The sequence below is a fragment of the Anaerococcus vaginimassiliensis genome (assembly GCF_900626155.1).
Classification (GTDB): Bacteria; Bacillota; Clostridia; order Tissierellales; family Peptoniphilaceae; genus Anaerococcus; species Anaerococcus vaginimassiliensis.
Map to the genome: position 1 here is coordinate 1 of NZ_LR130844.1, position 115343 is coordinate 115343.

113 protein-coding genes, 1 tRNA gene, 1 riboswitch and 1 other annotated feature (1 of these 116 running past the window's edge) are annotated in these 115343 nt (G+C 32.4%); of the genes, 28 read left to right on the forward strand and 86 right to left on the reverse strand.

Annotation, left to right across the window (positions count from 1 at the left end):
- Positions 1-126 (reverse strand): GTP-binding protein (locus E0D87_RS00005; protein ID WP_242618461.1); only part of this gene is annotated, 126 nt, incomplete at its 3' end.
- A gap of 152 nt (positions 127-278) precedes the next feature.
- Here E0D87_RS00005 and E0D87_RS00010 point away from each other — a divergent pair.
- Together E0D87_RS00010 and ypfJ are read left to right on the forward strand one after the other, a co-directional pair.
- A tRNA-Thr gene (locus tag E0D87_RS00010) sits at positions 279-354 on the forward strand.
- Between the two features lie 177 nt (positions 355-531).
- Entirely contained in the window at positions 532-1371 is an 840-nt protein-coding gene (gene ypfJ / locus E0D87_RS00015) for a KPN_02809 family neutral zinc metallopeptidase (RefSeq protein ID WP_130818829.1), read from the forward strand.
- A gap of 34 nt (positions 1372-1405) precedes the next feature.
- Here ypfJ and E0D87_RS00020 read toward each other — a convergent pair whose 3' ends face one another.
- From E0D87_RS00020 to glmM, 10 genes are all read right to left on the reverse strand, one after another.
- Positions 1406-1861 carry a Fur family transcriptional regulator gene (locus E0D87_RS00020; protein WP_130818830.1) on the reverse strand — a complete coding sequence of 152 codons (456 nt, stop codon included), beginning with the start codon at positions 1859-1861 and terminating at the stop codon, positions 1406-1408.
- 116 nt (positions 1862-1977) lie between these two features.
- A complete protein-coding gene (gene rplL / locus E0D87_RS00025) occupies positions 1978-2361 on the reverse strand; it encodes a 50S ribosomal protein L7/L12 (RefSeq protein ID WP_004835340.1) in 384 nt (127 codons plus the stop codon).
- 50 nt (positions 2362-2411) lie between these two features.
- Entirely contained in the window at positions 2412-2963 is a 552-nt protein-coding gene (gene rplJ, locus E0D87_RS00030) for a 50S ribosomal protein L10 (protein ID WP_130818831.1), read from the reverse strand.
- Positions 2964-3158: 195 nt separating this feature from the next.
- Positions 3159-3869, reverse strand: a complete 711-nt coding sequence (rplA, locus tag E0D87_RS00035; protein WP_004835257.1) for a 50S ribosomal protein L1 — start codon at positions 3867-3869, stop codon at positions 3159-3161.
- Between the two features lie 37 nt (positions 3870-3906).
- Positions 3907-4335 carry a 50S ribosomal protein L11 gene (gene rplK, locus E0D87_RS00040; protein ID WP_004835247.1) on the reverse strand — a complete coding sequence of 143 codons (429 nt, stop codon included), beginning with the start codon at positions 4333-4335 and terminating at the stop codon, positions 3907-3909.
- A 55-nt stretch (positions 4336-4390) separates the two neighbouring features.
- Complete coding sequence (gene nusG / locus E0D87_RS00045) at positions 4391-5011, reverse strand: transcription termination/antitermination protein NusG (RefSeq protein WP_004835292.1); 621 nt, start codon at positions 5009-5011, stop codon at positions 4391-4393.
- Positions 5012-5018: 7 nt separating this feature from the next.
- Positions 5019-5201, reverse strand: a complete 183-nt coding sequence (secE, locus tag E0D87_RS00050; protein WP_004835212.1) for a preprotein translocase subunit SecE — start codon at positions 5199-5201, stop codon at positions 5019-5021.
- Positions 5202-5210: 9 nt separating this feature from the next.
- Positions 5211-5360, reverse strand: a complete 150-nt coding sequence (gene rpmG / locus E0D87_RS00055) for a 50S ribosomal protein L33 (RefSeq protein WP_004835249.1) — start codon at positions 5358-5360, stop codon at positions 5211-5213.
- 81 nt (positions 5361-5441) lie between these two features.
- Entirely contained in the window at positions 5442-5762 is a 321-nt protein-coding gene (locus E0D87_RS00060; RefSeq protein WP_130818832.1) for an aspartate 1-decarboxylase (aspartate alpha-decarboxylase), read from the reverse strand.
- On the reverse strand, positions 5762-7108 hold the full coding sequence (glmM, locus tag E0D87_RS00065) for a phosphoglucosamine mutase (protein WP_130818833.1): 1347 nt from the start codon (positions 7106-7108) through the stop codon (positions 5762-5764). The genes E0D87_RS00060 and glmM overlap by 1 nt, the downstream gene beginning before the upstream one ends.
- Positions 7109-7214: 106 nt before the next feature.
- On the opposite strand from glmM, the gene E0D87_RS00070 reads away from it, so the two are divergent.
- Genes E0D87_RS00070 through E0D87_RS00085 form a run of 4 tightly spaced genes read left to right on the forward strand, consistent with a single transcriptional unit; the run spans position 7215 to position 10699 of the window.
- Positions 7215-8639 carry an aldehyde dehydrogenase family protein gene (locus tag E0D87_RS00070; RefSeq protein WP_130818834.1) on the forward strand — a complete coding sequence of 475 codons (1425 nt, stop codon included), beginning with the start codon at positions 7215-7217 and terminating at the stop codon, positions 8637-8639.
- A 44-nt stretch (positions 8640-8683) separates the two neighbouring features.
- Positions 8684-9391, forward strand: coding sequence for a tRNA1(Val) (adenine(37)-N6)-methyltransferase (locus E0D87_RS00075; protein ID WP_130818835.1), 708 nt, complete (start codon positions 8684-8686; stop codon positions 9389-9391).
- 1 nt (position 9392) lies between these two features.
- Positions 9393-10211, forward strand: coding sequence for a 16S rRNA (cytidine(1402)-2'-O)-methyltransferase (gene rsmI, locus E0D87_RS00080; RefSeq protein WP_130818836.1), 819 nt, complete (start codon positions 9393-9395; stop codon positions 10209-10211).
- Positions 10208-10699, forward strand: a complete 492-nt coding sequence (locus tag E0D87_RS00085) for a pyridoxamine 5'-phosphate oxidase family protein (RefSeq protein ID WP_130818837.1) — start codon at positions 10208-10210, stop codon at positions 10697-10699. The genes rsmI and E0D87_RS00085 overlap by 4 nt, the downstream gene beginning before the upstream one ends.
- Positions 10700-10747: 48 nt before the next feature.
- Here the strand turns inward: E0D87_RS00085 and E0D87_RS00090 are convergent, their stop codons facing one another.
- The 7 genes from E0D87_RS00090 to E0D87_RS00120 form a co-directional block, all read right to left on the reverse strand.
- Entirely contained in the window at positions 10748-11344 is a 597-nt protein-coding gene (locus tag E0D87_RS00090; protein ID WP_130818838.1) for an HAD family hydrolase, read from the reverse strand.
- Complete coding sequence (gene ribH / locus E0D87_RS00095; RefSeq protein ID WP_130818839.1) at positions 11341-11802, reverse strand: 6,7-dimethyl-8-ribityllumazine synthase; 462 nt, start codon at positions 11800-11802, stop codon at positions 11341-11343. The genes E0D87_RS00090 and ribH overlap by 4 nt, the downstream gene beginning before the upstream one ends.
- Positions 11795-13003 (reverse strand): GTP cyclohydrolase II, encoded by a 1209-nt coding sequence (ribA, locus tag E0D87_RS00100; RefSeq protein WP_130818840.1) that lies wholly within the window; start codon positions 13001-13003, stop codon positions 11795-11797. Before ribA ends, ribH begins: the two co-directional genes overlap by 8 nt.
- On the reverse strand, positions 13004-13618 hold the full coding sequence (locus E0D87_RS00105; protein WP_130818841.1) for a riboflavin synthase: 615 nt from the start codon (positions 13616-13618) through the stop codon (positions 13004-13006).
- Positions 13599-14672 (reverse strand): bifunctional diaminohydroxyphosphoribosylaminopyrimidine deaminase/5-amino-6-(5-phosphoribosylamino)uracil reductase RibD, encoded by a 1074-nt coding sequence (gene ribD / locus E0D87_RS00110; RefSeq protein ID WP_130818842.1) that lies wholly within the window; start codon positions 14670-14672, stop codon positions 13599-13601. Before ribD ends, E0D87_RS00105 begins: the two co-directional genes overlap by 20 nt.
- Positions 14673-14750: 78 nt before the next feature.
- Positions 14751-14862: riboswitch (FMN riboswitch) on the reverse strand.
- A 234-nt stretch (positions 14863-15096) separates the two neighbouring features.
- Complete coding sequence (gene rpsU, locus E0D87_RS00115) at positions 15097-15279, reverse strand: 30S ribosomal protein S21 (protein ID WP_130818843.1); 183 nt, start codon at positions 15277-15279, stop codon at positions 15097-15099.
- Between the two features lie 38 nt (positions 15280-15317).
- Positions 15318-15659 (reverse strand): histidine triad nucleotide-binding protein, encoded by a 342-nt coding sequence (locus tag E0D87_RS00120; protein WP_130818844.1) that lies wholly within the window; start codon positions 15657-15659, stop codon positions 15318-15320.
- A 133-nt stretch (positions 15660-15792) separates the two neighbouring features.
- Here E0D87_RS00120 and E0D87_RS00125 point away from each other — a divergent pair, with 133 nt between their 5' ends.
- Positions 15793-16464, forward strand: a complete 672-nt coding sequence (locus tag E0D87_RS00125) for an NAD(P)H-binding protein (protein ID WP_130818845.1) — start codon at positions 15793-15795, stop codon at positions 16462-16464.
- Between the two features lie 30 nt (positions 16465-16494).
- Here the strand turns inward: E0D87_RS00125 and mtaB are convergent, their stop codons facing one another.
- From mtaB to lepB, 13 genes are all read right to left on the reverse strand, one after another.
- Positions 16495-17790 carry a tRNA (N(6)-L-threonylcarbamoyladenosine(37)-C(2))-methylthiotransferase MtaB gene (gene mtaB, locus E0D87_RS00130; RefSeq protein ID WP_130818846.1) on the reverse strand — a complete coding sequence of 432 codons (1296 nt, stop codon included), beginning with the start codon at positions 17788-17790 and terminating at the stop codon, positions 16495-16497.
- Positions 17790-18917, reverse strand: a complete 1128-nt coding sequence (dnaJ, locus tag E0D87_RS00135) for a molecular chaperone DnaJ (RefSeq protein WP_130818847.1) — start codon at positions 18915-18917, stop codon at positions 17790-17792. The genes mtaB and dnaJ overlap by 1 nt, the downstream gene beginning before the upstream one ends.
- A gap of 109 nt (positions 18918-19026) precedes the next feature.
- Positions 19027-20835: a molecular chaperone DnaK gene (gene dnaK, locus E0D87_RS00140; RefSeq protein ID WP_004835260.1), complete on the reverse strand. Its 1809-nt coding sequence runs from the start codon at positions 20833-20835 to the stop codon at positions 19027-19029.
- 12 nt (positions 20836-20847) lie between these two features.
- The gene (grpE, locus tag E0D87_RS00145) at positions 20848-21390 is read right to left on the reverse strand and encodes a nucleotide exchange factor GrpE (RefSeq protein WP_130818848.1); all 543 of its coding nucleotides are present in this window, start codon (positions 21388-21390) and stop codon (positions 20848-20850) included.
- 15 nt (positions 21391-21405) lie between these two features.
- Entirely contained in the window at positions 21406-22419 is a 1014-nt protein-coding gene (gene hrcA, locus E0D87_RS00150) for a heat-inducible transcriptional repressor HrcA (protein WP_130818849.1), read from the reverse strand.
- A 217-nt stretch (positions 22420-22636) separates the two neighbouring features.
- Positions 22637-23590 carry a 3-hydroxyacyl-CoA dehydrogenase gene (locus E0D87_RS00155; protein ID WP_130818850.1) on the reverse strand — a complete coding sequence of 318 codons (954 nt, stop codon included), beginning with the start codon at positions 23588-23590 and terminating at the stop codon, positions 22637-22639.
- A gap of 67 nt (positions 23591-23657) precedes the next feature.
- Positions 23658-24776 carry a radical SAM family heme chaperone HemW gene (gene hemW, locus E0D87_RS00160; RefSeq protein ID WP_130818851.1) on the reverse strand — a complete coding sequence of 373 codons (1119 nt, stop codon included), beginning with the start codon at positions 24774-24776 and terminating at the stop codon, positions 23658-23660.
- Positions 24777-24825: 49 nt separating this feature from the next.
- Positions 24826-25668 (reverse strand): GNAT family N-acetyltransferase, encoded by an 843-nt coding sequence (locus tag E0D87_RS00165; RefSeq protein ID WP_130818852.1) that lies wholly within the window; start codon positions 25666-25668, stop codon positions 24826-24828.
- A gap of 28 nt (positions 25669-25696) precedes the next feature.
- Entirely contained in the window at positions 25697-25984 is a 288-nt protein-coding gene (locus tag E0D87_RS00170) for an AraC family ligand binding domain-containing protein (protein ID WP_130818853.1), read from the reverse strand.
- 8 nt (positions 25985-25992) lie between these two features.
- Positions 25993-26730, reverse strand: coding sequence for a ferredoxin reductase domain-containing protein (locus E0D87_RS00175; protein WP_130818854.1), 738 nt, complete (start codon positions 26728-26730; stop codon positions 25993-25995).
- Between the two features lie 70 nt (positions 26731-26800).
- A complete protein-coding gene (locus E0D87_RS00180) occupies positions 26801-27373 on the reverse strand; it encodes a uracil-DNA glycosylase family protein (protein WP_423190620.1) in 573 nt (190 codons plus the stop codon).
- A gap of 48 nt (positions 27374-27421) precedes the next feature.
- Positions 27422-29230, reverse strand: a complete 1809-nt coding sequence (lepA, locus tag E0D87_RS00185) for a translation elongation factor 4 (RefSeq protein WP_130818856.1) — start codon at positions 29228-29230, stop codon at positions 27422-27424.
- A gap of 9 nt (positions 29231-29239) precedes the next feature.
- Positions 29240-29821, reverse strand: a complete 582-nt coding sequence (lepB, locus tag E0D87_RS00190; protein WP_207278242.1) for a signal peptidase I — start codon at positions 29819-29821, stop codon at positions 29240-29242.
- Positions 29822-29973: 152 nt separating this feature from the next.
- Between lepB and rpsT the strand changes: the two genes are divergently transcribed.
- Positions 29974-30240: a 30S ribosomal protein S20 gene (gene rpsT / locus E0D87_RS00195; protein ID WP_130818857.1), complete on the forward strand. Its 267-nt coding sequence runs from the start codon at positions 29974-29976 to the stop codon at positions 30238-30240.
- Positions 30241-30301: 61 nt separating this feature from the next.
- Here the strand turns inward: rpsT and holA are convergent, their stop codons facing one another.
- Both holA and E0D87_RS00205 read right to left on the reverse strand, forming a co-directional pair.
- A complete protein-coding gene (gene holA / locus E0D87_RS00200; RefSeq protein WP_130818858.1) occupies positions 30302-31315 on the reverse strand; it encodes a DNA polymerase III subunit delta in 1014 nt (337 codons plus the stop codon).
- Positions 31312-33486: a DNA internalization-related competence protein ComEC/Rec2 gene (locus E0D87_RS00205; protein ID WP_130818859.1), complete on the reverse strand. Its 2175-nt coding sequence runs from the start codon at positions 33484-33486 to the stop codon at positions 31312-31314. The genes holA and E0D87_RS00205 overlap by 4 nt, the downstream gene beginning before the upstream one ends.
- 52 nt (positions 33487-33538) lie before the next feature.
- Here E0D87_RS00205 and E0D87_RS00210 point away from each other — a divergent pair, with 52 nt between their 5' ends.
- From E0D87_RS00210 to E0D87_RS00220, 3 genes are all read left to right on the forward strand, one after another.
- Entirely contained in the window at positions 33539-34153 is a 615-nt protein-coding gene (locus tag E0D87_RS00210; protein ID WP_130818860.1) for an alanyl-tRNA editing protein, read from the forward strand.
- Between the two features lie 258 nt (positions 34154-34411).
- The gene (locus E0D87_RS00215) at positions 34412-36157 is read left to right on the forward strand and encodes an ABC transporter ATP-binding protein (RefSeq protein WP_130818861.1); all 1746 of its coding nucleotides are present in this window, start codon (positions 34412-34414) and stop codon (positions 36155-36157) included.
- Positions 36154-37914: an ABC transporter ATP-binding protein gene (locus E0D87_RS00220; RefSeq protein WP_130818862.1), complete on the forward strand. Its 1761-nt coding sequence runs from the start codon at positions 36154-36156 to the stop codon at positions 37912-37914. The genes E0D87_RS00215 and E0D87_RS00220 overlap by 4 nt, the downstream gene beginning before the upstream one ends.
- 45 nt (positions 37915-37959) lie before the next feature.
- Here E0D87_RS00220 and E0D87_RS00225 read toward each other — a convergent pair whose 3' ends face one another.
- The 19 genes from E0D87_RS00225 to hflX all read right to left on the reverse strand — a co-directional run bounded on the left by E0D87_RS00225 (position 37960) and on the right by hflX (position 56007).
- Positions 37960-38295: an SdpI family protein gene (locus tag E0D87_RS00225; RefSeq protein WP_130818863.1), complete on the reverse strand. Its 336-nt coding sequence runs from the start codon at positions 38293-38295 to the stop codon at positions 37960-37962.
- 11 nt (positions 38296-38306) lie between these two features.
- Complete coding sequence (locus E0D87_RS00230) at positions 38307-38900, reverse strand: TVP38/TMEM64 family protein (RefSeq protein WP_130818864.1); 594 nt, start codon at positions 38898-38900, stop codon at positions 38307-38309.
- A gap of 190 nt (positions 38901-39090) precedes the next feature.
- Complete coding sequence (gene wrbA, locus E0D87_RS00235) at positions 39091-39693, reverse strand: NAD(P)H:quinone oxidoreductase (RefSeq protein WP_130818865.1); 603 nt, start codon at positions 39691-39693, stop codon at positions 39091-39093.
- A gap of 124 nt (positions 39694-39817) precedes the next feature.
- Positions 39818-42220, reverse strand: coding sequence for a leucine--tRNA ligase (gene leuS / locus E0D87_RS00240; protein ID WP_130818866.1), 2403 nt, complete (start codon positions 42218-42220; stop codon positions 39818-39820).
- Between the two features lie 8 nt (positions 42221-42228).
- Positions 42229-43617 carry an asparagine--tRNA ligase gene (gene asnS, locus E0D87_RS00245; protein ID WP_130818867.1) on the reverse strand — a complete coding sequence of 463 codons (1389 nt, stop codon included), beginning with the start codon at positions 43615-43617 and terminating at the stop codon, positions 42229-42231.
- Positions 43607-44926 (reverse strand): replication-associated recombination protein A, encoded by a 1320-nt coding sequence (locus tag E0D87_RS00250; RefSeq protein WP_130818868.1) that lies wholly within the window; start codon positions 44924-44926, stop codon positions 43607-43609. Before E0D87_RS00250 ends, asnS begins: the two co-directional genes overlap by 11 nt.
- 27 nt (positions 44927-44953) lie before the next feature.
- Positions 44954-45421 (reverse strand): transcriptional regulator NrdR, encoded by a 468-nt coding sequence (gene nrdR, locus E0D87_RS00255; RefSeq protein ID WP_130818869.1) that lies wholly within the window; start codon positions 45419-45421, stop codon positions 44954-44956.
- Between the two features lies 1 nt (position 45422).
- Positions 45423-46508, reverse strand: coding sequence for a cell division protein FtsZ (ftsZ, locus tag E0D87_RS00260; RefSeq protein WP_130818870.1), 1086 nt, complete (start codon positions 46506-46508; stop codon positions 45423-45425).
- A 35-nt stretch (positions 46509-46543) separates the two neighbouring features.
- Positions 46544-47380, reverse strand: coding sequence for a cell division protein FtsQ/DivIB (locus E0D87_RS00265; RefSeq protein WP_130818871.1), 837 nt, complete (start codon positions 47378-47380; stop codon positions 46544-46546).
- On the reverse strand, positions 47370-48461 hold the full coding sequence (murG, locus tag E0D87_RS00270; protein WP_130818872.1) for an undecaprenyldiphospho-muramoylpentapeptide beta-N-acetylglucosaminyltransferase: 1092 nt from the start codon (positions 48459-48461) through the stop codon (positions 47370-47372). The genes E0D87_RS00265 and murG overlap by 11 nt, the downstream gene beginning before the upstream one ends.
- Positions 48458-49786: a UDP-N-acetylmuramoyl-L-alanine--D-glutamate ligase gene (gene murD, locus E0D87_RS00275; protein WP_130818873.1), complete on the reverse strand. Its 1329-nt coding sequence runs from the start codon at positions 49784-49786 to the stop codon at positions 48458-48460. The genes murG and murD overlap by 4 nt, the downstream gene beginning before the upstream one ends.
- A complete protein-coding gene (gene mraY, locus E0D87_RS00280; RefSeq protein WP_130818874.1) occupies positions 49783-50730 on the reverse strand; it encodes a phospho-N-acetylmuramoyl-pentapeptide-transferase in 948 nt (315 codons plus the stop codon). The genes murD and mraY overlap by 4 nt, the downstream gene beginning before the upstream one ends.
- A gap of 3 nt (positions 50731-50733) precedes the next feature.
- Positions 50734-51129, reverse strand: a complete 396-nt coding sequence (locus tag E0D87_RS00285; protein WP_130818875.1) for a hypothetical protein — start codon at positions 51127-51129, stop codon at positions 50734-50736.
- 2 nt (positions 51130-51131) lie between these two features.
- Positions 51132-52052, reverse strand: a complete 921-nt coding sequence (gene rsmH / locus E0D87_RS00290) for a 16S rRNA (cytosine(1402)-N(4))-methyltransferase RsmH (protein ID WP_130818876.1) — start codon at positions 52050-52052, stop codon at positions 51132-51134.
- Position 52053: 1 nt separating this feature from the next.
- Positions 52054-52467, reverse strand: a complete 414-nt coding sequence (gene mraZ, locus E0D87_RS00295) for a division/cell wall cluster transcriptional repressor MraZ (RefSeq protein ID WP_130818877.1) — start codon at positions 52465-52467, stop codon at positions 52054-52056.
- 130 nt (positions 52468-52597) lie between these two features.
- Positions 52598-53410, reverse strand: coding sequence for a prolipoprotein diacylglyceryl transferase (lgt, locus tag E0D87_RS00300; protein WP_130818878.1), 813 nt, complete (start codon positions 53408-53410; stop codon positions 52598-52600).
- A gap of 14 nt (positions 53411-53424) precedes the next feature.
- Positions 53425-54147: a YebC/PmpR family DNA-binding transcriptional regulator gene (locus tag E0D87_RS00305; protein WP_130818879.1), complete on the reverse strand. Its 723-nt coding sequence runs from the start codon at positions 54145-54147 to the stop codon at positions 53425-53427.
- A gap of 8 nt (positions 54148-54155) precedes the next feature.
- The gene (locus tag E0D87_RS00310; RefSeq protein ID WP_130818880.1) at positions 54156-54794 is read right to left on the reverse strand and encodes a YigZ family protein; all 639 of its coding nucleotides are present in this window, start codon (positions 54792-54794) and stop codon (positions 54156-54158) included.
- Positions 54769-56007: a GTPase HflX gene (gene hflX / locus E0D87_RS00315; RefSeq protein ID WP_130818881.1), complete on the reverse strand. Its 1239-nt coding sequence runs from the start codon at positions 56005-56007 to the stop codon at positions 54769-54771. Before hflX ends, E0D87_RS00310 begins: the two co-directional genes overlap by 26 nt.
- A gap of 128 nt (positions 56008-56135) precedes the next feature.
- Here hflX and E0D87_RS00320 point away from each other — a divergent pair, with 128 nt between their 5' ends.
- Complete coding sequence (locus tag E0D87_RS00320; protein WP_130818882.1) at positions 56136-59114, forward strand: transglycosylase domain-containing protein; 2979 nt, start codon at positions 56136-56138, stop codon at positions 59112-59114.
- A 62-nt stretch (positions 59115-59176) separates the two neighbouring features.
- Here E0D87_RS00320 and E0D87_RS00325 read toward each other — a convergent pair whose 3' ends face one another.
- Entirely contained in the window at positions 59177-59443 is a 267-nt protein-coding gene (locus E0D87_RS00325; RefSeq protein WP_004835262.1) for a GlsB/YeaQ/YmgE family stress response membrane protein, read from the reverse strand.
- Positions 59444-59630: 187 nt separating this feature from the next.
- Here E0D87_RS00325 and E0D87_RS00330 point away from each other — a divergent pair, with 187 nt between their 5' ends.
- The 3 genes from E0D87_RS00330 to E0D87_RS00340 are packed head-to-tail and all read left to right on the forward strand — an operon-like array spanning position 59631 to position 63018.
- Positions 59631-60344: a response regulator transcription factor gene (locus tag E0D87_RS00330; protein WP_130818883.1), complete on the forward strand. Its 714-nt coding sequence runs from the start codon at positions 59631-59633 to the stop codon at positions 60342-60344.
- The gene (locus E0D87_RS00335; protein ID WP_130818884.1) at positions 60325-61650 is read left to right on the forward strand and encodes a sensor histidine kinase; all 1326 of its coding nucleotides are present in this window, start codon (positions 60325-60327) and stop codon (positions 61648-61650) included. The genes E0D87_RS00330 and E0D87_RS00335 overlap by 20 nt, the downstream gene beginning before the upstream one ends.
- A 12-nt stretch (positions 61651-61662) precedes the next feature.
- Entirely contained in the window at positions 61663-63018 is a 1356-nt protein-coding gene (locus tag E0D87_RS00340; protein WP_130818885.1) for a S41 family peptidase, read from the forward strand.
- Positions 63019-63108: 90 nt separating this feature from the next.
- On the opposite strand, the gene E0D87_RS00345 is transcribed toward E0D87_RS00340, so the two are convergent.
- From E0D87_RS00345 to E0D87_RS00400, 12 genes are all read right to left on the reverse strand, one after another.
- Positions 63109-64194, reverse strand: coding sequence for a YrzE family protein (locus E0D87_RS00345; protein ID WP_130818886.1), 1086 nt, complete (start codon positions 64192-64194; stop codon positions 63109-63111).
- Positions 64195-64402: 208 nt separating this feature from the next.
- Positions 64403-65263 carry a hypothetical protein gene (locus E0D87_RS00350; protein WP_242618422.1) on the reverse strand — a complete coding sequence of 287 codons (861 nt, stop codon included), beginning with the start codon at positions 65261-65263 and terminating at the stop codon, positions 64403-64405.
- Between the two features lie 197 nt (positions 65264-65460).
- Positions 65461-67545: a DEAD/DEAH box helicase gene (locus tag E0D87_RS00355; RefSeq protein WP_130818887.1), complete on the reverse strand. Its 2085-nt coding sequence runs from the start codon at positions 67543-67545 to the stop codon at positions 65461-65463.
- Positions 67542-68861 (reverse strand): ATP-binding protein, encoded by a 1320-nt coding sequence (locus E0D87_RS00360; protein ID WP_130818888.1) that lies wholly within the window; start codon positions 68859-68861, stop codon positions 67542-67544. The genes E0D87_RS00355 and E0D87_RS00360 overlap by 4 nt, the downstream gene beginning before the upstream one ends.
- Complete coding sequence (locus E0D87_RS00365) at positions 68851-70212, reverse strand: tellurite resistance TerB C-terminal domain-containing protein (RefSeq protein ID WP_130818889.1); 1362 nt, start codon at positions 70210-70212, stop codon at positions 68851-68853. Before E0D87_RS00365 ends, E0D87_RS00360 begins: the two co-directional genes overlap by 11 nt.
- Before the next feature lie 92 nt (positions 70213-70304).
- On the reverse strand, positions 70305-71171 hold the full coding sequence (locus tag E0D87_RS00370; RefSeq protein ID WP_130818890.1) for a fructosamine kinase family protein: 867 nt from the start codon (positions 71169-71171) through the stop codon (positions 70305-70307).
- An 88-nt stretch (positions 71172-71259) separates the two neighbouring features.
- Positions 71260-71709, reverse strand: a complete 450-nt coding sequence (locus E0D87_RS00375; RefSeq protein ID WP_130818891.1) for a MarR family winged helix-turn-helix transcriptional regulator — start codon at positions 71707-71709, stop codon at positions 71260-71262.
- Between the two features lie 233 nt (positions 71710-71942).
- Positions 71943-73172: a CapA family protein gene (locus tag E0D87_RS00380; protein ID WP_130818892.1), complete on the reverse strand. Its 1230-nt coding sequence runs from the start codon at positions 73170-73172 to the stop codon at positions 71943-71945.
- Between the two features lie 3 nt (positions 73173-73175).
- Positions 73176-74255: an ABC transporter substrate-binding protein gene (locus E0D87_RS00385; protein WP_130818893.1), complete on the reverse strand. Its 1080-nt coding sequence runs from the start codon at positions 74253-74255 to the stop codon at positions 73176-73178.
- Complete coding sequence (locus E0D87_RS00390; RefSeq protein WP_130818894.1) at positions 74248-75054, reverse strand: ABC transporter permease; 807 nt, start codon at positions 75052-75054, stop codon at positions 74248-74250. The genes E0D87_RS00385 and E0D87_RS00390 overlap by 8 nt, the downstream gene beginning before the upstream one ends.
- Before the next feature lie 2 nt (positions 75055-75056).
- Positions 75057-75848, reverse strand: a complete 792-nt coding sequence (locus tag E0D87_RS00395; protein ID WP_130818895.1) for an ABC transporter permease — start codon at positions 75846-75848, stop codon at positions 75057-75059.
- Positions 75841-76953 carry an ABC transporter ATP-binding protein gene (locus E0D87_RS00400; RefSeq protein ID WP_130818896.1) on the reverse strand — a complete coding sequence of 371 codons (1113 nt, stop codon included), beginning with the start codon at positions 76951-76953 and terminating at the stop codon, positions 75841-75843. Before E0D87_RS00400 ends, E0D87_RS00395 begins: the two co-directional genes overlap by 8 nt.
- A 187-nt stretch (positions 76954-77140) precedes the next feature.
- Here E0D87_RS00400 and E0D87_RS00405 point away from each other — a divergent pair, with 187 nt between their 5' ends.
- Complete coding sequence (locus tag E0D87_RS00405) at positions 77141-78415, forward strand: L-cysteine desulfidase family protein (protein WP_130818897.1); 1275 nt, start codon at positions 77141-77143, stop codon at positions 78413-78415.
- 68 nt (positions 78416-78483) lie between these two features.
- Here E0D87_RS00405 and E0D87_RS00410 read toward each other — a convergent pair whose 3' ends face one another.
- From E0D87_RS00410 to E0D87_RS00430, 6 genes are all read right to left on the reverse strand, one after another.
- The gene (locus E0D87_RS00410; protein WP_130818898.1) at positions 78484-79431 is read right to left on the reverse strand and encodes an L-lactate dehydrogenase; all 948 of its coding nucleotides are present in this window, start codon (positions 79429-79431) and stop codon (positions 78484-78486) included.
- A 144-nt stretch (positions 79432-79575) separates the two neighbouring features.
- Positions 79576-79731 (reverse strand): hypothetical protein, encoded by a 156-nt coding sequence (locus E0D87_RS09050; RefSeq protein ID WP_165442713.1) that lies wholly within the window; start codon positions 79729-79731, stop codon positions 79576-79578.
- Positions 79732-79774: 43 nt separating this feature from the next.
- On the reverse strand, positions 79775-80782 hold the full coding sequence (locus E0D87_RS00415; protein WP_130818899.1) for an alpha/beta fold hydrolase: 1008 nt from the start codon (positions 80780-80782) through the stop codon (positions 79775-79777).
- 72 nt (positions 80783-80854) lie between these two features.
- Positions 80855-81499: a pyroglutamyl-peptidase I gene (gene pcp / locus E0D87_RS00420; RefSeq protein WP_130818900.1), complete on the reverse strand. Its 645-nt coding sequence runs from the start codon at positions 81497-81499 to the stop codon at positions 80855-80857.
- Between the two features lie 9 nt (positions 81500-81508).
- Positions 81509-82453: a DUF979 domain-containing protein gene (locus E0D87_RS00425; RefSeq protein WP_130818901.1), complete on the reverse strand. Its 945-nt coding sequence runs from the start codon at positions 82451-82453 to the stop codon at positions 81509-81511.
- Complete coding sequence (locus tag E0D87_RS00430) at positions 82446-83117, reverse strand: DUF969 domain-containing protein (RefSeq protein ID WP_130818902.1); 672 nt, start codon at positions 83115-83117, stop codon at positions 82446-82448. Before E0D87_RS00430 ends, E0D87_RS00425 begins: the two co-directional genes overlap by 8 nt.
- A 110-nt stretch (positions 83118-83227) precedes the next feature.
- Between E0D87_RS00430 and E0D87_RS00435 the strand changes: the two genes are divergently transcribed.
- The gene (locus E0D87_RS00435; RefSeq protein WP_130818903.1) at positions 83228-83524 is read left to right on the forward strand and encodes a rhodanese-like domain-containing protein; all 297 of its coding nucleotides are present in this window, start codon (positions 83228-83230) and stop codon (positions 83522-83524) included.
- A 35-nt stretch (positions 83525-83559) separates the two neighbouring features.
- Here the strand turns inward: E0D87_RS00435 and E0D87_RS00440 are convergent, their stop codons facing one another.
- The 3 genes from E0D87_RS00440 to E0D87_RS00450 are packed head-to-tail and all read right to left on the reverse strand — an operon-like array spanning position 83560 to position 87129.
- Entirely contained in the window at positions 83560-83760 is a 201-nt protein-coding gene (locus E0D87_RS00440; protein ID WP_004835348.1) for a cold-shock protein, read from the reverse strand.
- A gap of 1 nt (position 83761) precedes the next feature.
- Entirely contained in the window at positions 83762-84490 is a 729-nt protein-coding gene (locus tag E0D87_RS00445) for a class I SAM-dependent DNA methyltransferase (protein WP_130818904.1), read from the reverse strand.
- Positions 84490-87129: a valine--tRNA ligase gene (locus E0D87_RS00450; RefSeq protein ID WP_130818905.1), complete on the reverse strand. Its 2640-nt coding sequence runs from the start codon at positions 87127-87129 to the stop codon at positions 84490-84492. The genes E0D87_RS00445 and E0D87_RS00450 overlap by 1 nt, the downstream gene beginning before the upstream one ends.
- Before the next feature lie 442 nt (positions 87130-87571).
- On the opposite strand from E0D87_RS00450, the gene E0D87_RS00455 reads away from it, so the two are divergent.
- From E0D87_RS00455 to E0D87_RS00465, 3 genes are all read left to right on the forward strand, one after another.
- On the forward strand, positions 87572-88387 hold the full coding sequence (locus E0D87_RS00455; protein ID WP_004835253.1) for a pyruvate, water dikinase regulatory protein: 816 nt from the start codon (positions 87572-87574) through the stop codon (positions 88385-88387).
- Complete coding sequence (gene ppdK, locus E0D87_RS00460) at positions 88384-91014, forward strand: pyruvate, phosphate dikinase (protein ID WP_130818906.1); 2631 nt, start codon at positions 88384-88386, stop codon at positions 91012-91014. The genes E0D87_RS00455 and ppdK overlap by 4 nt, the downstream gene beginning before the upstream one ends.
- A 297-nt stretch (positions 91015-91311) precedes the next feature.
- Positions 91312-92784 (forward strand): aldehyde dehydrogenase family protein, encoded by a 1473-nt coding sequence (locus E0D87_RS00465; RefSeq protein ID WP_130818907.1) that lies wholly within the window; start codon positions 91312-91314, stop codon positions 92782-92784.
- A gap of 43 nt (positions 92785-92827) precedes the next feature.
- On the opposite strand, the gene E0D87_RS00470 is transcribed toward E0D87_RS00465, so the two are convergent.
- The 6 genes from E0D87_RS00470 to hpf all read right to left on the reverse strand — a co-directional run bounded on the left by E0D87_RS00470 (position 92828) and on the right by hpf (position 101313).
- Positions 92828-94132 carry a sodium-dependent transporter gene (locus tag E0D87_RS00470; protein WP_130818908.1) on the reverse strand — a complete coding sequence of 435 codons (1305 nt, stop codon included), beginning with the start codon at positions 94130-94132 and terminating at the stop codon, positions 92828-92830.
- Between the two features lie 111 nt (positions 94133-94243).
- Positions 94244-95536: a sodium-dependent transporter gene (locus E0D87_RS00475; protein ID WP_130818909.1), complete on the reverse strand. Its 1293-nt coding sequence runs from the start codon at positions 95534-95536 to the stop codon at positions 94244-94246.
- 26 nt (positions 95537-95562) lie between these two features.
- Complete coding sequence (trpS, locus tag E0D87_RS00480) at positions 95563-96645, reverse strand: tryptophan--tRNA ligase (protein ID WP_130818910.1); 1083 nt, start codon at positions 96643-96645, stop codon at positions 95563-95565.
- A 48-nt stretch (positions 96646-96693) separates the two neighbouring features.
- Positions 96694-97798, reverse strand: a protein-coding gene (prfB, locus tag E0D87_RS00485; RefSeq protein WP_130818911.1) for a peptide chain release factor 2 whose coding sequence is annotated in 2 segments (ribosomal slippage) — positions 96694-97722 and positions 97724-97798 — 1104 coding nt in all. Because the reading frame shifts where the segments join, the coding sequence is not laid out codon by codon here.
- A gap of 1 nt (position 97799) precedes the next feature.
- Positions 97800-100517 (reverse strand): preprotein translocase subunit SecA, encoded by a 2718-nt coding sequence (secA, locus tag E0D87_RS00490; protein ID WP_130818912.1) that lies wholly within the window; start codon positions 100515-100517, stop codon positions 97800-97802.
- Between the two features lie 259 nt (positions 100518-100776).
- Positions 100777-101313: a ribosome hibernation-promoting factor, HPF/YfiA family gene (gene hpf, locus E0D87_RS00495; protein WP_130818913.1), complete on the reverse strand. Its 537-nt coding sequence runs from the start codon at positions 101311-101313 to the stop codon at positions 100777-100779.
- Between the two features lie 115 nt (positions 101314-101428).
- On the opposite strand from hpf, the gene E0D87_RS00500 reads away from it, so the two are divergent.
- From E0D87_RS00500 to E0D87_RS00520, 5 genes are all read left to right on the forward strand, one after another.
- Positions 101429-103348, forward strand: coding sequence for an alpha/beta hydrolase family protein (locus E0D87_RS00500; protein ID WP_130818914.1), 1920 nt, complete (start codon positions 101429-101431; stop codon positions 103346-103348).
- Positions 103338-104312, forward strand: coding sequence for a YihY/virulence factor BrkB family protein (locus E0D87_RS00505; protein ID WP_130818915.1), 975 nt, complete (start codon positions 103338-103340; stop codon positions 104310-104312). Before E0D87_RS00500 ends, E0D87_RS00505 begins: the two co-directional genes overlap by 11 nt.
- Entirely contained in the window at positions 104302-104835 is a 534-nt protein-coding gene (locus E0D87_RS00510; protein WP_130818916.1) for a 5-formyltetrahydrofolate cyclo-ligase, read from the forward strand. Before E0D87_RS00505 ends, E0D87_RS00510 begins: the two co-directional genes overlap by 11 nt.
- Before the next feature lie 58 nt (positions 104836-104893).
- Positions 104894-105128, forward strand: a binding site (T-box leader).
- Positions 105129-105237: 109 nt separating this feature from the next.
- A complete protein-coding gene (locus E0D87_RS00515; RefSeq protein WP_130818917.1) occupies positions 105238-106398 on the forward strand; it encodes a uroporphyrinogen decarboxylase/cobalamine-independent methonine synthase family protein in 1161 nt (386 codons plus the stop codon).
- Positions 106398-107132, forward strand: coding sequence for a cyclase family protein (locus E0D87_RS00520; RefSeq protein ID WP_130818918.1), 735 nt, complete (start codon positions 106398-106400; stop codon positions 107130-107132). The genes E0D87_RS00515 and E0D87_RS00520 overlap by 1 nt, the downstream gene beginning before the upstream one ends.
- Before the next feature lie 79 nt (positions 107133-107211).
- Here the strand turns inward: E0D87_RS00520 and serS are convergent, their stop codons facing one another.
- Entirely contained in the window at positions 107212-108501 is a 1290-nt protein-coding gene (gene serS / locus E0D87_RS00525; RefSeq protein ID WP_130818919.1) for a serine--tRNA ligase, read from the reverse strand.
- Between the two features lie 314 nt (positions 108502-108815).
- Here serS and E0D87_RS00530 point away from each other — a divergent pair, with 314 nt between their 5' ends.
- From E0D87_RS00530 to E0D87_RS00540, 3 genes are all read left to right on the forward strand, one after another.
- Entirely contained in the window at positions 108816-110648 is a 1833-nt protein-coding gene (locus E0D87_RS00530; RefSeq protein ID WP_130818920.1) for an acyltransferase family protein, read from the forward strand.
- Positions 110649-110861: 213 nt separating this feature from the next.
- Entirely contained in the window at positions 110862-111611 is a 750-nt protein-coding gene (locus E0D87_RS00535; RefSeq protein ID WP_130818921.1) for an ECF transporter S component, read from the forward strand.
- Between the two features lies 1 nt (position 111612).
- Positions 111613-112389, forward strand: a complete 777-nt coding sequence (locus E0D87_RS00540; protein ID WP_130818922.1) for a type III pantothenate kinase — start codon at positions 111613-111615, stop codon at positions 112387-112389.
- A gap of 48 nt (positions 112390-112437) precedes the next feature.
- On the opposite strand, the gene E0D87_RS00545 is transcribed toward E0D87_RS00540, so the two are convergent.
- The 5 genes in view from E0D87_RS00545 to E0D87_RS00565 are tightly spaced (at most 22 nt apart) and all read right to left on the reverse strand, a layout consistent with a single transcriptional unit that may run on beyond the window.
- Complete coding sequence (locus E0D87_RS00545) at positions 112438-113301, reverse strand: DUF4349 domain-containing protein (RefSeq protein ID WP_130818923.1); 864 nt, start codon at positions 113299-113301, stop codon at positions 112438-112440.
- A gap of 22 nt (positions 113302-113323) precedes the next feature.
- Entirely contained in the window at positions 113324-113617 is a 294-nt protein-coding gene (locus E0D87_RS00550; RefSeq protein WP_341272776.1) for a DUF1294 domain-containing protein, read from the reverse strand.
- 17 nt (positions 113618-113634) lie between these two features.
- Complete coding sequence (locus tag E0D87_RS00555) at positions 113635-114297, reverse strand: NAD(P)H-hydrate epimerase (protein ID WP_130818924.1); 663 nt, start codon at positions 114295-114297, stop codon at positions 113635-113637.
- A 3-nt stretch (positions 114298-114300) separates the two neighbouring features.
- On the reverse strand, positions 114301-115260 hold the full coding sequence (locus E0D87_RS00560; RefSeq protein ID WP_130818925.1) for an ATP-binding protein: 960 nt from the start codon (positions 115258-115260) through the stop codon (positions 114301-114303).
- Positions 115250-115343: the final stretch of a DnaD domain-containing protein gene (locus E0D87_RS00565; protein ID WP_130818926.1), read on the reverse strand. The gene runs 671 nt beyond the window's last position; only the last 94 of its 765 coding nucleotides appear in the window; the start codon falls outside the window, past its right edge; the stop codon is at positions 115250-115252. Before E0D87_RS00565 ends, E0D87_RS00560 begins: the two co-directional genes overlap by 11 nt.

A 115343-nucleotide genomic window follows, 5' to 3' on the forward strand; every position in this document is an offset into this window, starting at 1 on the left:
TGTACCATATTTTTTGTTTAGAGCTTGTGTGATTGCTGCTGTTGTTGTTGTTTTACCGTGGTCAACGTGTCCGATTGTACCAATATTAATATGTGGTTTGCTTCTTTCAAATGTTTGTTTGCTCATTTAATCCTCCTATTATACTCATATAACATATAATACCATAAAACAAGTAAAAGTTCTATTAATTTTATTATATCTGATAGTTTAGTTTTTTAAAGTTTTTAATTTAATAATAATCTTGAAATAATATTTTCTCATTGTATAATATTATGTGTGCCACTTTAGCTCAGTAGGTAGAGCGCTTCCATGGTAAGGAAGAGGTCCTCGGTTCAATTCCGGGAAGTGGCTCCATTTTTTTGTTTATTTTCACCAATCTATTATTTTTATAAATTTCAAATTTTAACTTTTATTAGTTCTTAAGCAAAGTTTTTATTTTACCCACAAATACATAACGCATTACCTATAACATTATTTGTATCCAATATTTAATTTTGGGTATATATACTAACAAGTAATAAGGAGGAATTTATGAAGTGGAATGATAGGAGACGTTCGTCTAATGTTAGCAGAGGATCCAAGGCTCCAGTTGCTGTAGGCGGAGGTATTGGTGGATTAATCTTGGTATTAGTCCTTTATTTTCTAGGTGTTGATCCAAGCGTTGTAACAGATCAACAAGCAGGCCAAAACCAACAAGTTCAAACTAGTGAAGTGTCTGAAGAAAGAGAAACTATGGAAGATTTTCTCTCAGTAATTCTTGCAGATACAGAAGATGTTTGGCATAACAAATTCGAAGAAAGCGGCAAAACTTATAACGAAACAAAATTGACTTTTTATCAAGATTCTACAAAGGCAGGTTGTGGAGTAGCTCAATCTAGAATGGGCCCTTTCTATTGCCCAGTCGACCAAACTATTTACTTTGATGTTTCTTTTTATAATGATTTAAAGAGCAAATTTGGTGGAGGAGGTGACTTTGCCCTAGCTTATGTTCTAGCTCACGAAGTCGGCCATCATGTTCAAAATGAACTTGGTATTATAAAGCAAACTAGTGATCTTAGACAAAAGTTATCTGAGACCGAATACAACAAAGTTTCAGTAGCCCAAGAGCTACAAGCTGATTATTTTGCAGGTCTATTCGCCTATTATGTACAAGAAAAGGGATACCTAGAAAAGGGTGATATAGAAGAAGCAATGACCGCGGCTGCAGCTATTGGTGATGATAGAATTCAAGAGATGGCTGGAATGGATGTAAATGTTGAATCCTTTACTCACGGGTCATCTGAACAAAGAAAAGAAGCCTTCGAACTAGGTTATAAATACCATGATATAGATCACTCTATGAAGTTTTTCGAAGATATAGGATTATACTAAAAAAGAGCTATTAGATATTACTCTAATAGCTCTCTTATTTTTTATCTTTAATACAATTTGGACAAACTCCCCTGTAGATTACTTCTACATTATCTATCTCGTAGTCTTTCAAATAATCTGGATATTCGATATTATCAACATCCAAATCTTCTATTTCGCCACATGATTCACATATAAAATGTCCATGATTTGTTTTCTTAAATTCGTACCTTTTGCTAGACATGTTAAAGTCAAGTTCTTTTACAAGTTTATGTTCAACTAATAAATTTAAAGTATTATATACTGTAGCTTGACTTATGACAGGATCTATTTTCTTTAGATCTTTATAAATAGTATCTGCCGTTGGATGGGTTGGATTCATTATCAGATAGTCTAATATTAGAAGTCTTTGATGAGAAACTCTTATATTATGACTAGCCAATAGGTCTTTTAGTTGAGGTATCCTATTTTCATATTTTTCTTTTCTTAAATTTCCTATTAGTTTCTCCATTTTTTCCTCTTTCTAATATTAGAATTATTCTATAATACTACTATACATTATTAGTGTAAAGCTGTCAAATTACACAAAGAAAAAGACCCTGGAAAGGGCCTTTAATAAATATTAGATTAAGCTAATTCTACTTCAGCACCAGCTTCTTCTAATTTAGCTTTTAGTTCTTCAGCTGCATCTTTTGCAACACCTTCAGCTACTGCTTTTGGAGCAGCATCTACTAGAGCTTTAGCGTCTTTTAGACCAAGTCCAGCTGCATCTTTAACAACTTTGATTACGTTGATTTTTGCAGAACCAGCTGATTTAAGAATTACGTCGAATTCAGATTTTTCAGCTGCGCCAGCTTCTGCACCACCTGCTGCTGCTACTGGAGCTGCTGCTACTGCTGCTTGAGCTGTTACGTCAAATTCTTCTTCGATTTCTTTTACTAGTTCAGATAGTTCAAGAACTGTTAGTGCTTTAATTTCTTCTAATAGGTTTGTTACTTTTTCACTTGCCATTATTATAATTCTCCTTTAATTTTTCTTAAATTTTAATTTTTATTTTGATATTATTCTTCGCCTGCTTGTTCTTTTTTCTCACGTACTGCATCAAGTACAATTGCAATCTTAGCAACTGCATTGTTAAGATCTCCTGCAAGAGTTCTAATTGGTGCTTGTAATACGTTAGCTAGCATTGAGTGTAGAACTTCTGTTGATGGTAATGTAGCTATTTTCATCATTTGTTCAGCTGTTTGATAATTACCTTCTACAACACCTGCTTTAAGAACTAATTTTTCTTTTTGTTCGTCGCCTTCTTTTGTGTAGTCAACTGCTACTTTTGGTCCGTTTACTAGGTCTTCATTTGAGAATATAAGAGCATTTGATCCTTTAAGATCATCTATTAGCTCATCATATCCTAGTTCTTGGAAGGCAAATCTCATCATTGTATTTTTGTATACTTTGTATTCTGAGTTGCTTTCTCTAAATTTGTTACGTAGGTCTGTAATTTCTTTTACATCCATACGATCAAACCCAACTAATGTAACAGATTGAGAATTTTCGATTTTTTCTTTAATCTCATCAACTACTACTTGTTTAGCAGCTATAGCTTTTTCGCTCACTATTTCACCTCCTATAGGCTTTGGTAGGTATATAAAAATCCCCACAAAGAGGCACCTTTAAAGTGCCTACATCGGTGGGGATGTAGATTCTTCTTCCCACCTATACGCAATTATTAAACATTTCTGTCTGCGTAGTCTTTGGTAGCCTGTTTATTTGACTTAATTATTATATCACAAAATAAATTTATTGCAAACTTATTTTTCGACTAAATCCATAGCTCTTGCTGGAGATAATTTTACTCCAGGACCCATAGTTGATGCAAGAGTAACTGATTTCATGTATTTACCTTTTGCTGAAGCAGGTTTTGCCTTTGCAACAGCTGTGATAAGGCTTCTGATGTTTTCAGATAATTTTTCTTTACCAAATGAAACTTTTCCTGTTGGAACGTGAATTAGGTTTGCTTTGTCTGTTCTGTATTCTACTTTACCAGCTTTAATTTCTTCTATTGCTTTTTTAACATCTGGTGTTACAGTTCCAGTTTTTGGGTTTGGCATAAGACCTTGTGGTCCAAGTACTCTACCAAGTCTACCAACTGTTCCCATCATATCTGGTGTTGCTACTACTACATCAAAGTCTAACCATCCTTCATTTTGGATTTTAGCAGCTAGATCATCTCCACCTGCATAGTCAGCTCCTGCAGCTAGTGCTTCATCAATTCTATCTTCTTTTACGAAAGCTAGAACCTTTTGTGTTTTACCTGTTCCGTGAGGAAGGATTACTGTTCCTCTTACTTGTTGGTCAGCGTGTCTGCTGTCAACACCAAGGCTGAAGTGTAATTCAACTGTTTCATCAAACTTAGCGCTTGCTGTTTTTTCAATTATGTCTAGAGCCTCGTCTAGTGTGTATTCTTTTTGTGAATCGAAAGATTTTTTCGCTTCTAAATATCTTTTTCCTTTTTTAGCCATTTAATTCCTCCTGTGGTTATGCGATTTTACTCTCCCACTAATCTTCTACAGTAACTCCCATACTTCTTGCTGTTCCAGCTATCATACTTACAGCTGCTTCTAAGCTTGCTGCATTAAGATCTTGCATTTTTGTGTTTGCAATTTCTTCAAGTTGGCTTCTTTTGATTGATCCAACTTTATTTTTGTTAGGTTCTCCTGAACCCTTGTTTAGATTGATAGCTTTTTTGATTAATACTGGTGCTGGTGGTGTTTTTGTTATAAAGTTAAATGTTCTATCTGTATAAATAGTCATTTCTACCGGTATAATCATTCCAGCTTGGTCTGCTGTTTTTGAATTAAATGCTTGCACGAATTCCATAATGTTGATTCCGTGTGGACCTAGTGCTGTACCTACTGGTGGTGCTGGAGATGCAGCTCCTGCTGGTACTTGTAATTTAACTATTGCTTTTACTTCTTTATCTGCCATTTTTACCTCCTTGTGGTCTTAGTCGGGTTTCCCCTCCCACTAACTTCGACAGTTACTAAATAGTTTCGATATCAGTAAAGTCTAAATCTATTAGGGTATCTCTACCAAACATATCTACAAAAGCTTTGATAGTTCCCTTTTCAGAGTCTATTTCTTCAACCTTGGCAACAAATCCTTCGAAAGGACCACTTATTATGTTTACATCATCGCCAACATTGACATTGATATTTAATACTGGTTTTTCGTCTTTTACACCAAATTTTCTAACTTCTGCTGGTGTAAGTGCAACAGGCTTTCCGTCTGGACCAACAAATCCAGTTACGCCCTGAGTGTTTCTTATGATATACCAACTCTTGTTGGTTATATTCATCTTAACCATTACATATCCAGGAAATAGCTTTCTAGTCTTTACTTTTTTAGTGTCATTTTTTACTTCGACATATTCTTCTGTAGGCACGGTAACTTCCAGTATATCTGGGTTTTGTTCATTGTCAATCATCATTTGAATCTTATCATTGACTCTGTTTTCATATCCAGTATAGGTGTGTACCACATACCATCTTGCTGAATCTTTGATGTTATCTGATTCACTCACTTCAGATTCTTCTGTCAAAGCATCTTCATTAACTGATAAGTTTTCTTCTTTATTTTCTGAAAAATCGTGAGAATCTGTCATCATGCACCTACATAATCACTTGAAGTAGGGCTTGGAAGATTTTATCAAGTAGCCAAATAGCTACTGCTGTAACTGCTGATATTGCAATAACTAGTGAAGAATATTCAACTGCAGTGCTTTTAGTTGGCCATTGTATCTTCTTAAACTCTCTTGATACGCCAGAAAAGAAAGAATCCTTTTTCTTAGCCATTGTATGCTCCTACTTTGTTTCTCTATGAACAGTGTGTTTTTTACAGAATGGACAATATTTTTTTAGTTCAAGTCTTTCGCTATGATTCTTTTTATTTTTTGTTGTATCATAGTTTCTATTTTTGCATTCTGTACATTCCATTTTTACTTTATCTGCCATAAAACACCTCCTATTTATTTATACGGATACTTCCATACAATGTATGATAATACCCTCTTTGTAGGTATTTGTCAAAAGATATTAATCGTTTTTTGAAAGTTTTTTATAAAAGTTTTCTCTTTTTGAAATCAAAAACTTTCTCATGTCGTTTAAATCGTGATTTGAAAAGCATTGATCTTCATAATCTAATAGAATATCTTCTATATCTTCAAGTTCAAATACTCCCTCATCATACATTTTACCTAATAAGTTTTGTTCTTTGTCATAATAAACTCTTGGTGGGTATCCATCAAGCTTCGATGTATCTACTACTATATAAGAGTCTTTGGAGTACACTTTATCATTAACAACTAAAACTCCTTCTTTTATGTTTATTTCTCTACCTGAGTAGTTATCTTTCATTATAAAGCTAGACCACTGCTTTTTATTTGATCTACAATTTCTTCTACACAAGCCTTGGCTAAATCGTCAGTTTCTGCTTCTACCATTACTCTAACCAATGGCTCTGTACCTGAAGCTCTCACCAAAACTCTACCAGAATCTCCTAGTTTATTTTCTATCTCAGATATTTTACCTAGCACTTCTTTATTTTCTAAACATTCTTCCTTGCTCTTGACCTTAACATTTATAAGCTCTTGTGGATAGATTTTTAAATCTCTTGTTAGTGCATTTAGGTCAGTTTTAGCTTCAATCATAGCTTCCATAATTTTAAGTGAAGTTAGTATTCCATCTCCAGTATTAGCAAATTTCTTATAAATTATATGACCAGATTGTTCCCCACCTAACTCATAGCCGTTCTCTTCCATTTCGGCGTGAACGTATTTATCTCCTACAGCTGTCTTGACATAATCTATACCAAGTTCATCAAAAGCTTTATACAAACCAATATTGCTCATTACCGTAGTAACTACTGTATTTGATTTTAAAGCGCCTTCTTTTTTCATATGTTTTGCTGATATATAAAGGATAGAATCTCCATCTATAATATTTCCTTTATTATCAACTGCTATACATCTATCTGCATCACCATCAAAGGCAAATCCTATATCTAAATTATTATCAAGTACATATTTTTGTAGGTTTTCAATATGAGTTGAGCCTGCGTTATTATTTATATTAAATCCATTAGGATCTGCATTTATTACGAATGTATCTGCTCCTAGTGCGTCATATACAGGTTTTGCTATAGTAAAGCTTGCACCGTTTGCACAATCTAGTCCAACTTTTATGCCTTCGAAAGATCTGGTTACTGTTTGAATTAAGTAGGCAATATATCTATTTCTTCCGCCGATAAAATCAACTGTTCTACCTATATTATCTCCTACAGCTAAGTCGATATCTTCTATATCGCTGTCAATATAAGCTTCAAGTTCTTCAAGGAAAGAATTTTCCATCTTTTCACCTTCACTATTTATAATCTTGATACCATTATCATAGTAAGGATTGTGACTTGCAGTAATCATGATTCCGCAATCAAAGTCTTCTGTCTTTGTTATATAAGATACTGAAGGTGTTGGAGTAACGTGCATTATATGTGCATTTGATCCTGAAGATGTTATGCCTGCACATAGGGCATTTTCAAACATATAGGATGATCTTCTTGTGTCTTTCCCTATTAGAATTTTCCCAACTCCATTATCACCTTCCTTAAAATAATCTCCTACAAATCTTCCGATCTTAAAAGCGTGGTATACATTGAGGTTTTTATTAGCTTCGCCTCTAAAACCATCTGTTCCAAAATATTTCATATTATCTCCTTATTATTTAAAATAGTAAATCTAAATACTCACAAGATATTATACCCCTAAGATAAATAAGAAAAAATATGGGTAACTATAATCTAAGGAGGATAAGATGAGTTTCAAAGATTTAAATAATGAAAGTTTATATATAAATGGAAAATATGTACAAAGTACTAGTAATAAATGGATAGAAGTAGAAAATCCTGCCACAGGTGAAATCATCGGAAAAGTACCAAAAGCAACTAACGATGAGATTAATCAAGCCTGCGAAAGTGCTTATGAAGCCTTTAAAAGTTTTTCCAAAACTAGCCTTGATGAGAGGATTTCTTATATAGAAAAGTTTAAAAATTGGTTGACCCGCCATGAAGATGATATCATGGATACAATCTTACAAGAGCTTGGTGTTCCTGTGAAAATTGCAAAACCTGGGCAATTTGATAAGCAAATAAAAAGAATAGATGTCTTTATAGACCAAGCAAGAAAAATCGATTATAAGATTGACATGAAGGGTGGTTTCGTTAGAATGGAGCCAATTGGAGTAGTTGCAAGTCTTACTCCTTGGAACTATCCACTAGGTCAAATAATAATGAAAGTTATTCCTGCAATCCTTATGGGTTGTACTGTAGTTCAAAAGCCAGCATCAGATACACCACTAACCGCTTATTTTGTGGCAAAAGCCTTTGATGAGATCGGTCTACCTAAGGGTGTGTTTAATCTAATTACAGGTTCAGGTGCAGAAGTTGGAGATATATTAAACACCAATCCATATGTTTCAATGGTATCTTACACAGGAAGCTTAAATGGAGGATCATCTTCAGCAAAAAATGCTATGGAAACAGCTAAGAAAGTAGTTCTAGAGCTTGGAGGAAAATCTCCTGCTGTCTTTATAAAGGGAGCTGATATAAAAAACGGTATAAAACAAGTCCTTGATAGAGTCTACCTAAATGTCGGTCAAACCTGCTCTTGCCTATCTAGAGCAATCATAACAGAAGATATATACGACGAAGTAATTAATGAGTTTATCAACCAATATGAAAACTACCCAGTTGGAAATCCTACAGATGATTCTACTGTAGTAGGAACACTTTCTAGTAAAAAACAATTTGATAAAGTTAAATATTTTATAGAAGAAGGAATAAAAGAAGGTGCAAATCTCATCAAAGGTGAAGTTCCACAAGAAAATGAAGTTGGCTATTATGTGAAACCAGCAATTTTCACTGATGTAAAGCCAGGAATGAAAATTCATGATGAGGAAATATTCGGACCTGTCCTTTCAATAATCAAGGTAGAAGATAAATATGAAGCAATAGAAGTTGCAAATGCAACTGACTTCGGTCTATCATCAGCAGTATTCGGAGAAGAAAATGAAGCCTTAGACATAGCATATCAAATAAAAGCTGGAGATGTATATCTAAACTCCTTTGGAGGAAGCTCTGAGCTACCTTTTGGAGGTTACAAGCAATCAGGAATAGGAAGAGAAGGTGGAAAATTCGGCCTAATGGAATACCTTGAGCCAAAATCAATCCACACTGCCTAAAAAAGAGGGTTCATTCCCTCTTTTTTATTTGCTATAATAAATGTATGAAGAAATTAGATTATTTACCAAAAACAAATATTAAAATGATTCATGTAGATGGATCGTATTCTTTTGGAGTTGATTCCATAATTTTGGGCAATTTCGCCAAGATGAAAAAAGATAAAATCCTCCTTGATATTGGTGTAGGATCTGGTGTTTTATCTTTTCTTGCAAATAGCTTGTATGACTTAAAAAAGGTATATGCGGTTGAAATCCAAAAAGACAAAGCAGATTTATTAAAAGAAAATATTAAGTTAAATAAGCTTACTAATATAGAAGTAATAAATGACGACTTAAATAATATTAATATAAAAGAAAACTCTCTGGATTATATAATTACCAATCCTCCTTACTATAAAATAAGTGATAATATTGGTAACAAGAACGAGGAGTTTCTGATATCTCGTCAAGAAAAATATCTAAGTCTTGATGATATTTTTTCTTTTGCTAACAAATCATTAAAAGATAGAGGCAGGCTCTTTATGATTCACAAGCCAGAAAGAATGGTGGAAATATTCCAAAAATCAGGAAATATAAAAGCCAAGAGAGTTCGTTTTGTTCAATCAAGAAGTGGTGAAAAACCACAATTTATTTTGATCGAATTTGTTAAAAATGCAAAAGATGGACTAAAAATTGAACCTACCTTAAATATATACGAAGGAAAAATCTATAGTTCAGAGATGAAGAAGATAAACGATATGGAGGAAGAATAATATGGATTATCAAATATATTTTGTACCAACCCCTATTGGTAACTTAGAAGATATGACTATTAGAGCTATAAACGTCCTAAAAGAAGTAGACGTTATTGCTTGTGAGGATACTAGAGAAAGTAAAAAACTCCTAAACTTTTATGATATAGATAAGCCATTAACTTCATATCACAAGTTTAACGAAGTTAGCAAATCAGAAGAAATCATCGCAGAAATAAATAAAGGTATGACCTATGCAGTTATTACTGACCAAGGCATGCCAGGAATATCTGATCCTGGGCATATTCTTATTAAAAAATGCATTGAAGAAAATATCACCTATACAATACTTCCTGGAGCAAGTGCAATAGTCACAGCTCTTGTAGGGTCTGGATTTGATAATGACAAATTTACTTATTATGGATTTATCCCAAAGAAATCAGCTGACAAAAAAGCTTTCTACAAACTTCTAGTTAATGAGGAAAAAACATCAATAATTCTCGATACTCCTCACAATTTCGAAAAGACCTTAAATGATTTCAAAGAACTCTTCCCAGAAAGAAAATTATGTATAGCAAGGGAATTGACTAAAAAGTTTGAAGAGTATCAAAGTCATATTATTAGAGATCTTTCAATAGAAGATGTCACCCTAAAAGGCGAGTATGTCTTAATCCTTCAAGGAGCTTTAAAAGAAGAAAAGCAAATAACTGACTATAGGGAAAGTATTTTAGAAAAAATAGATGAAGGGATGAGAACAAAAGATATTGTAAAATCAATCAAAAAAGAATCAGGACTATCTAAAAATGAAATTTACGAATATGTATTGGAGCTTAGCAAATGAGAAGAAAAGACAGAGAAAAAAGTAGAGACTTCGCCCTAAAAGTAGTTGACGCATCTTCATTTGGTGTAATGACTATAAAAAATACAGGCTATTCTATTCCTTTAACTTTTGCAAGAGATGGAAATTTCCTTTACTTCCATGGAGCAAAGGTTGGAATGAAAAATGATTTATTAGCTACAAATTCTGAAGTTAGAATCGTATTTGTTGGAGAAAATCACTTGCCTGATAATGTTTCTGATGAGGAAATTAAAAAAGACAAAAAGAAAATAGCTAGTCTTTTCACCCTAAAATATGAATCAGCTATAATAGAAGGTAAGTGTGAATTAATTACTGAAAAATGCGAAAAAGACCAAGCTCTAGCTTTAATTTGTAAGAAATTTTATGATAAAGTCGATTCGTATATAGACTCTGCTATACAAATGAGTGGTGATATAACCGAGTGTTATAAAATAAAAATAGATGCTATAGAAGGAAAATCTAACATTTAAAAGGGAGCTTATCATAGCTCCCCTTTTTTGACAATTATATTTATGCTTTTAAAGAATCTTCATCAGATCACTTATATCATCTATGTGATAGTTGGCATTTTTTCCTTCATTTGGATTTCCATAGCCATAATTCGCAAAGATTGTTTTTTTTCCATTCATAAATCCTGCATTTATGTCTTCTTCTCTATCTCCTACCATGATATAATCGTAATCTACATTTTCTCGTAGGATTTTGTATTTTTCAGTAAAATTGTAGTCTTCTCCAACAAAGTATTTATCAAAATAATCATCAAGACCAAAGACCTGTCTTGCTTCGTCCATGTAGGCTTTGAGGCACTTGCTTAGAATATATAAGTCATATTTTTCTTTCAAATATCCTAAAGTTTTATAAGAGTTTTCGTAAAGTGCCCCGTATTTTTTAAGATTTTCTCTAATTCTTTTTCCATTTTTTGCTATTAGATCATCCTTGTTAGAGTCATCTTTTAAAATATCGTCCCAACAATCTTTTGGACTCATTCCTATATATTTTTTATAGTTAACTGTCTTTGGATCTATGCCTATTTCAGATAAGGTTTCATGGAGAGCTCTTTTATATACTAGTTCTGTTTTGTGAATCGTCCCATCAAAATCAAATATTATAATCATAGGATATCCATGAGATTTGCCATTTCTATTGCAGCAAGGGCAGCTTCACTTCCCTTGTTTCCTGCTTTAACCCCTGATCTTTGAAGAGCTTGATCTATAGTATCTGCTGTTATAACACCAAAGATAACTGGTTTTTCACTTTCGAGACTTACATTTGCAACTCCCTTAGATACTTCCGCACACACATAGTCAAAGTGAGGTGTATCTCCACGAATAACAGCTCCTAGACAAATTACTGCGTCATATTCTTCTTTTTTTGCAAGTTTTTTGGCTATTAATGGAATTTCGAAAGCACCTGGAACTCTTATTATATCTATATTTTCATCCTTTGTTTCGTGTCTTTTTAGAGTATCAAGGCAACCTTCTACCAACCTATCTGTTATAAAGTGGTTAAATCTTGCTACCAAAACCGCATACTTCTTGTCTTTTGAAACTAAATTTGCACTATAATCACGCATTTTTTCTCTCCTTAAATTCTTCTAGTTCATGTCCCATTCTTTTTGCCTTTATTTCAAGATATTTTCTATCTGTATCATTTGATTTTATTTCTATTGGACATCTTGATGCTACATTGATTCCGTATTTTTCCAACTGATTAATTTTATCTGGGTTATTTGTCATTAGATTAACTGACTTTACACCTAGTCTTTCTAGCATTTCAGAAGCTATTTTATAATCTCTCATATCTTCTGGAAAACCAAGTTCTAAGTTAGCATCTACAGTATCATAGCCATTTTCTTGTAGCTCATAAGCTTTTAGTTTGTTAAAAAGTCCTATTCCCCTGCCTTCTTGTCTTAGATATAACAAAACTCCTTCGCCATTTTCTTCTATATTTCGAAGGGCCTTGTGAAGCTGACTACCACAGTCACATCTTCTTGATCCTAATACATCACCTGTTAAGCATTCGGAATGTATCCTAGTTAGGACACCTTCTTTTCTTATATCTCCTTTTGTAAGAGCTATATGTTCTTTGCCAGTTTTCCTATCCAAGAAACCATAAGCCTTGAAGTTACCATATTCACTTGGCAAATTAACTGGATTTGTTGATAAAACATCTACTTCAAGACTTTTTCTATATTCTTGAATTTCCTTAACTGTAGTGACTTTCAAATTGAGTTTTTGAGCAAGTTTTAACAAGTCCTCGCCCCTCATCATATGTCCATCATCTGCCATAATTTCACAGCAAACTCCAACTTCCTTTAGACCAGCAAGTCTCATAAGATCAATAGTAGCTTCAGTGTGACCGTCTCTTTCTAATACTCCTCCGTCTTTAGCTATTAGGGGAAATACATGACCAGGTCTTCTAAAATCGCTTGGCTTTGTATTGTCATTAGCTAAAGCTCTAATAGTATCCGCTCTCTCAAAAGCTGAGATTCCAGTAGTGGTATCTATATGGTCTATAGAAATTGTAAATGCTGTTTCGTGATTATCAGTATTTTCTTTAACCATTGGACTTAAAGCTAGATTTCTTGCAACATCCTTTCCCACAGGTGTGCAAATCAAACCCTTAGCGTAGGTTGCCATGGTATTAATCATCTCGCCAGTAATATTTTCACCAGCACAAATCATATCACCTTCATTTTCCCTATCTTCGTCGTCAGTTACTAAGATTATTTCGTTATTTTTAAGTGCTTCTATCGCTTCTTTTACTCTATTCATCTATAATAAGTCCAACAATGAACTTCTATCCTCCTTTTTCTCACTTCTGTGAAGTTTTTCAACTATCCTAGATAATATATCAGTTTCTAAATTGACAAGGTCGCCAACTTTTTTATTTTTAAAATTTGTCCTAGCAATTGTTTCTGGAATCAAGGAAACTTCAAATATGTCGTCTTGTTCAAAAGAAACCGTAAGTGATATTCCATCAATCGCTATAGATCCTTTATTTACAATGTATTTGCTGATTTCTCTGTTGGTTTTAAACCTATAAACATTCTTACTAATTGAAATAAGTCTACCAACTCCATCAATATGACCTTGGACTATATGGCCATCTAACCTATCAGAAAATCTAAGTGCTCTTTCGAGGTTAACCTCTTTTCCCAAGATATTCCTGTCAAATTTAGTTTTCTTCAAAGATTCATTCATTATATCTGCCTTATAATATGAATCGGTCATCTCTGTAACAGTGAGGCACACTCCATCAGTCATTATAGAATCGCCAAGTTTTGTACCTTCCAAGACTTTCTTGCACGCAATTTTTATTTTGACTGTGTCACTATTTTGTTTAAATTCTATGACTTTTCCTAGTTCTTCAGCTATTCCTGTAAACATTATTTACCTCAAACATTACATCGCTTCCAAATCTTTTTATCTCATCAATCCTAAATCTCTTGGCATCTTTTATAAGTTTTGCACCTTTTCCTACAAAGGCAGACCTAGAATTTTTACCAGAAACTACTATGGGAGCCATAAACTGGTATATTTTATCAACTAGATCAGCCTCTAAAAATGAATTGTTAAGGACCGACCCACCTTCAACTAGGACTGAACCGATATTTAATTCATATAATCTATCAAGCAAATCATTTAGGTCGACGCTTCCATTTTTATCCTTACAAGCTAGAACCTTAACTCCTTCACCTAAGTCTATTTTAGAGTTTGTGGCTATTATTGTTTTATTATCTGAATTTTCTTTGAAAACTTCATAACCTAAATCAAGCTTAGCCTTACTTGTGACTATCACCCTAAAAGGATCAATTCCATTTGTGATTCTTGAAGTAAGCCTAGGATTGTCAGTTTCTAGTGTATTTCTTCCTACGATAATTGCATCGTAATCACTTCTTAGCTTGTGAACATATAATCTCGACTCTTCATTACTAATCCATTTAGAATCAAAATTTTCAGTGGCAATTTTCCCGTCAAGACTTTGAGCATACTTTAAAGCTACAAGAGGTCTGTTGTATTTCATATTGAAGAAAAACTTTTCATTTAATTTTTCTCCTTCTTCTTCTAAAACACCAGTAATAACTTCAATTCCAGCTTCTTTAAGCTTACTAATACCATCAACTTTTGGATTCGTATCAGTATTTGCAATTACTACCCTCTTAACTTTTCTTCTTATGACTTCATCTACACAGGGAGGATGTTTGCCAAAGTGAGAACATGGCTCAAGATTTACAACAAGTGTTGCACCTTCTGCTGATTCATTAAGATTATTAAAACAATCGATTTCTGCATGGTTATCATAATAGCTTTTATGGTAACCTCTAGCAATTATTTTTCCATCTTTATAAAGGAGCGCTCCAACCATAGGATTAGTTAAAACCTTTCCACTACCCTTAAGGGCTAGGTCAAAACATTCTCTCATCAAGTTATCATAATTCATATCTTCTCCTTTTGGAGACTAAAAAAAGTCCCCATTCAGGGACTTAGAATTTTATATTTATGCAAAAATGAGCATAGAAAAACTCTTCTTTCATCCAGACTATACTGTCGGTATCGGAATTTCACCGATTCAGCTTGCGCTCGCAGACTTTACTGCCGGTGGAGACTTACACTCCGCCCTGAAGATTAACTTTATTATTAACTTAATATTAGTATAAGACATGGATAACGTTTTGTCAAGTGTATTTTTGCATTTTTATGTAATAATTAATGAACTATTGTATTTTCTAACATTTGCTTAAAGATAAATTATTTTTTATTTTTTAAAAAAAGATACATCGCGAAATCTTTTTCCTATTTATAAAACTATCCATTAATAATTTTAAAATCACAATAAAAAAAGAAGCCGAAGCTTCTTAAATTTATTATTTGTTTTTTCTGTTTTTTCTCTTTGCAGCGTCATTTTTTTTCTTTCTTATAACGCTTGGTTTTTCGTAGTGTTCTCTTCTTCTGAATTCAGAAAGTACACCGGATCTTGCGCATTGTCTTTTGAATCTTTTGATTGCACTATCGATTGATTCGTTTTCTCCAACTCTGATCTCTGTCATTTGCTATCCCCCCTCTCGTATTCGCACAAATGTTCAAATCAGCCTGGTGGCCACTTAAATCCTCGGCCTCCAAGTACATGAAAATGCAAGTGAGGTACAGTTTGTCCCCCATCTTCGCCAACATTGCTTATAACTCTGTAACCTTTATCATTAAGACCCTTATCCTTAGCTATCTTTTTGATAACATCAAATATGTGGCCTACTATTCTAAGGTCAGTTTCATCTAAGCTGGCTATGCTTTCTATGTGCTTTTTTGGTATTACAAGAAAATGGATAGGTGCTTGTGGATCTAAATCGTTAAATGCAATTACATCTTCGTCTTCATAGATTACATCAGAAGGTATTTTTCCATCTGCAATCTTACAAAATACACAATCCATACTTCACCCCCATTGGTATATATTCTACCACAATCAAATTTTCTAGTCAACAAATTCCACCCATAAACTTACCTTTTTAAAAGGTTTAAAATGGGTATATACTAATAACGGAAGAGTATAGAAAGGATTTATAATGAAAATTTTAATTTTAGGTTCTAATGGTGGAGTTGGGTCAAAAGTAACAGATATTTTAAAGGAAAATGACGCAGACTTTACTGCTAGCGTTAGAAATGAAAAAAAGCTAGAAGAACTAAAAAATAATGGTATAAACGTAAAATTGATAGATGTTGTTAATGATTCTATAGAAAATATGGCAGAAAGCTTTAAGGGATACGATAAAATATTATTTTCTATAGGAGCTGGCGGCAAGGGTGGAGCTGAAAATACAGTCAAAGTTGACCTTGACGGAGCTATCAAAACTATGGATGCCGCTAAAAAAGCAGGAATAAAACAATATTATATGGTATCAACTTGGGATTCATCAAGAGAAGCTGTTGACAATCCAGACGACCCTATCAAAATTTATACTATTTGTAAGCACTATGCAGACTTATATTTGAAAAATAATTCTGGCCTTACCTATACTATAATTCACCCATCATCACTAAATGATGAAGAAGGTAAGGGCTTAATAGAAGTTACTAATACCCACTCAACCAAAGTGGCAGTCGATAAATCTATATCACGTAGTGATGTAGCTGAGGTTGTTAGCAAATTACTTTTAAGTGATGGATTTAAAAACAAATCTATACAAATTGCAGCTGGAGATAACCCTATAGATGAGGCTTTAGCAAATATAGAATAAACAAAAAGACAGTTTTTAACTGTCTTTTTTCTATACAAGCTTTCCAATTAGTTCATCATCTTTTATTTTAGTAATCAGACAATCTCTTATCTCATTATCATCTATCTCATCTTTGACATTTACTCTTAGGTAGTTTGTTGAATATCCTGACTTATAACCATCCATGTCGGATTTAGATTCAAAGAGAACTGATAAAGTTTTTCCTATTTGCTTTTCCAAGAATTCTCTCTTGTTTACTTGTTCAATCTCTTCTAATTCTTTTAGTCTTTCTTTTTTGATATTTCCATCAACTTCTGGATTCATAGTTGCAGCCTTAGTTCCATCTCTTTTAGAGTATTTGAATAAATGAGTTTTGGCAAATTTAATATCTTTTACGAAATTCTTTGTTTCTATGTGATTTTCATCAGTTTCAGTTGGAAATCCTACTATGATATCAGTAGTTAGACCTGCATTTGGGAAAACTTCTCTGATTAGGTCAACTTTCTCCTTGAAAATTTTGGTATTATACTTGCGGTTCATTGCCTTTAATATGTCGTCAGATCCAGATTGAAGAGATAGGTGGAAATGATCACAGGCTTTTTTAGTCTCTCTCATCCTTTCTAGGAATTCCCTTGTAATATGTCTAGGCTCCATACTTGATAGTCTGATTCTCTCTATCCCATCTGTCTTTGCAACTTCTTCTATTACATCTATTAGGCTAGTTCCATTTTTTAAATCTTTGCCGTAACTTGATACATGGATTCCTGTTAGGACAATCTCTTTGTATCCATTTTTGGAAAGTCTCTTTGCTTCATTTCTGATAGATTCCATATCTCTACTAGAAATATTTCCCCTAGCATAAGGTATTAAACAATATGAGCAATACATATTACAGCCATCTTGGATTTTCATGTAGGCTCTTGTCATTGCTTCTTGGTTAGATATTTCTAAGTCTTCTATAGTTTTAGTTTCACTTAGAGATAAAACCTTATCAATTGCTCCCTTATTTTGGAGTACATCTTCACAAAGATCTACTACTTCTTCTTTATTTCTAGAACCCAGTACAATATCAACTCCCTCAATTTGAGAAACTTCTTCAGGTTTAACCTGTGAGTAACAACCCATTACAGCAATAACAGCTTCTGGATTGTCACGTCTTGCCCTAGATATCATCTGTCTAGATTTTCTATCAGACATATTTGTTACGGTACATGTGTTTATGACATATATGTCTGCATTTTCTTCTTTTTTCTTGTAACCTCTAGCTTCGAAAATTTCTTCAACCGCTTCTGACTCGTATTGGTTGACTTTACAACCTAGAGTTATTATATTAAATGTATTATTCATTAATCAAAAAAATCCTTAACTTTGCTAAAGAATGATTTTTCTTCTTTAACTTCTTCGCCACTTATATTAGCATAAGCTTCTAGAGCTTCTCTTTGCTCCTTGTTAAGCTTAGTTGGAGTTAAGACTTTGACATAGAAGTAAAGGTCTCCCTTTCTTTTTCTTCTCTTATCTTCGATTCCTTCTCCTTTGATTACAAATTTAGTTCCTGTTTGAGTTCCATGAGGAATCTCAAATTTCCTTGTATTTTTAAGGGTAGGAATTTCTATTTCTCCTCCAAGAGCAGCCTTAGTAAAACTTATTGGCATTTCGTAGTATATGTTTAGACCATCCCTTTTAAATATCTCATGTTCACTTACTCTAATTACTAGATAAAGGTCTCCATTAGGTCCGCCATTTTCTCCGACATGACCCTTGCCAGATACTCTCATAACATTGTTATTTTCAACACCTGCAGGTATATCTACTTTTACTTTCTCAGATTTAAATTCTTTACCTGATCCCTTGCAATTTGGACATGGTTCTTCGATTATTTCTCCTGTTCCAGAACATTTATCACAAGTTACAGTTCTAGACATGGTACCAAAGGCAGTTTGGCTAACTTCGTTATAGGCTCCTCTACCGTGACACTTATCACAAGTATGAACCTTGTCTGGATCTTTACTTTTCTTGCCATCACATACATGGCAGGTTACTTCATGTCTTATCTGAATTTCTTTACTTACTCCAAAGGCAGATTCTTGGAAGGTTAAGTTTATGACTTGTTGGATATCATCTCCCTTGGTTGGCCTGTTGGCACTTTGACCTGATCCAAAGCCACCACCAAAAATATCTCCAAACAAATCACCAAATATATCACCAAATCCACCTTGGGAAAATCCTCCAAATCCACCAGCGCCACCAGCTCCTCCTTCAAAGGCAGCTGATCCAAATCTATCGTATTGGCTTCTTTTCTCTTCATCGGAAAGAATTTCATAGGCAAGTGTTGCTTCCTTAAATTTCTCAGCAGCTTCTTCATTGTCTGGATTAAGGTCTGGATGGTATTTTTTGGCAAGTTTTCTGTATTCTCTTTTAATTGATCCTTGGTCAGCAGTTTTATCTACACCAAGTACTTCATATGGGTCTCTCATTTATCCTCCATCCCACTAAAAAAAGCTATTTCACTATGGAAATAGCCTCTTTTATTTTTATATAATTATACTCTCTTGATAATTACTTGCAATCTTTTAGTATTTTGATTTATTCTTCGTCTTCGTCTATAACTTCGTAGTCAGCATCTACTACATCTTCATCTGTTGAGCCTTCTGCTCCAGCTTCTTGACCTTGATACATTTTTTCACTCATTGAGTAAATCTTTTGTGTCAATTCTTCTGTTTTAGCCTTGATATCTTCAGTATTGTCAGATGCAATAGCTTCTTCTAGATCTTTAATCTTAGCCTCTACTTCTTCTTTTTCAGGACCTTCAAGTTTTGCTTCTTCTATAGTCTTTTTAGCTTGGTAAACAAGGTTTTCTGCATTGTTTTTAGCGTCTATTCCTTCTTTTTTCTTCTTATCTTCTTCAGCAAACTTTTCAGCTTCTTTTACTTTTTTATCGATTTCTTCTTCTGATAAGTTAGAAGATGAAGTAATTGTAATCTTTTGTTCTTTTCCTGAACCTTGGTCCTTAGCTGTTACGTTTACTATACCGTTAGCATCAATATCGAAAGTAACTTCGATTTGTGGAACACCACGTCTTGCTGCAGGTATACCTGTTAGTTGGAATCTACCTAGTGTAGTATTATCTGCTGCCATCTCACGTTCACCTTGAACAACATGGATATCTACTTCAGTTTGTCCGTCAGCTGCAGTTGTAAATACTTGAGATTTCTTTGTTGGAATAGTTGTATTTCTTTCGATAAGTTTTGTAGCAACTCCACCTAGTGTTTCAATACCTAGTGATAGAGGTGTTACGTCAAGTAATAATAAGTCTTTAACTTCACCACTTAGTACACCACCTTGGATAGCTGCACCTAAAGCAACACATTCGTCAGGGTTTATATCTCTTTGAGGTTCTTTTCCAATTAAGTTTTTAACTAGTTCTTGAACTGCTGGAACTCTTGTAGATCCACCAACTAGAAGAACCTTCTCGATATCGCTTGCTGATAATCCAGCATCTTTTAGGGCATCTTCTACTGGTTTTTTAGTTTCATCTACTAGATGTTTTGTTAGTTCATCAAATTTAGCTCTTGATATTGTTTTTTCTAAGTGAACAGGTTGACCATCTACTGCTGTTATAAATGGTAGAGATACGCTTGTTGTAACTGTTGAAGATAATTCTTTCTTAGCTTTTTCTGCTGCATCTTTTAGTCTTTGCATAGCTGTAAGATCTTTAGTTAAGTCTACACCAGTTTCTTTTTTGAATTCACTTGCTAAGAAATCTACTAATGCGTGGTCGAAGTCATCTCCACCTAGTTTGTTGTTACCTCTTGTAGATAGTACTTCAAATACTCCATCTCCTACTTCTAGGATAGAAACATCAAATGTACCACCACCAAGGTCATATACCATAATCTTAGATTGATCAGTTTCTTTGTCCATACCATAAGCAAGAGCTGCTGCTGTTGGTTCGTTTATAATTCTATCTACCTTTAGTCCTGCTATTTGTCCAGCATCTTTTGTAGCTTGTCTTTGAGCATCTGTAAAGTATGCAGGTACTGTGATAACTGCGTTTGTAACTGTATCATTTAGGTAGCTTTCAGCATCTGCTTTTAGTTTTTGAAGAATCATTGCAGAAATTTCTTCTGGTGTGTAAGTTTTACCATCAATTTCTGGTGTCTTCCAATCAGTTCCCATTTCTCTTTTAACTGATGCGATTGTTCTATCTGGGTTTGTTAGTGCTTGTCTTTTTGCTGTTTCACCAACAAGTCTTTCTCCATCTTTTGAGAAAGCTACTATAGATGGTGTAGTTCTATTTCCTTCAGCATTTGGAATTATAGTAGAGCTTCCACCTTCCATAACTGCTACTGCTGAGTTTGTAGTACCTAAGTCAATTCCTATAATTTTAGCCATATAATTTTCCTCCTATTTACTTACTTTAACCATAGCAGGTCTAAGTACTCTTCCGTTAAGTTTGTATCCTTTTTGGAAAGTTTCTATGATGTGATTTTCTTCTACTGAATCAGATTCTTCTGTAAGAACAGCTTGATGGAAATTGTGGTCAAACTCACATCCATCAGATTCGATTTCCTCTAATCCTTCATTTTCTAGAACCTTCATCAATTCTTTCCTCGTCATTATTACTCCTTCAACAAAGGCGTCATTTTCATCTGCCTTAGCTAGGGCTCTGTCAAGGTTATCAATTACTGGTAGAAGTTTTTCTATTAGTGCGCTTTGGGCAAATTTCTTAAAATCTGCCTTATTAGCTTCTTCTCTTTTCTTATAATTTGTAAAGTCTGCAAGAAGTCTTTGATAACTTTCTTGGTATTCATTCACCTTCTCGCTATCATCATTTTTTTCATCTTCGCTTTCATCATCGACGATTTCAGCTTCGATGTATTCTTCTTCATCCTCTATTCGTTCATCTTCTATATCTAAATTTTCATCTTTTTTGTTTTCTTCTGCCAAGACATTTACCTTCCTTTACTTATTTAATAAATCGGAAATCATATTTATACTTGCTATTACTTCTTTATAGTTAATTCTAGTAAGTCCGACTATACCAATCTTTCCTACAGTGTTTTCATCAATATCGAAGTAAGAAGTTATAACTGTTGTCTCCTTCAATTGCTCTATCGGGTTTTCCTCTCCGATAGTAATTACAAGACTCTCATTGTCAATATCTGACCAAAGATCTTTTATTATATCCTTACTATCAAAAAGTTTAATAAATTCCTTAGCTTTAGCCAAATCATCAAATTCTTTGAAATTGAAAATATTTCCAATTCCCTCAATTCTGACATCTCTATTTAACTCATCTTTAGCATTATTAGAAATCCTCTTTCCTACTATATCTATAAGTCTAATATAACTGTCAAGAATTTCTCCTCTAAGATTTTCTAATTTTGTAGGAATATCAGAAATATTTGCTCCTACAAGGTCTTTTCTTAGTATCTGATTTAATATATCTAAATCATCTTCATTTATCGGATAATCAAGAAATATCTGATCATTTAATATAAGACCATTATCAAATATAGCTATCAAAAGTAAGACATTCTCGCTAACTTTCATAAGTTCTATATTTATTATCTTAGAAACATCTTTCTTAAAACTTACAGAAACAGCCGTCAAATTGGTCATCTTTGCCAAAGTTTTTGTTGCAGTCTCTATGATGTCACTAGCGTTGTGGTATCTCTTATCCATTAGCCTTCTCATATTTTGTGATTTGTCACTATCAAAAGCACTGATAAGACCATTTTCTAAAAGATAATCGACAAACAGCCTATATCCTTTATCAGAAGGTAATCTGCCACTAGATGTATGAGCTTTCTTTAAAAGACCCTTCTTTTCTAGAGAACTCATATCGTTTCTAATAGTAGCCGGCGATACATCAAACGAGTAATCATCAGCTAAAGACTTAGAACCAACTGGCTCTCCCTTAAAAATGTATGAGTCAATGATAGAGAAAAGTATTTGCATTCTTCTATCTTTCAAAGCTTTCACTCCTTTAGCACTCTTTGCTCCCGACTGCTAAGATTAATATACTGAGTATAAATTTAATGTCAAGTCTTTTTTAAAAAATATTATTTTTTCTTATTTGCGAGGAATAATATTTGAAGAATTACTTGTTAATTTTAACTTTCCATAAAAATAACAAAAATATAACCAGCGCTTATTATATAAGGCTGGCTATTTATTTTATCTGTATTTCTTATTTATATTTATAGAAACCTTGTCCAGTTTCAATTCCCTTATGACCCTTTCTATCCATCTCTTTTAATTTTAAAACTGCTTTACCAATTGGAGAATTTGGATCACTTGCCTCAGGTCTTCTGCTGATAATATTTAATACTGTTGTTATTCCAACAATATCTATTATTTCAAAAGGTCCACGAGGTGAACCTGTACCAATTTTCCAGTCCATATCAATATCTACCGGATCCGCAACGTCATCTCCATAAAGCGTTAATCCAGAATAAATAACAGGAACTAGAATTGAGTTAAGTATATAACCTGGTTGTTCCTTTTTAATGACTGCTGGATACATTCCAATATTTTTCGCAAAACCTATGACAGTTTCAAAAGCTTCATCACTTGTTTTGTCGTGTTTCATAACTTCTGCTAAATTTTGTCTGTGAATGTTATTAGCAAAGTGAAGGCTTAAGAATTTTTCTTCTCTACCTGTATATTCTCTAAATGTTGAAGGCAACAAGGTTGATGAGTTAGTTACAAGTATAGCATCATCCTTTAAGTAAGGAGCGATTTTTTCATAAAATGCTTTCTTCTCATCAACTATCTCTGCTATAGCCTCTATAACCAGGTCTGCATCTGAAAAAGCTTCTTCTAAATCTGTAGTATATTTCATTCCTTCATAAACTTTTTCATTAGTTTCTTTTAGCTCTTCTATCCTACTTATATTTATTTCTTCCTTATCTTTGAAAAATGATCTAGGATAATCCGGATTTTCTGCTCCGATGTATTTTACTGCAAGGTCTAGTTCTTTAGCATATACGCTATGTATATGTTCTATTCTTGGCTTTATTCTTTCTATAGAATCATCTCTCCTACCCCAAATTGTTACATTAAATCCATGAAAAGCAGTGATATAAGCTATCTGCGCACCTAATACACCGCCGCCGGCAATCGTTACATTTTTAATCATAATAAACTCCTTTATCTTACTCTTATTAATCTACCCAATTTTTAGAATTTAAGTCATAATTTTAGTAGTTTTATATTATTTCAACAAAAAATTCATTAGATAAAATCATGCCTTTTTTTGTAAAAGAAAAGTGTGAATTTATTTCAAAAAAATCTTGATCTTTAAATTTGTCTATAGTTTTTTGATATTTTTCTAAAAAATCACAGCCAAATTTTTCCCTAAATGTTTCTAAATCGATCCCTTCTCTTTCTCTTAGCTTAAAAATTATATATTCTTTTTCGCGCTCATCAAAGCTTATAAATTCCCTAGCTTCTATTGGATATTTACCACTTTTAATTAACTTATCATATTTTACAAAGTTTCTAACATTTGTGTATCTTGCATTTGATAGAAAACCTGCAGCGGCAAGCCCAAATGAAACATATCCATCTATATTCCAATATTTTTTGTTGTGGATAGATTCTTTATTTTTCCTAGAAAAATTAGATATCTCATAGCGACTTAGCCCTAACTTATCTAACTCATCTACTATAAAAGAAAAAATATCTACTTCAAGATCAGTATCCATGAGCTTTAACTCACCCTTCTGGTCTAAATTATAAAAAAGAGAACCCTTATCTAGGATTAGCGAGTACCAAGAAATATGGTCTGGTTCAAGTTTTTTAACCATTTCTAAGTCTTTTTTTACAGAATCAAAATCCTGACCAGGAAGGTTTAACATCAAATCGAAAGAAAGGTCAAAGTCAAATTCCTTAATCAATAAAATATCATTTATAGCAATCATCGAGGTGTGATTTCTACCGATATTTTTAAGAACTTTATCATCGAAACTTTGAACGCCAAGAGAAATCCTAGTTACTCCAAGTTTCTTATAAGTTTCAATTTTATGCCTATTAATAGAGTTTGGATTGCACTCTATAGTAAATTCTTTAATATCAGTAGGAAATTTCTTTATTTCTTCTACAATTTTTATAATATGCTTATCATCTATGTATGAAGGTGTTCCTCCTCCAATGTAGATGCTATCAATAACAAGATCCATATTTTTCCTATACATCTGTATTTCTTTTATTAAATTGTCTATATACCCGTCAATCCAACCTTCAAGATTAGAAAATGCAGCAAAGTCACAATAATAACATTTTTTCTCACAAAAAGGAATGTGGATATAACAACCTACTTTTTCCATAACTACTCCTTACTTGTATTTTACTCCAAAGAAAAAAGATGAGCTGAACTCATCTAATCTTTGTTTCAACTATTATAAAACTCGCATCTCGTAAAATTTCTAAGTTTATCTTATCGTTTGGATTAGCTATAATTAAATCTCCACCAATATATAACTTTGATTCATACTGAATCATTCCGTTTTTTACAAAAATAAGAATATTAGAAAAATCGCTATTTAAGGTTAAGCTTTTACCTTGAGGTAATTTTTTTTCAGATATCATTTGATTAGAGTTTGATGAATCTATTATTGAGTCATTAACTTTTGATTTCTCCTGTTTTTTCTTATTTTCTAGGTATTGATCGTAATCTTCTTTTGATAAAATATATTCATGGGTTACTTCCATTGTTCCCATGTTAGTTTTTACCAAATGAGAAGAAAAATACTTGTAGTTAAATTTTTTGTGGATATTTTTAGACTTGAAATTACCTCTAAAATGCCCACCAACAACTGCATCCAAACCTATATCATTGAACAAATAATCTAAAACAAGCTCCAAGGATTCAGTCATAAGATATTGTCTGTGAAAATCTTGAGATAATACAAATCCTATCTCAACTGCCCTCTTATCATTTAAATCCTCAAAAAAATCTTCATCATAAGGATGAATACCTATAGAACCAATAACTTGACCGTCTTTTTCTATGGCTAAAATATTTTTATCTCTAATAAATTTATCTAATATTTTCTTACTATCTTCTATAGACTCATGATGAAACCAACCTGCAGATTCTCCAAGTCCTGGAGTTTTTGCATAAAGGTAAAAATCTTCTAGGTCATCTTTTTTGAAAGGTCTTAGCCTTATCCTATCACCTTCAAGAGTTACATCACTTACATCAAGTTTAATATTCATATAAATCTCCTATGTAAAGGCGACCTATTTAAATTGCCGCCTTTATAACCATCAAGTCGCTATCTTCTATTGCTTTTAGAGCATGGGTTTCATCAGGATTCAATACAATAATATCTCCAGGGATAATTATTTTATTGCTATCTTCACCAGAAAAATCAACCTTGCCCTTATAAATCACGACAATTACACTCTTATCCGACTTATGACTTGGTATTTCCTCGCCACTTTTTATTTGTAGGTGAGTTACTTGTAGCTTATTCTCATCTACAAGGTGTTCAAATTTTCCATCTAGTATATTAGCGCTTATTTTTTTCATATATCCTCCTATAAAAATTCATGATTATGAGCTGCCATAAACATAGTTTCTTTTTTCTTATCATTTAAGTCAATCATAATATCTTTATCATCAACTCCAAGTTGTCTCAAAGTCACGATATTATCTAGCAAAAATTCATTGCTACCAACAACATAAAATATAGAATCCTTAACTTCCATTTCCCTAAGCATACCAAAGAAGTTTGCTCTGGAATCTACCCAAACTTGCCTAAAGATACTATCGTTTATTGTTGAAACCTCACTTTCAAACAAATGATTATCTTTTCTACTTACATTTATGCTTAAAAGTTCAGGTATACCACTTTGATCTTTCTTAAACTTATTGATTAAAGGCCTCATTGTTGTAAAACCAATACCCATAGATAATAGAACGATAGGTCTGTCTTCTCTTCTAAGTTTCATGTGAGATCTAATTTTGAAGAACTCTAGATAATCACCAACCTTTTTCTCTAATAAGGCCTTCTTAAATTCTGACTTTCTGATAGAAAATTTAGTTGTAAAATTAACAGTATCTTCATCATCTAGAGTATTGATGCTTAAGTGATGGACAAGTTTCTTGTTAACTTTTCCTCCATCATTAAATCCTGGTATAGCTAAATGAAAGCTTGATCCTTCATCCCACACCATACCTTCGGGTTTTTCCAGAGTATAGGTTTTTACATTCTTATACTCATCTTTTATATCTAAAATTTTAACCTTATAAATTATTTTATCTGAATTTTCCATACTAGCTCCTTATTGATAATTAATATCATTATACTAGACTTATACCCAATTTTAAGTTTTATTTTTATATCTATAGAATATTACTAACTCTTTTCCTTAATTCTGGAACTATCTTTTCTTCAAAAAAAGGATTTTTGGAAAGCCATCTGTTATTTAGAGGGCTTGGATGCACTATTGGAAAATATTCTGGCAAATATTCTTCAAAAGATTTTACAGTTTGAGTTAAGTTTTTCTTAAAATTATCCTTCAAATAATACTTTTGAGCATGGGCGCCTACTAGAATGGTTAGTTCAATATTAGAAAGCTCTTTTAGTAAAATTGGGTGATATTCATTTGCTATAAACTTTCTAGGTGCCTTATCTCCAGTCTTGGCCTTGCCAGGATAATAAAAATCCATGGGTATAATAGAAAATTCTTTCCTATACAAGGTATCTTTTTCTATGCCAAGCCAGTTTACTAGCTTATCTCCACTTTTATCATCAAATAATATTCCTGTTTCTTCAACCTTTTTACCTGGAGCTTGACCAATGATTAATATTTTAGATCCTTTATTTAGTTGAAAGATTGGTTCTTTCCCTCTTTTTGTATATTCTTTGTTACGAGGATCATTTTTTATAACTTCTTTTATTCTATTGATATCCATTAATTTCTCCATTTAAAAGAAAAAGCAATCACTAGGATTGCTTAATTCTTATTCATCATCTAATTTTAATACTGCTAAGAATGCATCTTGCGGAACTTCTACGTTACCTAGCTGGCGCATTCTCTTCTTACCTTCTTTTTGTTTTTCAAGAAGTTTTTTCTTTCTAGAAATATCTCCACCATAGCATTTAGCAATAACATCTTTTCTAAGTGCCCTTACTGTTTCTCTTGCTATAATTTTACCACCAATTGCAGCTTGTATTGGCACTGCAAATTGCTGTCTAGGGATTTCATCTTTTAGTTTTTCTACTATTCCTCTTCCTCTATTGTAGGCACTATCTCTGTGAACAATTAGTGATAAGGCATCTACATTTTCATCATTTATTAGAATATCTAGTTTTACAAGGTCAGATACTTGATAACCTGTTAGTTCATAGTCCAAGGATGCATAACCTTTTGTCCTAGATTTTAGAGAGTCAAAGAAATTGTATATTACTTCATTTAGTGGAATTTTATATTTTATAGAAACCCTATTTTCATCAATATAGGTCATATCTATTAACTCACCCCTCCTTGATTGGGCAAGTTCCATGATCTGTCCTATATATTCTTTAGGAGTTATTATTTCAGAAGTTGTTATTGGTTCTTCTATATACTCAATTTCAGTTGGATCTGGGAAATCATTAGGATTTTGTAGTTCTACAATATTATCCTTTCCCTTTAGTTTTAAATCGTAAATAACTGACGGAGCTGTAGCTATAATATCTAGGTCATATTCTCTTTCTAATCTTTGAGTAATAATATCCATATGAAGCAGACCCAAGAATCCTGCTCTTAGTCCTACACCCAAAGCTTGGGAGTTTTCTTGCTCAAACACTAGTGCTGCATCATTTACTTGAAGTTTTTCTAGCGAATCTTTTAGTTTATTAAAACTTTCTCCCTCAGCTGGATATATACCAGAATAAACCATAGGAAGAACTTCTTTATAACCAGATAATGGCTTGTCCGTAGGGTGACTTACGCTTGTTATAGTATCACCAACTCTAGCATCTTTAACTTCCTTGATACTTGCTTCTATAAAACCTACGTCACCACTTCTTAATTCCTTGGTGGCAATTCTTTTTTTCATAGTGTAGCCTATGGTGTTTACTTCATATTTTTTGCCAGTGTTCATCATTACGATTTCATCGCCTGGTCTTACAACACCTTCAAACACCCTTACATAGCAGATTACCCCTACGTAAGAATCATAATATGAATCAAAAATAAGAGCCTTAAGTGGTTTATCATCGTGATCTTCAGGAGCTGGAACATTTTTTACTATATCTTCTAATACATCTTCTACATTTAGACCAGTTTTAGCGGAAATTTGTGGGGCATTTTCGCAATCTAAGCCTATCTCATTTTCTATTTCTGCCTTTACTTCATCAACCCTTGCAGATGGAAGGTCAATTTTATTTAAAACAGGTAAAATCTCCAAATTTTGTTCAAGGGCAAGATAAGTATTAGCTAGTGTCTGTGCTTCTACACCTTGGCTTGCATCCACAACTAATATTGCACCCTCACAAGCTTTAAGGGATCTTGATACTTCGTAGTTAAAGTCAACGTGTCCTGGTGTATCTATCAGATTTAGGTCGTAAATATTCCCATCATTTGCCTTGTATTGGATTTTGATTGACTTTAATTTTATTGTTATTCCTCTTTCTTGCTCAAGCTCCATGTCATCTAACATTTGACTGGACATCTCTCTTTTGGAAATAGCTTGACTTTTTTCAATAAGTCTATCAGCTAGGGTACTCTTTCCGTGGTCTATGTGAGCAATAATAGAGAAATTTCTAATATTTTCTTTTTTCTTCATATATCTCCTTTATTCATTGTCTGGATATGGATTATGATCTATCAAACCAAACCTATTAATAGGATAAAATCTTACAAAAGCATGTCCTACTAGTCTTTCTTTTTCAATAGGACCAAAGTTTCTTGAATCATTGCTCTCGCCTGGCAGTCTATTATCTCCCATGACAAAGTATTCATTTTCACCAAGTGTCCATTCACTTAATTCTCTTGTAGGATAGGTCTCATTAATAGAAGTGTAATTTTCAGTAATCTTCTCATCATTTACGTAAACATCACCATCTATAAGTTTGATAGTATCGCCTTTTTCACCTATAACTCTTTTGACATATAATTTCTTAGGATCATCAGGTGCTTTTAATATAACTATATCTCCTCTTTCATATCCCCTAAACCTACTTCCAATCTTATCTACTAGAAGTATATCGCCGTTATGTAGGGTATTTAGCATTGAATTTCCGGAAACTTTTGTAGCATCGACTATAAACATTTTTATAAAGATAGTGATTATTAAAGCAATGGCGATTGTCTTTACCCAATCCCATACATCATAAAGAATGTCATCTCTCTCTTTCATATTGTTATTTGAACTCATAAAAACCTCTCATTCACTTTTAAATTATAACCCATATTCTCAATTTCTTCAAAGAATTTGACCTAACTTTGCTAAAATACCTTGTATAAAAGATTAATTTATGGTAAAATGTATCAGTCGAACAAAAATGTTCGGGAAAGAGGTGAATGTTAATGGCAAATATAAAATCTAGTAAAAAAAGAATTGATGTAGCTAAAAGAAATACAGAAAGAAATAAAGCTAGAAAATCAGAAATCAAAACACTTATCAAAAGATTTGAAGCAGCTGTAGAAGAAAAAGACGCTGAAAAAGCAACAGCATACTTCAAAAAAGCAGATAAGAGATTAAAACAAGCTGAAGCTAAAAATGTTATGCACAAAAACAAAGTTGCAAGAACAACATCTAAACTTGCTAAAGCTTTAAATGAATTAAATGCCTAATATAAATGAGTGATAATCAGTATCGGATCCTCACATATGTCTACTGATAATCACTCATTTTTTATTTGCAAAATTTGCCTATTAAAATTGTAAGAGCAAGATTCATATCAAATACTCCACTTTTTTGACTAACTTCCATGTCATATAAATAATCATGAAGGTCAAACAAATCTTCACTAGAGAAATTATTTACAAAGCCCCTTAGCTTTCTAAGTTCGAAAGGTGAAATAGATAGTGATTTTTGAATGAAAGAATCATTAAATCCTTTTAAGCTAAGTTCCTTAATTCCAATCATATTTCTCACCTGTCTTATAATCATATGATAGACCATAAACAAGTCTTCCCCACTTTTTTTCATAGAAAGATATATGTTCATTGATTTTTTCTTATCCTTAGTAGAAAGAGCATCAGTTAGATTGAAAATATTTAAATTTAATATCTCATCTAGTTGGCTATCAACATCTTTTTTTGTAACAATTTCATCTGTCGAATTTGCTATTATCTTCTCAACAGTATTTACAACATCATAAAGCTTTATCTCACTATCTCTATTAAGGTAGGAAAATCTCTCAATTATATCATTGACGAGCGATTTTTGAATTTTCTTACCAGCTCTTGTAAATCTCTTGCCAATAAAAGATGCCAATTCGGTTTTATTTAGCCTATCTATTTTAACAACAGATTTTTTCTTATCTAAAGCCTTGTAAAATTTCCCCTTAAAGGGTGGATTGTCTGAAAATATGAACATCGTTGCATATTCTGGAAAGTCGTCTATATCTTTTAATATTTTATCTAACATATCCTTATAGCCTTTGATAGAATTTTTAGATAAGTCGATATTTCTCCAAACTATTACCTTCTTATCTTCCATAACTGGATATGTCTCGATAGAGTTTTTGATTGTTTCATAAGAACAATCGCCTTTGATATCTATAAAGTTAAAATCTTTGATACTTACAAGATCGCTTGCTTCTTTTATTATAGAGTCTGTCAAGAAATCTTCTTTTGAATCAAATAAGTAGATTCCTGAAACATCTTTATTTATAAATTTTTTCATAAATTCTATATAATTCATCTAAAATATCCTCCCTTTAGGTATGTATTTATTTTAAAATTCTTAGTAAAATCTATCTCAACTAATCCATCATCTTGGGTGTTATAAATAAGTCTGTCCGATACATTTTTAAGAACTTCTTCATTCGGATGACCGTATTTATTATTTCTACCCGCTGATATCAGCACAATTTGTGGATCAATTTTTTCTATAAATCCTCTATCAGACGACGTTTTTGATCCATGGTGGGATAATTTTAAAATATCTGATTTTTTATCTATTTCTCTTTCATATTCACTTGGCAAATCGCCCAAACTTAAAATCCTAATTCCCTTTATATTTATGAGAAGCCCAAGAGAATTAGCATTTTCTTCTCCGTCGCTACCTTCGTATATACATTCTACATACCCACTCGATAAGTTTATTTTATCGTTTTTATTAAGAACTACAGGCTTATATTTCTTAAGTCTTTCCACATTCAATTTATTTGAATAGATATTATCAACTTTGAAATTTTCACAAACTAAATCTAGATTTCCCATATGATCATTATCCTCGTGGGAAATGAAAATTCCCTTTATATTTTTTATTCCCAAACTCTTTAGGTAGGGAACTAAAACTCTTTCTCCAGAATTGTATGTCTTATAATTTGGCCCACCAACATCAATTAAGTAATATTCTCCCCTATCATTTATTAAAAAACTATCTCCCTGCCCTATGTCAATCATTTGATAGCTTATTTTATTAAAATCGCTAACTAGTGATAATATAAGAATTATAGCTGATACCATAAGCAAGTTAATATTTCTTTTAATAAGTTTTCTTTCAAGATTAACTAGTATTAAAACTAGCAAAAATCCATACAAGGCGAGTAGAAAGTTTGTCTTTTTAAAATCAATTACTGAAATATTAACCTTAGATAAAACAGCAGTTATGTTTAACATTGACCTTACCAAAAAATCTAGACTAAGAAAGCCTATTTTTAAAAATGCTTTAAATAAAGGACTAAAAAGCAGCACTATAAAAATAAGATACATGGAAATATTAAATATTGGTAGTACTAAAAAGTTTGCTAATATCGTCAATATGTTAATTCTTCCAAAGTAATACACTAAAAAAGGAAGAATACCTAGTTGGATTGCTAAGGTAAAAATAAATATTTTTCTAAAATAAGTTTTGCCAAATTTTCTCTCAAATTTTGGATATATTAGTAGGATTGAAAATGAAGCCACAAAACTTAATATAAATCCTGTGTTTAATATGGCAAAAGGATTAATAAGTAAGATTAAAACTGCTATTATAAGGGTTGCTTTTATTTTATCAAAAGGTTTTTTATATAAAAAGGCAAGGTAGCCTATGATATTTACCCCTATTACTCTAATAACAGAAAATGGAAAAGCAATCAAATACCCATATACCAAAGCTAAAATAAGGGCAAAAGAATATGAATACTTATAATTTATCCTTAACTTTCTAAGTATAAAAAGAATAAAGGTAAATAAAAGATCTATATGTAAACCTGACACTGCTAGTATATGGCTAAGTCCCAAATCTCTTATAGAATTATCATCTACAATGTTTTCTCCAAGTACAACTGATATGCAAAAATCAGCTGCTCTTTTTGACATATTGTTTTCAAAAACCTTGTGGACATAAGTATAAAAATCATTCCTCAATTTTAGACCTAAATTATGAGAATTATCCTTTTTATAAATCTTTTTAATCTCTGTTTCAGAAAAGATTTCTTTACTAGAAAGATATTTTCTATAGGAGAATAAATTAGGGTTTGTATTTGTTTGAGGAGATTCAAAGTCAGCTTTGGCTAAAAATACTTCACCTATGCTTAAATCAGCTTCCATAAAGCTAACAGTTTTTTCGTGTTTTTTATTATTTTCAAAAAGCAAAAAGTACCTATAACCTTCTTCCATTTTCCTTTTTTCATAGACAGTAAATTTATAGGTATCAGGCTTATAAAGCCTTAATTCTTTGTTATGAAAATTAACCTTTGCTGATAAAAATGTTATAGCAAAGGCTAAGAAAAAGTATATGAGCTTGGAATTTTTAACATAAAAAATAAATCCTAGTCCAAATGATAAAAGGATTATTGTAAATATATTAATTTGCTCAAAACTTATGAAGGCTCCAACAGCCGCCATCATTCCAAATAAAAATAATAAAATACTTTTTCTCATAATTTCCTCTTAATTCATTATATCATATGATATAATGAAAGAGAGGTTTAAAATGACTAAGATTTACGAAAAGTTTCCAGAAATTACTAACATAAAAGCAAATGTGCTTTCCAAAAAATTTGTAAATAACAATACTTATCTTATTTTAGATAAGACTATATTTATGCCTAAGAACGATTCATTAAAAGATGATGAGGGTTACATATCAGGTCACAAGGTTCTATCCGTTGAAGAGAAAAGAGACAATATAATTCATTTAATCGAAGGAAAGGAAAATAGAAAAGACCTAGTTTTATCTCTTGATAAAAGTATAAGAAGAGAAAATCTCTATAGTGCAAGTGCCTTTTGCTTGTTTAAGATTTTCTATAAAACTTATTATTCCACAGGCAGGTTTTCCCTTGAAACCAACGATGAAATAAAGAAAATCACAATAGAAAATCCTAGCCCAGATTTTGATCCCTTTTTGATAGAGTATTTAATTAATTATTCTATAGACAAGGGGCTAAAGATTAATTTCGACAAAGGAATAGCAGAGTTAAGCGGCATAGGCAAGGCTGTTAACAATCTAATTTGTTTTGACAATACCTACAAAGTAAAATCTTTTAAAATAACAAATTGCCTAAAAGAAGATAATTCTACAATAGTTTTTTTTGAAGCAGGTTTATAAGCTAACTACAAGCTATAAGATATTTCTATATTTTTCAATCAATATAGTGATATCTTATAGCTTTTCTTATATCTACTTTTACATGATAATATATTATTGCATAAAAATTATATTTATGCTAAAATGAAGTTATTAAATACAAAGGAGGTTAAAAAATGAACAATACAAAAAGAATGGATTTTAAGCTACTATAGAGTAAGAATCACGGGTACTCCTTGATCCTTACTATTAATTACAAGGAGGAAGCCTTAAGGCTATATGAAAAAACTGAAATTTTTATTTAAAGAGATGGCTAAGTACGAACCATCTATGTTTCTTCTAATCGTACTATATTCCATATCAATAGGACTTAGACCCTTTATATGGATTGTTTCCCCTGCTTACATATTGAAAAATACTGATAAGCCTTTCTCATATTTTGTAATATTTTTCCTAATATTATTAATAATCTCAGCAATATCAAGTTTCTTTGATTCTTTTATAATGAACAATTATAGGATGAAAATGAACAACATCAGATATAATTGTATAAGAATGATAACTAGATATTCTCTTTATTTACCTTTTGACAAGCAGAAAGATAAAATAGAAATAGAAAAAATAAATAATGCCCTCAAGGCATGTCAATCTCCTTTTGATGGCGTTGGCGGAATAATGATGAGTTTGCCTCCTATTGGAGCATTGATTTTCTCAATAAGTGGATTTGTTTGGATATTTTCTAAGATGGGATATCTATTACTTCTATTAATACTGGTTACTACTACTATTTATTTTGTTATAAATTACAAATCTACTCTTGTTTATACTAGATACTGGGAAAAGATGTCTCCGAATTGGAATATCTTCACTAAACTAAATTATCAATTAAGAAGTCCTGAGTCCAAGCAAGATATACTCATCTATGATTTTATAAGGCTTTTTAAGTCATATTATATGAAAACTAATAAAAATAGGATAGATGAGTACAATGATGCAAATAAAAGGGCAATTACTATATATTCCCTTGCAAGACTTGTTAGCTTTATTAGAGATATAGCAATTTTCTATTGGCTAATCACTTCTATATTAAAGGGAGTCATAGATATAGGTGACTTCTATATGTTTTTTACAGCAATCTTTGCTTTTATCACTTTCAATGATGAATACACTTGGATTATATCAAATATCAAAAATGGCATGGCAAGCTTTGGATATTTCTTCGATATAATGGAGGAAAACATTGATGATGTGGGAGAAAAACTTGAAAATCCTCAAAAAACTGAGATAGAATTTAGAAATGTATCTTTCAAATATCCAAACACAGATAAATATGTACTCAAAGATATTAATTTCACTATCCACGACAAGGAGTCTCTCGCCCTAGTAGGCGAAAATGGTGCTGGAAAATCTACTCTAGTTCTTTTACTTTGTGGTCTATATAAACCAACTAGCGGAGAAATTCTCCTAAATGGAGTAAATATTAATAAATACGGTGCAAATTATAGGGATATTGTTTCAGCAATATTTCAAGATTCCCTTCTCCTACCCTTTACAATTAGAGAAAATGTAAGTCTCGATAATAATTCATCTAATATAGATGATATTTACAAAACAACTGGTCTTGATAAGATAATTGAAAAATACGATAAAAAAGACCAGCAAACCTTGCTTAGAACTCTGGATGAAGAAGGTGTCGATCTTTCTGGGGGTCAAAAACAAAGAATATTCCTATCCAGAGCCCTTAACAAGAAAACAAGTAAAATTCTAATCTTAGATGAGCCAACCGCTCAGCTAGATGCCTTAGCAGAAAGAGAACTATACATGCTCTACGATAAGCTAAGCGAACATATGTCATCCATTTTTATATCTCACAGACTTGCCTCTACTAAATTTTGTGATAGAGTTATTTTTCTAAAGAATGGAGAAATTATAGGCAATGATAGCCATGATAATCTCATAAAAATTAACGAGGAATATAAGGACCTCTACGAAATTCAAGCTAAAAACTACAAGGAGGTCTTATGAAAAATATAGTTAAACTCTTTAAAAGATTTGAAGAAGATTATAATCATTTCAATCTAATAATTGTGATCCTATCTATAATTATGGGTTTATTACCAGTTATTAATATCTACGCGCCAAAACTTATAATAGAAAACCTTGAAGCTAATACCAATACTAGATATATTGGAAAAATCATAGTTGCGGTTTTACTAGCTAATATAATACTCGTCTTGCTAAGAAAAGTATATGAAGCTTATTTTACCTTGGTCTTTGAATCTATGACTGATAAATTGACCTTTGAGCTTAGCGAAAAAGCAATGAAGCTTCCTATCGAAGATACTGATAGTAAAGATATTCAAGATAAACTTGAAAAAGCACATATTTCTGTTTTTAATATATACGATTTGTGGGAAACTTTAAATATTTCAACAAGTTCCCTTGTTACAGGTATCTTTGCACTAGCAATATTAGTTAAGCTTAATATCTTCCTTCCCCTACTAGGTCTTGGGATAATATTTGCTAATAGATATTTTGTAAATCTAATAAAGAATAATGAAATATACTATCAAAAAAAATCCGCTGGTGAAAATAGAGTCTACCGTTACTTTGCTAATTTCGCCCAAGATAACAAGTATTCGAAGGATATTAAAATTTATAAGGGTGAAGAACTAATCCTAGAAAAATCTAAAAAATACATGGATAGATTGATAAACACCAACAAGGACTATTACACTAAAAACGGAATATATGGTGGAATGATGAATATTACTTCATCTATTGGTATAGTTCTTGCTCTTATTTATTTAACCTATAGAATAACTGAGAACACCGTAAGTCTAGCTGACTTTACCCTATATTTCTCCTCAATTATTCAGTTGATTAACACTGTAAATATAGTGCAGAAAAACTACGCCCAAGTGATATCTGTAAATGAAAATATGAAAAGCTACTTTGATTTCATAAATCTACCTGAAAGAGAAATTGAAAATAACAAAAATGTAGATATCAAGCTAGATAAACTTTCTATAAGATTTGATAATGTATCCTTTAAATATCCTAAGAGTAAAAATTATATCTTGAGAAATTGCTCTTTTGAAATAAAAGATGGAGAAACTGTCGCTCTTGTGGGCAAAAACGGTGCAGGGAAATCAACTATAGTTAAGCTTTTATGTAAGTTCTATGATCCAACTGAGGGAAATATTTACATCAATGACGTGAATATCAAAGATATAAAAGCACGAGATTACTACAAAATCCTATCTCCTACCTTCCAAGATTTTAGGTTATTTCCTTTTAAAATTAGTGAAAATATATTAGCTAAAAAAGAAGAAGATATTTCAAGTTATGATTTAGAAAAAGTGAAAGATTCAACAAAGCTATTAGGTATTGATAAGTGGATTTTATCACAAGAAAATGGCTACTCGACATATCTAACTACTTTGTTCAGCGATACAGGCATTGAACCATCAGGAGGAATAGGACAAAAAATTGCCCTCGCACGATCCATGTCTCACGGTGGTAGATTTTTTATAATGGATGAACCTACTAGCGCCTTAGATCCTAGAAGTGAACAAGAAATATTTGAAAATATGTTGGAGATTTCCAAGGGGCAAACATCACTATTTATATCTCACAGGCTATCATCAACAAAATACGCTGATAGGATCATAGTTTGCGATGGCGGTCATATAATAGAAAATGGAAAGCACGCTGATTTAATTCACAAAAACGGCCTATACAAAAAAATGTTTGAAAGCCAAAGAGAACTTTACTCATAAATCATGATACACTAAAAGAGCCTAGGTTTTACCTAGACTCTTTTTTTAATCTTTATGAACAGTTTTTAGTTTTCTTTCTAAAAGAATTCCGCCTGTAACATAAGCTATAAATTCAACTACCCAAAAGATTATAATTCTAAGGGTTGTAACTTCCATAAACTTTATCATAAGAATTGCAAGTATTATAAAAACTATCCCAATACCAAAGCAAATCTTTGCCATAGTATTATTTGCATAGTACCAATTAGCCTTGCTTTTCATAGAAAGCTCAGACCTATAACCATATTTAGTATTCATTTTGTTTTTTACATTGTTACTTACAAATCCCATAACTATCAAATAAGCTGATAGATAAAATAGAATCATATTCTTGTAAAGCATGTTTCCCCCCCTTAGAAAAATCTTTTAAATACAAAATCAAATCCCAAAAACCAAGCCGCTGAATAAATAATAATGGAAGGACCCTTACACAAAAGAATAATATAAGAAAATTTCTTTATACTTATATCAGTAAGACCCGATATGTAACAGATCAAATCATCTGGAAAAAGTGGCAAGAGTATAGACCAAAATAAAAACTTCTCATACGATTTGTCATTTATCTTGTGGTGATACTTTTCGTAATTTTCCTCACCTATTATCCTAATAACAATATTTTTACCGAATGTTTTAGAGATAGTAAATACCAAAATACATCCGAAACATATTGAAACATAGTTATATATAAATCCCCAGAAGGATCCAAATATCACCACACCAAATATTAAAACTGGTCCACCAGGAATAATTGGCAGAGCAACCTGCATTACATTTACAACCATAAAGGCAAGTGGCGCAAGCTTTCCTTTAGATAAGATAAAATCCCTAAAATTATCAAGAGATGAAAACATCCCAATCCTGTATAAGTAAATAGAATATACTGTAAATAAAATCAATATCAAAATTGATATAATATTAAAAACATTTTTCTTTAAATATTCTTTCATAAAGCCTCTTTTTGTATGGTGTTTGTAATACAATAGTACACGATTTTTAGTCTCTTGTCAAATTATTTATATTAAAATCAAATATTAAATTAATCTATATTTTAACGCTTAAATGTAAAGAATACGTTATTTTCTAACAAAAAATCGAAGATTAAATTGAATTTCTCAATAATCTTCGATTTTATATTTTTTATTTGCTAGCTATAGCTAAAAGTCTTTTTGTTTGATGCTCTACAGCATCTAAGACATCATTTACAGTCTTTTCATCTTGACTTTGAGCATCTTGGGTAGCACTTACACCATAAGGGTTGCCGCCTTGTTTATAAATTGAAGGGTCAGTATATCCTGTTGGTACAATGATAGATCCCCAGTGCATAGCTGTTGTATACAAAGCTCTTATGGTTTCTTCTTGTCCACCATTATTATTTTGAGCTGATGTAAAGGCAGTTACATATTTGTTGGCAAGTTTTCCTTCTGCCCAAACTCCTCCAAGGGAATCTAAAAATGCCTTCATTTGACTAGCTACATTACCAAATCTAGTTGGAGTTGATAGGATAACAGCATCAGCCCATACTAAATCGTCAGCACTTGCAAGCTCGATATTTTCTTCTTCTTTTAAAACTTTCTCCCAAGCTGAACCTTCAATTACATTTGATGTATCGAGCAATTCTTTAACTTTTCTAAGTCTAACTTCAGCTCCAAAACTTTCAGCAGTCTCCGCTGCCTTCTTAGCCATAGATAAGTTGATCCCAGTTTGGGAATAATATATTATAGTTAATTTTGTTTTATTCATAAATCCTCTTTCTTAATTCTACTTAACATCTTTAAGTATATAACCAATATAAAAATTCTTAAACATTTATAAATTTAAAACCTCCCCAGATTTTGAGGAGGTTTTACTTTGAAAAAGAATTATATTAAATAACAATATTTAAAATTTTTCCTGGAACATATATTATTTTTCTAATTTCTTTTCCTTCTATATATGATTTTATATTATCGTCTTCGCTTGCCGCTTTGATTGCATCATCTTTGCTGGCGTTATTTGCCATTAGGACTTTTCCTCTTACCTTACCGTTAATTTGAACTGGCATTTCAAAGGAATCAAATGTGAGTTTGTCCTCATCATAGCTTGGCCAGCTAGTTTGATTTAGTTCTCCATCAAATTCCATCATTTCCCATAATTCTTCTGTCATGTGAGGAGCAACTGGATTTAGCAAGATTAGATAAGTTTTGAAATCTTTTCTAGTAATCTTTCCTTTTGCTTTCATCTCATTTAATAAAGTCATAAGTTGAGCTATAGCAGTATTGAATTTAAGGTTTTCGTAATCTTCACTTACCTTCTTGATAGTTTGGTTGATAACAACCTCAAGGTCTTTGCTATAAGACTCGCCATCCTCTACTATTTCGTTTAGGTTAAAGACTCTTTCTAGGTATTTTCTACATCCCCTTACGCCTTCATCAGACCAGATAGCCATTGATGAGAAATCCCCCATGAACATTTCATAACATCTTAGGGTATCAGCACCGTAGTCTCTTATGATGTCATCAGGATTTATTACATTTCCACGAGACTTACTCATTTTTTGATGGTCACTACCTAGAATCATTCCGTGACTAGTTCTCTTCTTATAAGGCTCTTTTGTTGGCACTACTCCAATATCATAGAGGAATTTATGCCAAAATCTTGAGTAAAGCAAGTGGAGGGTAGTATGCTCCATTCCACCATTATACCAATCTACTGGTGAGTAATAATCTAGGGCTTCTTTGCTAGCTATAGCTTCTTTATTAGCTGGATCCATATATCTTAGGTAGTACCAACTTGATCCTGCCCATTGAGGCATGGTATCTGTTTCTCTCTTAGCTGGTTTTCCACAAATTGGACAAGTTGTATTTACAAATTCGTCTATCTCGGATAAAGGAGATTCTCCTGTTGCTGTTGGCTCATAAGATTCTACTTCTGGAAGTTTCACTGGAAGTTCACTTTCATCAACTGGAACCCATCCATGTTCTTCACAGTAGATCATTGGAATTGGTTCTCCCCAATATCTTTGACGAGAGAATACCCAATCTCTTAGCTTAAAGTTAGTTTTTGCCTTGCCAAGTCCTTTTTCTTCTATATATTCTATTGCCTTTTTCTTGGCATCATTTGCAGATAGTCCATTTAGGAAATCAGAGTTTATCGCTTTTCCTTTGTTTATATCTGTTGTAGGAAGTTCTTCTCCTGTGTCATATACAGGTATGATTGGCATATCAAATTTTTCTGCAAATTCAAAGTCTCTAGAATCGTGAGCAGGTACAGCCATGATTGCTCCTGTACCATAGGTCATTAGGACATAATCAGACACCCAGATTGGAATTTCCTTGTCATTTAAAGGATTTATTGCTGAAATACCTTCTATCATAACACCAGTTTTATCTTTATTTAGTTCTGCTCTTTCGAAATCAGATTTCTTCCTAGCTTCTTCCTGGTAATCTTCAATTTCTTGGTAATTTTTGATTTCATCTTTGTATTTTTCAAGAACTGGATGTTCTGGACTAACAACCATATAAGATACACCAAATATAGTGTCTGGTCTTGTGGTATAAACAGTAAGTTTATCTTCCTTATCTTTTAATCTAAAGTCTACATCACATCCGTGGCTTCTACCTATCCAGTTTATTTGGCTTGCCTTAATTCTTTCTTCAAAATCAACTTCTTCTAAGTCATCTATAAGTCTGTCCGCATATTCAGTTATTTTTAGCATCCATTGATTTTTCATCTTGTGAACTACTTCTGTTCCGCATCTTTCACACTTGCCATCTACAACTTCTTCATTAGCAAGTCCTACTTGGCAAGAAGGACACCAGTTAACTGACATTTCATTTTTGTATGCTAGTCCATGTTTATACATTTGGATAAAGATCCATTGACTCCATTTATAGTAGTCTGAATCAGTTGTATTTATTTCTCTATCCCAATCGAAAGAGAAACCAATTGACTTCATTTGCGCCTTGAAATTTTTGATATTATCTTCAGTAACTTTTGCTGGGTGAATTTTATTTTTTATAGCATAGTTTTCTGTAGGTAGACCAAAGGCATCCCAGCCCATTGGATACATCACATTTTCTCCCTCAAGTCTTCTCTTACGAGCAACTACATCTAGCGCTGTATATGGACGAGGGTGACCTACGTGGAGTCCTTGGCCAGATGGATAAGGAAACTCTACAAGTGGGTAGAATTTCTTCTTGTTTTTATCTATTTCTGACTTAAATGTTTTTTCTTCGTCCCATTTCTTTTGCCATTTTTTCTCTATGGCATTTGGATTATATTCTACCATAAATCCTCCTAGTTCTTTTCAGAAAATGCGTGAACATATCTTGGATATGCAAGTACGTCTCTAATGTTTTTCATTCCTGTAACATACATTACAGCTCTTTCAAATCCCAAACCAAATCCAGAGTGAACTACTGTACCAAATCTTCTTAGGTCTAGATAGTTTTGATATTCTTCTGGTTTTAGTCCATTTTCTTCCATAGATTTGTAAAGTTCTTCGTATCTTTCTTCCCTTTGAGATCCACCGATTAGCTCTCCCACACCTGGCACTAGCATGTCAAAGGCAGCTACAGTTTTTCCATCATCATTTCTTTTCATGTAGAAAGCCTTGATGTTTTTAGGATAATCTGTAACAAATACTGGACCATCAATTATTTTCTCTGAAAGATATCTTTCGTGTTCTGTTTGAAGGTCGATTCCCCATTCTACTGGGAACTCGAATTTTTCACCTGATTCTTGTAAGAGTTCTATTGCTTTTGTATAAGTAACTCTAGCAAATTCTGCATCTCTTAATTTTTCTAGTCTTTCAATTAAACCCTTATCAATCCATTTATTGAAAAATTCCATCTCATCAGGTGCGTTTTTAAGTAAGTAGTCGATAGCGTATTTTATCATATCCTCTGCTACATCCATAGCAAGGTTATAATCTGTAAACGCCATTTCTGGCTCTAACATCCAAAATTCTGCCGCATGTCTAGGAGTGTTTGATTCCTCTGCTCTAAATGTTGGACCGAAGGTATATACATCACCAAAAGCAAGTGCATAATCTTCTGCCTCTAGCTGACCTGAAACTGTCAAATAACTTTTTTTGCTGAAAAAGTCCTTGCCATAATCAACTGATCCATCTTCTTTTTTGGGTGGATCATTCACATCTATTGTTGTGATATTAAACATTTCACCTGCACCTTCGGCATCTGATGCTGTTACTATTGGTGGATTAATGTATACAAAGCCTCTTTCTTGGAAGAAGTTATGAAGAGCATAAGCAAGTACACTTCTAACTCTAAATACTGCTCTGTAGGTATTAGTTCTTGCTCTTAGGTGAGGAATAGTTCTCATATACTCAAGAGTTTGTCTTTGTTTTTGGATAGGGAACTTTTCTGAAGATTCACCTAAAACTTTTACTTCTTTTGCTTGGATCTCGTATGGGTTTTTAGAATTTCCTGTTTTAACTAAAGTTCCTGTAACTTCTAGTGATGTTGATAAGAATTGCTTATCAAGGTCAGCATAATTTTCTATATCACTTGCTACAACAATTTGTAAGTTTTTAAAAGTTGTTCCATCATTTAACTCAATAAATCCTACATTTTTACCAAATCTTTGATTTCTAATCCAACCATAAACAGTTACTTCTTTGTCTACATACTTATCTACTTCGTTTAATATATCTCTAATCTTCATTATTCCCTCTCTTCATTTTTTTAAGTCTTTCAATCATTTTCTTCTCAAAACCTATAGCTTTTGGTTCATAAAATCTCTCATTAACATATTCATCTGGCAGGTATGTTTGATCTACAAATCCTCCAAAATCATGTGGATATAGGTACTTGTCATGGACCAAGTTTTTTGAACCCTTGTAGTGGGTATCCTTTAATTTATTTGGAACTAACTCATCTTTATTATTTCTTACAAAATCCAAGGCCTTATCAATAGCAAGATATGCTGAGTTACTCTTAGGAGCAGCAGACAAATAGCAAACTACTTGGCTTAGGATTATCCTTGCCTCCGGAAGTCCAACTGTATTTATAGCATTAAAACAATTTGTTGCCATCAACAGTGCATTTGGATCTGCATTTCCAATGTCTTCCGATGCAAAAATAATCATTCTCCTAGCGATAAATTTGATATCTTCTCCAGATTCTATCATTTTTGCCAGATAATACAAACTTGCATCAATATCAGAACCTCTCATTGATTTGATGAAGGCACTTGTCGTATCGTAATGTCTATCACCGTTTTTATCATAAATAGCTATTTTTTTCTGAGTAGAATTTTCAATTGTTGACTTGTCTATTATTATTCTACCATCTTTCTCATCTTCTGAAAATATAGCTATCTCTAGTGCATTTAAAAGTGCTCTAGAATCGCCATTTGAATATGAAATGAGAGTTTGTCTAGCTTCTTTATTTATTTCAATGTTTTTTCCCTTTAAAATCTCATCTTTACTGAGAGCCATATCTATTAGTCTATCAAGGTCTAAATCGCTTAGTCCCTTAAGCTCAAAGACATACATCCTAGATATAAGAGCCTTATTGACTTCAAAATATGGATTTTCTGTTGTAGCTCCTATTAAGGTAATCGTCGAATCTTCAACAAAAGGCAAAAGATAATCTTGCTGACTTTTATTAAACCTGTGAATCTCGTCTATAAATAAAATAGTCTTCCTATTTTCAAAAGATAGGTTATCTTTCGCTATCTGAACTTTTTTCTTAAGATCAGATATACCACTAGCAACTGCAGATATTTCTTCGAAAGCCATATTAGTCTTTTCAGAAATAATCTTCGCAAGGCTTGTCTTTCCAACTCCAGGTGGCCCATAGAAAATGCAAGAATAAATCCTATCTGCCTTAATCATCCTTCTTATAATCTTGCCTTCTCCAACCAAATGCTCTTGACCAATGTATTCATCCAAGTTTTTTGGTCTAAGTCTATCAGCTAGAGGAGCTGATTTTTCAAGTTCTCTTATCCTATTTAGTTCAAATAAATCCATACTTCATCCTTTATAAGAAAAAAGATGCTAGTCTGTAGCATCTTCTTTATCTTTTAAACTTTTTATTTCATCATAAAAGGAATCTACATCCTTAAATTCTCTATACACCGATGCAAACCTAACATAAGCTACAGGGTCAAGTTTTTTAAGCTCCTGCATAACTAACTCACCAATGTAGGTTGAGTCTACTTCCTTAAGTCCAGTATGGTTAATCTCAGTTTCTATATTTCTTGCTACTTTTTCGATATCCGCCATAGTTACAGGTCTTTTCTGACAGCTTTTTACAATTCCATATATTAATTTAGATGGGTCATAAGCTTCTCTAGTTTGATTTTTCTTTACAACCATAATAGTTGAATCTTCGTATCTTTCATATGTCGAAAATCTACGGTCGCAATCTTCGCAAAGACGTCTGCGTCTGATTGCTCTGTCATCTTCAGTGGACCTAGAATCTAGAACTCTGGTGTTATTCGAATTGCAGTAGGGACACCTCATATTATTTTAAGAAATCTGGCAAATCAAAGTCATCAAAAGGATTTGATGATTTTTTGTTAGTTGATCTTTGTGGAGCATTCAAATCATCTGAGCTTCTTCTAGCAGATGGAGCTTGTCTTCTTTGTGGAGTTGGGTTATCAAAACCTGTTGCAATAACAGTAATCTTGATATCATCTCCTAGAGAATCATCACTACCAACACCAAAGATGATGTTTGCATCTGAGTCTATATTGTCTCTGATTAATTCTGCTGCTTCATTCGCTTCCATTAGTCCAACTTCTGCTGCAGTTACATTTAATAATACTGCATTAGCACCTTCAATGCTTGTTTCAAGTAGTGGAGAATTAATAGCAGCCTTGGCAGCTTCAACAGCTCTATTTTCGCCATTTGCTCTACCAATACCCATGTGAGCTATACCTTGATCTGACATGATTGATTCAACGTCAGCAAAGTCAAGGTTAATTACATTAGGTACAGCGATTAGCTCAGATATACCACTTACAGCATCCATAAGAACTTGGTCTGCCATCTTGAAAGCATCTACCATAGATGTTCTTTTTTCTACGATTTGAAGAAGTCTATCGTTAGGAATTGTGATAAGTGTATCTACATTTTCCTTAAGTCTTTCGATTCCACCTTCAGCTTGAGTTTGTCTTTTTCTACCTTCAAAAGTAAATGGCTTTGTTACAACACCAACTGTAAGAATTTCCATTTCTTTAGCTACTTTTGCAACTACTGGAGCGGCACCTGTTCCTGTTCCACCACCCATACCAGCAGTAATAAATATCATATCTGCACCTTTTATAGCATCAGATATTTCATTCTTAGATTCTTCTGCAGCCTTTTCTCCAACTTCTGGATTAGCTCCTGCTCCAAGTCCTCTTGTAAGCTTTTCACCAATTTGAAGTCTTACATCTGCATTTGACTCTTGTAGAGTTTGTAGATCAGTGTTTAGTGCTAAAAATTCTACTCCTGATAAACCACTTTCTCTCATTCGGCTGATAGCGTTGTTTCCACCGCCACCAACACCTATAACTTTGATTTTAGCTAAAGAGCCGTTATCCATGTCCATGTTAATGTTTGCCATACTTTCCCCCATTTTTCTAATAAGATAATTTTATATTAAGAACCTTCGTTTATTTCAACTATTGGTTTCTTTCCATTTGTTAAATTAATAGAAGAAACATCTTGGTCCTTACTTTCTACATCCTTTAATATTGATTCTAGCAAGCCGAGCTTGTAGGTAATTTCATCCATGTTGCCAAAATCAACTACTATATCTTTAACTATTATACCAATATGCGCCTTGTTTTCCAAATTTAATTCACTAATAGAATCCATATAAGAAGTTTTTTTAAGTTTGCTAATAAATTCTTTGTAATCAGCATCTTGACTAAATTCTTTGATGCCTTTCTCACTTGCTGAAGCAACATTTATCTTGATTAAAGAATCTTTGAGATTATTAGATAACTTATCATCTTCTAAGATGCTTACTTTATTAGACAAGTAAGTTATTTTATCATCATCTTCTATATAAAATTCTGGGTAAATTTCACTTATTTTAATATTTATTACTTTAGGAAACTTTTTAGTAACCTCAGCCTTTTCTATAGTATCAGTTTCTATAAGTTTCTTTTCTTGTTTTTTGGTATTATAGAATAAAATATTTTTGCCCACTGGATTTTCAATTCTCGAAATAACATCTGTTACTTGGATTCTTTCATTTCCTTCAACAAAAACCTGACCAATCTTTAGGTAAGGATGTCTTAGAGTATTTATAATAATTGTTAAAATCCCAATAAAAACAAGAAATCCAACGAATCTTTTGTTAAAAATCTTGCCCTTTCTTTTATTAGGTCTTACCTTTCTAGGACTGTCATTATTATAAGAGCCTTGGTTTCTAGTATCTCTATGTCGAGTCGCTTTTCTAGTATTTGTAGATTTTCTATTATCCTTCATTGTTTACTAGCTCCTCTATTATCTTAAATATTTTATCCCCAGCATCTTCATCAGCTAATTTATGAGCGTTAACTCCCATATTCTTTATCTTTTCTTTATCACTAACAATCTCTTTAATCTTATGATCTAAAACGTCTCCAGATAATTCTTTTTCTAAAATCATTTCTGATGCACCGTTTTTGACATAGGTTTCAGCATTAAACTGTTGGTGATTTTCCGTAGTGTATGATTTAGGTATTAGAATAGATGCTTTTGATACTGCAGATATTTCTGATAGACTCATAGCTCCAGAAGAAGCTATTATCAAATCGCTAACACCATAAAAAAGATCAATGTTATCAATATATGGAAAGACTTTTAAGTATGGAGATTTTTCACTTCCTTCTATAAAATCATCATAATACCTATTTCCAGTTTGATGAAGAAGATAATATGACCCATCTAATTTCTTAGATAAATCTTTTACAGCCTCATTCATGAAATAAGAACCATTGCTACCACCGAAAGAAAATACTACTGGCCTATCTTTTTTGATACCTAACTTATCTAGATCTTCGTAAGTGTATTTTAGGTTGAAATTTGTCCTCACAGGATTTCCAGTAACTACTATATTTTCAGTGTGTTTAAAGTGTTTCTTCGCCTCTTTGTAGGAAATTAGAACCTTGTCAACTTTATTAGATAAAAATTTGGAAGCTACACCTGGATATGAATTTGACTCATGAACTACACTTGGTATGTGCTTTTTGCTTGCTTGATATAGTATTGGAGCACAAACATATCCCCCAGTTCCTATAACAAAATCTGGCTTATATTCTTTGATTATTTTTTTAGCTTTGTTAAATCCTTTTAGATTTTTAATCAGTGATATAAATAATTTTTTATTAATTTTTCTAGGAATTCCCATACCTGGTAGGTCTACGAATTGGTAGCCATATTTTTTGGCTATAGATTCTTCTGGTCCACCTTTTATTCCTACATACAAAATCTCAGTATCTTTTATTTCTTTTTCTAGCTTTTGTGCTATGGCTATGGCTGGATAAATATGTCCTCCAGTACCACCACCAGAAATAATTACTCTCATTTAATCTTCCTTTTTTTATATTCTAAGACTTTAGCTTTGAAGTCCTCACCTCTTAGCTCAAAGTTTTTGTACATATCCCAAGATGCACTAGCAGGTGATAACAATATCACATCACCATCACTTGCATGATCAAACGATATGTCTACTGCCTCTTTCATATCATTTGCTTTAATATAAGAAACTCCTTCTTCTTTGCATAAGTTTGCTAAAATGTCAGAAGTCTCTCCCATTATCACCATGAATTTACCCTTTTTTTTGAAGGCCTTAACATATGCAGAATAATCAATATGTTTATTGTAACCTCCAGCTATTATGATAATTGGATCATTAAAACTTTCTATGGCCTTAACAGAACTATCGACATTTGTTCCTTTTGAATCGTTATATACTTTAACACCCGAAATGGCATCCACATATTCAAGCCTATGTTCAATTGATTTAAAGGTCTTTAAGGCATTTTTTATATCTGAAATATCAATACCAAACAGGTAAGCACAAAGGCTTGCTGCCATAATATTTTCATAATTATGATTACCTATTACTAATAAATCATCAACATCAATTAATTTTTCTATCTTTTCATCTTTTAAATAAATTGTGGATTCTTTTAAGAAAATTCCTCTTTCGACCTCATTTTTAGATGAAAATTCGTATATTTTAGCCTTATAAGAAGATTTATGATCTTGTAAGATTTCATCTTCGTGATTTATTATTATATAATCATCTTTATCTTGATTCTTGCTTATACTTATCTTGGAGTTAATATAATCATCAAATGTTCCGTGCCAATCAATATGATCTTCACTTATGTTTGTTATAGTAGCTATTTTAGGCTTATAATTTTTAACATCATGAAGTTGGAAGCTTGAAAGTTCGCATACAAACACAGCATCTTTGTTTGTAGCCATCTGCCACAAAATTCCTTCTCCAATATTTCCTACAGATATAGCTTTTATGCCTGATTCATTTAATATGTGAGTCACCATAGATGTAGTTGATGTTTTGCCATTTGTACCTGTTATAGAAATAATTTTTGCATCAGGAAATAGCCTATAAGAAAGCTCTATGTCAGAAATAATTTCATATTTCCTTGAAAGTCTTTTAACTATTTCATCATGAGGAGGAATGCCTGGAGATTTAACTACAAAATCATATGGAATCGTATCTATTTCTAAATCAGAAATAGGGCTATACTTATAGCCCTCTAATTCCTTAACATTTTTTTTATTTTTGTCATAGGTATATACTTCATATCCCTCTTTTTCTAGTGTTTTTACTGAAGATATGCCCGTTAGTCCTAAGCCATATACTAAAACTTTTTTCATACTAATGCCGCCAATGTTATCATACATAAAATTACAGATACTACTGTAAATGATACTACTATTTTTGCTTCTTTATATCCTTTTAGTTCGAAATGATGGTGGATTGGAGTCATAAGAAATACTCTCTTTTTATTTCTATGTCTGTAGCTTAATACTTGAATTATTACAGACAAAGTTTCCATAACATAAATCCCACCAAATATTATTAGATATATTGGTATTCTTAAAACTATAGATAAGGCTACAACTGCCCCGCCTATGGCCATAGATCCAGTATCACCCATAAATACTGATGCTGGATTTGAATTAAAGAATAAGAAACCTAAAAGTGTACCCATCATAATATAAGAAAATAATTCATTATCTGTGCCTTTACCAATTATAGCAAGAGTTATAAACACTGGAACAGATACGCTTGCTAGTAGTCCATCAAGACCATCTGTTAAGTTTGTCGCATTAGTTGTTCCTACAATTATGAAGATCATAAGAGGAATACCAAGTATGCCAAGTTTTAAATCGAAGTTTGTAAATGGTATTCTAAATAGCTCAATACTATCTCTATCATTTATAAATGCCATAACTGTAATAATAACAGCAAGAGCAAATTGGAGAACCAATTTTCCCTTTGGGCTTAATCCTTCTGATTGCTTAAGCACAAGTTTTCTAAAGTCATCTATAAATCCTATTGCACCAAATCCTAACATAGAAATTATCAGAATTGCATTTTGTAGGTTAAAATCTAAAAACACTAACGATAAGATAAGTGTAGCTATCATAAAAATGATACCACCCATTGTTGGAGTTCCTGCCTTCGAATAATGACTCTTTGGACCTACGTCTCTTATATTTTGTCCTATTTTTCTTCTTTTAAGGATTGGAAGAATCAACAAACCAAGTCCCAAACTTACGAGTATGCTTATAATAATTAATAAATATTTGTTCATAAATTATTTCCTATCTACATTTAATTTGACGGTGTTATCTTTATCCCTATAAACCATTCCCAAATCTTCTAGGGCATATCTTTGAATTTTGTTGATATCAATAGTATTTTCTAATTTTTGACTTAACCTATCCCTCTGTAGTTCGTATGAGATTATATCCGCCTTCAATGTATTATACTCATATCGTCTAGCTTGCAAGCTTCTTTGTTTAAGAAAGGCAGAAACTGCCAAGGATAAAACGACAAGAAAACAAAGACTTGATACTAAAAGCTTAAACTTTTTATCTTTTTTCTTTAGCTCTTGGATTTTTCTAGCCTGATTTTTTCTACTGTTTTCTTTTACCTTAAGTCTTTTCCTTTTTCTATTTTTATTTGTAATATTTGGTGCTCTTTCTTCCATTTTTATATCCTTTGACAAACTCTTAGCTTGGCAGGTTTTGCTCTCGAGTTTTCTTCTAGTTCTTTTTTACTAGCTGTAATTGGCTTTCTTGTTATAATCTTTACCTTTGCTTTGTGATTGCAAACACACACAGGAAATTCTGGTGGGCAAATGCAATCCGTCGCCAAATCCTTAAATTTATTTTTAACAATCCTATCTTCTAGCGAATGAAATGTTATGATAGCAAGCCTTCCATCTTTATTTAAGTGGTCGACAACCTTATCTATAGTATCTTTTAAAACATCTAATTCTCTATTAACTTCAATCCTTAGGGCTTGAAATACTCTCTTTTCAGGATGGGCTTCGTTAGATTTTATAGATTTAGTAACTATATCTTTCAATTTAAAGGTAGTATCTATCCTATAATCTTCTCTTGCCTTAATAATATTTTTTGCAATAAGTCTTGAGAACTTCTCCTCGCCATATTCAAAAAATATTTTCTCTAGCTCATCCTGAGAGTATTCATTGACAATTATCTCTGCTGTTAACTCATTTTCTTGGTTCATCCTCATATCCAACGGACCGTCTTTCATATAAGAAAAACCTCTATCAGCGTTGTCTATTTGGTATGAACTTACGCCAATGTCCATCAAAGCCCCATCTATATAATCAAAGCCAAGGTCTCTTAATACTTCATCGATTTTTTCAAAGTTACTATTTACAAAGATAACATTAGAAAAATCTTTTAAGTTTTCCTTGGCTGCTTCAATGGCTTCTTTATCCTGATCTAGTGCTATTAATATCCCTTCATTAGAAAGTCTTTCCAAAATCATTTTAGAATGTCCGCCTTTTCCTAGGGTTAAATCTAAATAGACACCATCAGGTTTTATATTCAAATTTTCTATAGTTTCAGTTGCAATAACTGGTATATGTTCAAATTTCATCTTATTCATCCATTATATCGGACAAATTCACCTCTACTTCATCAATATATGCCTGCCATCTTTCTCTATCCCATAACTCTATGGTTGTGTTATTTCCAATAATCATAGCCTCATCTTTGATTCCACTATAATCTTTGAGGTTCTTATTTAATAAAATTCTTCCTTGTTTGTCAAGACTCATTTTAACTGTAGATGAGAAAAACAGCCTTTTTATGGCTCTATTTTTTTTGCTTTCATTTATTTTTTCGTCTAACTTATGCGATTGTTTTACAAATTCTTCTTCTGTATAAATTATAAGAGAATGTTCTGGTCCTTTTGTGATGTAGAAATCTCCCTTTAGATTTTCTCTAAATTCACTAGGCATCATTATTCTATTTTTAGAATCTACTTTGTGAGTGAATTCACCTAAAAACATTTTCTACCACCTTCTACCACTAACATCCACTTTATAATCATTTTATCCTATAACAAAGATATTTGCAACAAAAAAAGCCGACCTCATAGTCGACTTAAAACATTAATAATCTAAAATCATCTAGTTATTTTCATTTAAATTTCACTATTCTGTCTTTTTTGCCTGCTTCTTTATTATCCTTGCTAATTTTATTATAGTATGGTGGGAGATTTTTCTTCATCGCCCAGATAAAAAGCCCTAAACCCAGGATAAAATATACGATACTTACAAGTTGAGCTGTTCTTAGAGATCCTATATACAAGGAATCAGTTCTTAATCCTTCTACAAAAAATCTCAATACCCCATAAGCCATAAAGTATATTGCAGTTTGCTTACCCTTAGACGGATTTTTCTTCCTATAATTTATTAAAAATAAGAAAATTAAAACATCCCCTAGAGACTCATACAAAAATGTTGGGTGAACCTTTACACCATCTATTACAATTCCCCAAGGAAGATTAGTTGGTCCACCATGAGCTTCGGAGTTGGCAAAGTTACCCCAACGGCCTATTCCTTGAGCAAGAACTAATGAAGGAACCATCACATCCATTAGGTCTATTATTGGAATTTGCTTTTTCTTGGCGTATATAAATAAAGCAATACTTCCAAATAATATACCACCATGAATGGCTAGTCCACCTGCTCTAAAGTTTAGAATCTGTGATGGATTTGCTCCATAATAATCCCATTCAAATAAAACATACCAAAATCTAGCTCCAAGTATTCCTATAGGCAAAACTACAAAGAGAATATCATAAATAAAGTCATCGTCAAAACCTCTTTTGACAAATTCTTTTTTGGCAAATTGAGCTGCTATGATTATCCCAGTTACAATTATTATCGCATACCAGTAAATTTCTACACCAAAGATCCTAAATGCAACAGGATTTATATTAAATTCCATAACCTAGCCTCGCCTTAGTCATCCCAGTTTGAATAGACTTCTTGAACATCGTCGTTATCTTCTAGAGTGTCTATTAACTTGGTAAGTTTTGATTTTTGATCTTCATCGTCTACTTTAATTAAATTTTGTGCAAGATATGAAATATCTGCGCTCTCAACCTTGTAACCAGCTTCTTTCAAGTTATCATTTGCATCATTGAAAGCTTGGACATCTGTTATAGCTTCGAAAAACTCTCCCATATCTTTAACATCTTCACAGCCTGCTTCTAGTGCATCCATCATGAATTCATCAAAATCTTTGTCTTCGCTATTTACTATGATATCACCTTTTCTATCGAACATAAACATTACAGATCCATCAGTTCCAAGATTTCCTCCGTTTTTATCAAAAGCATGTCTTACATCAGGAGCTGTTCTATTCTTATTATCTGTTAGGCAATCTACTATTATGGCTACCCCGCCTGGTCCATAACCTTCATAAATTATTCTTTCAAAGTTATCTGATGCATCATCGCCAGCTGCCTTTTTGATAGCTCTATCTATATTATCATTTGGCATGTTATCAGCCTTTGCCTTTTCAATAGCTGTCTTTAAGGCTGGGTTGTAATCAGGATTAACTCCACCTTCTTTGGCTGCTACTGTAATATTTCTAGCGTGTTTTGTGAAGATTTTTCCTTTTTTTGCATCTTCACTACCTTTTTTATTTTTAATCTTGCTCCACTTATTATGTCCTGACATATTTCCTCCTAGTTTTCTTCAAATAGCATTACACTTTTTATGTTATTTATAGTAATATTGGCACTGGTTAGATTGATTAGGTCTTTTTCAAACTTTTCAAATTCGTCTACTCTTACATAGATTTTGATTTTGACCTCATCCGTAAAATCCTTATCTATAACTAAAAAATTATTTTCATTTATGTAGTTTTCGATAAGACCCAATACCGTATACGAATGAATTAATTCTACTACAAAATACTCTCTCTTACAAACTACATTTGGTGAGATCGTATCAGCTACTCCCCTAGAATAAGCTCTTACTAGTCCTCCTTTTCCAAGAAGTTTCCCACCAAAATATCTTGTAACCACAACTGCTACATTTCTTACATTTTCTTTTTCTAAAACTGATAACATCGGAAGACCCGCAGATCCTTGAGGTTCCCCATCATCTGAGTATCTTTTTATTTCTGGTAGTTCATTTATTATATAGGCGTAACAGTTGTGAGTAGCTTGCTTGTGGATTTCTCTTATTTCCTCTATGAAATCTATGGCTTCTTCTTCAGTTTCTACAAATCTTGCATTTGTAATAAATCGTGATTTTTCTTCTTCAAATTCAGATTGTTTATCACCCTCAATAGTCCTATAATTTTTCAATATATCTGTCATACTTGGCATAATCCTCTTTGCTTATCTCTAAGGTAAGCCTACTACCACTTTCATCATATTCTCTTTTTAAGATATCGTAATTACTCATCAAATAATCCATAATTTTGCCATCGGAAAAAGGAATATGCATATCAACTAGCTCATAATCTTCTTTTATTATTGCTACAATTTCTTCTTTTAGCCTAACTAGATCATCATCTTTGTGAGCTGATATATATATTTTATTTGCATCTCTCTTGTATAGGCTAACAGAAAATTCATCATCTACCTTATCCATCTTATTAAAAACATATAGAATTTCCTTATTACCAATTTCTATGTCTTTTAGTGAATTTTCTATAGTTTCTATTTGATTGTCTATATTGTGTGATGAATCTATTACTATCAGTAGCATATCTGCAAATCTAACTTCATCTAGGGTTGTTAAGAAAGAATCCGTTAACTCATCTGAAAGATTATCTATAAAGCCTACTGTATCTGTCAAGGTTACTTTTGTATTTGAAAAATCAAGTCTTCTTGTAGATGTATCAAGAGTTGCAAAAAGAAGGTCGTCTGAATAGACGAATTTCTCCTCACCAAATAATCTTAACATCCCATTTAATATGGTGGATTTTCCAGCATTAGTATATCCCACAAGCGAAATATTGTGGATATCCTTACGAGATAGTCTATTTATTCTTTTAGTCTTTTCTACATCTTTTAAGGCTTTCTCTAAAGATTTTATATCCCTAACTATCGCACGCTTATCAGTTTCAAGCATTGTTTCTCCAGGTCCTCTTGTACCTATTCCACCTGCTTGTCTGGAAAGATAAGAAAACCATTTATTAATCCTTGGTAGTTGATATTTTAGCTGAGCAAGTTTAATTTTAAGTCTGGATTCTCTAGTATTTGCTCTCATAGCAAAGATATCTAAGATAAGAGTAGTCCAGTCAACAATGTGAAGCTTAGTTTCTTCTTCAAGGTTGTATAATTGACTTGCTGACAGCTCAACATCAAAAATAACTGTATCTATATCATTTTTTTGGGCAAGATCCATTATTTCTTCTACTTTGCCCTTGCCTATATAAAATCTCGGATTAACTTTTGATATATTTTGTGAAACGTAGGCAACAGTCTCACCACCAGCTGTATTAATTAAAGATTCTAATTCGTAGATCTTATTATCAAGATCATCATCTTTGTTTACTACATTTACTTGTATTACTTTTTGCATAAACTTCCTTTCTATCTTAACTATACGACATCAAGAGTATTTATAAAAGCTAACAATTGTGGAAGTATTTACTTAAAAATGATAAAATAATATTATCTATAATAATATGAAAATAACATGGAGGCATTATGCATAAAAAACTTGCCACCCTTGTTGGGAAAATAATATTAGTTGTTATATTATTTGTAGCAGGACTCGGAGTAGTTTTAGCAGGTATGATGGGTGGAGCAGTAATTGAAGTTATGAAAACAGCTCCAGACATTGATGCTAACAGTATAAAATACGAGATGAGTCAAAACTCAACGATAGTGGATGAAGATGGAAATGAAGTCGATTCGATAGCTACAAGCGAATACAGACAGATAGTTGATTATGATGAAATACCAGAGAATTTGAAAAATGCATTTGTCGCAGTTGAAGATGAAAGATTTTATAAACACAATGGTATAGATCCTATGTCTATCATAGGTTCAGCCTTTGAAAACTTAAAGGCAGGATCAATTGTAAGAGGTGGATCTACAATTACTCAACAGCTCGCAAGAAATACATACCTTTCTAACGATCAAACTTTTGAAAGAAAGATCAGAGAGATATATTTAGCTTTAGAGATTGAAAAATATCTAGATAAAGACGAAATACTTGGGGCTTATCTAAACAGAGTGTTTATGGGTCAAAATTCTTTCGGTGTCCAAGCTGCAGCAAAAACATATTTCAATAAAGATGTTTCTGAGCTTAACTTAGCTCAATGTGCGACTCTCGCTGGTATAGTTCAGTCCCCTTCAGAAAATTCTTTGTATAAATCAATAAGAACTAGTGAAGTTACAGATCAAAGAGTTTTGGGAGAGTTTTCAATAGATGGTAGCAAATATTCTGCAGTCTACAATAAAGCTCCTTATGAAAGAGAAAAATATGTTCTTGATAAAATGCTCGAAAACAAAAAGATAACTGAAGAAGAATACAATGAAGCTATAAATTTTGATGTAGCAGAAACAGTTGAACCTGCTGAGAGAAAGAAATCTAAAATTGCAAGCTATTTCAACTCTCTTTTGGAAAAACAAGTTGTAAGAAAGCTAATGGAAACTCAAAATATTTCTGAAAGTCAAGCTTGGGATAAGCTATACTATGGTGGTCTTAAAATCACAACAACTGTTGATGAAAATATCCAAGGCCAACTGGAGGATATTTATGCGAACTTTTCAGAATATCTTATCGGTAATAGTCAAGGATTGGGATATGCTCCAATTCTAAGTCTCTCTTATGATAATTGGGGAAATATTATAAACTCTAGTGGATCTGTTCTATATTATAGCAAGTCAAATTTACTAGATGATAATAATGATATTTATCTAAATCCAAATGAGGCTTGGTTTGATGAAGAAGGAAACTTCGTAATATCTTCATACAAGTGTAGACTAGATCAAACAAACCTAATATTTGAGAACTTCTACAGTTTAGATGAAGAAAATTCAAACTTAAGAACCCACAGAACTGGGATAATAGAGTTTCAATCAAATGAATACGTCTATGCGAATGATAATGACGATATAATAATTAGTAAAAAATATCTAGAAAACAATAGTAATATCTTAATAGACCATGAAGATGGATCATACAGCATTAATAAAGACTTCTACGATATTGATCTTAATGGTGTAATCCAACCTCAATCATCATCTGTTGTTATTGACCAAAAAACAGGTCACATTAAGGCACTGATGGGCGGTAGAGATCAAGAAGGAATAAATATCCTAGATAGAGCAAGTGCTGTGCCACGACAACCTGGTTCATCAATTAAGCCAATCGCGACCTATACTGCAGCTCTCGACAACGGATTTAACCTTGCTACTGGCATGGATGATGTACCATTTGAACTAAATGAAGAAGGTACTCCTTGGCCAAAGAATATTTATGACTATTATCTAGGAGTAACACCTATTAGAGATGCCATAAAGATGAGTATTAATACAATAGCTGTTAAAACTTTGGACACTGTAGGTATAGATAAGAGTCTTGAATACCTTAAGAATTTTGGAATAATTAGAGAGAATAATGATAATTTTGTAACCAAAGAAGAAGATCCTGACACAAATGATGAAAATTTAGCTGCTATGGGTCTTGGAGCTATGAGTCATGGTTTGACAAACCTTGATATGACAGCAGCCTTTGCAGCTCTTGCCAATGAAGGAAAATACAATGAACCTTTGACATTTTCAAAAATTGAGGATTCGCAAGGAAATGTTTTATTTGATGATGAAAATATAATAAAACATGAAGTAACAAGTCCTGAAACAGCATATCAGGTTACATCTGCCCTTCAATCTGCTGGTGAATATTATGAAAATATCCACCTTAACGGAATTGACTTCGCTACAAAAACAGGAACAACAGACAATAATACCGACTTCTGGTGTGTTGGTTATACTCCTTATTACACTGTTGGATTCTGGATGGGCGCTGATAACCAAAGCTTGAAGTTACGTGGAAACAGTGTAGACAATGCTGCTTATATGTGGAATGCGATAAACAATGAAATTCTAGCAGGTTATGAAGCTAAAAGCTTTGAAGAACCTAGTGGAATCAAACATATGAAGGTTGATACCATTAGTGGTAAACTTCCAACAGAAGCTTCATATGCTGATTACAGAGGCACTGTAAAAGAAGAAATCTTCGGTCCAAATAACTACCCTAAAGAAGAAGATGATGTTCATGAGTGGGCATACATTGATTCAAGAAATAACCTTCTAGCTAGCAATGTAACACCAAAGTTTTATACTCAAACAAGATCTGTAATGGTTCTAAAAAATGAGTATGATCCTAACAAATTTAATGGAATATATCCAAAAGATTGGGCTTACAGAATGCCAAAAGCTTACTCTACTCTTGTGTACGAACCACCAAAAGTAGAAGAAAAAGACAAGGACAAGGATAAAGACAAAGATAAGGATAAGGATAAGGACAAGGATAAAGAAGCGAAAGAAAAAGACGAAAATAGCCAAAATGAAAATGAAAATACAAATCCTGAAGAAAACTCCTCTGATCTAAAGTCTTTCAATACAGATTCAAATCCAAACAACTCCGGTTATGGTGGCTGGGGTGGTTACAATTAAATAAATTGAGCATACGAAAAACTTCCCATCAATGATGGGAAGTTTTAAATTACTTTGCTTTATTATTTTTTGCTTGCATCCATAATTTTGCCAACTATGAATAACAAGATTACTGCACCAATGACAGCATATATTATTTGCATAGCAAGGTTTGTTGCAGATGAGTTGAACAACTTCATAAATAACCAGTTACCAATTCCTCCACCTAGGATACCTACTATAATATTAGCAAATCCACCCATTTGAGCGTCTTTACCCATTATTTTACTTGCAATCCATCCTGCAATTGCTCCTATAATAATTGAAGCTATAATTCCATATTGTCCCATATTTTCTCCTTTCAAATACTTTTTATTTGTATTTTTTAATATTTAATTTACCAAGTTGGTATTATATTTATATCCAGTTTTTGCTAGGTTAAACATTTTTCTGAAATGCAAGTACAATATACCTATAAATAGTAGTTTAAAAAATAAAGAATACCCAAATATGATATAATAACTTAGAGGTGGAAAAATGAATGATATTAGTATTTTAATAGTTGAAGATGAAAAAAGTATTTCAGATATAGTAAAAAATTATTTGATTCGAGATGGCTATAATGTTTTTCAAGCCTTTGACGGTCTAGAAGCTCTAAAGATTTTTGATAACGAAGATATTGATTTAATTATTTTAGACCTTATGCTTCCTAAGATGTCAGGTGAGGATGTAATAAAAAATATTAGAAACAAATCTAAAGTTCCAGTTATAATAACTTCCGCTAAGGTTGAAGAAATTGACAGAATCAATGGCCTAAGGCTTGGTGCTGATGATTATGTTACAAAGCCTTTTTCTAATAAAGAATTAGTAGAAAGAGTTAAAGCTGTTCTTAGAAGAATAGAAAAATATAATATTCCAAGAGCTGATATTATAAAAACTAGTGACGGCAGACTATTGATGGACCTAAAATACAACAGATTTTTAAAGGACGGTGAAGAAGTCTTCCTTACAAAAAATGAGTTTTCAATAATAAAGACTTTATTTTCTAGTCCAAACAAGATTTTCACTAGAGATGAGATAATTGAGCTAACCTTCGGTCTTGATTACGATGCCTACGATAGAGCAATTGATACTCACATTAAAAATATTAGGCAAAAAATAGAGGATAATCCTAAAAAACCACAATACATTAAGACAATTTACGGTATGGGCTACAAATCTGGTGGAGTAGATGACATCATTAAAGAATAAGTTAATCAAAAACTTTATCGCTGGAATCCTTGCCTGCATTCTCATTTATTCAATATTAATTACCTTATTTGTAACAATTAGGTACATAGATTTATTTAAGATAGTTGATGAAAATAAAACCACCTTAGTAACAGAATGGTTTAGTAGACTCAACAAGGACGATAATATATCAAGTGATGCGATGTGGAGTTCCCTAAGTGATTTATCTAAACAAGAAAATGTAAATATAAAATATTTAGATGATGACGGATATCCCCTAGTATATATTAAAAATATTGAAAATCAAAATAATGAAGAAATAAAAAACAAAAGATATTTCTTCTTTGAACCAGGTAAAAAAATTGAATCAGGAAGTATTGTCGTTGAATACACAGCAGATTATACGACTATTAATAGACTACAAAAAGACTTTAAACATGCAGTAATATACGCTATAATCTCTTCCCTAATTATAGGAAGTGTAATAGCTGTTATTCTTTCGATGAACATATCAGAACCTATAATAAAAACAAATGATTTTACAGTTAAAATCAAAGAAGGTATCTATGGCAACATGGATACGGGAACATCTGATATAAAAGAAATTAAAAATCTTCAAGAAAATATAAATTTTTTGTCTAAATCACTAAACAAGCAGGAAAATATCAGAAAGCAGTACGCCCAAGATATTTCCCACGAGCTCAGGACTCCCCTAACCAACTTAAAACTATCTATAGAGGCCTTAGGAGATGGAATGTTACCTCTAAATGAAGCCACTATAAATAGTTTAAACTTAGAAATTAATAGACTCCAATCTTTGATTGATAATCTCAAGAACTCTTTCAATGAAAGTGTATCAATGGATAAGTTATTTATTGAAAAAGTAAATGTTTCAAATTTACTTTTAGATATATGCCATGGTTTTACAGGCAATTTCTTGAATAGAAACATAAGTTTGGGAAAAGATATAAAAAAAGATGTCTACATGAAAACTGATAGGACCAAGCTTTCTCAGATAATTCAAAATCTTTTGACAAACGCAATCAAAGCAATAGATAGAAATGGTCACATTGATATACTTCTTACAGAAAATAACAAAAATATTACTATCAAGATTAAGGATAATGGGATAGGTATAGACGAAGATAAGCTTAATATGATCTTTGAGAGGTTCTATAGGATTGATGATTCTAGAAATACCAAAACAAATGGGATTGGATTGGGACTATCTATCAGTAAAAATTATATAGAAGCTTTGAATGGAAAAATAGATGTAGAAAGTGAAAAAGGTGTTGGAACTTGTTTTACCATCACTTTTGATAAATAGATATGGTGAACTATGAGTAGAAAACGCAGAAGACACGATAAAAATAGGAACGAGATCAGGATTGTAAAGAAAAATAGAGGCAAAAACAATAGAAATCTAAGTAGAAAAGCCCTATTGAGAAGAAAAAAAATATATAGACGACGTAGGATTCTTGTAGCTTGTCTTTTTCTCATTCTGATAGTACTTCCTATAAATTTATTGATTAGAAAATTTAACACCTATAGGCCCTTAGGATATCCAAGTTTTAGAGACGAAGTGTTAGAAGGACTTACAGAAAATATCTTTGTCGCAAATACCGAAGGACGAAGCCTAAGCACAGATGAAAAACTAAAAGATTTTGATACGCTTTACGAAACCATTGTTAGAAACTATCCAGTATCTAAAGAAAACGAAGACAATTTCAACACCTATGTTAAAAATAAAGAAGCCTACCAAAGAAGAATAAAAGCAACTAAAACTGACGAGGAATTTTTCTCAATCTTGGATGAAAATTTGGCCCTATTAGGTGATAACTACACATTTATTTTAGGCAAGAATTCATATACAAGTCTATTCAATTATTACAGAAATAAGAATAATTCAACTAAGGCAACTATTTTTGGCAACGATCAAGCAGTTAATAGATATGGAAGAATGATTAACAAAGAAAAAATCAAAGAAGACATATCCATAAATTCATCAAATGATAAGAAACTAATAATAAGATTATCAGATTTTGATATAAATAAACTTGATAGTGATCTTGATTCTATAGCGGAAGCCCTAGAAAAATCTGAAATAGACACTCTAATATTTGATTTATCTAATAATAATTCAATTGACCATGCTTATGTAAATGAATTCGCTTCATACTTTCTTGATAAAAATTATGAGTTGAAAGATTTATACTTTTATAGGGGTTGGGTATTTGACAATACATTAGATGAAATCAAAAATAGCGATGATAGTATATATAAGACCAGCAAGGCAAAAAATCTAGCTGAAAAATTTAAGGATTCTATAGATAAAATAAACCTTGAAAATTACCAATACTATGATCAAGTTGAACAAAAAATATATAAAAAAGATGATTTTAGAAAAAGAGATATTTATGTTTTAACTAATGAAAATACTGCTAATGAAGCAATAAGGCTCGCTAGTATTTTAAAAAGCCAAGGAGCTGTAACTATTAAAAACGGCCTAGATTCTTCTAAGAATAAGATAGATAAAATAAAAGATATTCCTTCAGATTTTATAATACTAGATCATTCTGGCCTGATTGTTTCTGTATCATCTTCTATTGGACTAGCTGAAGATAGATTTTTAGAATATGATTATAGAATAAATACTGAAAATCCTGACAAAGCCGTTTTGGATTTAATTAAATAATATCAAAACTTACCTCAGTTCTTTATAAGAGTTGAGGTTTTTTTGTACAAAAAAAGCCTTTAGGATAATCCTAAAGACTTAATTTATATACTATTTTCTAACAAAATCTTTTGCTTTTCTTTCACCAAGTCTACCAGCATATGCTGAAATACATAGTGCAAGAACTAATCCAACAAATACTAGTACAGATCCAGCTGATACTTTGTTAGCTGCTTTGTCGGCACCTTCCTTAGCATTCTCAACTGTTTCATCAACTTTTTGATTAGCTTCGCTTGATAATCTAGAGATTTCATCAGAAGCATTGTTTAGAGATTCTTCTGCTGATTTAGAAGCTTCTTGGATACCTTCGTAGATGTTTTCAGAAACTTGAGCAGCCTCATCTTCTGTCAAATCAGTGTTCTTAGATACTGCCTCATCAATTGCATCTTTATCAGCTGCATCAGCTATTGTTTTAGCTCTGTTAGATAGTGATTCTGTCAAATCATTGACGATTTTATCAGAATCATCTGGATTTAGAGCAATATCCTTAACAGCTTGAGTAATTTCATCTCTAGATGCTTGAAGTTGACCTTCGATATATTCTGGTTGTAATTCTTCAACGTCTGTATCAGAAAGATATTGTTCAAGATTTCCTTTAAGTTCTTCTGTATCAACATCTGAAATAGCTGCGCCAGCTTTTTCAAGTCCTGCGCTTGCAGCATCTCCTGCTACACTTGAAATTCCACCTGCTACATCGCTTACTGCACTTCCTGCAGTGCTAGCTGCCTTACCTACTACATTTCCTGCAAATCCAAGTGCAGATGAAACTGCATTAAAGATAAGTGTAAATAGAAGTAGAATTGTAAGAGCCCATGTGATTGCTCCGTGTAACAGACCTGTTGATCTTGCAGAATAACCTGCTACGAAACCACCTGCACAGAAGGATATAAGTAAAGTAATGATTGTCCAAATACCTGTACCTACTCCAACTCCACTTAATGGATTAGCGCTTTGTGCTGAAAATAATCCAAATCCTAAAGCTGCTGTTAAAAGGCTAAGTACTGTAAATACTGCTGCTGCAGTTACTGCACCTGCAAATATAGAAGCCCAGGATAAGTTTTTTCCTGCTTGAAGAGTGCTTGTCGCTTGTTCATAAACAACAGGTTCTTCTATTCTTCTTTTGTTTTTATCTGTCATTTTTCCTCCTCATAATAACATAAAAATTAAATATTCGTAATATTCGAATAAATCTAGGCAACAACCTTGCCTTGTTCAATATTATACCCTTTTTATTAGAAATTAATCAATTATAATTATGGTATTTCTGATCTCTAAGGATTTCTCCTACCATATCCCTACCCTTTTGCATTTTCTTGATATTTTTAATATCTAAGATTAAGACATTTTATCTAACAAGCTCTTTTTTAATATCATCATCCAAATAATTAGAATTAATTATTAATAGAGGTCTAATATCAGAATCAATTCCATGAATTTTATCAATCATTTCATATATAAAATCTTTAGTTAGCTTCCTATTGTAGTCATAATTTTTAATCTCTATTGCAAAGCGATTATCATCTTTTTTTGCATATAAATCAAATTTATGAGACCTTTGATATTGTTCTTGGAAGGGTTCAATCCAATAACCACACCTTTTAAAAGCTTTAGATATAAATTCTTCACTAGTAAAATCATTATTAATTTTTCTTAGTGCTCTTAAAAGTCCACTTGGATTTATCTTAAAAATAGACTTATACTCAGTTTTTTCTCCAAACTTCTTGATGTCAAAACCAATCACCAAATCATTTATAACATTAAAATTGCCATGAGCTATTGCGTTTCTTATATGTCTTAAAAGGGCCATAGTTTTTGTTTCATCATTATCGGCAAGAGTCATAATTAACTTTTGCTCATCTACTCTGACCTTTCCTCTAAAATATTTAACCAAATTCGGTTTTATTTCATCAGTTATAAGAACGTCTTCATCTCTAAGATTCATTGACATCATAATATCTGTAAATATATAATCATCATAAGCTGGATTTAGAAGCAAGTCATTGTGTTTTGCTTGCTCTGATGATATATTTGGCACATACCACAAGAGCATTTTAATAGCCTCATCTAAATCTTTGCTTAAATCTATTGGTATATCCTTATGCTTTATAGAAAAATCTTCCATATGTCCTGCTGCATCTATTTTAAATTTGTTAGTAATATCCATATTTTGCCTTTCAGTTCTCATCTCATCTTTACCTATAAGCATACATCTAGCTTGATCTTTTGTAAAATACAAATTAAAAAGAGAAGCACTAAGCTTCTCTAAATTCTAGAATGACCATTGATGGAAAACTTGATCTTGAGTTTTGTTATAGGTAATATAAGCCATTCTTATATTTTTCCTTATAAAAACTTCTCTTTGATTTTACTTTTTCTTTTAACTAATAATATATATATATTATATTATTTATCAAGAAACTCGTACGTTCCATCTAGGTCTAATAGATTATTAATTATATATATACTCTTTAACTTTTGAGGTATAAGATTTTTGTATTTGTTATTACTTAAGTAAGAATCAACTTGTTTAGGATTTTTATCCAAGTGTGATTTTATTTCATCTAGGCTTACCTTTTGTGTAATTATATTTTTTAGGGCTTTTCTTATGTTTTTCCCAATAATAGTTGACGATCTTTCGTCTTGTTTATAGTTATTGATTGATCTAATATTTAGCATCAGGGTTAGAGTTCTATTTATTTTGCTACCTTTATATGTCCTTAGTCCTTGACCTTTTTCATCGTTTATTAGATAAAATCCTCCCTCATCTCCAATATATAAACTGTCTAGAATATTATTTATTTTATCGTTATAAGAGTATTTTTTTCTATCTTTTATAATTTCTTCCATTTTTTCTCTTATTTCGTTTGAGATGTCTTCACCGCTGTTTGAACCAAAGGAAACTGCCTCCCCTTTTTCTGCCCTTGTTACTAATATTTTTTTAGATTTTATATTAATAGTGTCTATTTTCCAAACAAGACCTGATAGATAGATATTATCTCCTTTTTTTAGGTCTAAGTTCTTTTCAATTTCTCCTATTTTCGCTTTATTTGAATATACGGAAAAGTTATCTGTACTCACAAATTGATTATAAAAAGATCCCATTTTTAAAAGTTTCTCTGCTTCTAAGCCAATTATATATTCATCTTCTAGTTTTTCTATAAATGAATTTTCTAACAAATGACTTGTTATTTCGTGAAATTCTTCCTTGTCTATATCAGACAATGCAGATAGTTTAGTGATTAGATTATTATAATTATCGTATCTTAGCCCGTTATTTTCTATAAGTTCTGACAAGATTTGGTGAGCAAATATGTCGTAGGGTTTTTTTACTTGACTGATTTTATCGAGCTTTCCTTCCTTATAAAGGGATATTGTTGCCAAAGCTTGGAGTAAATCCCAAGGATTGGTAGCTATTTGGTGGAGAATAGATTTGTGAGTTTTTCTCCCAGATCTACCCAACTTTTGAGCCAAGGATAATACTGAATATGTGGACCCATACTGACAAATAGAGTGAACACTACCTATGTCGATTCCCAATTCTAAAGTAGATGTGGCACATATAATGAATTTATCTGAGTCTCCTCTCTTGGCAAAATTTTCAATTTCTTTTCTTCTTTGCTTGCTAACAGATGAATGATGAGCGAATATTTCTGTAGATATTTTTAACTCATCAGCTTTTTTTCTTAAGGATACTGCTAAATTTTCAACATTTTTTCTAGAATTTGGGAAAACAAGCATTGATCCATCTTGAGAAAATTTTAATATTCTTTCTGTTGTTTCATCTGTTATGGATTCTTCTTCTATATAAGAAATACTTGCTACTAGCTCATTTTTGCTTTGATCTATCAAGATATTTGTCTCTTTCCCATTATCAAAAAAATCTTTTGCTAGCTTATAGTTTGCATCTCCAATGGTTGCAGATAAGCCTATAAAACGAGGAGTTTTTTCGGTATATTTAACTATCCTCGTTAACAAACTTTTAAGTTGAACTCCCCTGTTTCCAGACAAAAATCCGTGGATTTCATCTACTATTATATAATCGAGTCCTCCGAATAATTTATCCAAGTCATTTGCTCTATTTACAAAAAGAGCCTCCAGAGATTCTGGAGTTATAAGAGCTATTCCACTAGGATTAGCTACTAGCTTATCTTTTTTAGTTTTTGATGCTTCTCCATGCCAGCTCGTTACAGGTATTTCCATGTCTTCACACATTTTCTCAACTCTTTTAAATTGGTCATTTATTAGAGCAATTAGTGGGGAAATATACAAAATTCTTAGTCCTGATGAAAAATCATTTGCCGTTGATATGGTAGGAAGAAAGGCTGCTTCAGTTTTACCTTGAGCTGTTGGAGCTACCAAAATCAAGTTGTTATCACTAGTGCAAACTCCTTTTATTGAAGCAGCTTGAATTTTAGTTAGTGATGGCCATTTATTTTTGTATACGTATTCTCTCATTGGCCTTGAAAGAAGTGAATAATAATCTGTCATATCAGTAAAATATCATCTTGATCTAATGGATCTTTTTCTATTGGATCTAGTACATTAGAATATTTATCATCAAGGATTTGGTCAACCGTAACATCTGGATTCTGTCTTTTTAAATCCAAAATTTCTAGAAAATCTTTGATAACTGATCTAGGCGTCAAGAATTCATCTGCTCCAGGTCTGTTCAATTGTCCTTCCATATATCTAATTATTTGATTTTGATTAATATCTATATCTATCTTGTAGTTTGTATTATAAATATTTACGAGATTTTCAAGTAAAGTGTATATTTCTTCCTCACTTAGAGGTTTTAGTAAAAGAGCTGTTCTTTTTGTATTTATTAAGGACGAATTGATATCTTTTTCATCTCCCAATCTTCCAGAAAGCGCACCATAGGAAGACATTCCTCTGTTTGTATCAAATACAGTTTTTCTTGTTGCACCGAAGTTTACAAAAAGCCCCTTAGCCTTTCCTGATTTACATTCATTGTAAATATTTAATATTCTCTCATAATTTCTCTCTCTGGTTACCGATTGAGGAATCTTGTAGAGATTTACAGCTTCATCGAAATTGATAACAAAGCCAGAATAGCCAATAGCCAAAAACAATTCAGCTAAGTTTTTTAGGGCATCAAAATAGTTATCATCGTTAATTATTTGATTGATGCCAAGCTCTTTTTTCGCTTCAGTTTTGGTAGATATATCTCCCCTTATCCATCTTATAGCTTTTAATTTTAGCATTCTATCATTTTCTACAAAAGCTTGGTAATATTTGTTAATAGCCTCACCAAACTCAAAGGATAAACCAACAGAAGAAAAACTTGCCATGGCATTTAAAATTTCATTTCTAACTTCTTGCTTATTAGATCCCTTTAACAAATCTTCCATAGGAATATCATTTTTTTGGGATAAATCAGAGAAAATCCTCATAAGCCACTGATCTATAATTTGCTCTATTACGTTTCCTGACCTTGCTGTTTTAGTCTTTATATTGTCTACAATTTCACTATATAAAGCCTGAGCCTTCTTATCCGTCGCATAAAATCTTCTTTGAGGTGCAAGATCTATTGTAGATGTTACGAAATTTTTCCCTAGGGCAAATTGTTCTATGGTATTTAACATAAAGGATTTGCCTGATCCAAAATCTCCTACCCAAAATCTTATGTCACTACCGCCGTTTGACACATCATCGAGCACACCTAAGACTTCTTCAACTTCTTTCTTTCTACCTACTAAAAGATGTTCTATTCCTAGATTTGGGACAACTCCCCCTTCCAAAGATTTAATAATAACAGCTGCTTGTTTTGGATTAATTTTCATCTAATATCTCCTTAACTATATCTATGTAAAACGGATCTATAACAACCCTATCATCTTCTATCAATAAACTTTGATCATCTACATAAGGATACAAAGCATCATTTATTTCATTTACAAATACATTTACCATTTGTCCTGATTTAAGGGCGATACTCTTAGCTTCTTCAACAGAAACACCATTATTATTTATAATAGTTTCTAAAAAGCTATAAGTTTTATCGTCTAATTTAACTTTATCATCACTTTCGGGAGTTGTTTTTTCATCTTCCTTCTCTTCTGTTTTAGTAACCTCACTTTGAGATAAATTTTCTCCACTATCCATAAACTCACTGACTCTTTCTACAGTAGAGCTTAACTCTTTCCTTGATTTTTTGACCTTATCTTTGTCTATTGTAATTCTTTTAGCTTCTTTTTTATCTAAGTCTAGGAGTCTATCTATAAGCTCAATTGACAAGTTATTCTCATTTACAAGGGTTATGAATTTGGGATAATTTTCTTTTAAAATTAGCTTAAATAGCCTATTTTCATCTGCCTTAGTCATTTCATTATCCCTGACAAGGTAAAAGAAGCCAAGCATACTTGTAAAGTTAAAATCTGATTTGCTTAAAGTTTTCTTTAATTTTCCTATTTTTTCATCTATGATAAATTTATTAGACAAATCAATTTGCTTGATTAGATTTGAATTTTCAATATATCTAGCTATATCATTAACTTTATTGGGATTTTCTAAGAGAAATTCTTCGTAAATTTCATCTTTACTTCCATGATCTAAATTTAAGTAGAATTCATTCAACTTCTCTGTAAAAAAGTCCAACAAGTCTAGCAAATCATTTTCTTTTAAAAAAGATAGGTGCTTATCAACATCAATACCAGCAAATATTGTAAATTCACTTCTTAGCCTCTCTTCAGCAATAATCATCAAGGAATCTAGAATATTGGCTGAAAGTCTGTAGGGTTTTCTATATTTTATGATCTTATCAGTATTTAGGTCACTTCTATTAAATACATCTTCCATTACAGAAAAGTATGATTTAAATAGTAGGACTTTTGCTTTCTTATATTTCCAAACTTGGTTGTTTCTCTTTGAAACTTCACTAAGGGCATCTTCACTCTCTTTATCGAAGTTATACTCTCTTAATAATCTTTGATAATCATCTAATTGTTCTTTTAATTCTAAATTTCCTTTTTTATTTTTCTCTATATTTTTGTTATCAATACTTTTTTCAACTAGTTCTTTTATTCTTCCCTTATCTATTCTTCTTTTAAAGGATTTCTTGTGTTCATTTTTGTCAATAGTTGAAATATCTTCTAATAATTCATTTATTAAATCAAATATCCCTTCAAAATTCATATCTCCTCCGACAAGCTCTTCTTACCATTATACTTCTTGTATAGAATTTCAAAGAAAATTGGCAAAATAAAAAAGCTAGCAACAAACTAGCTTTAATTGATTTTAGACTTATTTATAATTTTTTCAATTTCTATATCTACTGCACTCATATAAGTTTTTCCAAATTTATGCAAATGAATCATAAGCAAATATAGTTTGTAAAACTCAAGTCTAAGTATATACCCATCTTCAAGTGGGTATATTTTGTTGTATTCCTGGTAGAAATTCTTATCAAAACCAGAAAACACCATGGAAATTCCTATATCAAACTCTCTATCACCAAACAAAGGTGATGGATCAAATATGGCAGGCTCTCCATTTTCTAGGAACATAAAATTACCTGCCCACAAATCTCCATGAAGAAGTGAAGGTCTACTCTTATGATCATCTAGGGATTTTTCTATGATTTCTCTTACCTTTTTGTAAGTTTCTAATCTCTCCTTGCCCCATAGACCATTTTGTGATAATAAATTTGCCAATTTATCCATTCTCTCATTTAGAAAAATCTCTTTCCATGTATCCCTATAGGAATTGGAAAAAGAAATCTTGGATCCTTCATAGGAATAATCAAAGCCAAACTGACCGTTAGGATTTTCTACCCTATGCATTTTAGCTACTAGCTCAGCTAACTTCCTTTGATCTCCATCAAAAGCCTCCTCTAGGTATTCTAATAAAAGATAAGAATCATCTCCTACTTTCCCATCATTAATATATCTAGGTGCTCTTATATTATTTTCTTCAAATAACTTTAGACCCTCGATTTCACCTTGAAAGAAATTTTTTCGAGCATTCTTCTGAATCAAACAAAAATATATACCTTCGTCAGAATAAATCTTGTAAGCTTCGTTTACATCTCCTCCGCTTAGTACCCTAACATCGTATATATTTTTAATCGGTAAATTATCAAAAATATCACCCATAGACCTCACCTCGTATGTACAATATTTCTAGTCTAGCGTAGCTATAGATAAGAAATATTATTTTGTCAAAATCAAATATATTAATATATCAAGGTTTTAACATATCCTTTTCCCATTTTGTAGTAGATTCAACCATCATTTTCATAAGTTGGTAAAATTTCTCTTGGTCTTCTTCGCTGATTCCCTCGACAGCATGGTCGATGAAATCCATAGACATATCTTCTACCTTATCTAGTTTACTTCTACCCTTTTGAGAAAGAAATATTGACTTTTTCCTCATATCATCCGTATCGACTTTTCTTTCAATCAAACCATCTCTTTCAAGCCTATCTAAAAGACCTGTCATTGTTGACTCTCTGATATGCATATTTTGAGCTAATTCTTTTTGGTTGATTGTTTCAGCCTTACTGATATGATACATAGCTACACATTGACTCCTAGTAACGCCATATTTAGCTACAACATTATTAAATGAGTCTGCCATCGCTTTCGATGCAATACTTATAGCAAATGCTATATCTTTTTCAAAATCCATCATAATAATCTCCTTATTAGATATTAATATCTAACCTAATTTCTCCGGAAAGTAACTCTTTCCAGTATATCATTATAGCAGCTTGGGTGGCTTTTGTAAAACATTGTTATTTTTCGTTACATCTTTTTATATTTATTATAAATTTTCATTAAATGTCTTAGATATCACATATATTTTACTAATTTTTCTCATATTTATAAAAAATAATAGAGTGAGTTGTATCTCACTCTACTTTACTATATTCCATTTTCTATAGTTTCTGTATTCATTTGATCAGCAAGATTTAATAAGTATAAAGTTCCTTCATCAATAGATGATGCTTTTTCGTCATCTTCCAAATATGGTGTTGCAACAAAAGTTTTATCCAAAGTACCATATTCATCATAGCTTCTATCAACAACTGTTGAGTGATAACGAGAAGATTTGATATTGGCTTTATTTTTACCGATTTTTTCAATATTTGCTTCTACTAATAACCCTTGCTCTACCCTGTAATCACCTTCAAATGCTTCTGCCTTTTGGTTTGATAGGAGATTACCTAGAGAATAATATATTATTCCCTTTCTGCCATCTTTACTTTCATATTCTTCCATTGGTTGGATGACGTGAGGGTGATTTCCAATAACCATATCAGCTCCCCAGTCTATCATATCTCTTGCAAGTTCTATTTGATATTCTTCTGGATAAGAAGAATATTCCACTCCCCAATGTGGATATACAACTATAAAGTCGACTTTATCTTTTACCTCGCTTATATCTTCTTTTATCTTTTCACTATCTAACCTATTAACCATCTCTTCTTTTTCTTTAGTATCAAGGAGAAAATCTAGTCCATTTAAGCTTTCCGCATAGGAAAATATAGCTATTTTTATACCATTTACTTCTTTTATTATATATGGAGTGTACTTATCTTTGCTAGTGCCAACATGACTAATATCGTGACTTTCTATAGCGTCAATAGTTGACTTAAGTCCATCTATACCTGTATCTAGGGCGTGATTGTTAGCCGTTGTCATGACATCTACCCCCATATCTTTTAAGGATAGGTATATATCTTCGCTTGAGTTAAAGGTAGGGTAACCTGAAAGTTCCATATTAGGATTTACAGAAAATTCATTGTTAACCATAAAAAAATCATAGTCTTTGGCAAATTCTTTTAAGTCTGAAAAGCATGGCGAATAATCATAGCTTTCCCAACCACCATAACTTAGAGCGTAATCGTTTATTGGCATATGAGGAAGGATATCTCCTCCAAAAAGGAGTTTTGCTTCTTTTTTCTCTTTTAAAGATTTATCCTCTTTTTCATCTAATGATTTTTCTGTTTTATCTTCATTTTTTACATCTTCTATTGCCTGTTCTATAGCCTTATCCATTTCACTGGTATTTTTACTTGCTTTGTTAGTACAAGCTACTAAAAATACCAAGGCTAGGATAAGAAAAGATATTTTTTTAATAAATTTGTTCATAATTTACTCCGCTTGTGGAGATATCTTAAGGTCTAAGAAAAGATCATTATATAAAATTGTGCTTTCCTTATCCAAGGCCTTAAACACCTCGAGTTTGTCTATTACATCATCATCTGGATACAATGTCTTATCATTTCTTGCCTCTGGATCAATTAAATCCAAGGCTTTTTTGTTTGGGGTAGCATACCAAATATAATCAGCGTTTTGAGCGGCATTTTCTGGCTCCAACATGAAGTTTATAAAAGCATAGGCTGCCTTTTGATTTTTACTAGTTTTAGGAATAACCATAGTATCAAACCAAATATTAGATCCTTCTTTTGGTATAGCATATGAAAGATTTTCGTTAGATTCTATTGCACTTGATGCATCACCAGAGAAAGTTATACCTACATTTGCCTCTTCAAGAGCCATATACATTCTAATTTCATCTGCGAGGATTGCTTTTACATTTCCCATAAAACCAATAAGCTCATTTCTAATTTCGACAAGCTTTTTAGGGTCAGTTGTATTTAGGCTAAGATTGTTTGCCAATAGTCCTATACCAAGTGTTTCTCTTGCACCATCAAAACTAAGGATTTCACCTTCAAATTTCTTATCCCATAAGTTTTTCCAAGAAGAGAAATCTGATTCTTCATATTTTTTAGTGTTATAGACTATACCAAATGTACCCCATAGGTATGGAATAGAATATTCATTGCCCGGATCATAGGCAACATCTAGAAACCTTTCGTCTATATTATCGAGACCTACGATTTTCTTATGGTCTAGCTTTTCCAAAAGTCCTTGGTCTCTCATCATTTCAACTGCATACTCACTTGGGATACAAATATCGAAATTTGTAGACTTTTGTTTTATCTTAGTAATCATCGCTTCATTAGAATCGTAAGTTTCCATAACAATCTTGTAGCCTGATTCCTCTTCAAATTTATCAATCAAGTCCGGATCGATATAATCACCCCAATTATATAAATATAAAGTATTAGAATCTGAAATTTGTCCATTTCCAACAATAAGAATCTTTGCTGCAAATAATAGGGCGATCGCAAGTAAAGATGATAGGAAAAATTTATATAACTTATTCATTGACTGCTCTCCTTTTTACAAAAGTATTTTCTTTCTGACTAATGATGTAATATATTACTACAAGTAATAAAGATATTATAAACATTAGCGTAGAAAGAGCATTTATTTCAAGAGAAATCCCTGTCCTAACTCTAGAATAAATCTCGACAGATAAGGTTGTAAACCCTGAGCCTGTTACAAAAAATGTTACAGCAAAATCATCCAAAGAATAAGTTAAAGCCATGAAAAATCCTGTCAAAACCCCTCCAGTGATATTTGGAAGAATTATTTTATTTAATATAGTAAAATCACTCGCTCCCAAATCCTCTGCTGCAAGAATCATCGATTCATTTAAGGCATAAAGTCTAGGAAGAACCATAAGTACAACTATGGGAATGGAAAATGCAATATGAGATAATAGCACAGTCATAAAACCCATAGGAATTTTTATTAAAAATGTAAAAAGAACTAAAAATGATGCACCCATCATAACATCAGGCATTACCATTAGTACTGAGTTAAAGTTTAGTATTCTTTTTCTTGCTTTTTCATTTTTTAGATAATAAATCGCTATAGCTCCAATAGTTCCAATTATGGTAGCTATGAGTGATGACAATAGTCCAAGTATTATCGTGTTTATTACAATAACCCAAAGCCTAGTATCTTTGAATACCTCTTGGTAATGGGATAGGGAAAATCCATCAAAACTATTCATATTGTTACCACTATTAAATGAATAAAATATAAGATAAGCTATAGGTAAATATAAAAGGATAAAAATAAATACTAGATACAAATATGATTTTTTAAATTTTTTCATAATTATCTATTATCCTTTCTTAAATTAAGTAAACTCATTACCACGAACATTAAAACTATAAGGACAAGTCCAATTGTCGCACCCATGCCCCAGTTTTGAGTTACTAGGTAGTGCTCTTCTACAGCTGTACCTAGCGTTATAATTTTATTTCCACCGATTATCCTTGTTATTAAAAATAGTGATAAGGAAGGAATGAATACTGCTTGGCTACCTGCTATTACCCCATCCATTGATAAAGGTAAAACCACCTTTCTAAATGTCTGCCACTTGCTTGCTCCCAAATCTTCACTTGCTATCATGTATTCGTTTGGAATTGAATCTAAGGACCTAAAGATTGGTAGAATCATAAATGGTAGCTCAACGTAAGAAGCAACTAATACAAAGGCTGGATTTGTGAAAAGTAAGCCAGAACTTGCCATACCAAATATTTCTGCAATCGGTCCGTTTTTACTTAAAAGTCCAATAAAAGCGTAGGCTTTTAATAGTAAGTTTATCCATGTTGGCAAAGTTACTAGAAGTAGCAAAAACTCTTTGTTCTTTGAATTTGTCAAAAAATATGCAAATGGATATGACAACAATAGAGTTGTTATCGTTATGAGAAAGGCTGTTAAAAATGAATTTAGGGTCATTTTTATATAATTTCCTGATGAAAAATAGGAAATATAATTATCAAATGTGAAGTTGCCGTATATATCAAAGAAAGATTGGTAGAATAGTAGTCCTATTGGAACGATAATAAATAGAACAATCCACATATAATAAATTATAGATAATCCCTTATACTTTTTATTCATCATCATCTCCTAGAGAGTATTTCTCAATTCTCTTGTCAAAATCATCTTCAGATTCATTAAATCTCATAACGTGAATATCACTAGGATCAATAGTTATACCAACTGTATCGCCTTCTTCAAATTTTTTGGTAGTATGGATTTTCCACCTAAAGTCATCTTCGTCATAGCAGATTAATTCGTTAAATACTCCTCTAAACATGACATTATCTACTGTCATCTTTATATCAGTATCTTCAGATTTAGATACAGAAATATCTTCTGGTCTGATTACAACTTCTACCTTTTCACCCTTTGGTATACCAGCATCTTCGCAAGAAAATACTTTATTAGAAAACTCTACCAAGTAGTCATCTTTCATAACTGCATCTAGAATATTTGATTCTCCAATAAACTCCGCCACATACCTATTGATTGGTTCATCATAAATATCTGTAGGTGATCCTGACTGAACAATTTCCCCCTTATCCATTACAAATATTTCATCTGACAAAGCGAGGGCCTCTTCTTGGTCGTGAGTTACAAATACAAAGGTAATCCCAAGTTCCCATTGTAAATTAGATAGTAAAACTTGCATGGATTTTCTAAGTTTCATATCTAGGGCAGATAAGGGTTCATCAAGTAACAGCACATCAGGTCTATTTACTATTGCTCTAGCTATTGCGACCCTTTGCCTTTGCCCTCCTGACATTTGAGATATTTTTCTTTTCTCAAAACCAGAAAGATTTACCATTTCCAAAGCTTTCTTAACTTCTTCATCTATAACCTTTTTATCTACTTTTTTAATATTTAATCCAAAAGCCACATTTTCATAAACATTCATATGGGGAAATAGTGAATAATTTTGAAAAACTGTATTTACAGTTCTCTTGTTGGCAGGAGTATCATTCACATTTTCTCCATTTATATATACATCGCCACTTGTTTGGTCTACAAAACCTGCTATTATGTTTAATATAGTAGTCTTGCCGCAACCAGATGGTCCCAAAAGAGTGTAGAATTTGCCCTTTTCTAGCTCTAAGTCCACAGTTTTTAAAACTAATTCGTCATCGTAGCTTTTGCTTACAGACTTTAAGACTACACTCATATCTTTATAATTATTTTCCATAGGCTACCTACTTTCTTATATCTATAAAATGAGTATACCATACATTATTGATAATTTTTAATATATTTGGTATTTCTTTTTATAATAACAAATACTGCTTGCATATAGAAAACGTTTGTATTATAATTGGAGTGGATATATACATGATTTTTGTATATTTTAACTTAGTAATTAGTAAGGATAATTTATGTGTAATAGTAAAGAATATATAGAAATAATAAAAAAAGAATTAATCCCTGCCTTTGGATGTACAGAGCCAATAGCCATAGCCTTTGCCTCTGCAAAAGCTTCTGAAACACTTGGTTCTACTCCAAAAAAGTTAATAGCTAGTCTTTCAAGTAATATTATAAAAAACGCAAATTCAGTTACAGTTCCTGGAACAAACGGCAGAAAAGGAATAGAAATCTCCCTTGCTGCTGGCGCCCTTTTAGCTGATTCGTCAAAAGGTCTTGAGCTATTAAGTGGTATAGATAAAAATAAACTTTCCTTGTGCGATAAAATGATAGAAGATGGCTCAATTGAAGTAAGCCTTGCCAAAGATAAGGCTGAACTTTTCATTGAAGTAACCTGTATAAATGATGATTCTACGGCAAGTGTAACAATCTTAGATAGCCACACAAATATAGTAAAAATCGTAAAAGATAGGAAAATCATTTTCAAAAAACCAACAAATGAAAGTGAATTTGAGAAGTTTGATTTCTCTTTTGATAAAATTTATGACTTTGCTAAAAATTGTGATTATGGAGAAATCAAAGAAATATTGGATAGGCAAATTTCTTATAATAAAAAAATCGCAGATGAAGGTTTAGATAATGATTGGGGTGCTAACATTGGAAAATTAATATTAAATAACGAATCGTCAAATTATTATGAAAAACTAGCTGCTTTTGCAGCTGCAGGATCTGATGCTAGAATGAACGGGTGTGAGCTTCCTGTTGTTATAAATTCTGGTTCTGGCAACCAAGGGATAACAACATCTGTCCCAATATTATTATATGCTAATGATAATGGATTTTCTGACGATGACCTGTACAGGGCTTTGATATTTTCAAATCTAATCTCATTATATATTAAAAGTGAAGTAGGAAAACTATCTGCCTATTGTGGAGTTGTATCTGCCTCCGCAGCATCAATATCATCAATTGCTTTTATAAATAATGAGGATAAAAAAATAGTTGAAGAAACTATAACAAACGCCCTAGCAGTCAATTCTGGTATTATTTGTGACGGTGCAAAATCATCTTGTGCTATGAAGATTGCATCAAGCATTAGAAATGCATCCCTTGCTTACCTTCAGGCAAAATCAGATAATTCATTTGAAGTTGGCGATGGTATTGTAAAAGAAAATATAGACAAAACTATCGAAACTGTAGGTCACATTGCTAAATATGGTATGAAAACAACAGATGAAGTTGTCCTTAGCGAAATGATTGGTGATAGCTCTTATAAAAAAGAAAATTAAATCCATTAAATATCCCCCCAATCTTAAAATATAATAGTAAGATTTGAGGGGATATTAATTTAATATAGTTACTTATTTATTACTTCTAAGGCTAATTTATAATTATCGTTTAGGTCTTGGCATGATTTGTCGAACATTTTTTGTTCCCTATCATCTATTGGCATTTCTAGGATTTTTTCTGCTCCATTTTTGCCAATTATAGTTGGAACACCTGTATATAGTCCTTCGTTATTATACTCTCCATTTAAGTAGCTTGATGCCATCAACACTCTTTTTTCATCAAGTAAGATCGCCTTAGTAAAGGCAAGCAGACAATTTGCTATACCAAAGTGTGTAGCTCCTTTACCTTTTATAATCTTAAAGGCCTTATCTCTAATTAACTCACCAACTTCATCTTTGTAATCATCGTCTATTTTATCTATAAATTCTCTAATATTAATTCCATTTACATTGGCATTTGACCAAACAGCTACAGAAGAATTTCCATGTTCGCCTATTACATAAGCGTTTATATCAGAAACATTCAATTTACTTTCTAAGGCTAAATATTGGTTAAATCTTGCAGTATCTAGGCTTGTTCCTGTTCCAACGATTTTTTCTTTAGGGAAACCAGATACTTCAGCAACGACTCTAGCAATTACATCTACTGGATTTGTCGCAAGTAAAATTACCCCGTCGTAACCAGCTTCTACAACTTGTGGGATAGTATCAACTACCATTTGGCTCGCTATTTTTATATCATTTAATCTATTTACAAGATTTTTTTGACTATTACCATAGGCAAGAACAACCAAATCTGCATCCTTGCAGTCTTCAAATGTTCCGGTTTTAACTATAGTAGGTGATGATGTTAGAACTGTTGCATCTAGTAAGTCATTTACATCAGCAAGTTCCTTATCTTTTCTAATATCAATTATAGCTAGCTCTGTAGCAAGGCCAGAATTAATTAAGGCGAAAGCATAAGAACTTCCTACAAAACCATCTCCTATAAGTACAACTTTATTTCCATTACTCATAATTTCCTCCTGAATAATTATTTTAAACGTACCTACTTATTGTACAATATTTTTACAATTATTTAAAATTATTATCAGAACAATTTATTTGTAAGTTTTTTTACAAAGAAAAAACCTAGCAAGTAGGTCTTGCTAGGCTAAATTTTATTTTTTATCTGGATTCTTAAATCCTTCTTCTACTATCTCTTCTCCATTGCAAGTATTGAATTTCTCTCCGTTAAATTCTTCTACTCCACAATATTCACCGTCTTTTATATTCTTTTCTTCTTTTTTGATATCTTTTTCTTTCTTTTCAGTCATAATATCCTCCTGTCCTTGCTATTATTTTACCCATATTTGATAATTAGTCTTCTAATATTTTTATAATATCCTCATAAACTATATCTTTTTCTGTTTCGTTTAATATTTCGTGACGCATTTTGTCATAGGTTTTACTTGCTATATTTTTATATCCCAAATCTCTTAAGAGGCTTAGGGACCTTTTGACTCCCTTCTCTCCTTTTGTTATCATATCATCTTTTCCAGTTAGATTATATATAGGTAGATTTCTATTTTTCATTTTATATTTTGATTTTTGGGATAACTTTTTATTTATTTCTATCAAAACCTTGGTATAACCAATGGTAAAGTTAAATATTCTCATTGAATCGTTGTATTTATCTTCTCTATTATCTTGATCATAAGAAATAAAATCTAATGATCCATCTCCTGTTCCAACTAAATGATTTATAATATTTGATCTTTGATGACTTCCTATATAAAAGCAAAATACATTAGCAAAAAAGTATGCTATTTTTACAAATCCATCTTGTGGTGGTGTACCAGTTAGGATAAGTTTGTTTATCAAATCATCATTTTCTTGTAAGAATACCCTAGCTGTCATAGATCCCATAGAGTGACCCAGCATGTATATTGGCACATCCTTGTACTTAGCTTTTATATATTTTGTAACCATAGATGTATCATTTACAAGTTCGCTTGCCCTTTGCATATGACCATTTGGATATCTTTCACTTAGGGACTTGCCATGTCCCCTATGATCGTGAATGACAACAGCATAGCCATTATCACTTAGATATTTTGCAAAGTCCATGTAGTTACCACTATGCTCACTCATTCCATGAACTAGTTGGACGACTGCCTTAGGATTCTCATTTTCAAGCTCTCTTACAAAACTGTCAAAACCATCTGCTCCTGTTAGATAATATTCTCTATAGTTTGAAATACTTCTAACGTCATACTTTTTGTAAAATTTCTTGCCTGAATTGATCGACTTATACCTTCTTTCTTGTATGTAATAGTAGATTTGAGGTATAAGTAGGATTAATGCTATTATTAAAACATATTTCATATAAGTCCTCCCTTCTTATATTCATACCCAAAATAAAAATCCCTAAAGGTTATTAGCCTCTAGGGATTTTTCTTAGTGGGTTGCTCCACCTGTTACATTTAAATCTTCTTTATCATTGTATTTTACAATTGCTCTAACAGCTGCATTTAGCCCTTTTACTATGTCATCAAGACTCATAGATGCTGTATTTTTCTTATCTAAAACTTGTTCTGGCAAGAAAGGTACATGGATAAAACCAGCCTTTATATTGCCATATTTTTCTGCTAGATATAAATCTTGATACATTACGTGGTTACAAACAAATGTTCCCGCTGTATTTGATACTGATGCCGGAATATTTTCTTTCTTAATTTCTTCAACCATTGCTTTTATAGGAAGGGTTGCAAAGTAAGCATTTTTACCATCTTCTCTAATTTTCACATCAATTGGTTGATTATCTTCATTATCAGGGATTCTAGCATCGTCTTCATTTATAGCGACTCTTTCAACACTTATTTCATATCTTCCGCCAGCTTGGCCAATAGATAAAATTGCATCTGGTTTAATTTCCTTAATTTTTTCTTCAATTAAGGCTGCAGATTTATGAAATACAGTTGGAATTTCTAGCTTATAAATTTCTGCTCCTTCAATATTTTCGTCGATTCTTTTTACAGATTCAATTGCTGGGTTAGTCGCTTCTCCGCCAAATGGATCAAATCCTGTTATTAAAATTTTCATTTATTCCTCCTAAAACGCCCAAAATCTCATAAGTAGTATATGAACTACAATAAGAGCTATAGAAAGTAGGGCTTGTTCTTTTATTATCTTGTTCTTATCATTCATCTCTAAAAGTGCAACAGGTAAAAGGTTGAAGTTACCTGCCATAGGTGTTAGAAGTGTTCCGCAATAACCTGATGTCATCGCCAAAGCTGCAGCTATCGCTGGGTTTGCACCTTGAGCTAGGACAAATGGAACTCCTATACCTGCGGTAATTACTGTAAAGGCTGCAAAGGCATTTCCCATTATCATAGTGAATATTACCATACCAAGTACATAAGCTATAGCTCCTGTCCATGGGTTAACTGTTGGGATTATTCCGCCTATTATCTTAGCTATTACATCTCCAACTCCTGCTGCAGAAAAGATTGCACCAAGAGCTGCCAAAAGTTGTGGCAAGATTGCAACTGCACCAACTTGTTGGACCATTCTGTCAGATGAATCGAGCATATCTTTGAAACTAGATTTTGTCATTATCATTGCAAAGCAAATTGCTATGATTGCTGTTAGACCTAGAACAGAAGATGATGATTCAGGTATAATCTTTGCAATAACAATAGCAAGAACTGCCATGATAATTACTGGCAAGAATACCTTAGCTCCAAGTTTTTTACTTGAGGCAATTTGTTGGTTTTCATCAACTTCTTTGCTACCCTTAATCTCAATTCCATTTACCAGAGAAATTAGGGCAATTATTACAACTAATATTCCGCTTATTTGTGATGGAATTACTTTTCCTAAGGCAAATAATACACCCAAGATTACCCAGAAAACTACAGTTGTAAGTTTTTTTTCACTTGATGGATCTTTACTTGCTCTATAAGCTGTGTAGAAAAATTGAAGTCCTATTATCACAAAGATAAACTCCAAGAATACTGGGAAAAATTCAGCAGGGGATGAAAATATTTTACTCATCTTTGCCTCCTTTTATTTTCTTATCATCTATGATATTTTTAACAACACCTAAAGCAAGTGTTATAAGGGCTATTGGAATTGAATATTGGGCAAGTTCGATATTTGTTACCTCATACCCTAATTCAGCCATAGTTCCAACCATCATCAAAACTCCTGCTGCTCCAACAAATGTGTTTTGTGCAAAGAAGTTTCCGAAGTTTTCCATAGATGCTGCACGAGCCTTAAGCTTTTCTCTTTGACCGTCTGATAATTTGCCGTGTTTTTTCTCAGCTGATGCTTCAGCCATAGGGAAAATTATAGGCCTAACGAATTGAACTAGACCGTAAATTCTCATAGATAAAAATCCTGCAAGCTCTCTAAAGGCAAGATAAACTGTAAGAAGGGCTCCTGCTGACAAGTTTTCTCTTTTCTTTACTATATTTTCTGCGACTTGCTTTAGACCATGCTCTTCCGATAAGCCAATTACTGGAAGCGTTATGATAAATATTGTAACTATTCTTTGGGAAACAAAACTTTCCCCAAGGATAGATAGGAATTCACCTACGCTTAGGCCTGATACCAAAGCAGTTATGAATCCTGATAATACTACTGTAAAGATAATATTTAGTTTAAAAATAAAACCTAAAACAATAATAAGGATTCCTATTAACTTTATATATTCCATAAAATCTCCTTTTTATTACTTTTCTAATATTGTACCAATAAAAATAATAAATAAAAATATAAATGTAAAAATTACCTAAATTGATGTATAGTAGGTATAAAGGAGATGTTATGATAACTAAAATTATTTCTGGAAAAGAAGTTGAAAAAAACAAGGATTACTTTGATATTATAGATGTAAGAACTAAGGAAGAATATGATATGGGCCATGTAAAGGGTGCTATAAATATTCCTTTTGATGAAATACTCGATCATTTAGATAGGATAAATAAAGATAATCCTACTATCCTTTATTGTAAGTCAAATCGTAGAGCTGAATTTGCATCATTGGCCTTACAATCTAGTGGTTATTCTAATATTTATATTGGAGATGGAGTCGACTTATACGATTACGACCTTGTAAAATAAAAAGCTGTTGGTTTAAATTTACCAACAGCTTTTTTCTATTCGACAATTTTAACATTTATAGCTTGGGGTCCACGAGGAGCATCTATCCTATCAAACTCGACTATTTGTTTGGGATAAAGCGCCTTAAATCCATCCTTATCTATATCTGAGTAGTGGACGAAGAGATCTTCACCTTCGCAAGTGATAAATCCAAAACCTTTTTTGTTATCAAATATTTTTACTTCTCCTCTTTTCATACTACTCCTTTACACATGAGAATAGGATTCTTAGACTATCCTCTCTTACTTCTTTCATATTGTCTTCATCATAGATATTTATATCTTTAAAGCCAAGCTCTGAAATAATACTTGTAACTTCATCTATTTCATACAATCTTTCTTGCTGAAACTCCCTAACTCTCCTATAAGTTCCATCTTCATTTTCTATAAAGAAATCTAGGTGCATATCAACCAAATCATCTTCAAAAAAGTTATCCCAAGTATAGAAAATATCTTCGTATTCATAAACATAACAATTAGATCCAAATATTTCCCTTATTTTGTAGGGAGAATTTATATCAAAAACTAATAGTCCTCCTTTTTTGAGGTTCTTATAAGAATTTTTAAAAAGTTTAACTAAGTCTTCTTTTTCAGTGACATAATTCACAGAATCTAGAAGAATTACTATAAGATCATAGGTATTTTCATTTTCAAATTCTACCATATCATAATGAATCAAATCTACATTATTAGGATCGTAATTGTTAGCAAAAACTGTAAGCATATCAGATGAAATATCCAAAGCGTCAATATTGTCAAAATCATCGAAGAAATATTTAGTCAACATGCCAGAGCCTGCTGCAAGCTCTAGCATATTTTCTTTTTTGATATTATATTTATCTACTAATTTCTTGATGTTGTCAGCATATTTTTCATAATCTAGGTCAAAGCTTAACTTATCATAGATATAGGAAAATTCATCGTACATTATTTATCCTTAATTTCTTCTAGCGAAGCCTTTGTTTTTTCTAATAAATCTTCATAACCGTTTAGTTTCTCACGCTCTTGGTTAACTACAGCTTCTGGAGCTTTTTCTACGAAACCTTTGTTAGAAAGCTTGCCACTAGCTCTTTTTATTTCTCCCTCGAGTCTTTTGATTTCATCTTTTAGTCTTTGTCTTTCTTTTTCATAATCAACAAGTTCATCAAGACTCATAAGAACAGAAAATTCATTAAATACTAGTCTAACTAGTCCTTCATCATCAGTTGACTCAACATCCTCTTTGTATAATACTTCTACTTCACTTGCACTTGCCAAGTTTTGGAATTGGTCTTTTATTTCTTCAATTAGTGAAATATTGTCCTTATTTTCAACTAAAATCGTTAGTTTTTGTTTTGTTTTTGAAGGAACATTCAAGGTTGCCCTTTGGTTTCTGATGGCAGTTATCGCTTCTATAACTGAGTTTACATTTGCTTCTTCATTGACAAAATTAAATTCTTCTACGAATTCTGGCCAATCTTCTACAATTAGTAAATCTTTTGTATCTGGGAGAGCCACAAATATTTCTTCTGTTATAAATGGCATAAATGGATGCAAGAGGGCAAGCATTTTTCTTAGAACATAAAGAAGTACCTTCTTGACATTTGCCTTAGCATCTTCATCCTCACCGTAGAGTCTAATTTTAGCAAATTCGATGTACCAATCACAGTATTCGTTCCAAATGAAATCTTCAATTCTATCTGCTGCAAGTCCTATTTCATACTTATCTAAGTTTTTGCTTACATCAACGATAACATCGTTAAGTCTTTTTAGGATCCATTTATCCTCTAACTCTAAGTTTTCTCCATTAAAGCTAAGGTCGTCACCTTCTTCGATATTCATTAGGACAAATCTTGAAGCATTCCACAATTTATTTGCAAAGTTTCTGCTTGCAAGGATTCTCTTTTCATCATAACGCATATCGTTTCCTGGAGAGTTTCCAGTTATTAGGGTAAATCTAAGGGCATCAGCTCCATATTCATTTACTACATCTATAGGATCAACACCATTTCCTAGGGACTTACTCATCTTCCTTCCTTGAGGATCTCTGATAAGACCTGTAAACAATACATGGTGGAAAGGAACTTTGCCTGTGTTATACATTGATGAGAAAATCATTCTTATAACCCAGAAGAAAATTATATCATAACCTGTTACCAAGATATCTGTTGGGAAGAAATAATCAAACTCTTCATTTTCATCTGGCCATCCCAAGGTTGCGAAAGGCCATAGGGCAGATGAGAACCAAGTATCTAATGTATCTTCTTCTTGGGTCACATGAACTCCATTTAGCATTCCATTTTCATCTGGTTCGTCCTCTGATACTATTATTTCTCCATCATCTGTATAGAAAACTGGAAGTCTGTGTCCCCACCATAATTGACGGGATATAGTCCAATCTCTAATATTGTTTAACCAGTTCATATATGTTTTAGATAGTGAATCAGGTATTAGAGTTACTTCTCCATTATCATAAGCATCTATGCACATTTGGGCAAACTCGTCCATTTTTACAAACCATTGTTTAGAAATTAGAGGTTCTATTACTACATTTGTTCTCTCAGAATATCCAACAGCATGCTCTATTTCTTCTATTTTTTCTAGTTGATTTAATTCTTCTAAATCTTTTACTATTTCTTTTCTTGCCTCATAACGATCCATTCCTGAATATTTTCCATATCCATCAACTATATGAGCTGTTGTATCTAATACAATACATTGACCAAGGTCATGTCTTTGTCCAACCTCAAAGTCGTTAGGGTCGTGTGATGGTGTGATTTTTACAAGTCCTGTACCATATTCCATATCAACATAAGAATCTTCAATTAGAGGTATTTTTCTACCTACTAATGGCAAAATTAGGTTTTTACCTATTTTATCTTTAAATCTAGGATCTTCTGGGTTTACTGCAACTGCCAAGTCTCCTAGCATTGTTTCTGGTCTAGTTGTTGCAATAGTTACATACTCATCACTATCTTCAAAGAAATATTTTATATACCATAAATGACCTGTCTGATCTTCGTGGTATACTTCAGCATCTGAAATTGCAGTTTCTGCCTTAGGATCCCAGTTTACAATTCTATTTCCCCTATAGATTAGACCATCGTCATACATTTTTTTGAAAACTCTTTTGACTGCCTTAGTCAAGTTCTCATCCATAGTGAAAGAATCATGATCCCAATCACAAGATACACCTATAGTACGAAGTTGTTGTTTTATAGTTCCTCCGTATTTGTGAGTCCAATCCCACGCTTCTTCCAAGAAGCCATCTCTACCAAGATCAGCCTTAGTTTTGCCTTCCTTGGATATCTTATCTACAACTTTGCTTTCTGTAGAAATAGAAGCATGGTCAGTTCCTGGTATCCAAAGGGCTTCATAGCCTGCCATTCTCTTGTAGCGAATGATTATATCTTGAATTGTATTATTTAGGGCGTGACCTAGGTGTAGGTAGCCTGTAACATTTGGTGGTGGCATAACTATTGTAAATGGTTTTTTATCAGGATTTACCTTAGCTTTGAAATATCCACCATCTTCCCACTTTTCATATATTTGTTTTTCAAACTGGCTTGGATTATATTTTGTATCCATATTTTCTCCTTTTAATTAAAAAAGGTGGTAACGACATCGACATAGGACGAATGACCGTGTTACCACCTAACTTTCTTATAATAAGACTCTCTTTGCACCAATGCGTGCGACATGAAACATATACAAAAGCAACCTTCAAAAGTTCATCCTAGAAACTTCCACCACACATTTCCTCTCTGTGAAGAATATCCCTTCCTACTCCTCTTTTATTGTTTCTATATTATTTATAATATTATATTAATGTTAAAGATTTTGTCAATTTTAAAAATTTCATAAATAGTCTTCCTTATTTAAAATAACATATATTAAATATACTTATGGAATCTTTTCCATATATAGATGCCTTTGTTTTATAAGGATTTTATTATTTTTATGGAAAAGTTTTCATAATTAATTTTTTTTGATATAATATAATAAGAATCAAGAATAAGGAGTGAAACAATTGGATATTTATATTATTTCAGATACAGCTGGGCTCGCCATATCAGAAATAGTAAATCTATCTTTAAAGCATTTTGATGTTTCTTACAATGTTCACATCAAATCTCCAATTAGAGATATAGATTTACTAAGCCAAACCCTAGCTAGTATAAAAAACAAAAATATACTTATATATCACTCTTTCCAGGATTCTAAGATGAGTGCGTATATACAAAATTTTACACAAACTCATGAAATAAGCTCTATAGACCTTATGGCCTATTCTATTAATAGCCTTAGTAAAGTTTTGGGTGAAAATCCTATAAAAGATCCAAAGTTTAGTGACGTTTATGAAAACGATCACTTTAGAAAACTTGACGCCCTAGATTTTGCTATGAAGTTTGATGATGGAGCTGATTTTAGAGGGATTAAATTTTGTGATATTGCAATAATTGGAGTTTCGAGATCATCCAAGACTCCACTCTCGATGTATCTTGCAAGTAAGGGACTTAAGGTATCAAACATTCCCCTTATCATAGATTCAAAGGCTCCCCGAGAATTATTTGAAATAGATCCTAGAAGAATATTTGGACTAACTATTGATAAGGAAGTTTTGAAAAAAGTAAGGGATGCAAGAATTAAATCTCTAAAATTATCTAATGATTCTATTTATTCTAGTATGGAAAGAATAGAAAAAGAGTTAAAATACGCAAATGAGTTTATGGAAGATTTGGGATGTCGTGTAATAGATGTTACTTACAAATCTATAGAAGAAACTTCAGATATTATTCTTAATTATTTAAACGAAAATAAGTTATTGGAAAGGAAAGAAGAATGAGCACAAAATACGTTTATAACTTTAACGAAGGAGACATGTCAATGAGAGCCCTCTTGGGCGGTAAAGGTGCAAACCTAGCTGAGATGACTAATTTAGGTATTACAGTACCTTATGGTTTTACCATCACAACTGAGGCTTGTACGAGATTTTATGAAGAAGATAAAAAACTTTGGGATGATCTTAATAAAGAAGTAACTGAACATATTAAAGATCTAGAAAAAGAAAACGGTAAAACATTCGGTTCAACTGAAGATCCACTTCTAGTTTCAGTTAGATCTGGTGCACCTATCTCCATGCCAGGTATGATGGATACTATCCTAAACCTTGGTTTAAATGATGATGCTGTAATTGGTCTTGCTAAAAAAACTGATAACGAAAGATTTGCTTACGATTCATACAGACGTTTTATTCAAATGTTCTCAGACGTAGCAATGGAACTTGATAAGAATAATTTCGAAAATTTATTAACTGCAAAGAAAGAAGCTAAAGGTGTAAAACAAGATACTGACCTAGATGCAAAAGATTTAAAAGAATTAGTTGAAGAATATAAGGAAAAGTATAAAGAACTTATGGGAGAAGATTTCCCACAAGAACCTAGAGAACAACTTGACCTTGCTATTTCTGCAGTATTTAGATCCTGGGGTAATGAAAGAGCAATCCTATATAGAAAACTAAATGATATAGATGATGCAATGGGTACAGCTGTTAACGTTCAATCAATGGTATTTGGTAATATGGGCGATACATCTGGTACTGGTGTAGCATTTTCTAGAAACCCAGCTACAGGTGAAAACAAGCTATTTGGTGAATATCTAATCAACGCTCAAGGTGAAGACGTCGTTGCAGGTGTACGTACTCCTCAAGAAATTCAAACTCTTGCAGATAAAATGCCAGAAGTATATCAACAATTCTTCGAAACATCTGAAAAACTAGAACAACATTACAAAGATATGCAAGATATGGAATTTACTATCCAAGATGGTCAACTTTTCCTACTACAAACTAGAAATGGTAAAAGAACTGCCCAAGCTGCTGTAAATGTTGCTGTAGACATGGTTCACGAAGAACTTATAACTAAAGAAGAAGCAGTACTAAGAGTTAATCCAAAAGATTTAGATGGTCTACTCCACCCTACATTTACAGATGAATCTATCAAATCTAATGAACCAATAGCTAAAGGTCTTGCTGCATCTCCAGGAGCAGCAGTTGGTAAGATTGCTTTCTCTGCAAAAGAAGCAGCATCAAGAGCAGCTGAAGGTGAAGCAGTAATCTTAGTTCGTGAAGAAACATCACCAGAAGATCTTGAAGGTATGGTTTCAGCAAAAGGAATCTTAACTGCTCGTGGAGGTATGACAAGCCATGCTGCTGTAGTTGCAAGAGGTATGGGTAAATGCTGTGTTGCAGGTGCAGGAGAACTACACGTAAATGAATTCGAACATACAGTTAGAGTTGGAGATAACGTATACAAAGCTAATGATGTAATATCTATAGACGGTTCAACTGGTGCGATATATGCTGGTAACCTTGAAACTCAACCACCACAACTAGAAGGAGCTTTCGGTGAATTCATGGGATGGGTTGACGAGTTTAGACAAATGAAAGTTAGAACAAATGCTGATACTCCAAGAGATGTATCACAAGCCTTAGAATTTGGAGCTGAAGGTATTGGTCTATGTAGAACAGAGCACATGTTCTTTAAAGAAGATAGAATATTCCAAGTTAGAAAGATGATTCTAGCAAGCGATCTTGAAACAAGAGAAGCTGCTTTAGATAAAATCCTACCTATGCAAGAAGATGACTTCTATCAAATCTACTCACTTATGAAAGAAAGACCAGTGACTGTTAGACTTCTTGACCCACCATTACACGAATTCCTTCCAAGAGGAGATCAAGAAATTATGGATCTTGCTCATGAGTTAAAGGTTGAACCTGCTCGTGTAAAAGAAAGAATTGTAGAACTACAAGAAGTAAACCCAATGCTAGGTTTTAGAGGACTAAGACTTGCAGTTATCTATCCAGAAATCGCAAGAATGCAAGCTCGTGCTATAATCCAAGCTGCTATCCACTGCCACGAAGACGGAATTAAAGTTGTTCCTGAAATAATGATTCCACTTTCAAGTGATGCCAAAGAACTTAAGACAGTTAAAGAAACTGTAAGAGAAGAAATCGAAAAAGTATTTGAAGAAAAAGGTAAAAAAATCGACTACCTACTAGGTACAATGATTGAAATCCCAAGAGCAGCAATTACAGCTGATGAAATTGCAGATATTACTGACTTCTTCAGTTTCGGAACTAATGATTTGACACAAATGACATTTGGTCTATCAAGAGATGACGCTGGTAAGTTCCTACCTAAATATATAGAAAAAGATATCCTTGAAAAAGATCCATTCCAAGTTCTTGATCAAAAAGGTGTTGGTTTCTTAATCGAAACAGCAGTAGAAAAAGGTAGAAAGACTAACAAAGATTTACACATTGGTATATGTGGTGAGCATGGTGGTGAACCAAAGACAGTTAAATACCTATACAATGTAGGTCTTGATTATGTATCTTGTTCTCCATTTAGAGTTCCTATTGCAAAACTTGCCGCAGCACAAGCTTCAATAGAAAACCCAAGAAACAAATAATAAGAATTTTAGAGCTTAAAGGCTAATGCTTTTAGGCTCTTTTTTTGTCAAGAAAAATACAAATACTAATTTACAGGGTGACATTAAACCTATCCCCTATTATAAGTACAAAACATCACCAAAATAATACCTTATACGAAATACAGTCCATATTAAGTTATAAAAAGCAAAATAAATTATTACAAGATACTAAAATCATTTTAAAATTCATATAAATTATAACAAATGCAATTTGTTTTAAGTTATTGATAGTGGGTATCATTATTCTATAGACAGTAGAAAGTTAAAGGAGAGTTTATGGAATTTAAAGATAGATACGAATTATATATAAATGGTGAGTGGGTTAAGCCAAATTCTGGTGAATACCTTGATATAATAAATCCCGCTACAGGAGAAAAACTATCAGAGTTTGCAACAGCAAATGACAAGGATGTTGATAAAGCAATTGAAGCTGCAAGAGCTTGCTTTGAAGGTGAATATGGTTCTTATTCAAAGGAAGAAAGAGCAAAACTTTTAAACAAGATTGCTGATAGAATAGAAGAAAATCTAGATCATTTGGCAAAGATTGAAAGTATGGATAATGGTAAGGCTATAAGAGAGACATCAGGTGTTGACCTTCCTTGGGTAGTTGATCACTTTAGATACTTTGCAAGTGTTCTTAGGGCAAGTGAAGACGAAATATCTAAATTAGATGGAAGATTCTTATCCATTAGAACTAGAGAACCTCTAGGAGTTGTTGGACAAATGATTCCATGGAACTTCCCTCTATTGATGGCTGCTTGGAAGCTTGCACCAGCTATAGCAGGAGGAAATACAATTGTTATATCCCCTTCTTCAAATACATCTTTGAGCCTTTTGGAAATGATTAGACTAATAGAAGACTTACTACCAAAGGGACTTATAAATGTTGTTAGTGGTAAAGGATCTAAGACTGGAGAATATCTCCAACATCATAAGGGACTAGATAAACTTGCCTTTACAGGCTCAACAAGCGTAGGTCGTCATATAGGAATATCTGCAGCAGAAAACCTAATTCCTTCTACCCTAGAGCTTGGTGGAAAATCTGCTCACATTATCTTTGATGATTGTGACGTAGAAAAGGCTCTTGAAGGAGCACAAGTTGGTATTTTATTTAACCAAGGAGAGGTTTGTTCAGCAGGATCTAGACTTTTCATTCAAGAAACAATCTACGACGAATTTGTAGAAAAATTAGTAAAGGCTTTTGAAAATGTAAAAGTAGGCGATCCATTAGATCCTACAACTCAAATGGGTGCCCTAAGAGATGAAAAAAGAATCCCAGTTATCCAAGAATTTGTAGATAAAGCTGTAGCTGCTGGCGGAAAAATCCTAACAGGCGGCAAGAGACTAACAGAAAACGGACTAGATAAGGGTGCATTCTATGCTCCAACTATCCTTGCTGATGTGCCAAAAGATAACGATGCTTACAACGAAGAAATCTTTGGTCCAGTTCTTGTAATCAACAAATTCAAAGATGAAGATGATATAATCAAAATGGCAAATGACTCCCACTATGGACTCGGTGGCGGTATCTACTCAAATGATATGTACAGAATTATGAAGGTTGCAAACGGACTTGAAACCGGAAGAATTTGGGTAAATACTTACAACCAATTCCCAGCAGGTGCTCCATTTGGAGGTTACAAAGATTCAGGTATAGGTAGAGAAACAGACAAGCTCGCTCTTGAAGCTTATACTCAAGTTAAAAATATAATAATAGATACATCTAAAGATAAATTAGGTTTCTATTAAAAACAAGCACTTTAAAAGCCAATCCCTAGAGATTGGCTTTTTTTTAGAATGAAACTTTAAATATCAAAGCTATTAGACATAAAATTATTGCTATTGGAGTGTAGAGGTATTTACCGATTTTATACCAGCTATCTCCATATTCTTTGCTAGATCCTTGGTTAATTTCTCCTATTAATTTATCCTTTCCTAAGATATAAAACCAAGTTACAGCTCCAATTGAAGCTCCTATTGGAATAATATATATAGAAATTATATCCATAAATGGTCCCCATTGGCTGATCATTTCTAGATTGACGCCAATACCAAATACGAATATTCCGATTATTACTAAGGCGATAGATCTTTTTATCTTTGGAAATCTATTTATCAAGGATTCTGCAACTACCTCAAACATATTTTGTAAAGATGATATACCAGCAAGGATTACAGCCAGATATAAAATTATAGCGAACAATCTTCCTAAGAACATATTTTGTAAAATTGTTGGTAGAACTTGGAATAACAAACCAGGGCCTCCCGCTTGATCCATATTAAATACCATAATTGCAGGTATTATAACACAAGATGCAATGAGCGCTGAAATAGTATCTAATAAACCTGTTGTTTTGGAGGATGAAACTATATCTTCATCTTTACTTAGATATGCACCACAAACAATCATTCCCGACCCTGTAACAGACAAAGAGAAAAACGCCTGCCCCATGGCTTGGACGATTGTTTTTATATTTAAGTTATTTTTATCAAACCTAAACATATATTTGTATCCTTCAATAGCTCCATCAAGAGTCAATATTCTTATAGCTAAAATAACGAACAAGACAAAGAAAGTTGGCATCATAAACTTATTTGATTTTTCAATGGTGCTAGCTCCCCCTATGCATGTTATAAGTGTGGTAAGAATTACTAAGAAATGAAAAATAACAACTGAGTATTCTTGATTTGAAAATGAGTCAAACCACACGCTAGTATCAACTGTCATAAGCTCACCAGTTAGAGAATCAAATAAGGCCTTGCAAACATAGGCTACTATTACAGAGTAGCCTACAGCAATAAGTAAAGATCCTAATAATGGTATGTATCCTATATTTTTTCCTATAAAATTATCTTTATTTTTACTTTTGAAAGATTTGTAATATGCGCCCAGAGTTCCTGTTTCTGAGTATCTACCTACTGCAAATTCGCTAGAAAGTCCCACATAAGAAAACAAAATTACAAACAAAAGATAGAATAATAAAAATACAAGTCCACCTTGTTGGAATTTGTAAGGAAATCCCCAGACATTCGCCATTCCAACTGCAGATCCTACTGCCGTTAGTATAAATCCTAATTTCGAATTAAATTTGTTCATAAATACTCCTATTCTTAACGCAAAATTTGCCGCGTTAAAGCATGTTAGTATTATATCCCAAACTTTAAATAAGTAAAGTTTTTAAATAAAAAATTCCCCAAAGGGAATTTCTTACATAAAAATTGTTAATATACAAATTATAATTACTAGTGGTGTATAGATATATTTTCCAATATTATACCAAGTATCGCCATATTTTTTAGATGCACCAGAATTAATTTCATCGACAAGAGTTTTTTTGTCGAGAATATAATACCAAGTCACCGCTCCAATCATAGCTCCTATTGGAATGATATAGATTGAAATTATATCCATAAATGGACCCCATAGGCTTATTTTTTCTATGTTAATACCAACTATAAATACAAATAAGGCTAAGGCGAATAAAACTACTTTCCTGTTTAATTTTTCAAACTTATAGTCAAGGGATTCAACTAATACCTCAAACATAATTTGTAAGGAAGAAATGCCTGCAAATAATACCGCAAGATATAAGATTATTGCAAAGAATCTTCCTCCTTCAATATTTTGTAGGATAGTCGGAAGCACTTGGAATAATAAGCCTGGCCCTCCTGCTTGATCCATAGAAAAAACTATCACAGATGGAATCATAACTAAAGCTGCAACCATAGCTGCTATTGTATCTAATAGACCTGTCATCTTTGATGAGTAGATAATATCCTCATCTTTGTGTAGGTAGGCCCCACAAATCATCATGGCAGATCCTGTTATAGATAGGGAGAAAAATGCTTGGCCCATTGCTGATACCAGAGTTTCTATGTTTAAGTGATCATAGTCAAGCCTAAACATATACTTATATCCTTCAAGTGCATTTGGTAGTGTTAATATTTTTATAGCTATGACTAAAAATAAAATAAAAAATGCTGGCATCATAAATTTGCTAGATTTTTCCAAAGTTTTTGCTGATCCTAGACAATTTATTAGGGTAAGTATTATTACTGCCAAATGAAATGGCCATACGGAAAAATCTTTATTTGATAAATCTTCATACCAAATTGAAACATCATTTGTCATGAGAGTTCCTGTTGCTGAGTCAACTAATGCTTTGAATATATAAGAAACTACAACTGCATAACCAATAGTAAGAAGCACTAAACCAAAAAGTGGCAGGATTGAAATGCACATTCCTATTTTTTTGTTTTTATTTTTGCTCTCAAAGGCTTTTTCGTAAGAACCTATTGTCCCTGTTTCTGCTATCCTTCCAATTGCAAACTCACTTGATAGTCCAACATATGAAAACAAGGATATAAAAAATATATAGGCTATTAAGAAAAATAAGCCACCTTCTTGGAGCTTGTAGGGAAATCCCCAGACATTGGCCATGCCGACAGCAGATCCAACCGCTGTCAGAATAAAGCCTAACCTTGAACTAAATTTATTCATTATTATTCCTTTTAACGTTACAAATCTTACTTATACTTTTCTTCTAGAGACTTAATTAAATCGGTATCTTCGAAATAATTTATTCCCATTGCTTTTTTGACTTGTGCTACTTTTTCAACGCCAACTTTTCTGGCTTTGGCAGTTCCTTCTTCTAGTATTTTAAACACTTTCGAAAGGTCTTTTTCATATTCCTTGCGTCTTTGTCTGATAGGCTCTAGCTCTTCTTCCAAAACTTTAATCAAGAACTTCTTACACTTAACATCTCCAAGTCCACCTCTTCTGTAGTGGTCTTTTAGAGCATCTAGATTTTCATAATCAGGCAAGAATTTTTGGAAGTGCTCTGGTTTTGAGAATACATCAAGATAAGTAAATACAATGTTTCCCTCGACCTTGCCAGGATCATCTATATTAATGTGATTTGGATCTGTGTACATACTCATTACTTTTTTCTTTATAGTTTTTTTGTCATCTGCTAAATATATGGCATTTCCTAAAGACTTGCTCATCTTAGCTCCGCCATCTATACCAGGCATTCTTCTCGCAATTTTTGCTTCCGGTAAAACTGCTTTTGGCTCTACAAAAGTCTTTCCATAGATGTTATTAAAGCTTCTAGCTATCTCTCTAGCTTGCTCTATCATCGGTTCTTGGTCTTCTCCAACTGGGATAATATTTGCATCAAATAATAAAATATCCGCAGCTTGGCTTACAGGATAGATTAAGAATCCTGCAGGTAAAGAATTTTCAAAATTTCTTAATTTAATTTCAGATTTAACTGTTGGATTTCTCTCAAGTCTAGATAGAGTTACTAAATTTAGAAAATAAAAAGTTAGTTCTGTTAGCTCTGGTATTTGTGATTGAACAAAAAATGTTACCTTATTAGGATCAAGTCCAACACTTAAGTAATCAAGGGCAACCTCTATTAGGTTTTCTCTTATTTTTGCTGGATTGTCAAAATTATCTGTAAGAGCTTGGCTATCAGCAATCATAACATACATTTGGTCATAAGAAGCTTCATTTTGCATCTTTACTCTATTTTTTAGACTTCCTACATAATGGCCAAGATGAAGTCTACCTGTAGGTCTATCACCTGTTAGTATAATATCTTTCAAAATTTCCTCCATATTTTAAAAAAGGGAAGGTCTACGCCTCCCTCTTTCCTAATTGCTCGCAAGATAGGCATCTATAAATCCTTGGATATTGCCATCCATAACTGATTCTACATTTCCCATCTCATAATTTGTTCTGTGGTCTTTGACCATAGTGTAAGGTTGGAAAACATAGGACCTTATTTGGCTTCCCCAAGCGATTTGTGAATACTTACCTTGTATATCTTCTATTTTTTCTCTTTGTTCTTCTTCTTTGATCTGAACTAGTTTACTCATAAGCAAATTCATAGCTGTCTGTCTATTTTGAATTTGGCTTCTTTCTGCTTGACTAGTAGCTACAACACCTGTTGGAATGTGAGTAATCCTTACTGCAGAGTCGGTTTTATTGACGTGTTGGCCACCAGCTCCGCTCGCCCTATAGGTATCTATCCTTAAATCAGATGGATCTATATCTATTTGGATATCATCATCTAATTCTGGAAAAATATCTACAGATGAAAATGAAGTATGTCTTCTAGATTGGCTATCGAAAGGGGAAATTCTAACTAGTCTGTGAACTCCCTTTTCTCCTTTAAGATATCCATAGGCATAGGCTCCCTTGACATGAATGGTTACAGATTTGATTCCACCGGCTTCTTCGTTATTTAAGTCTTTTATCTCGTATTTAAAGCCACGGTCATCAAAGTATCTTGTATACATCCTAAAGAGCATATCTGCCCAATCTGTCGCCTCAAGACCACCTGCTCCAGCATTTATTGATAGGTATGCGTTATTTTTATCATACTCTCCACTAAGCTGAGTCTTAAGTTTCATAGCTTGAGCAAGCTTGTCGAGTTTTTTTAGAGAAATTTCTACTTCCTCTATAGTTTTAAGCTCGCTATCCTCACTTAGCTCTACCAAATCTAGCATATCTATATTATCTGCTATGCCATCTTTGAGCTTATTATAATCTTCTAAGTCATCTTTTTTTAGAGCCAAATCTGCCATAGTTTTTTGGGCAGCATCAGAATCATTCCAAAAGTCTGGACTTTGAGATTTTTTCTCAAGATTTTCTATTTCCTCTTTTAACCTAGCTGGGTCAAAGAGAATCTCCAATCAAATTCAATTTTTTTGTCAGATCGTCAATCTCTGATCTTAATTCAAAAATTTCTTTCATATTATTTCTTTACGTTAGATTTCTTTGCTTCACGTTCAAGTCTTCTTCTCTCAGCTCTATTTAGATTTTCTAGATTATCTTCATCTTCGACATCTTCTAGACTTTCTTCAGCTGGTCTTAGGACTTGTTTTCTTTCAATATTTTGTCTGATTTCAACACCGAGCATGTATTTCACTGTGTCTTCTTGGATTGATCTTGTCATATCCTCATACATTTCGAAACCTTCGTTAGTGTATGCTCTAACTGGATCTTCTTGACCCATAGCTCTTACGCCGATTTCTTTTCTCATTTGATCCATTGCGTCGATGTGATCCATCCATTTTTGATCTATTACTCTAAGAAGAATTACTCTTTCAACTTCTCTCATGTTTTCAGATCCAAATTGAGCTTCTTTATCTTCATATTTAGCAAGAGTTGCATCTGTAATATAGTCAATTAAATCTTTTTGAGTATAAGAGTTGATATTTTCAAAGTGTAGGCTTGCTACTGGCATTGATAGACCATTTAGATAGTTTAGGAGTGCAGTCATTTCCCAGTTTTCTGGTTTTACTTCAGGGTTAGTGAATGTATATACTGCATTTTCTATAACATCTTTGATCATGCCAATGATTGTTTCTTTCATGTCTTGACCAAATAGAACTTCTCTTCTTTCGTTGTAGATGATTGTTCTTTGTTTGTTCATAACATCGTCATATTGAAGGACTCTTTTTCTTGTTGCGAAGTTATTTGCTTCTACTCTTGTTTGAGCACGTTCAACTGCCTTTGTTACCATCTTAGAAACTATAGGTTCATTTTCATCATAATTGTATTTATCAACAAATTTAGCTACAGCTTCTCCACCATTTAGTCTTACCAAATCATCTTCTAGTGATATGAAGAATCTTGACCTACCTGGGTCTCCTTGACGTCCTGAACGACCTCTTAACTGGTTGTCGATACGACGTGATTCGTGTCTTTCAGATCCTATGATATAAAGACCGCCAGCTTCCTTTACCTCTTCAGCTTCTGCCTTTATTTCTGGTCTGTAGATATCTTTGTAGTGTCTATATTTCTTTCTAGCATCAAGAACTGCTTGGTCAGTTGTTTCTGCAAAGGAATCAACTTGTTCTAGCACTTCTTCAGCTACACCTTCTCTTTTAAGTCTTGACATAGCCATATGATCTACGTTACCACCTAGCATAATATCAGTACCACGTCCAGCCATGTTGGTTGCGATTGTTACTTGGTTTAATCTACCTGCTTGAGCAACTATATCTGCTTCTCTTTCGTGGTTTTTAGCATTTAAGACTGTGTGAGATATACCAGCCTTTTTAAGGGCTTCTGATAATCTTTCACTCGCTTCTATTGAAATAGTACCTACTAGGATTGGTTGACCTGTAGCGTGAACTCTATTAATTTCATCTATAATTGCATTATATTTTCCACGTTCATTTATATATACATAGTCAACATCATCTTTTCTTTGAACAGGTCTGTTAGTTGGAATTTCTACAACGTCTAGCTTGTAGATTTCATCAAACTCATCTTCTTCTGTCTTAGCAGTACCTGTCATACCAGATAGTTTGTCATACATTCTAAAGTAGTTTTGGAAGGTAATTGTAGCAAGTGTTTTACTTTCTGCTTTTACTTCTACGCCTTCTTTAGCCTCTATTGCTTGGTGTAGACCATCTGAGAACCTTCTACCTTGCATGATACGACCAGTAAACTCATCTACTATCTCTACTTCGCCGTGGTTTACTACATAGTCAATATCCCTTGTCATTGTAGTATTTGCCTTTAGGGCGTTGTTGATATAGTGAGCAAGCTCGATATTATCAGTATCAGATAGGTTTTCTATACCAAAGAATTTCTCTGCTTTAGCTGTACCTTTTTCAGTTAGGTTAGATGTTTTTCTCTTTTCATCTACTAAGAAGTCTACATCTTCTACCTTAAATTCCCTATCAAATGGATCGATATCAGCATCTTCATTTGGATCTAGGATTCTTCCTTCAAGAGTTTGGATAAATTCATTTGCCTTCATATAAGTATCTGTAGATTCATCCCCTTGACCAGATATAATAAGAGGAGTTCTAGCCTCATCTATGAGGATAGAGTCAACCTCATCGACTATAGCATAGTGAAGGTCTCTTTGAACCATATCATCTTTGTAAATTACCATGTTATCTCTTAGGTAGTCAAAACCGAATTGGTTGTTTGTACCGTAAGTTATATCTGCATTGTAATTTTTCTTTCTTTCATTATTTGTAAGTCCATAAACTATACAACCAACAGTTAAACCAAGGAAGGTATGTACCTTACCCATCCACTCTTGGTCACGCTTAGCTAAGTAGTCGTTTACTGTAACTACATGAACTCCCTTTCCTGATAGAGCGTTTAGGTATGATGGAAGGGTTGCTACAAGAGTTTTACCTTCACCAGTTCTCATCTCTGCGATTTGTCCGTTGTGAAGAACAATACCACCTAATAATTGAACAGGGTAATGTTTAAGTCCCAAAACTCTAGAACTTGCTTCTCTAACAACTGCAAATGCCTCAACTAATAGATCATCTACAGTTTCTCCTTGTTGTAATCTTTGTTTAAATTCACTTGTCTTATTCTGTAATTGTGTATCAGTCAGTTGTTGCATTGATTCATCTAGGGCAAGGATTTGATCGACAAGTTTTTGGTTTTGTTCGATTTCCTTTTCACTAAATGACTTAAATAAATTAAATAACGCCAAATTATTCACTCTCCAATTCTTCTTATGTAAGATCCTTAATTAGGATAGAAAGGATTTTACTCTTATATATTAAAGCATAATCATCAATTTGTAAAATAAATTGCCTAAGCTTTAGATATTCGCTTCTTATACTATACCAGTTAATTCTGATAAAAAAATTATTTTAGAAGATTTTTATTATTTTTTGACTAAATGGGTACAGAAAAATGAGGACCTAAAAGGCCCTCACAAATTATATATAAATAACAAAAGTTTTAAGCTAGTCTAAGTGTGGAATTATTTGACCATAATCCCCTTTCTTTCTTCTATATACAACTCTAACTTGCATATCGTCTGCGTCTAGGTATACGAAGAAGTTGTGGTCCAAAAGCTCCATTTGTAAGATTGCTTCTTCAGCACTCATTGGCTTAACATGAATCTCTTTTTTTCTTACAATGTTTACTTCTTTGTCATCGTCATCTTTATAAGGATCAAAGTTATCAAACTTAATACTTTGACCACTTTGCCTATCTCTCATAAGTTTTGTCTTATTTTTTCTGATTTGACGAACTAGACCATCTATATTTTTATCTATAGCAGTTTGGTAGGTAGGATCAGTAGTTTCGGATCTTAGAATTTTGCCTCCATCTAAGATAGCAGTAGTTTCAACAACAAAGTCGTTACCCTCTTTGGCAAATCTAACATCCATTTCTTGTTGGTCGTGGAAGTATTTATCTAGCCTATCAAATTTCTTTTCTGATTCATTTCTGATATCATCTGTAAGTGTAAAATTCTTGGCTATTAAATTCAATTTCATAATATCCTCCTATTGTCTTTTTATATTATTACCCAATAAAAATAAAAATAAACGTTTTCTTTTCAAAAAATCAAAATATAAAGTATAATGTGAAAAGATATATAAAGGAGTAAGTATGGAAGATACAAAATTAAAAGATATTCTAAATTACGAGTTTTTATCAGATCTTTCTATAACTGATGATGGGAAAAAACTTTTCTACAAGAAAACTCGTCCTAACTATAAAGAAAACAAGTACGATACTAATATTTTTATCTATGATCTAAAAACTAGCGAAAATTATAAGGCTACAGATGATGATAAAGCTACAATATTCACTTTTAATGAAGATTCTAATCTTATCTACAAGAAATCATCCACCGATGAAGAAGATGTATTTTTTGTAAAAGAAGGATCTGGTGTAGGTAGAAAATTCTTTTCTATTAAAAAAGATGTTCAATCTATCAAGTTTTTAAAAGATAATCTCTACCTAATAAAAGCTTCAGAAAAAAAGACAAAAGAAGAAAAAGATAGAAAAAAGGAAAATTCTTATTTCAAAGAGATAGATAAACTTCCTTTTTATTTAAATGGAGCTGGATTTATCGAAGAAGAAAAATCTTCTTATTACATCTACAATATTGCTAATGATGAGCTTAAGTTAATAACAGAATCGACTTACGAAAACAAGCTATACTTTTGTGATATAAACAAAAATTTAGACAAAATCTTATTTTTAAGGGAAAATTCCACACCAAACAAAGTCATGGATCTTAGGGAAGATTTAATTCTTTTCGACTTAAAAACCAATTCAGAAAAAACCTTAGTAGCCAATGAATTTTCTTTTTTTACGGCTAAATTTATAGAAGATGAGATAATTTTCGTAGCTACTGATATGAAAAAAGGTGGTATAAACGAAGACTGTTTCATATACAAAATAAATTTTGATGGTGCATATGAAATAATATCTCCTAGCGATTTTGATATGTCCTTTGGCAATTCTCTTGGCACAGACAGCCGTTTTGGAGGAGCTAAAACTTTTGATGTTTATAATGATAGGCTTTATTTTGTAGTAACCCATTTTGAAAATGCCCCACTTTATTCCATAGATCTTAGAGGAAACCTCAGAAAAGAAATAGAAGATGAAGTGGAAGATTTTGCTGTAAATGATGACGATATTTATTACTTGTCTATGGGGGCTGATACATTAGGCGAAATAAAGAAAAAGGGATGCAAAAAGCCTCTAGTAGAAAATAAAATTAAAACAAATGTATGCAAGATAGAAACATTTGACTTTAAGTCAAACAACGATACCTTGAAAGGCTATGTTGTTTTGCCTAGAGATTTTGATATTAACAAAAAATATCCTACCCTTCTTTCTGTTCACGGAGGACCAAAAACCGAATTTTCTGATATTTTACACCACGAACACCAAATGTTTGCAAACGATGGATATATTATAATTTATACCAATCCTCATGGCTCAAGTGGTAGAGGTGTCGAGTTTTCTGATATAAGAGGAAAATACGGCGATATAGACTATGATGATTTGATGACTTTTACCGATCTTGCTATAGAAAAATATCCTCAAATAGATACTAATAAAATGGGTGTCTATGGCGGAAGCTACGGTGGATTTATGACCAATTGGATAATAGGACATACTAATAGGTTTAAGGCAGCTTGTGCCCAAAGATCTATATCTAACTGGACAAGTTTTTATGGAGTCTCTGACATAGGATATTATTTTGCAAATGATCAAACTGCAGGAGATATTTGGGATAATCTTGAAAAAATGTGGGACCAATCCCCTATTAAATACGCAAAAAATGTTAAGACACCAACTCTATTTATCCACTCTGATGAAGACTACAGGTGTCCATTAGAACAAGGGCTACAAATGTATACTAGGATAAAATTAAATGGAGTTGATACAAAAATGTATCTATTCCACGGAGAAAACCACGAACTATCTAGGTCTGGAAAACCAAAGGGCAGAATAAAAAGACTAGAAGAAATCAAAGCTTGGTTTGACAAATATTTAAAAGATGAAAATTAAGAAGAAAAACTTCAAAAACTTTTTATTAAATCTATTAAATAGGATGTCAAGACACGATATAACTACGTATTCTGCTGCCCTATCCTTTTACCTCTTGCAAGCCTCAATTCCGCTAATGATGGTACTTGTAACTGTGCTTTCATATTTTTTGGCAGGCAAGGAAGATATAATATTTAAGTTTGTAGATTTTTTACCTAATACAACGAGTAAACTAATTGTAGATGCAATTAATATTTTGTTAATTTCATCCCAATCAACAACAGTAACGACCCTTACAATCTTGTTTGCATTGTGGTCTGCTACTTCTGGTATCAACAAATTAATAAACGCTATAAACCACGCTTACGGACTTCATAACAACAAGCAAGCTATCAAGCAAAGGTTGATGAGTATAGTATTTACCCTAGTATTTATATTTTTGATAGTCTTTTTGCTGATATTTCAGATTTATGGGTCAAGTATCATAGGAATATTTAATTCTCAGATAATTGAAAAAATCACAGTGCACTTTAATACAAATATCCAATCGGCCCTTGATATGATATCATCACCATTATTTAAACTATTTTCCTATATAGTTCCATTTTTAATAATGGCCTTAGCAGTTGGTTTATTTTACAAATATTCCCCATCCAATTCTAAAAATAGGATTAGGAATAGGGAGGCTTTCTTGGGTGGGCTGTTTGTAAGTATTGCAATATCTCTTGCAACCTTTATTTACTCTTATTTTATAAATAACTTCTCCAACCAATCACTAGTTTATGGAGCCTTGGCTGGAATATTAGCCTTATTTATCTGGCTGTTAATAGTTTCTACCATGTTAATTTTAGGAGCAGAATGTATAGCTGCCTACAGAGAAGGATACAAGAAAGATTTCTTTGATAAAAATGTAGACAAGGCTCAAAACGGAAAGATAAAGAAAAAAGTTACTGACTTATTTAAAAGGAAAACCAATGAAAAGTGAAATGAGACGATTTATTAAAAATCTTAGACGTGAGATGACTGAAGAAAAAATTACCGAAATCTCAAATCAAATCTATAAGAATTTGATAGAACTTGACCTATATAAAAATGCAAAATCAATATTCGTCTATCTATCAATGGATAAAGAAATTGATACCTACAAAATCATAAATCACGCACTAGAAAATGGCAAGAAAGTTTTTGTTCCCTACCTTGAAAATAAGAAAATGTATCTAAGAAGACTAAAAAGTTTAGATGATCTAACTGAAGGATCCTTTGGGATAAAAACTTCTACGAATGAAGAAAGCATAGCTAATCCAGATCTTAGCCTTGTGCCTGGCCTTTCATTTGATGAGAATAAAAATAGGTTAGGCTACGGCGGTGGATATTATGATAGGTTTTTAGCAAACTCTGATACAATTTCTATCGGATTATTTGCAGAGATAACTAAATCAATTGAAATTCCAACAGATGAAACTGATGTCAGCCTTGATTATATTCTCACAGAAAATGGAATTTTTTAAAAATTATGAAAATATATTTGACACTTTTAAAAAGTCTGTGTATAATTTGAACCATAGAAAATAAACTGTGATAAGAAAAGTAGATTTGACGGACCTACCCAGAGAGACTATGGTTGGTGGAAATAGTTTAGCGAAATCAGATTGAAAATGGCCTTTGAGTTTCTTACCTGATATTTAAGGTAAGACGTGTTCGCACGTTATAGCGATAGAGTATGTTGGTACTCGATGAGTTATTAATTGTGAGATTAATTTAAATTTTAGGTGGTAACACGTGGCAGAGCCTCGTCCTTTATAGGATGGGGCTCTTTTTGAATTAATTTTTAAGGATACATAGTGAATTTTCTAATGGCGCCAAATTTGTAAGAATGTTGAAAGTAGAAAATAATATAAGAGGTAAAGAAAATGACAAAAAGATTTTTAACAGTTGGTTCGTTACTTAGAGATGAAGATTTACTAAAATACAAAAGAGAAATAGAAAAAAGAGATGACATATCATATCCTTTCTACGATGACCTTGACGGTTATAAGGAATGTGAAGATAAAGCAGTAGCTAATGTTGTGGAAGAACAAATAAAAAGAGGTCTTCCAGAAATAACTGATGGTGAATATTCTAAGTCCTTGTGGCACCTTGACTTCGTTTGGGGTCTTAGCGGTTGTGAGAGATTTATAAAAGATAACGGATATTTCTTTAGAGAAAAAGATTCTGATGATAAATTTGAAACAAGAAAAGATATAGGTATTAAGATAACTGGAAAATTATCCGGCAAAAATCACCCATTTATTGAGCATTTCAAAAGACTAAAAAAACTAGCAAATGGAAGAAGCATTGTAAAACAATGTATCCCTTCCCCATCTCATATTTATGGTGAGCTTTTAAACTTCGGTTTCATAGATGAATCTACCTATTATGAATCTAGCGAAGATTTCTTAGAGGATTTAATTAAAGCCTACAAAGAATTTTTAGACGATTATAAAAATGCAGGTGGAGAGATCATCCAATTTGATGATTGTCTATGGGAGCAATTTGCCAAGGAAAACAAGGAAAACCAATATGATAACAACCAAACTGACCTTGATAAGGACCTTACCCTCGCCCAAAAATATATTGATATAAATAATGAGCTAATAGATTACGCTCACAGTCTTGGGCTTAAAGTTTACACCCACAATTGTAGGGGAAACTATGCATCAAGAAACTTCTCTGATGGTACTTATGAATCCATAGCAGATTTATTCTTTAAAAACCTAAAATACGATAGATTTTACCTAGAGTGGGACGATGACAGAGCTGGATCAATAAATGCCCTAAAGGCTTTCTCAAATAGAGATGATGTGGAGGTTGTCCTAGGACTCTTGTCAAGTAAAACTAATAGCCTAGATGATGAAAAAAGAGTATTAGATCTCTTAGATGAGGCAAGCAAAATTATTCCAAAAGATAGGCTCTACCTCTCTCATCAATGTGGTTTTGCTTCTTGTGATTGTGGAAATGAGCTAACAATCGATGAGCAATGGAAGAAAATTAACCAAGGTCAGAAAATTGCACAAGAGTTTTGGGGTGAATAATGACAGATCCAAGATTATTATTAGAAAAATTGAAAGAAAAAACTTGGCTTAGTTTAAGTCACCCAGTTAATGATGAAATACCACACTTTGAAGCCTTCGATAAAGTAAAAATTGAGGATGTGGCAAGTATAGATAAGGATGGATTTTGGGGTTGTCAGATAAATATAGGTAGCCAATATGGAACCCACATAGACGCTCCCAACCACTTCGCTAAAAATACCAGAAGTCTTTTAGAAATTCCTTTTTCTGAAAGATGTTTGAATCTTTTTGTAATAGATATAAGTAAAAAAGTAGAAGATAATCCTGACTATGAGCTAAGCCTTGAAGATATCAAACAATTTGAAGAAAAATATGGACAAATAGAAGAAAATTCTTTCGTAGCCCTTAGAACTGATTGGGCAAAAAGGTTCTCAGATAAAGATTCCTTTATCAATAAAGATAAGAACGGAGTTGAGCACACCCCTGGTTGGTCCCTTGAAGCTCTCACCTTTCTCAATGAAAAAAGAAAGGTCTGTGCTATAGGTCATGAAACTTTAAATACTGATGCTGGTATAAAGCTATACGAAAATAAGGCTCTAGAAGCAGAATATTATTGGCTAAGCCAAAATAAGTACCAAGTAGAAATCCTAAATAACTTGGATAAACTCCCATATACAGGTGGAATCATTATAATTTCCTTCCCACAAATAGAAGATATCTCAGGTTTTGGAGTAGAAGCAACTGCAATTTTTTAAATAAATATTCCAAAACTTATACATTTAAATCTCCTAAATAAAAAGCTTAGCGATAAAATCCGCTAAGCTTTTAAAATACCTATTTATTTTTTGGTTCAATTTTATCTTTGCCGCCCATATACATTTGAAGTGGTTCAGGAATTCTAACGCTTCCATCTTCTTGTAATAGATTTTCAAGGAAAGCTATTAGCATTCTAGGTGGGGCAACTACAGTATTGTTTAGAGTATGAGCAAAGTATGTTCCGTCTTCTCCTCTAAGTCTTATACCTAAACGTCTTGCTTGAGCATCTCCTAGGTTAGAACAAGATCCAACTTCGAAATATTTTTTCTGTCTTGGACTCCATGCTTCAACGTCACAAGATTTTACCTTAAGATCTGCAAGGTCTCCTGAACAACATTCTAGAGTTCTTACTGGAATTTCTAGACTTCTAAAGAAATCTACAGTGTTGTTCCACAATTCATCGTAAAATTTCTTAGAATCTTCCGGTTTACAGATTATAACCATTTCTTGTTTTTCAAATTGGTGGATTCTGTATACTCCACGTTCTTCTATACCGTGAGCTCCAACTTCTTTTCTAAAGCATGGAGAATAAGATGTCATTCTAAGTGGCATCTTTTCTTCTTCAGTTATAGTATTGATAAACTTACCAATCATTGAGTGTTCACTTGTACCTATTAGGTAAAGATCTTCTCCCTCAATCTTATACATCATATCTTCCATTTCTGAAAAGCTCATTACACCAGTAACAACATCAGATCTAATCATAAATGGAGGGATGTAATATGTGTATCCCCTATCAATCATGAAATCTCTCGCATAAGAAAGGATTGCTGAGTGAAGTCTTGCTATATCTCCTCTTAGATAATAGAAACCTGCACCTGAAGTTTCTCTTGCAGCATCAAGGTCTACTCCGTCAAAGCTTTCCATAATATCAATATGATATGGCACTTCATAATCTGGTACTACAGGATCTCCGTACTTTTCGATTTCAACATTTTCGCTGTCGTCTTTTCCTATTGGAACAGTATCATCTATAATTTGAGGGATGACTTGCATTCTCTTCTTAACTTCAGCTGCAAATTTTTCTGTATCAGCTTCTATATGCTCTAGTTTATCATTTATATCCTTAACTAGTTTCTTAGCATCTTCTGCAGCTTCCTTCTTGCCTTGTGCCATTAGAGCACCGATTTCTTTACTAGTTTTATTTCTTTGACTTCTTAGGTTATCCCCCTCAGTTTTAAATGATCTAAGTTTTTCATCAAGGTCTAAAACTTCATCAACTAGCTTTAGTTTATCATCTTGAAACTTCTTTTTAATATTCTCTTTTACAAGATCAGGGTTTTCTCTAAGTAACTTAATATCAATCATAATTTCTCCTTATAAAATATAAAATAAATAAAAAAGACCTCTCCCCAATTGGGACGAAGGTCTCGTGGTGCCACCCAAATTATGCAAATAAATGCCTTAATTCTTATATGCTCAAAGGTAGATTCACTAGGTCCGTACAAGAGATTTTCACCAACCATCTCCTCTCTAAATGCCTTCACTAGCTACTAAGTCTTCTCAGCGCACTATCAAATTTACTAACATTATACAGTAATTATCAAATATCTCAAGAACATAATTTTTATAAAAAATTAACCCTACTTGTGTTATAATAAGTAAGTTAGGACGGAGTTAAAATGGAAAAGAAAAGAATAAAAAAAATAAAGTTTAACTATATTACCATGCTAAAAGCACTAAGCTTAATTGCGGTATCTCTCTATCATTTATTTAGTCACAGACTTTCTGGAGGGTTTTTAGGTGTAATAATCTTTATGATTATATCGGGATTTTTCCTAGCCAAATCTTCTAAGAAAAGCTCTGAGATTAGCGATATTAATTTTTTTATTGGAAAAATAAAAAGAAGGATATTTAAGATAGTATCTCCAATGTGGATCATAGTTTCTATATCGCTTTTGGTCTCTTTGATATTTGCAAGAGATATCTTCGATGATAGTATAAGAAGTTCTATACCTACAATATTGGGTTTTGAAAATATCAGAGCAATCATAAAAGGAATATCCTATTTTGATAGGTCTGGAAATTTCAATATATTTACCCACCTTTGGTATATTTCAGTATACGTGCAATTTATAATAATCTACTACACTATAGATTATCTTATTAATAGATACCAACTAAATAGCAAAAGAATAGAAATATTTGCCATACTTACAATAATTTCAACTGCTATTAGCTACTATCTTTCTTTTGCAAAAGCAAGTATAGTTAGAATCTACTATGGAACAGACGTAAGACTTTCTGCATTTTTTGTAGGTGTAATAGGGTTTTTAATCTATGAAAAATTTAAAGATGAACTAGATAAATTAGACTTAAAGAAAATAATTTATGTGCTATTAGCTCTTGTAATTGTGCCTTTTTTCTTTATAAATGGTAAAAACTTGCGGGTTTACAGGACATTTTTCCTAGTCTATCAATTAATCGTAGTAGTTCTTATTATAGTTATCTATAGATTTGAAGAAACAAACCCTAAGAAATACAAGGATTATAATCCTTTTTTCAAATTTCTAATTTGCTTGGGAGATAGGTCTTACTATTACTATTTGTGGCAGTATATTGTCCAAGTTTTTATGACTTATCTTTTCATAAATAAGATAGCTAATAGAGTTTTATTTTATCTTGTGGGATTAGTAGTGTTAGTTGTATTAGCAGAAATATCTTATTATTTTAGAAGAGTTAAAAAATCCTTAAAGATTAAAAGCTTGATAGGTGCCCTTTTTCTTGTAGGAATATTAAATATAGTTTCTTTGGCTATTGGCAATAAAAAAGAAGCTCAAATGAATGAATTTAAGAAAGAATTTTCTAAAAATGAAGAAGAAATTGATAAGAGAAATGAACTAGCTAAGAAAAATAACAAAAATAAGCCTAAAAAAAATATAGGTAATAAAGATAAGAAACAAGTAAATGATAACTTTAAAGAAAAGCCTTACGATGATTTTGATTTCACAGAAAATGAGCTAACTTACCTAAAAAATATATCAATCACAGCAATTGGCGATTCAGTTTTAGTTAATATCGACTCTTATCTAAGAGAATTTGTTCCAAACCTCTACTTAGATGGTGAAGTTGGTAGAAGCATGTCAGATGGTCCAAATACACTTTTAAATATCGAATCTCAAGTTGGTTTAAATGATTTTATCTTAGTTGTATTGGGTTCTAACGGACTAGAATCAACTGACGATATGCAAAAAATTGTAGATGAAGCAGGTGGACGAGATGTGTATTTTGTAAATACTAGCCACTTACAATCATATATGGATCAGGTAAATAAAGAAATTAAAACTTTTACTGATAATAATCCCAAGGCACACCTAGTAGATTGGAGAAGTTTTGTAAAAGATCGTGATGACCTTCTTGCAGTCGACAGAGTCCACCCAAATGTTGATGGAAGCTATGGTTTTGCTAAACTAATTTTAAGAAAAATCCTCAATACAAATAAGGTAAACCCTTAACTAGATAAATCCTTTGATTTAATTTCAAAGGATTTTTACTTTACTTAATTTGATAATTTAGTTATAATTTTAATAGTCTATAAATCTAAGTCAGACATTTGGATTTCACAAATTTGGAGATACCAAATTTATTACTTGATTTATAGAAAATATATTTTGGCATCGAAAGATGCGATGAACGGTATCCTTTGTGAACCGTATCAGGAGGTAACAATGAAAAATAAAACAATCAGCAGTAGAAAGCTTGTGACTTCGGCAATGCTTGGTGCAATCACTATAGTATTAAGCCTAACTCCACTCGGTCTTATTCCATTAGGATTTATTAATGCGACTACCATGCACATTCCTGTAATAATAGGTGCTATAGCAGAAGGTCCAATCGTTGGAGCACTAGTTGGACTCATTTTTGGAGTTTCATCATTACTAAACGCTCTACTAAGAAATCCTAGCCCGGTATCATTTGTATTTTACAATCCATTAATATCTGTTCTTCCAAGAATTCTAATTGGAATTACCAGTTATTATGCCTACAAGGCTTGCCTTAAGATAAATGATAATAAACTAAAAAATCTAGCCAAAGTTTTATGGGCTACAATTTCCCTAGCTTTAGTTTACCTACTAGTTAAAAACATCAAGGCTGGAAAATCAACAACAAATATTATCTTTGTTGTAATCTTGCTTTTGGTAGTTGTGGGACTATTTATCTATTCCAAAAAATCAGCCAAAGGCGATTTCCCAATAGCAATAGGTGCTTTTGTAGGATCTATGACAAATACAATCTTAGTTCTAGGTGGAATATATCTAATATATGCAGAAGAATATGTAAAGACTCTTGGCATTCCTTTAGAAAGTGCAAGATCTGCTATTCTTGGAGTGACGATTACAAGTGGAATACCTGAAGCGATTCTTTCAGTTATCCTATCTACAGCAGTTATAAAGGCCCTTAAATCATCAAGGAGGTAAGATGCTTCTAGCAATTGATATAGAAAATAGAACTACTAATTTTGGATTATTTGAAAGTGATAAAATGCTTGCAAATTTCACTCTTGCCAGTAGCAAAGATAGGTCTGCTAGTGAACTTTACCTTGTAATTAAATATCTACTTCTAGACAAAAAAATAGATATGGATAAAATAGATGACGTAATAATATCATCTGTTGTCCCAGAACTAGATAAAACTTATGCTACAATTGGAGAAAACATCATTGGAAAAAGTCCAACATTTATATCTGCCGGTCTTAAGATTGGAATAAATATAAAATGCGACAATCCAAAGGACGTTGGAAGTGATAGAATAATTAGGGCAGTTGGTGCAAGAGATAGATTTAAAGATGACCTAATAATAATTTCCGCATCAACTATAACAACCATTGACTATATCAACAGCAAAAAAGAATTTGTAGGTGGTTTGATTATGCCAGGCATAAATCTCTTCCAAGAATCCTTATTCAAGGAAAGCGCCAAGCTTCCTCAAGTTGAAATAATTAAAAGTGAAAAGATCTTAGGAAAAACTACAACTAGCGCTATGCAAAACGGTATATATTTTGCCTACAAATCAGCAATTATTTCTATAATTGATAGAATAATAGACCAACATAAATTAGATATTAAAAACACCAAAATAATTATAAGTGGTGAGTACAATAGTCTTATACAAAATGAAAAATATAAGCTAGAGACCATTTCGAACCTTGGTCTATATGGGTTAAATAAAATTTATAAACTAAATATGAAAAAATAAGTACTTTAAAAGAGCTCATAATTGAGCTCTTTTATTATCTAATAACTTTTATTTGACCTTTTTTCTTTTTCTTAACACTACTATTATCAAAACTAGAAGAATTATTATAAATGGCCAGAACCTCACTACGAATACTATCGTATCAAATACAAAGGCTTTTACTAAGGCAAAGGAATCTTCAAAGGCGATTTTTATCCTCTCACCCAAGTTAGGGTTTTTATTTATTCTCCTATTATAGGAAAAAACTTCTCTTACATAAATATTGAATGTATCGTAGCTAATTCTTTCATCCAAATCATTTTTATCTTCATTTATTTGGTCCAGTTCTGTTTCAATCTCAAGTATTTTACTTTGAATAGCCAAAGTATCTTCTATAGTAGCAGCACTTTTCAAAAGCTCATTCAGTTTGGCGATTTCTTTTTCTTTGCTAGAAATTAGCTTATTTATATCTACATATGGCTTATTTAAGTCATTTATGTATTCGTTACTCGAAGATAATCTCCCGAGTTTTTCGATGTTTTCTTTGAAATCTTTTGACTTATCTTTAGGTATTTTTACAGTCACATTAAGATTTCTAAGAGTCCCTTCATCTGTGACATAAGAATTGTAATTTTGAGATAAAACCATTATCTCATCATCATTTATTAGATCTTTTACTTTTGATACATCACTATCGAAATCAACAGTCTCAAGTTCTATATCATATATTTTCTCTTTATTATCTTTATCGTAAGAATACTCTCTATTTTCTAGACTGCTATCATCCTCGATAGTCTTCTCCTCTGCATAATCTACTGCTTCTTTTGTAGAGATTACACTTCTATCTTCAGTCACATAAGAATTGTAGGCAGCGCACGATGTTAGAGATATGGATAAAGTTAAAACTAAAGCTATAAATGATTTTTTCCTCATATAATCACCTTCCTTTTTATTTTTATACCCCTTTAGCTAAATAAAATATAAATATATGTGCCAAAGTCATTAACGGAAGAGTAATCATAAACTTTTTATGTTTGGTCTTGTGGTGGATTATTTTCATTGTAATATACATAGTAAAAGCTGACCCCAACATTCCTACAAGTAAGAGTACATTTTCTCTTATCCTATTTCTCCTAAATTTCTTGCTAGCTATTTTATCGTAACAAGTTAGAATTATTCCTATAATGTTGATAGTAATCAGATAAATTATAAGCTCTATTTCCATAACAAAAAACTGGTGAAAATCCACCAGTTAACCGCCTTTCCTTATTTATTGATAAAGTTATCAATTGCCTTTTGAGGAATTCCTATATCTTCTATAACACACTTATCTCTAAGTCTATTTATATTATAAATCCCTTTTTTCATAACTTGCATACAAACAATCAAATCGCTATCAACAACCTCTCCCCACTCTTTTCCAGTACTTGCATCAAGCCCTGACGGAATGTCGATAGATATTGTATATTTCATTGTCCTATTGATAAGAGAGATAACAAAAGCCTCAACTCCTTGAACAGTCCTGTTTAAACCTGTACCAAAGATTCCTTCAACTATGGTTGATACTTCACTTAGGTTTTCTTCCATTTGATTTATATCATCTATGCTTATTACTTCATATATTCTATCAGTTAGTTTTTCGCAAGCTCTATAATTTAAAATAAATTCTTCACTAGCTTTATTTAAATCACCGACTATATATATTTCAACATAGAAATTGTTTGCTAATAAATTTCTAGCAAGAGCAAGACCATCTGCTCCATTATTGCCACATCCAACAACTATGGCAAAGGACTTTCTAATATCCAAATTTATATTTTTCATAAGAGCAAGCCCTGATCTTTCTACCAAACAAATAGCTGGGATTTTTAAGACATTTATGGCATAATTATCAATTTGTTGCATCTTATCTCTATCAACTACAAGCATTTTTTACCTCAATCTCAAATCTTCACCAAATATTTCATATATCCTACTATTATTGCCCATTATCCTAGAAAAAATTCTAGAACCGTAGACTTCTTGGAGAGCCTCTTCGTCCAAATTTGATGAAAATATTATTGGCTTTCCATCGTTCATTCTTTCATTTACAACATCAAATAAATTTGACCTATCGGATTGACGGCTGGCTTCTGCGCCTAAATCATCTATTATTAGTAGGTCACAATCAAATATCAACTTGTATTTTTCCTCTAAGTTCTCACGTCTATCCTCAAATGCATATAGATAATCATTTAAAAATTTAAAAAGTTTGGTTGATGTCATATATACAACAGAAAAATTCCTATCTAGTATTTCTTTAGCAATTGAATTAATCAAAAATGTTTTTCCCCTACCTACATCACCATATATGTAGACATTTCCAGTTTCATAGACGAAATTATTAATAAATCTCTTTAAATCATTTACAACATATCTCATATTTTCATATGGACTTGCACCCTTTTCTATGTTTACATTCTTTGAAAATAGGTTTATATTAAATGAATTAAAGTTTTCTTCTGCTATTTGATTTTTGATGTTTGATTGGCTGTATTTTTGATCGATTATTAGTTGTTTTCTGCATGAACACATCTTAGTTCCTACGAAACCTGTATCCTTGCAAGCTTCGTGGAAATATTTTATATCCATATAATCTCTGGAAAAACCATTTATCTCTAATAATCTTCTTTTTTCTTTAGTTAGAAAGTTGATTTTTTCCTCATAGCTTCTTGTATCAACTCCACTTGCTATTAGCTTTAGAGTAGTAAAACCAATTTCTTTGATTTGCTTATCCAAAGATTTTATTTGTGGGACTTTTTCATAAACTTCCGCTATCCTTCTATCTTGGTTAATCTTGTCATCTTTCCTTCTTTGTTCAAGAATGGCACTTGCCTTTTGACTAGGAGTCATTGTCCTCACCTCTTTGTTCTAGGATTTGATTTAATCTTTCTTCTTTTCTTCTTTGGATAAAAGATGAAACTTCTTTATTTGTA

Bases quoted from the DNA above. Each gene is read 5' to 3' on its own strand.
- ypfJ (WP_130818829.1), top strand. From the start codon at position 532: ATGAAGTGGAATGATAGGAGACGTTCGTCTAATGTTAGCAGAGGATCC.
- E0D87_RS00020 (WP_130818830.1), bottom strand. From the start codon at position 1,861: ATGGAGAAACTAATAGGAAATTTAAGAAAAGAAAAATATGAAAATAGG.
- rplL (WP_004835340.1), bottom strand. From the start codon at position 2,361: ATGGCAAGTGAAAAAGTAACAAACCTATTAGAAGAAATTAAAGCACTA.
- rplA (WP_004835257.1), bottom strand. From the start codon at position 3,869: ATGGCTAAAAAAGGAAAAAGATATTTAGAAGCGAAAAAATCTTTCGAT.
- rplK (WP_004835247.1), bottom strand. From the start codon at position 4,335: ATGGCAGATAAAGAAGTAAAAGCAATAGTTAAATTACAAGTACCAGCA.
- nusG (WP_004835292.1), bottom strand. From the start codon at position 5,011: ATGACAGATTCTCACGATTTTTCAGAAAATAAAGAAGAAAACTTATCA.
- secE (WP_004835212.1), bottom strand. From the start codon at position 5,201: ATGGCTAAGAAAAAGGATTCTTTCTTTTCTGGCGTATCAAGAGAGTTT.
- rpmG (WP_004835249.1), bottom strand. From the start codon at position 5,360: ATGGCAGATAAAGTAAAAATGGAATGTACAGAATGCAAAAATAGAAAC.
- E0D87_RS00060 (WP_130818832.1), bottom strand. From the start codon at position 5,762: ATGAAAGATAACTACTCAGGTAGAGAAATAAACATAAAAGAAGGAGTT.
- glmM (WP_130818833.1), bottom strand. From the start codon at position 7,108: ATGAAATATTTTGGAACAGATGGTTTTAGAGGCGAAGCTAATAAAAAC.
- E0D87_RS00070 (WP_130818834.1), top strand. From the start codon at position 7,215: ATGAGTTTCAAAGATTTAAATAATGAAAGTTTATATATAAATGGAAAA.
- E0D87_RS00075 (WP_130818835.1), top strand. From the start codon at position 8,684: ATGAAGAAATTAGATTATTTACCAAAAACAAATATTAAAATGATTCAT.
- rsmI (WP_130818836.1), top strand. From the start codon at position 9,393: ATGGATTATCAAATATATTTTGTACCAACCCCTATTGGTAACTTAGAA.
- E0D87_RS00085 (WP_130818837.1), top strand. From the start codon at position 10,208: ATGAGAAGAAAAGACAGAGAAAAAAGTAGAGACTTCGCCCTAAAAGTA.
- E0D87_RS00090 (WP_130818838.1), bottom strand. From the start codon at position 11,344: ATGATTATAATATTTGATTTTGATGGGACGATTCACAAAACAGAACTA.
- ribH (WP_130818839.1), bottom strand. From the start codon at position 11,802: ATGCGTGATTATAGTGCAAATTTAGTTTCAAAAGACAAGAAGTATGCG.
- ribA (WP_130818840.1), bottom strand. From the start codon at position 13,003: ATGAATAGAGTAAAAGAAGCGATAGAAGCACTTAAAAATAACGAAATA.
- E0D87_RS00105 (WP_130818841.1), bottom strand. From the start codon at position 13,618: ATGTTTACAGGAATAGCTGAAGAACTAGGAAAAGTCATAGAATTTAAA.
- ribD (WP_130818842.1), bottom strand. From the start codon at position 14,672: ATGAATTATGATAACTTGATGAGAGAATGTTTTGACCTAGCCCTTAAG.
- rpsU (WP_130818843.1), bottom strand. From the start codon at position 15,279: ATGACAGAGATCAGAGTTGGAGAAAACGAATCAATCGATAGTGCAATC.
- E0D87_RS00120 (WP_130818844.1), bottom strand. From the start codon at position 15,659: ATGGATTGTGTATTTTGTAAGATTGCAGATGGAAAAATACCTTCTGAT.
- E0D87_RS00125 (WP_130818845.1), top strand. From the start codon at position 15,793: ATGAAAATTTTAATTTTAGGTTCTAATGGTGGAGTTGGGTCAAAAGTA.
- mtaB (WP_130818846.1), bottom strand. From the start codon at position 17,790: ATGAATAATACATTTAATATAATAACTCTAGGTTGTAAAGTCAACCAA.
- dnaJ (WP_130818847.1), bottom strand. From the start codon at position 18,917: ATGAGAGACCCATATGAAGTACTTGGTGTAGATAAAACTGCTGACCAA.
- dnaK (WP_004835260.1), bottom strand. From the start codon at position 20,835: ATGGCTAAAATTATAGGAATTGACTTAGGTACTACAAACTCAGCAGTA.
- hemW (WP_130818851.1), bottom strand. From the start codon at position 24,776: ATGGAAAAAGTAGGTTGTTATATCCACATTCCTTTTTGTGAGAAAAAA.
- E0D87_RS00165 (WP_130818852.1), bottom strand. From the start codon at position 25,668: ATGAATATTAAACTTGATGTAAGTGATGTAACTCTTGAAGGTGATAGG.
- E0D87_RS00170 (WP_130818853.1), bottom strand. From the start codon at position 25,984: ATGAAAAAAATAAGCGCTAATATACTAGATGGAAAATTTGAACACCTT.
- E0D87_RS00175 (WP_130818854.1), bottom strand. From the start codon at position 26,730: ATGGAAAATTCAGATAAAATAATTTATAAGGTTAAAATTTTAGATATA.
- E0D87_RS00180 (WP_423190620.1), bottom strand. From the start codon at position 27,373: ATGGATATCAATAGAATAAAAGAAGTTATAAAAAATGATCCTCGTAAC.
- lepA (WP_130818856.1), bottom strand. From the start codon at position 29,230: ATGAAGAAAAAAGAAAATATTAGAAATTTCTCTATTATTGCTCACATA.
- lepB (WP_207278242.1), bottom strand. From the start codon at position 29,821: ATGAGTTCAAATAACAATATGAAAGAGAGAGATGACATTCTTTATGAT.
- rpsT (WP_130818857.1), top strand. From the start codon at position 29,974: ATGGCAAATATAAAATCTAGTAAAAAAAGAATTGATGTAGCTAAAAGA.
- holA (WP_130818858.1), bottom strand. From the start codon at position 31,315: ATGAATTATATAGAATTTATGAAAAAATTTATAAATAAAGATGTTTCA.
- E0D87_RS00205 (WP_130818859.1), bottom strand. From the start codon at position 33,486: ATGAGAAAAAGTATTTTATTATTTTTATTTGGAATGATGGCGGCTGTT.
- E0D87_RS00210 (WP_130818860.1), top strand. From the start codon at position 33,539: ATGACTAAGATTTACGAAAAGTTTCCAGAAATTACTAACATAAAAGCA.
- E0D87_RS00215 (WP_130818861.1), top strand. From the start codon at position 34,412: ATGAAAAAACTGAAATTTTTATTTAAAGAGATGGCTAAGTACGAACCA.
- E0D87_RS00220 (WP_130818862.1), top strand. From the start codon at position 36,154: ATGAAAAATATAGTTAAACTCTTTAAAAGATTTGAAGAAGATTATAAT.
- E0D87_RS00225 (WP_130818863.1), bottom strand. From the start codon at position 38,295: ATGCTTTACAAGAATATGATTCTATTTTATCTATCAGCTTATTTGATA.
- E0D87_RS00230 (WP_130818864.1), bottom strand. From the start codon at position 38,900: ATGAAAGAATATTTAAAGAAAAATGTTTTTAATATTATATCAATTTTG.
- wrbA (WP_130818865.1), bottom strand. From the start codon at position 39,693: ATGAATAAAACAAAATTAACTATAATATATTATTCCCAAACTGGGATC.
- leuS (WP_130818866.1), bottom strand. From the start codon at position 42,220: ATGGTAGAATATAATCCAAATGCCATAGAGAAAAAATGGCAAAAGAAA.
- asnS (WP_130818867.1), bottom strand. From the start codon at position 43,617: ATGAAGATTAGAGATATATTAAACGAAGTAGATAAGTATGTAGACAAA.
- E0D87_RS00250 (WP_130818868.1), bottom strand. From the start codon at position 44,926: ATGGATTTATTTGAACTAAATAGGATAAGAGAACTTGAAAAATCAGCT.
- nrdR (WP_130818869.1), bottom strand. From the start codon at position 45,421: ATGAGGTGTCCCTACTGCAATTCGAATAACACCAGAGTTCTAGATTCT.
- ftsZ (WP_130818870.1), bottom strand. From the start codon at position 46,508: ATGGCAAACATTAACATGGACATGGATAACGGCTCTTTAGCTAAAATC.
- E0D87_RS00265 (WP_130818871.1), bottom strand. From the start codon at position 47,380: ATGAAGGATAATAGAAAATCTACAAATACTAGAAAAGCGACTCGACAT.
- murG (WP_130818872.1), bottom strand. From the start codon at position 48,461: ATGAGAGTAATTATTTCTGGTGGTGGTACTGGAGGACATATTTATCCA.
- murD (WP_130818873.1), bottom strand. From the start codon at position 49,786: ATGAAAAAAGTTTTAGTATATGGCTTAGGACTAACGGGCATATCTTCA.
- mraY (WP_130818874.1), bottom strand. From the start codon at position 50,730: ATGAACAAATATTTATTAATTATTATAAGCATACTCGTAAGTTTGGGA.
- E0D87_RS00285 (WP_130818875.1), bottom strand. From the start codon at position 51,129: ATGGAAGAAAGAGCACCAAATATTACAAATAAAAATAGAAAAAGGAAA.
- rsmH (WP_130818876.1), bottom strand. From the start codon at position 52,052: ATGAAATTTGAACATATACCAGTTATTGCAACTGAAACTATAGAAAAT.
- mraZ (WP_130818877.1), bottom strand. From the start codon at position 52,467: ATGTTTTTAGGTGAATTCACTCACAAAGTAGATTCTAAAAATAGAATA.
- lgt (WP_130818878.1), bottom strand. From the start codon at position 53,410: ATGGAATTTAATATAAATCCTGTTGCATTTAGGATCTTTGGTGTAGAA.
- E0D87_RS00305 (WP_130818879.1), bottom strand. From the start codon at position 54,147: ATGTCAGGACATAATAAGTGGAGCAAGATTAAAAATAAAAAAGGTAGT.
- E0D87_RS00310 (WP_130818880.1), bottom strand. From the start codon at position 54,794: ATGACAGATATATTGAAAAATTATAGGACTATTGAGGGTGATAAACAA.
- hflX (WP_130818881.1), bottom strand. From the start codon at position 56,007: ATGCAAAAAGTAATACAAGTAAATGTAGTAAACAAAGATGATGATCTT.
- E0D87_RS00320 (WP_130818882.1), top strand. From the start codon at position 56,136: ATGCATAAAAAACTTGCCACCCTTGTTGGGAAAATAATATTAGTTGTT.
- E0D87_RS00325 (WP_004835262.1), bottom strand. From the start codon at position 59,443: ATGGGACAATATGGAATTATAGCTTCAATTATTATAGGAGCAATTGCA.
- E0D87_RS00330 (WP_130818883.1), top strand. From the start codon at position 59,631: ATGAATGATATTAGTATTTTAATAGTTGAAGATGAAAAAAGTATTTCA.
- E0D87_RS00335 (WP_130818884.1), top strand. From the start codon at position 60,325: ATGACATCATTAAAGAATAAGTTAATCAAAAACTTTATCGCTGGAATC.
- E0D87_RS00340 (WP_130818885.1), top strand. From the start codon at position 61,663: ATGAGTAGAAAACGCAGAAGACACGATAAAAATAGGAACGAGATCAGG.
- E0D87_RS00345 (WP_130818886.1), bottom strand. From the start codon at position 64,194: ATGACAGATAAAAACAAAAGAAGAATAGAAGAACCTGTTGTTTATGAA.
- E0D87_RS00350 (WP_242618422.1), bottom strand. From the start codon at position 65,263: ATGCTTATAGGTAAAGATGAGATGAGAACTGAAAGGCAAAATATGGAT.
- E0D87_RS00355 (WP_130818887.1), bottom strand. From the start codon at position 67,545: ATGACAGATTATTATTCACTTCTTTCAAGGCCAATGAGAGAATACGTA.
- E0D87_RS00360 (WP_130818888.1), bottom strand. From the start codon at position 68,861: ATGAAAATTAATCCAAAACAAGCAGCTGTTATTATTAAATCTTTGGAA.
- E0D87_RS00365 (WP_130818889.1), bottom strand. From the start codon at position 70,212: ATGAATTTTGAAGGGATATTTGATTTAATAAATGAATTATTAGAAGAT.
- E0D87_RS00370 (WP_130818890.1), bottom strand. From the start codon at position 71,171: ATGGGTGATATTTTTGATAATTTACCGATTAAAAATATATACGATGTT.
- E0D87_RS00375 (WP_130818891.1), bottom strand. From the start codon at position 71,709: ATGATGGATTTTGAAAAAGATATAGCATTTGCTATAAGTATTGCATCG.
- E0D87_RS00380 (WP_130818892.1), bottom strand. From the start codon at position 73,172: ATGAACAAATTTATTAAAAAAATATCTTTTCTTATCCTAGCCTTGGTA.
- E0D87_RS00385 (WP_130818893.1), bottom strand. From the start codon at position 74,255: ATGAATAAGTTATATAAATTTTTCCTATCATCTTTACTTGCGATCGCC.
- E0D87_RS00390 (WP_130818894.1), bottom strand. From the start codon at position 75,054: ATGAAAAAATTTAAAAAATCATATTTGTATCTAGTATTTATTTTTATC.
- E0D87_RS00395 (WP_130818895.1), bottom strand. From the start codon at position 75,848: ATGAATAAAAAGTATAAGGGATTATCTATAATTTATTATATGTGGATT.
- E0D87_RS00400 (WP_130818896.1), bottom strand. From the start codon at position 76,953: ATGGAAAATAATTATAAAGATATGAGTGTAGTCTTAAAGTCTGTAAGC.
- E0D87_RS00405 (WP_130818897.1), top strand. From the start codon at position 77,141: ATGTGTAATAGTAAAGAATATATAGAAATAATAAAAAAAGAATTAATC.
- E0D87_RS00410 (WP_130818898.1), bottom strand. From the start codon at position 79,431: ATGAGTAATGGAAATAAAGTTGTACTTATAGGAGATGGTTTTGTAGGA.
- E0D87_RS09050 (WP_165442713.1), bottom strand. From the start codon at position 79,731: ATGACTGAAAAGAAAGAAAAAGATATCAAAAAAGAAGAAAAGAATATA.
- E0D87_RS00415 (WP_130818899.1), bottom strand. From the start codon at position 80,782: ATGAAATATGTTTTAATAATAGCATTAATCCTACTTATACCTCAAATC.
- pcp (WP_130818900.1), bottom strand. From the start codon at position 81,499: ATGAAAATTTTAATAACAGGATTTGATCCATTTGGCGGAGAAGCGACT.
- E0D87_RS00425 (WP_130818901.1), bottom strand. From the start codon at position 82,453: ATGAGTAAAATATTTTCATCCCCTGCTGAATTTTTCCCAGTATTCTTG.
- E0D87_RS00430 (WP_130818902.1), bottom strand. From the start codon at position 83,117: ATGGAATATATAAAGTTAATAGGAATCCTTATTATTGTTTTAGGTTTT.
- E0D87_RS00435 (WP_130818903.1), top strand. From the start codon at position 83,228: ATGATAACTAAAATTATTTCTGGAAAAGAAGTTGAAAAAAACAAGGAT.
- E0D87_RS00440 (WP_004835348.1), bottom strand. From the start codon at position 83,760: ATGAAAAGAGGAGAAGTAAAAATATTTGATAACAAAAAAGGTTTTGGA.
- E0D87_RS00445 (WP_130818904.1), bottom strand. From the start codon at position 84,490: ATGTACGATGAATTTTCCTATATCTATGATAAGTTAAGCTTTGACCTA.
- E0D87_RS00450 (WP_130818905.1), bottom strand. From the start codon at position 87,129: ATGGATACAAAATATAATCCAAGCCAGTTTGAAAAACAAATATATGAA.
- ppdK (WP_130818906.1), top strand. From the start codon at position 88,384: ATGAGCACAAAATACGTTTATAACTTTAACGAAGGAGACATGTCAATG.
- E0D87_RS00465 (WP_130818907.1), top strand. From the start codon at position 91,312: ATGGAATTTAAAGATAGATACGAATTATATATAAATGGTGAGTGGGTT.
- E0D87_RS00470 (WP_130818908.1), bottom strand. From the start codon at position 94,132: ATGAACAAATTTAATTCGAAATTAGGATTTATACTAACGGCAGTAGGA.
- E0D87_RS00475 (WP_130818909.1), bottom strand. From the start codon at position 95,536: ATGAATAAATTTAGTTCAAGGTTAGGCTTTATTCTGACAGCGGTTGGA.
- hpf (WP_130818913.1), bottom strand. From the start codon at position 101,313: ATGAAATTGAATTTAATAGCCAAGAATTTTACACTTACAGATGATATC.
- E0D87_RS00500 (WP_130818914.1), top strand. From the start codon at position 101,429: ATGGAAGATACAAAATTAAAAGATATTCTAAATTACGAGTTTTTATCA.
- E0D87_RS00505 (WP_130818915.1), top strand. From the start codon at position 103,338: ATGAAAATTAAGAAGAAAAACTTCAAAAACTTTTTATTAAATCTATTA.
- E0D87_RS00510 (WP_130818916.1), top strand. From the start codon at position 104,302: ATGAAAAGTGAAATGAGACGATTTATTAAAAATCTTAGACGTGAGATG.
- E0D87_RS00515 (WP_130818917.1), top strand. From the start codon at position 105,238: ATGACAAAAAGATTTTTAACAGTTGGTTCGTTACTTAGAGATGAAGAT.
- E0D87_RS00520 (WP_130818918.1), top strand. From the start codon at position 106,398: ATGACAGATCCAAGATTATTATTAGAAAAATTGAAAGAAAAAACTTGG.
- serS (WP_130818919.1), bottom strand. From the start codon at position 108,501: ATGATTGATATTAAGTTACTTAGAGAAAACCCTGATCTTGTAAAAGAG.
- E0D87_RS00530 (WP_130818920.1), top strand. From the start codon at position 108,816: ATGGAAAAGAAAAGAATAAAAAAAATAAAGTTTAACTATATTACCATG.
- E0D87_RS00535 (WP_130818921.1), top strand. From the start codon at position 110,862: ATGAAAAATAAAACAATCAGCAGTAGAAAGCTTGTGACTTCGGCAATG.
- E0D87_RS00540 (WP_130818922.1), top strand. From the start codon at position 111,613: ATGCTTCTAGCAATTGATATAGAAAATAGAACTACTAATTTTGGATTA.
- E0D87_RS00545 (WP_130818923.1), bottom strand. From the start codon at position 113,301: ATGAGGAAAAAATCATTTATAGCTTTAGTTTTAACTTTATCCATATCT.
- E0D87_RS00555 (WP_130818924.1), bottom strand. From the start codon at position 114,297: ATGCTTGTAGTTGATAGAGATAAGATGCAACAAATTGATAATTATGCC.
- E0D87_RS00560 (WP_130818925.1), bottom strand. From the start codon at position 115,260: ATGACTCCTAGTCAAAAGGCAAGTGCCATTCTTGAACAAAGAAGGAAA.